Origin of the sequence: Trinickia terrae, from assembly GCF_005144415.1 — a bacterium.
GTDB classification, from domain to species: domain Bacteria; phylum Pseudomonadota; class Gammaproteobacteria; order Burkholderiales; family Burkholderiaceae; genus Trinickia_A; species Trinickia_A terrae.
In genome coordinates, this window is record NZ_SWJE01000008.1 from 288,358 (window position 1) to 398,934 (window position 110,577).

The following is a 110,577-nucleotide window of genomic DNA, read 5'->3' on the forward strand; positions in this document are numbered from 1 at the left end:
AATACGTCAATCACGCGAATTCCGCGGGCGCCTCCGTCGTAAGAGAGCCCATCAATACCGGTACGACGCCGTCGAGATGGGGGCTGACCGGCAAGGAGCCGCTAGGCGCAGACTGGAAGGCGATCTTTACGCTCGAGAGCGGATTCGACGTTGGAACGGGTATTTCGAAGCAAGGCGGAAGATTGTTCGGTCGGCAAGCATTTGTTGGCATTGACGGACCCTACGGCACACTGACGCTGGGCCGACAGTACTCGATGCTGCTGCAAGAGCTCGTCCAGTTCAGCTGGATCGGGTCAAATATTTACGGATTTGGATCTCTCGATCCTTGGATTCCGAACTCGCGGTCTGATAACACTATTGCCTATAGGAAAAACATCGGCAACCTGAGTGCCGGTTTCACCTACTCGTTTGGGCGTGACAATTCGCCAACCGGAGGCTCCAACACACCAGGCGAGGGTACCTGTGCCGGAACGCTGCCAGGCAATGCTTCTGCCTGCAGGGAGTGGTCTGCGATGCTGAGCTACACCGGCGACCCTTGGGGCATTGGTATTGGATATGACAGTCAGAACGGGGGGCCCGGATCGGCGGTGAATATGTTCAATGGCTTAGCGCCGGCCACTTTCACGTCGAGCGGCAATCGAGATACTCGTCTTCTGGCCGACACCTACTTCAAGTCCGGCGCGCTCAAAGTTTCCATGATCTGGGAACATCGACACGTCCAACCTCAGACTTCATTGGGTACGGGAATCACCTCCAATCAAGTGACATTGGAAGCGCTGTACCAATTCACGCCAGCATTCTCCGTTGAGGGGTTGATCCAGCGGATAGTCAATTCTCAGCAGGATACAAGGGCCAACATGGAGATGGTTAACGCCACGTATCTGCTTTCCAAGCGGACGGCGCTCTATGCGAACCTGGCGTTTCTGCAGAACAGCACCAGGGCCGCATACTCGATCAGCCTTGGCGGCGCCACTCCCGGCGCAGGGATGAGCCAGCTAGGCGCAATGGTTGGGATTCGACATAGCTTCTGATAAGCGCGGACTCACGGCATTGGGCGGCTGTCCACGATCGATGGTCTTCTGAATGTACGGACGCCGCCCAATCGTGAGACGGGACAGGACACACGCCCCTGCGGGCGGTCACGGTTCGGAATCCGAGGGCGGAACCATCGATTTCGCAATCGTTCTCAGATGCTCGATGAAACGTTCGACGACGGGGCTTAGCGTCCGCCTCTTCAGCGTAACGAGCGAGATCGGCGGCGGCGTCAGATGAACGTCGTCGACCTCGAGTGCCTTGATCGACCACTGCTTGGCATTTCCCGACATCAACGAAAAGGGCATGACCGAGACGTAGCGCCCCGTCGCAAGCAATTGACTGCGAAGCAGAATCGAAGCTGCATTCACGGTCACATTCAGTCTGATGTCTCTCCGCTCGAACTCCACTCGAAGAAGTTTTTCGACGATGGAAGAAGGCGGAATGATCCAAGGTTCATCGGCGAGCTCCGCAAGAGCAATGTTCCGGCGACTCGCCCAAGTGCTGGTCGTGCCCGCAACGATGCAGTGCAGGTCTTCAAACAACACCTCGACATTCAAGTCGTCGTCTATGAAGTTCTTGGGAACGCGAGCGAGCACGAGGTCAACAACTCGATCCTGCAGTTCACGATTCTCCAATGTAGTCGTATCTTGCTGAACCACGCTGAAAATGACGTGGGGATATTGCTGCGAGAACTGACTGATAGCGCGCGGCAGCAAATCCGCGGCCAAGAATTCCGCGCAAGCAATGCGGACCTCTCCAACCTCCGGATTGGTGAGAAATTCGATGTCGTTGATGCCCTGCCTCAGCTCGTCAAAGACAACTTGACCTCGCTTGAGAAGAGCGTCTGCGTAGATCGTGGATTTGACGCCTTGCGCATAGCGGTCCAGAAGCCGCACGCCCAATGCCGCCTCCAGGCTCGCTATCGCTTCCGATACGGCAGGCTGCGACATTCCCAAATGGGACGCGGCCTTCGCCATGCTTCCCCAGCGAACAACGGCAGACAAGATGTAAAGGTCGCGCAGCTTAATCCGTCTGCCGATTCGATTCATCCAGTCTGAAGATGTGCGTTTCATCTGAATTGCCGGTGGGGTTAAAGGGAATGGTGGTTTTTTGTCGCCTTCAGCAGGTTATACCACTCTATCGACGATCGAGCTTGGCCTTGGATGGATCCGCTCGGCGGGGCGCGGATTCGTGCGGTTTGACGTTGGACTTGTCATCCACCGTCGACGCTGTGCGCTGCCGAGACCCATCTGACGAGCCATAAGAAAAACCGATAGGGTTAATGGAAATTCCAGCTTCTGGCAATTTTCAGGTACGCATACCATTTCATTACCGAAAAGCTGGTAAAGACATCAGTTCAAAAGTCTGAATAGCGCCGATGGCGGAATTCTGTGCGCCATTAACGTTTATTCCACCGTTTCTCAAAGCATGCTCGCGGCAATGGGATGTCGACTTTCCGCTGGCTATCTTTCTTTTTGCCGGAAGGCTGAACAAAAAAATCATCGCCTGCGCGAGAGAATCACCATGTCACTTGTCCCTGAATCGCGTCATACGGATTCAATCGCCGAGGGTGCGCCTCGATGTGCTGGACCCTTGTCCAACCTGGTTGCGCCGCGCGTCACGCTGCCGTTCAACGCGTGCGATAGCCACTTTCATATCTTTGGTCCCGCAACCCATTATCCCTATAGCGCCGGGCGGATCTATACACCGCCGGATTGCCTGCTGGCGGATTACCTGGATCTGCAAAAGAGTCTGGGGTTGACCCGTTGCGTGCTTGTCCAGCCAAGCGTCTATGGCTCCGACAACACCGCGCTGTTGGAAGCCCTCAAAAGCCTCGGCAACGCCGGTCGTGGAGTTGTCGGTCTGAGCGGCAAGGAGTCGGCTGGCGAGCTGCGAGATATGGACGCGGTTGGGGTCAAGGGAATTCGAGTGAACCTCGTAGACGTGAAGTCCGCCAGTGCCAATCTGCCGATCGACGCGTTGCTTCGCATGCAAGAGCGCATCTCGCACTTGGGATGGCACCTGGAGCTGCTTGTCCACGTGGACAAATATCCAAACCTCGATGAGGCGCTAAGTTTGCTTGAGGTTCCCATTGTCTTTGGCCACATGGGCTACCTCTCGAGAGGCGTGAATCCCGATCATCCAGGAATGAAAGCCATGTTGGCCCTCATGCAGTCGGGCCGTGCCTGGGCCAAGGTGACAGGCCCCTATCGCATCGGTCTCGATGGGCCGCCCTATGAAACGGCCGCGCAAATTGCGCGCTGGCTGGCGAAGCATTGCATGGAGCGGCTGGTCTGGGGAAGCGACTGGCCTCATGTCATGGTCAAAGGACCGATGCCCCATGACACCGACCTGTTGAATGCCGTGACCGATTGGGTGCCTGGAAAGGATCAACAGCAAGCCCTTTTCTCAAACAATCCCGCCAAGCTCTATCAATGGGACTGACGCAATTTATTGGAGGCCAGATTATGAGTATGCCGTGCGCAGGGGTATGGGTACCCGTTGCCACCCCATTCAAAGCCGATGGACAAGTCGACCGTTCGTTGTTCTTGGAGCATTGTCAGCACTTGATCGACGAAGGGGCCGACGGCCTGGCAATTCTAGGCACTACCAGCGAAGCCAATTCGTTGAGCGTTGCTGAGCGTCTCGATCTGCTGAATCTTCTGATCGAAAACGGCGCTAGTCCAGAGCAACTGATGCCCGGCACCGGCTCGTGTTCCATTGCCGACGCCGTTCAATTGACGAAGGCGGCGGTATCGGCCGGGTGCGTGGGAACGTTGGTGCTTCCTCCCTTTTACTATAAGGCTGTCGATGACGAGTCCCTGTTCGCATACTTCAGCGAACTGATCGAGCGCGTCGGCGATGATGGTTTGCGGGTATTTCTCTACCATATCCCGCCCATTGCACAGGTCGGGTTCAGCCTGAACTTGATCGAGCGTTTGCTGAAGCGGTACGGCTCCATCATCGCGGGCCTCAAGGATAGTTCCGGAGACTTCAAAAATACACTGGCCGTTATCGAAGCGTTCCCTTCCTTGGGTGTCTTTCCGGGCTCCGAGTCCTTCCTGCTGGATGGCTTGAGAGCAGGTGCTGTCGGCTGCATCACGGCGACCGGAAACATCAATGCGCGCGCCATCAAACAGGCTTACCTGGGCGCGAAGACGGGATCAGCCGATTCTCTGCAGGCTGCCATTACCCGCCGGCGAAAGATCGTCGAGTCCTTTCCGCTCATTCCCGCTATCAAGGCCGTGCTGGCACGCCGCTATGGCGAACCCACATGGCGGCTCACACGGGTGCCGCTGATGCCGCTCGATCAACAACGCGAGAGCAACCTCATTCAGGCGTTGCGCGAAAACGGCTACGCGATTTCAGGAGAGAACGTCCATGAACACTAAACCGGTACTCGGGATCGACGAGGTCGAAGCCATGCTCATCGGCGCTCGCCGCGAAGCCGAGGAGCACGGCTGGAAGGTATCCGTCGCGATCGTCGACGATGGCGGCCACCCGCTTGCCCTTTTGCGTCTCGACGGTGCGCCTCCGGGCAGCGCTTATATGTCGACCGAGAAAGCACGCACGGCAGCGCTGGGCCGCCGCGAGTCGAAAGTGTACGAGGACATGATCAATGGGGGGCGCTATGCCTTCCTGAGCGCACCGCTTACCGCCACGCTCGAAGGCGCCGTGCCCGTTATCGTGAACGATGAGTGTGTAGGCGCTGTCGGCGTATCGGGAGTGAAGTCGGATCAGGACGCACAGATCGCCAAAGCGGGGATTGCCCGCCTTGGCAAGACGCCGAGGTGAGCATGAAACTTGTGAGCTTCCGTCATGCGGGCAAGGATTCCTTCGGCATCGCGGTCAGCGAGGGCGTCGTCGATCTGGCGCCGTACGCGTCGGCAGTCGGCTCAACGCTGAGACAGGCGCTTGTGCGCGGCAGCCTGTCCACCATTGAGGCCATTGCCCGAGATGCGAAGTCTACCGTCGTGTGGGCTGACCTCGAGTTCCTTCCGGTTGTGCCTGATGCGCAGAAAATCCTGTGTGTCGGGATCAACTACCTTGAACACGTCGAGGAGACGGGCCGCGACGTTCCGACGCAGCCGACGATCTTTACCCGCTTCGCCGACTCGCAGACGGCGCATGACGCAGCCATCGTGCGACCGTCCGTGTCGGTGAAGCTGGATTTTGAAGGCGAGCTCGCCGTCGTGATCGGCCGCACTGCGCGCCATGTGAACGCCGTGGATGCGTTCGACTACGTGGCAGGCTATTCCTGCTACAACGACGGCAGCGTGCGCGACTGGCAAAGGCACGCGAGCCAGTTCACACCGGGCAAGAACTTTCCGCGCACAGGCGGCTTCGGACCCTGGCTCGTCACCGCGGACGAGTTGGGCGACCCGTCCAAGCTGACCCTGACGACACGATTGAACGGCGAGGTTGTGCAGCACGCAACCACGGACGATCTCATTTTCGATATTCCTGCATTGATCGAGTACAGCAGCACCTTCACCGAACTGAGGCCTGGCGACGTGATCATCACGGGTACGACAGGCGGCGTAGGCGCTTTCCGTGAACCGCCGCTCTGGATGAAACCGGGCGATGTCGTAGAAGTGGAAATTTCGAAGATCGGCGTGCTGAAAAATACGATCGTCGACGAGTGATCGCGCCTCTATTCCAAGCGAATGAATCCTGCAAACCTGAAAATCGGTGTACGTCTGGGCGCCGGCTACGGAGTCGTCATGCTCCTATTGGCGATATTGGTCGCCGTCGGTCTGAACCGGCTGGCCAGCATCGGCGGGCTCAACGAGCAGATCGTCCAGAAGGAGTGGGTGAAGGCCGATACCGCTCAGGTCATTAACGCGAGAATGAGTGCCAGGGCGCAGGCGACCATGCAGTTGCTGATCACGAACGACCCGGGCAAAGTCGCCGTCATCCATCACGAGATCGAGGACAACAAGGCGGTCATGGATCGGGCGCTCGGCACACTCGACACCCTGGTGGACGAGCCCGAAGGGAAAGCACTGCTGGCAAGGATCAAGGAGCAGCGCGCCGCGTACGTGGTGTCGTTCCGAAAGGTAGCCCAGTTGCTTGCTCAAGGGAGTCGCGATCAGGCGACGGCGCTGATGAACACGGAGACCGTGCCGATGCTCGAGCGTCTCCAGCAAAACACAACGGACCTGGTGCAAATGCAGCGGCGTCTCGTCAACGAGCGTGGCGCGCTCGTCAAGCAGGTCATCGAATCCGCGCGTGAACTGATGCTCGGGCTCGGGCTGGCCGCCTTGGTGATCGGCATCGCGAGCGCCTATGTCATCACCCGCTCGATCACGCGGCCATTGCAAGAAGCGTTGCAGGTCGCGCAGACGGTGGCCTCAGGCGATCTGACGAGCCACATCCGCACACGGACCAGCGACGAGACCGGCCAACTGCTGCAAGCACTGGAACGCATGAACCACGGCCTGAAGCAGATCGTCAGCGAAGTACGCACGGGCACCGATACGATCGCGACTGCGTCGAGCCAGATCTCGCATGGGAATCAGGATCTCTCGTCGCGCACCGAAGAACAGGCGAGCTCGCTCGAGGAGACCGTCGCTGCGATGCAGGAACTCACCAGCACGGTCAAGCACAACGCGGACAACGCGTTGCAAGCGAACCAGCTCGCGCAGTCGGCCTCCGAGATCGCGAAACAGGGAAGTGCCGTCATCTCGGGGGTGGTTCACACCATGGAGGCGATCAGCGATTCGTCGGCCAAGGTCGTCGAGGTCATCGGCGTCATCGAAGGCATTGCATTCCAGACCAATATCCTGGCGCTCAACGCTGCAGTTGAAGCCGCGCGCGCCGGAGAGCATGGCCGAGGCTTCGCGGTCGTGGCGGGCGAGGTCAGAGGTCTCGCGCAGCGCTGCGCGACCTCGGCCAAGGAAATCAAGATCATGATCGGCAATTCCGTCAAGCAGGTGCATGCCGGCGGCGAGCTGGTTGCGCAAGCCGGCTCGACGATGGACGAAATCGTTGCAAGTGTGAGGCGGGTGACAAGCATCATGGCCGAGATCACAGCCGCAAACCAGGCACAGAGTGCCGGGATCGAGCAGATCAACCAGGCGATGAGCCAGATGGATCAGGTCACCCAGCAGAATGCGGCGCTTGTCGAAGAAACCGCGGCGGCCGCCACATCGCTGCATGATCGGGCGAGCAAGCTCACGCAACTGGTTGGCGTATTCAAGATCGATGACGTGCGGTGATGCGGCCGGGCCGCGAACGCCGCCTTGAGCGGCGAATGACATTGCGGAAAGAAGTCGTCATTGCATTTGCGATGGCGTTTGCACAGCCGCATGAGCCGCCTGGCAGTCGGCTCGGTATTTCGCGTACAGCCGCTTTTCCGCGCTCTTGATGTCCTTCGGATAAAACGCGTCGTCCCTCGAGACAGGCGAATAGCCAACCGATTCGAGCAGGGCGAGCTCATTCATCAGATCTTCGCGGGTTGCTTGCCCGTTCGTCCGGACAAACGGGTAAGAGTTGCATTGCTGCGGCGTGAGCGGGCCCGAGGCCGGCGCCGACGTGCTGACGGCAAGCAATGTGCCCGATAGCAGGCACATCAGTCGAAGTTTCATGGCAGCCTCCTATAAAAAACGAGGTAGCGGCGAGGCTTGGCGGGCGCCGCGAATCTCCTCGTCCGCGCTGTTTATAGTAGTGGGCCGCAGCTATCCGTTCGGTGGCGCGGACATGACAATTGCGTCATGCAACGGCGCTTTTGATAAGTTGACCAACCCCCGCTGCAGCCATTAGCATCGCCTTCATGAACTCCCGTCTCGACTTCTTCGCTTTCTCCGCACGCGCATGCTGTCGCATGCCTGCCATGGAGCGCGCGCGCGTAGCGTAATCGTCCGCCGTCCCGCTTTCCCATGGCCGCCCGTTGCAAAACCGGCGGCCATTTTGTTTTCCGTGTTCACAACCGCAGGTGCCCCGATGACCCTCGCCCTGTACGACACCTGGACGCGCTCCCTGCGCCCGTTCGATCCCATCCGGCCGGGCCAGGCGGGCCTCTATTGCTGCGGCCCGACCGTGTACGACTATGCGCACATCGGCAACCTGCGCACCTACGTCTTCGAAGACGTGCTGCGGCGCGTGCTGGCGCTCAACGGCTACGACGTGCGTCACGTGGTCAACATCACCGACGTTGGCCATCTCGTCTCCGATGCCGACGATGGCGAAGACAAGATGGAAAAGGGCAGCCGCCGCACGGGCGAATCGGCATGGGCGATTGCCGAGCGCTATACGGCCGCGTTCATGGACGACTGGCGCGCGCTGAACCTGCTCGAACCGTCGATCTGGTGCCGGGCAACCGATCATCTTGCCGAGCAGATCGACTTCATCGCCACGCTGGAGCGCAACGGCTACACCTATCGCACTGCGGACGGCATCTACTTCGACACGAGCAAGCAGGACGACTACGGCTATCTCGCGCGGCTGGACCATGCCGGTTTGCAACGCGGCAAACGCGTGGCGATGGGCGAGAAGCGGCACGCGACCGATTTCGCGCTATGGAAATTCAGCCCGTCCGATGCGAAGCGCCAGATGGAATGGGAGAGCCCCTGGGGGCGCGGTTTTCCGGGCTGGCACATCGAGTGCTCGGCGATGTCGGCGAAGTACCTGAGCCCGTGGTTCGACATCCATTGCGGCGGCGAGGATCACGTCGCCGTGCACCACAGCAACGAGATCGCGCAGACGCAGGCCTGCCACGGCACGCGTCTCGCGAACTTCTGGATGCACGGCCGGTTCCTGACGACCGCCGACGACGCGAAGATGTCCAAATCGGCGGGCGATTTTCTGCGCATGCAGACGCTGATCGAGCGCGGCTTCGATCCGCTGGCCTATCGCTATCTGTGCCTGACGGCGCACTATCGAAGCGAGCTGCGTTTCAGCTTCGACGCGCTCGACGCCGCGCAGGCAGCGCTCGCGCGCCTGCGCAAAGCCTATTCGAGCTGGCCCGAAGGCGGCGCGGCCGACGAGGATTTCGTCGCGCGTTTTCGTGTGGAAGTCGACCAGGACCTGAACCTGCCGCGCGCGCTAGCCGTGCTCTGGGAACTGGTGCGCAGCGATCTGCCGCCGGCGGTGCGGCGCCCGACGGTGGACCGCCTGGACGCCGTGCTCGGCTTGCGGCTTGCCGCATGGCGGGCGCAGGACGAGGCGATTCCTGCGGAGATCGGCGAGTTGCTGTTCCAGCGTGAAGCGGCGCGCGCCGCGAAGAACTGGGCGCTTGCCGATCGATTGCGCGAGACGCTGAGGCGCTTGGGCTGGCGAGTCGACGACAGCGCGAGCGGGCAGCGCTCGACGCGGTGCGGCGACGGCGCTTAGCGCGCTCTGGAAAGCGCGCCAGGCGGCCTCTCGCAGCACTACCGCGATTCCCCCGTGCTCTGCACGATATGCAGCTCGCGCGTGCGGATCGGCAATGCGCATTGCGCATCGGCGAGCGCCTTGCGCACCTTGCTGGAGAGATTCCAGCGCATGTCCCAGAACGTGTCGGTGCTCGACCAGACGCGAATGTTCAGCACGGCCGTGCTGTCGTCGAAGCGCATCACCATCACTTGCGGCGCGGGGTCCTTCAACGCGGCCGGCTCGTTCTCGGTGAGCGTGCGCAAGACGTCGATCGCGTGATTGACGTCGTCGCGCACCGAAATCTCCACTTCGAGATCGAGCCGGCGCGTGGCGTTGCGCGTGTAGTTGCGGATCGAATTGCTCCATAGCGCGCTGTTCGGCACGTATTCGCAGATGCCGTCGGGCTTCGTGAGGCGTGTGGTGAACAGGCTGATCTCCTCGACGGTGCCCGCGACGGTCCCGCCGCCGCCGTCGATGTAATCGCCGACCTTGAACGGACGCAACAGCAGCAGCATGATGCCGGCCGCGATGTTCTGCATCGTGCCTTGCAGCGCGAGACCGATCGCGAGGCCAGCCGCGCCGAGCACGGCGACGATGCTCGCGGTCTGGATGCCCAGCTGCGAGAGCGCGCCGATGATCGCGATGATGCGGATGCTCCAGACGCTGATGTCGATGACGATGGGGCGCAGCGTCGTATCCATGCGCGCCTGGTTGGCGAGCATGCGGGCCAGCCAGCGGCGGACGCGCTTCGAGATCCACCATCCGGCGATGAGCACCAGGATCGCCGTGCAGACGTTGATGGAGAAGGTCGTGAGCGCGTCCCACAGAATGGTCCAGCGGTCCGGGTGGACGTGAGCGAGGAGGTCTTGCATCAAAAGCGGCTCCTGATGAGGTTTGCGGCGCGAGGCGCCGCGCAGTTCGATAAGGTAAGGATGTCGGATCAATGCCGGCGGCGGGCGTGATTCTACGACGATCTCGTGTGCGCACGGATCTTCGCACGCATGACGTGCATGATGTCGCGAATCAGGCCGCCGGCGGCAGGTTTTCCTGCAGATCGGCAAGATGCGCCGGAACTCGCGCGTGCTGCTGCTTGGCTATCTCGCCGTGTTCGCCTGCGCGTTGGCTCGCGCTGCACATCCGGCAGACGAAATAGAATGAAGGCCTGGGCGAGCTTCTGAGCGCAATCGCGCCAGCAAGCCGATCGCATCCGCGCAGCGCGGATCGGCGGCCTCTTTCTTTGCGGAGCCTGAATGGACAGCTATATCGCCCCGGTCGAATTGAATAAGGCTCACCGGCTCATCAACCACGGGCCGACGGTGCTCGTGTCGGCCCGCCACGACGGCGTGGACAACGTCATGGCCGCAGCGTGGGCGTGCGCGCTCGATTTCATGCCGCCCAAGCTGACGGTGGTGCTCGACAAAAGCGCGAAGACGCGCGAGTTCGTCGAGAAAAGCGGCCTCTTCGCGATTCAGGTGCCGACCGCCGCGCAGTTGCAGCTTACGCACAAGGTCGGCAACCAGAGTCTCGTCGATCATCCGGACAAGCTGCTGACGTCCGGTGTGGAATTGTTCCACGTCGATGGCCACGATCTGCCGTTCGTCGCGGGATGCTCGGCGTGGCTCGCCTGCAAGCTCATCCCCGAGCCGCACAACCAGCAGGCCTATGACTTGTTCATCGGCGAAGTCGTCGGCGCATGGTCCGATACGCGCGTTTTCAAGGATGGGCATTGGCGCTATGAGAGCGCCGATCCGGCGTGGCGCAGTCTTCACTATGTCGCGGGCGGGCATTTTTATGCCATCGGGGATCCGTTGTCGGCGGTGGATGGCGTGCAGGAGTAGACGCCGTTCTCTTCAACGCGGCGCGCCGGACTGCGCGTCGCTTTCTCCATTGTCATCTGGTGACGGGGTGGACCGGGTGATCCTTGCTGACTTCAAGGCTGGAGCGGGGCGAGATGCTTGTCATAGATCTGTTCTGCGGCGGCGACATTGCGACTGTCGCCCGAGGCGAGCAGATCGGCGTATATCAGGAGCGGGTGAACCAGAGGCAGATCACGATTCTCCGAACATTGCGCCTGGCCGCTACGAGCCCTCTCGCCATCAGGTCGTCGATGACTTGATTGACGGTATTCAATGCCACGCCGGAAGCGTCGGCGATGGTGCGATACGGCTCTGCCACCTGCGCCGGCCGGGTCGCGAGCGCGAATGTTACCTGCATGCCCTTGCGGGTCGTGGCGCGCGCGCTGGGCGTGACCGGTGCGGCCGATGGCTTTGGGCGGCCGGTGATCATGACCATGAACTCGAGCTCGTTGATGAAGATGTTGCCGGCTGCATCGAGGAACGGCGCGTTCTGTTCGATGAGCTGTTCGGCGAGGTCCGGCCCGATGTGAGGAGCGACGAGCATGAGCGGCCGGATGCGTTCATCGCCTTTAGTGCCGCCGTGGCGAAGTCGCTCATGGAGTGAGGCGGAAGCAGACTCGATCCTCGCGCGAAGCAAGGAAGAGACAGTGACATGTGGCGACATAATTTGTAGCCTCCCTGAAATTGCCTTCCCGGTCCCCGTGCCCAAGAATTCGCCCTGCCATCGAACGCATCGCAGCACAACGCAAGCGACGAACGATGAATCGACGAACCCCTTCACGGAGAACCTCATGAACGCAATCACCAAAATGCTGGCCATTCAAGCCCTGTGCCTCGCCTCGACCTGCGCCTTCGCGCAAAGCACTCCGCAAACGGGCGGCATGAATCCGCAGCGCATGGAACGCATGGCCCAGCAGCTTCAGAGCCGCTTCGCCAACGCCAACACCACACACGACGGCAAGCTCACGCGCGAGCAGGCCGCCGCCGGCATGCCGATGGTTGCCAAGCACTTCGACGAGATCGACTCACAGAAGCTCGGCTACGTGACCTTGCCGGAGATCGCGGCATTCATGCAGCAACGCGCGGTAGCGAACTGAACGGCGCAAACATCGGAGGGATCGTAGGCTTCGTGCACGCCGCAACTTGCAATGTGCGGGAGGACACATATCTCGCCGGATGCCTTGATCCTTGCCCCGAACCGGCCTCGATGAATCGATCGAACTCAACGAAACGTTGCGATGAAACCTGTCACGTCATGTCGGCTGTGGGCGGCTGGTGCGCTGTGCATGGCGCTCGCCGAACGTTGGGACGCGCGTCACCCAGCGTAGAAGTGAGCGATGATGGAGGCGCATGACGCATTGGCAGCGCGCTCTACGGAGGCATCCATGGACCGTCCCGCGAAAATCATCGTGCTCGACGACGAAGCCGAGCTGCGCAACATGCTGCAACGCTTTCTGACTCAGCATGGTTTCGAAGTGCGCGTCGTCGAAGACAGCCGCCGGCTAGACCGCTACTTGCAGCGCGAGCCGTACGATCTGCTGGTCCTCGACTTGATGATCGGCGAGGAGAACGGCCTCGAGATCTGCGCTCGGCTGCGCGCCGAAGGGCAGACGCTGCCGATCCTGATGCTGACGGCCAAGGGCGATCCGCTCGACAAGGTGGTGGGCCTCGAAACAGGCGCCGACGACTACCTCGCGAAACCCTTCCTGCCGCGCGAGCTCGTGGCGCGGATTCGCGCGCTGCTGCGTCGCCAGACGATCGCCTCGGGCGCGCCGACCGTGACGACGCAAACCGTGCGCTTCGGCGATTTCAGTCTCGACATCGCCAAGCAGCAGTTGACGCGCGCGGGCGAGCCGGTCGAGACCCACTCCGCGCAGATGCTGCTGCTCGTGGCGCTGGCGTCATCGCCGAACCGTCCCGTGAGCCGCGACAACCTGATCGCTCGCGCCCGCGGGCGCGAGCACGGCGCGCTCGACCGCAGCATCGACGTACAGGTGCTGCGCCTGCGGCAGATCGTCGAGGACGATCCTTCGAAACCGCGCTTCATCAAGACCGTGTGGGGCGTGGGCTACATGCTGATCGGCGACGTCGAATCATGAGCCGGATCGCGCCGCCGAAATCGCTGCTCGCGCGCAATATCGCGCTCCTGATCGTGCTCGTCATGCTGAGCCAGGTGTGCTCGCTCACCGTCCTGCTGCATTACGTGCAGAGGCCGCGCGTCGAACGGGCGGCAGCGGTGTTCGCGAACTATGTCGCGATCCTTGATTCGCTGCTCGAGGCCGTTCCCGACGACGCGCGCGCGGCGCTGATGGTGCGCCTGGACGACCGCGCGAGCGCGCCGAAGGAAGCGGCCTCCGCGCCGTTGCCGAACCTCCTGAGGCTCTATCGCACGTATCAGCGCGATGTGTTCCTCGACAGCTTGCGCAAGCAGCTGCCGGGCGACATGCCCGTGCGCTGGCAGAGCGAGGGCGGCGAGCGTCTGTGGATACGCATGCACGCGAAGAGCGGGCCTTACTGGGTCGCATTGCCGATTCCCGGCGATGCGCAAGGCGTGGGCATCGACGCGGCGATCATTCTCTCGCTTGGCTTGGCGGCGCTCGCGGCGTTCACGGGTTATCTGATCCAGCGCCGCTTGAACCGTCCGCTGCAGGATCTCGCGCGCGCGGCGCGCCGCGTGAGCGCAGGCGAAACACCCCCGCCGCTGCCAACCGATGGTCCGACGGAAATCGCCGCAGTCAGCACCGCGTTCAACCAGATGACGGAGGCGCTGCAGCAAGCGGAGAAGACGCGCGCCGTGATGCTCGCCGGCATCTCGCACGACATCCGCACGCCGCTCACCAAGCTGCGGCTCGCGATGGCCATGGCGCCGCTCGATCAAGGCGACGAGAGCTTCACCGCGGCGGCCGAATCGTATCTCGACCAGATCGATACGATCGTCCAGCAATTCATGGATTTCGCGGGCAGCAGCGAGCGCGAAGCCGCCGAGCCGGGCGACCTGAATGCGCTGGTGAGCCGCCTTGCCGGCGATTTCGCTGGCTTGGGGCACGAGTTCGAGCTGACGCTGGGCGACGTGCCGTCGTTCCCGTTTCGTCCGATCGGCATGATGCGCTTGCTGATGAACCTGATGCAGAACGCGGTGGTGTATGGGCGCGTCGGGCTGTCGGTGCGCACATGGTCCGAGGCGGGGATGGCCTGCGTGGCCGTCGGCGATCGCGGCGGCGGGCTGACGGCGCAGGAACTCGAAGCGCTGAAGGCGCCGTTTCAGCGCGGCCGCAATGCGCGCACGCACAGCGGCGGGACAGGCCTCGGGCTCGCGATCGTCGAGCGCATTGCCAAGCTGCACGGCGGCACGCTGCAGTTTCATGCGCGCGACGGCGGAGGGCTCGAAGTCTGGGCCGTGATGCCGGTGGCCGCGTCGCGCGTATGACATCGCGCGACATAGTTCTCGAATAGTTTTGCGCGGGTCGTTCGACCATACTTCGTTCCGCGTGCAGGGCCTTGTTAGAACCACATCAGATCAGGCGTATCACGCATCGGTGAGATCCGCGATGACTGGGAACAGTCATCGGCTGATACGTCTTGAGCTAACGGCGGCACGGCAGTGCCGATGACAAGGTTGAACATCGTGTTTAATTCATTCGGTTTCGCAGGATTCGTAGGAAAAAAAGCCGCGCGCTTCGCAACGGTTGCATTGACGTTCGGCGGCTTGCTGCTGGGCGGCTGCGCGAGCGGCATCACCAACCAGGCGCAGTTCAGCGCCGCGCCGCAGGTGCATCCCGACAACATCTACGTCTATGCCTTCGGGCTCGATCCCGCGCAGGTGAAGCTCGATAGCGGCGGCGTCGTGAAGAAGCTGATGTCGCAACCCGGCGATGCGGAGCAGATCGAGGCGGCCACCGGAGTTCGCGAGTCGGCGGCCAACGCGATCGTGCAAAAGCTGCAGTCGATGGGGCTGCGCGCGATCCGCTCCGACGTGCCGCCGCCCGCCGATCAGAACGTCCTGATCGTGCAGGGCAGTTTCGCGAAGGTGGACGAGGGCAATCGCCGCCGCCGCGTCGTGATAGGGCTTGGCGCCGGCAAGAGCGAAATCGGTGCGACGGTGCAGGTGCTGTACAAGCCAGCCGGCGGCGCGCCGTTGGTGGTGCAGGGCTTCGATGCATCGGCGGACAGCGGCAAGATGCCGGGGATCGCGGAGACCGCCGGCGTGGGCGCCGCAGCCGGACACGTCGCGACGTCGGCCGCGGTAGGCACGAGCCTGAAGGGATACTCCGAAGTCAAGCACGCGACGCTCGCGGCGGTCGCCAAGAAGCTCGGGGATTCGGTTGCCAAGCAGGTGGCGCAAGTGGGCGTGACGCAGGGCTGGATGGCGGCCGATCGCATCAAGTGATGGGAGAGAAGCGTGGCCGGTTGCAATGACGCACCCAGTCGCATTCCGGTTGCAGCCGCCACGCTTTGCTCAGTCTGTGCAGGACTTCGGTCCTTTCGTATGTCGTGTGCCGCCTGAGGACTGTCGTTTCGATACTGGCGCATGTTCGCTCCTTTCAACGCGATTCGTTGAAAGCATCGTATTCGTCGAGTATTGGCTTGAAATGAGGTCTAGGATCTAAGGACGGCGAGTGCGCTCGCGGAGGATGCGAGATGTCTCATGAACTCTATGTCCAGGTGTTGAGCGCGATGTTCCTGTTCTGGAACGGCGCGCGCGTGCTGACTTACCTGCCCACCATCGGCAAGCTGCTTGCCAGGGATGCCGATGTCCGCAGCTACAGCTTGCTGAGCTGGGGCAGTTGGGTGCTCGGCAACGGCACGTTTGCACTCATGCTCCTCGAAATGAGCCGAGGCGTGCCGAACCAGATGTTCTGGATGAACGTGGCGAACACGCTCATGTGCCTCGTGGTGACGTTCATCATTGTCCACAGGCGTTTTCGCTGGCTGCAGGCGTGCGTGATGGGGGCGTCCACGTCGAAAGCGCGGATCGGGCGCGTGGTGCTGTGGGGGACGCCGGCGAGCCTGCTGGTCGCGGGGCTTGCCGTCGCGGTCGCGCAAGGTCTCGGGCTGGGTCATGAGCCGCGCGAGACGGCCAAAACGATGGCGAGCACGCAGCCGGGCGCTCCGGCGCAATCGACGGCTTCCCTCGAACATGCCGCTTATGCACCGGCGCCCGATGCCCATGCGGCAGCAGCGTTGGGCGCGAGTTTGGTTGTGCCTGCACCGTTTCCTTTGTCTGGTCCCTCCACTTCGTCAATCACACAGTCGACGGCGTCAAAGCCAGTCGAACTCAAGCCTGTTCGTACGAGCAAGGCGCTCGAGCAGAATCAGAATCGCCGCCGTTTCGCAGTTCGCCCCGTCGTGCGAAGGGACGACAGCCTGCTGACGCGCGTGAGCTGGTTTTTCCGGCATCTAGGCGAGCCGCGGCGCAGCGCGAGAGATCACCCCGGCGATCATCTGCATCCTTGAGAGCGCATCGCGAGTGCGCATTACGGTCCGTCGGGCATGTCTGGGCCGGGACCCGGCGGCAGGTTGATCGCGCCCGAATCGACGATCGAGCGCCGGACCATCGCGTGTGCCTCGCTGCTGCTGCTGTCGATCGAGAGCGCTTTGCCCGCGTTGTGCCACGCGCAGTTCCACATGTGCTGCGCGGCGCAGTTGCGCGCCGCGCTTAGCGCGGCATCGCGCGCGCCTTCGCGCGATGTCAGGTCCTGCCGGAGCATGAAGGCTTCGCTGTTGCTGGGGTCTTTGGCGAGCGCGCTCGCCAGTTCGATGTGCGCGGTTCGCAAATCGTTTTTCTGCAGGCTAGCCCATGCTGCGGCGAGTTCATGCGGGATCTGATCCCTTTGTTGCCATGTGCGGGCGGTTGGCGTCGGCACGGACGGCGTTCGCGTCCGCGCATTCGCATATTGACGCGGTTGCGAAGGGGAGGGCACAGGCGCCACGGTCGATCGAGTTGTTGGCGCAGGAGTCCGCGCGGGCGGTTGCGGCACCGGTTGCGGCGCCGGAGCGGTCACGGCTGGCGCGGGCGCCGGCATTGGGGTTGCCATCGCCATGGTCGACTCTGCTGGCTTCTTCGCGGGTGCTGCGGATGGCGTGGGCGCCGGCGGAGCGGGCTGCTGCGAGGCCGGTGCAGGCGTGGGTATTGCCGCTTGTTGCACAGGCGGTGCAGGTTCGGGTGTGGGCATGGCCGATTGCAGCGCGGGCGCGGGGGCCGTCATCGCCAGCGCTTGCTGCGCCGGCTTGCGATGCGCCGGGACGGATGGCGTTGCCGGCGCTTTGTCTCCAAGGCCCGGCGTCACGGAGCCGACAGCCGTATGCATCAAGACATCGCGCGAGTGCTGCTCGGATTGGTCGCCTTGCTGGCTCAGGAGTATGGCGCCGCCGAACAAGACGGCGAACGCAAGCAGAATGAGGCTCGTGCCGCTTTTCAGTCCCCATTGACGCGCCGCGCCGTATGCCGGAGAAGGGGTGCCGCCATGCGCACCAGTACTCGCTCCGGCCGGCACGAAGAGCGGAACCGGCCGTGGCGGCCGAATCGCGTCGCCGAGCGGCGCATTGCTGTTCGTTCCCTTAACCGGCGATTTCGCATTTGCAAACGAGAATGCGATCTGCGCGTTGGCGCCGCAATGCGGGCAGAACGAGACAGGCCGCGAGACGCGACCGCCGCAATAGCGGCAGGTTGCAGAAAAAGTCGAAGTCGTGGCGGTTGGGCTGCTCATCGCTGATCCTGTGGGCGTTCATGCGGCTCAGTCAACAAACGTAGCACCTTCGCGCCAGGAAAATCCGCCACAAATGTAAGATTTCGTTATTTGATTCGGAATCCGGATCAACGAAACTTGAGAAGCGGCTTTTTCTTTCGGCGCGAAGTGTTTGATGTACTGCTGTTTTTTTGAGTGGCAGGAGAGGCAGGTACGATCAATGCTCGCCGGGCCACTTCTTGAAGTAGCGGCTCGGCGGCATGCCCAACATGCGCTGGAACGATGCCGTGAACGCACTCGGGCTGCCGTAGCCGAGATCCAGCGCGACGCGGGTCACATTCTCACCGCCCCCAAGGCGTGCGACGGCGGACAAGAGGCAGGCTTGCTGCCGCCATTGCGCGAAGCCGACGCCGGTTTGCGCCCTGAAAAAGCGCGTAAACGAACGCCGGCTCATGTTGAGCGAGTTGGCCATCTCGTCGATGCCGACTTGCAGCGATGGTTTGTCCAATAGCGCGCGGCACAGCCGCGCGAGCCGCGCATCGGCCGGCAGAGGCGCGTTGAGCGACAGCTTCGGCATGACGGCGATCTCCTCGACGAGCAGCCCCATGATCTTTCCTTGGCGTCCGTCGAGATCGTAGTGCGAGGGGAGGTCGATCGCTTCCGTGATGAGGTTGTGCAAGAGGGGCGATACACCCATCACGCAGCAGTCGTCAGGAAGACTTTTCTCCTTGGCTGTCTCCGTGGAGACGAACGTATTCAACATCGTCACGGGTCCGCGGAGGCGCATTTCGTGCACCACGCCTGCCGGTATCCAGCAAGCGCGCGCGGGAGGCACGACCCAATTGCCGCGCGACGTATACATGCTGATCGTTCCCGATGCCGCATAGGCAAATTGTGCTCGACGGTGCGTGTGCGCGGTAAAAACGGACGACGCGGGGTAGTCGTTGGCCGTGACGACGACGGAGCGGGGGATGTCTTCGTAGGGACCGAGCAGGGTATCGCGCATGGCCCGAAGTCTACAGAAATTGACCCGATGCCGAAAGCGAGCCAGGGTCCGCCTCTTTAGCATGGGCAGGACCCATTCTCTTTTGACTACGGAGGCTGAATGATCAATACATTTCATCGCGTGGGCACGGGCCCCCATCCGGTCATCGTCCTGCACGGCTGGTTTGGCGGCGCACGCTCGTTCGCACCCATCGAACCGGCGCTCGACGGCAATCGGTTCACGTATGTATTCATGGACTATCGCGGCTACGGCGATATGCAGGCGGCCGGCGGCGACTACACGTTCGATGAAATCGCGAACGATACCCTGGCGCTCGCCGATGCACTCGGATTCGATACGTTCAGCCTGATCGGCCATTCGATGGGCGGCGCGGCGAGCGAGCGCGTCGCGATGCTGGCGCCGGAGCGCGTGCGCATGCTTATTCCCGTTGCGCCAGTGCCGTCGTGCGGCGTTGTCCTCGACGACAGCCGGCGCGCTCTGTTCGAGTCGGCGGCGAAGAGGGTCGAGATCCGGCAGGCAATCATCGATCGAAGCACGGGGAACCGTTTGCCGGCAATCTGGACGAGATCCAAAGCGGCGTACTCGTGGGCGCATTCCTCACCGCATGCTTTCGGCGCCTACATGAAGGCGTGGAGCCGCGGCGGGTTCAGCGAATCGGTCAAGGGTGCGGCTTATCCGGTGCGCGTGCTGATCGGCGAGCACGACCCGGTCTACGACGCCGCGCTGATGAACGCGACCTACCTGGCCTGGTATCCGGATTCGACGCTGGAAGTCCTGCCGAATGCCGGGCACTACCCGATGGACGAGGTGCCGCTTGCGCTCGTTGCAAGCGTCGAGCGCTATTTGCGTGAACGACCGCAATGACGTTCTGCGGCTCAACACGAGCACCCGGTGCGCGATGAACGGCTTTAGCCGGATAGTCCGAGCATCGGCTCGAGCAAGGCCGCCGCCACGCGAAAGATAGCGGCGACAAGCGGCGGCGCCTTCCAGCGCACGAGCAAAGAGAACCCGATCTGCGAACTCGCGGGACCGGGGAGAAGCTGGCACAGCGCAACCAGATCCGTGTAGGTGTCGTCGTCGAGCCAGCGCAGCCGTTCCACGAATTGCCGCCGGAAATACCCGAGGTGCGCGATCGGGCCGCCGAAGCTCGTGAGCCCGAGCTTTAGAAAGACCCACAGGACTTCGAGCGCGGGGTCTTGCCGGTCTTGCGGCGTGGGTATCAGCCTGGTTCCCATCAGGACATCAAATCTCCACTCGAGCCCCGAGCTCGATGACGCGGTTGGCCGGCAGCTTCAAAAAAGCCGCGACGTTGCCCACGTTGTGCAGCATGACCGCGAACAGCTTCTCGCGCCACAGCGCCATCCCTTTGCCGGACACCGGCACCACGTTGGCGCGGCTCAGGAAGTACGACGTCTGAGTCGGCTCGAACACGAGGCCGAACGGCTTGCAGGCATCGAGGGCGTCGGGCACGTTGACTTCGTCCTTGAAGCCGTAGTGGATCGTCACCTGGTAGCAGTTGCCGTCGAGCCGCTGCACCGTTGCGCGTTCGCTCGGCGGCACCCATGGGATCTCCTTCGTGCTCACGGTCAGGAACACCACGCGCTCGTGAAAGACGCGATTGTGGATCAGGTTGTTCAGGAGCGCATGCGGCACGCTGTTCGGATCGGGCGACAGGAAGATCGCCGTGCCGCCCACGCGCGTCGGCGAGTGCGCGAGCAACGATTGCAGATACGTCTTCAGCGGTGTGCTCCCGGCGCGCACGCGCGCTTCGGCGAGCATCATTTCCCAGCCGCGTCCCCAGGTGGCCATCACCGTGAACATGACGAGGCCGATCGCGAGCGGGAACCAGCCGCCCTGCACGATCTTCAGCAAGTTGGCGGAGAAGAACGTGGCGTCGATGATGAAGAAGAACACCGTGGCGAACATGCACAGGAACCAGTTGTAATGCCACGCGTAGCGGATGACGAAGAACGTCAGGCAGGTCGTGATGAGCATCGTGCCGGTCACGGCGATCCCGTAGGCGGAACCGAGCGCCGTCGACGAGCCGAAGCCGATTACCGCCGCCACGACCGCGCACAGCAGCGACCAGTTGATGCCGGGCACATAGATCTGGCCGATCTCCTTGGCCGACGTGTAGACGACCGTCATGCGCGGCAGGAAGCCGAGCTGCATCGCCTGCTTGGCCATCGAGTAGGTGCCGGAGATGACGGCTTGCGACGCGATGATGGTGGCGACAGTCGAGAGCACGATCATCGGGAACAGCGCCCATTGCGGGAACAGCCGGTAGAACGGGTTTTGCATCGCGGACGGGTCGGCGAGCAGCAACGCGCCTTGTCCGAGGTAATTCAGCGCGAGCGCAGGGAACACGAGCCCGAACCATGTGAGGCGGATCGGGCTTGCGCCGAAGTGGCCCATGTCGGCATAGAGCGCTTCGGCGCCCGTCAGCGAGAGCACCACCGCGCCGAGCGCGACGAACGCGAGCCAGCGGTGATGCAGGCAGAACGCGAGGCCCGCGAAAGGATTGAGCGCGGTGAGGATGGCGGGGGCGTCCATGATGTTGACGAGCCCGACGATCGCGATCACGGCGAACCAGAGCACCATCACGGGCCCGAACACCGCACCGATGCCGGCCGTGCCGTGCTTCTGCACCACGAACAGCGTGATCAGCGCGGCGAGCGTGACGGGGATCACGTAGGTCTTCAAAACCGGCGCGGCGACTTCGAGCCCTTCGACCGCGCTCAGCACCGAGATCGCCGGCGTGATGACGCTGTCGCCGAAGAAGAGCGCCGCGCCCATGATGCCGACGATGAGCAGCGTGTTGCGCAGGCGCTTTCTGCTCGCCACCGACGAGGCCGCGAGCGAGAGCAGCGCCATGATGCCGCCTTCGCCGTGGTTGTTCGCGCGCAGGATCAGCGCGACGTACTTGAGCGAGACGACCACCATCAGCGACCAGAAGATCAGCGACACGATGCCGATCAGGTTGAAACGGTTCAGCGCGAGGCCGTTGGCGGGATCGAAGACGGTCTGGATCGTGTATAGGGGGCTCGTGCCGATGTCGCCATAGACGACGCCGAGAGCGGCCAGCGCCAGCGCGGGCATGGCCGGCTTGTGCGGATGCGGCTCGCCGACGTGCCCGGCGCCCGAGGATTCGCTTGCAGGCAGGCTCATGTCTCCCTCCAGATCGACGCTTGCGGCGCGAGGGGGGCGGCAGGATGCGTTGTCGCCGTCGCTTCGGCACGCAAGGCTTTGAAAGCGGTTTGTAGTGTTTGACGCCTGGCTTTCTATCTGCGGCAGATCGAAGTATAGGGAAGCATCGGGGTAAGAACCGTGACGCTTGAAAAAATCGTCGGCATGCCGCCGCCCGCTCGAGGCTCCGGGCGGAGCGGTCAGCGCACTGCGTGCCGCGCGGCACGCCACGCGTCGTGACCGCGGAATTCGCAGACGGCTTAGATCAGACGGGAACCAGCCCGTCCCAGCACAGATATTTGACTTCGAGAAACTCGTCGATGCCCAGGTGCGAGCCTTCGCGGCCGAGGCCGCTTTGCTTCACGCCGCCGAACGGCGCGACCTCGTTCGAGATCAGGCCGCAGTTGATGCCGACCATGCCCGCTTCGATGCGCGCGGCGTTGCGCCAGATGCGCGCCGCGTCGCGGCTGTGGAGGTAGGCGGCAAGCCCGTATTCGCTGTCGTTGGCCATCGCGATCGCGTCGTCGTCGGAGTCGAAGCGCAATAGCGGCGCGACCGGGCCGAAGGTTTCCTCGCGGGCGATCAGCATCGCGGGCGTCACGTCGGCGAGAACCGTCGGCTCGAAGAAAAATCCGCCGAGCGCGTGGCGGTGGCCGCCGTGCAACAGTCGCGCGCCGTTGGCGAGCGCATCGCCGACGTGCTCTTCGACCTTCGCTATTGCAGCTTCGTCGATCAACGGTCCGAGCTGCACGTCCCGCTTCAGGCCGTTGCCGACGCGCAGTCGCGCGACACGCTCGACGACGCGTTCCGCCAGCGCATCGTAGACACTCGACTGCACGAGCACGCGATTCGCGCTGATGCAGGCCTGCCCCGTGTTGCGGAATTTCGCGGCGACGATGCCGTCGGCGGCGGTGTCGAGATCGGCGTCGTCGAAGACGATGAAGGGTGCGTTACCGCCCAGTTCCATCGAGCATTTCTTGATCGTCTGCGCGGCCTGCGCGAGCAGCGTGCGGCCGACTTCGGTCGAGCCGGTGAACGTGAGCTTGCGAACGAGCGGGTGGCTGGTCAGCTCGCCGCCGATCGCGCGCGTATCGTTGCCGGTCACCACGCTGAACACGCCGGGCGGAACACCTGCCCGCTCGGCCAAGACGGCAAGCGCGAGCGCCGTCATCGGTGTCTGGCTCGCGGGCTTGACGACCATCGTGCAGCCTGCGGCCAGCGCCGGCCCGGCCTTGCGCGTGATCATCGCCGCCGGGAAATTCCACGGCGTGATCGCGGCGCAGACGCCGATCGGCTCGCGCAGCGCGATGATGCGCTGCGTTTCCTTGACTCCTGGGATCACGTCGCCGCGCACGCGCGTCGCTTCTTCGGCGAACCAGCGCAGGAACGACGCCGCGTAGTCGATCTCGCCGCGCGCCTCGGCGAGCGGCTTGCCTTCTTCGAGCGTGATGAGCGTCGCGAGGTCTTCGCGATGCTCCATCGTCAACTCGTACCAGCGCCGCAGCACTTCGCCGCGGTGCTTCGCGGTCGCCCGCCGCCAGGGGCCGAAGGCTTCGTGCGCGGCGTCGATCGCGCGCCGCACTTCCGGCTCGCGGCAGCGCGGCAATTCGACGAGCAGCGACTGATCGGCTGGATTGCGCAGCGCGTAGCGGCCGTGTGGCGTTTCTTCGACCCATTCGCCTGCGACTAAGGCGCTTTCGCACCACAACGCGGGATCTTTCAGAAGATGCTTCATCGTCAACGTCCTCAGCAGGGGAAGCGGCCCGCCATGAAGGCGGAATCCGGATCGGAGGTAACCGGCAATCCCGAGGCCGCCAGCCCCTGCCGCAGCGTTTTCATCAACCGGTCCGGCACGCGCATCGCCGGTGCGCGCAACGGGCCGCCATTGAAGCCCGCGAGCCAATCCTGATACTTCCACATCGTGCGGTTCAGCACGCCCGTGCCGCCCGCATACGTCTGCGCCGCCGCGCCGTTCGCGCCGCGCGCCGGGTTGACCTTCCAGTACAGCGCCATCGCTTCTTCCCATTGCCCGTTGTGTGCGAGCTCGAATGCCTTCGGATAGTAGCCGCTCATCCACGCGGTATTGCTGGTGCCCGAGAACTGAAGCTTCATCAGGCTCATCAGCGGAATCGCATCGCCTTCGATCGGGCAGCTGATGACGACGTCGTCGCGGAAGTGGTGATACATCTCGCAGATTCCGGCCGGTAGTGGGAAGCCTTGCTCCGATTTGATCGCGGCGATGTTGGGGCAATCGTTCAGCAGGCGGCGCACGAGTTCTACAGACATGCCCGCCGGATGCACGCGCTCGAAGCCCCAGAGCGGAATCGGGAACAGCATCACGGCGAGGTCCGTCGCGTCGCAGAAGGTCTTGGTGTAGTCGTAGATTTCTCGTTCGCTCGTCGGCCAGAACTGCGGCGGGTACGAGAGCAGCGCGATGTCGGCGCCCGCTTGTTCCGCGAGCTTCACTGCTGCGATGTTCTCGGCAAGCGTGCCGAACGCCGCATGAAAGAAGAGGCCGAGCCTGGCGCCCGCCGTGTCGCGCGCCCAGGCCGTGAACTGCGCGTTCTCTTCGGGTGTGAGCGCGACTTCGCTGCACAGCAGCGTGTAGCGGAAACCGAATTCCATTGCGAGTTCGATGTCGTGGCGAATGCCGCGCTCGTTGAGGCGCTTCAGGTCCGCGCCATAGCTCGGGATCGTGACGGCCGAGCAGCCGGTGAGGTATTCGCGCGCCCAGGCGCGGGCGTCGGGCTTCTTGTAGCTGGCCATGAGAGGCAGTCTCCTTGGAGTGAGTGCTTGAATGAGTTCGCGAGCGGCGGCGGTGCTATTTCGCAACGGGCGTGATGCTCGCTGGAAGCGGCGTGCCGAGTCGTTGCTCAAGGGCGCGCGCAAGCAGCATCTCGGCGATCACGACGTCCTGCAAAGCGGACCCGACCGACTTGTAGACGACGATGTCGTCATCCGCGCGGCGCGGCGTGATGCGTCCTGCCACGAGTGCGCCCAGCGAGACGAGCCGCCCCGAGAGCACGACGCCGGCGCGCGTGGCGGCGATGGCGTCGCCGGTGTCGTGCTCGACCTCGTCGGGCATGTCGGCGACGATGCAGGCGGCGCGCGCCATCGTCTCTTCGTCGACTTCGCGTTGCTCGGGCAGCGTCGAGCCAAGCGAGACGGCGGTGACGCCGGGGGGCAGCCAGGCGCCGCGCAGCACGGGGGATTCGTCGCGGCTGCGGGCGGCGCAGAGGATGACGTCGGCGTCTTGCACGGCGGCTTCGGGGCTTTCCGCAGCGGTAATGTCCATCGCATGGCGAAAGCTCTCCACGAAGCGCTCGCGGCTCGCCGGCGTCGGGCTGTAGACACGCACGCTGTGCAGCACGTGTACCGCATGCAGGCAATCGAGTGCTCCGCGCGCCTCGAAGCCCGAGCCGATCACGGCGATGCGCAGCGGCCGGTCCGGTGCCAGCAGCGTGACGGCCAGCGTCGCCGTGGCCGCGGTGCGCAGTCCCGTCACGCGGTTGCCGTCGATCAGCGCGCGCAGTTCCATCGTCTGCTGGTCGAACAGCGAGATCAGGTAGCTGGCGCGGCGCGCGCGCGTATTGGCGGCGATCAGCTTGCAACCCATGTGCGCGCCGCTCGGCGAGACGGCGGTCAGGCTGCGCAGCCAGGTGCCGTCGCCGCGCGCCATCGAGCGCGGCGGCACCATCGCGACGGAGACGGGCCGGGCGTAGGCTTCGGCGAGCGCCGCGACGGCGGAAGGCCAGTCGGCGAGCGAGGCGACATTGGCGTCGCTGAGGAAGAGCGTGGGGGAACCGGGTTCGGCAAGAGAGGCGTCTGACATTGCGCGGGCCTGGAAGTGAATGGCCGGCACACGATAGAACGCGCTGCTGGTTTCGGGCACTGCCCGAAGTCGAAAGCAGCTATGCCGAAGATCGATGGCTGGCGTTGCCTTCGGCTTCCAGCGAATCGGCGAGGTTGCAGAGCAAGCGCCGCACGGCAAGGGTCGCCCGCGTATGAGGACGGCGCGGCGACTCGGCTAGCACGACGAACCGCTCCAGGACGGGCTCGACGATGCGCGACGAGGCGAGCCGTTCGTCGAGCTTGCCGGGCAGCACCGAGGCGATTGCATAGCCTCCGCCGGCGGCCGCGACTTCGTATTGGAGCCGCACCGAGTCCACTTCGACGGCGGCATGCAGCGTCAAGCCATGCTGCACGGCGAGACGGTCGAGCCGCGCGCGCAGCAGGTGCGGCCGGCCCGGCACGACGAGCGGCAGGTCCGATAGCGCGGCGAGCGGCACGTCGCGGCCTCCGCCTCCGGCTCCGACGACAGGATCGCCGCGACGCCCGACCAGATGCAGCGGCACGCGCGCGAGCACGCGGCAATCGCCGATGCTCGCTTCGTCCTCTTTCAGCACGACGGCCATGTCGAGACGGCCTTCGCGCAGATGCTCCTCGAGCTGCGCACTGGCGGCTTCGCTCAGATGCAGCCTGACTCCCGGCAACTCGGCGCGCACGGCCGCGAACAGCGGCCCCGCCAAATGATTCACCGCCGACGGCAGCAGCCCCAGCAGCACCTCGCCCGCAGGCTGGCCGCGCGCGCTGCGGATATCGTCGGCGAGCGCATCGGCTTCGGCCGCGAGACGCGTGACGCGCGGCAGCATCTGCTCGCCGAACTCGGTGAGCACGACGCCGCGCCCCGTGCGCCGGAACAATCGTTCTCCGCATTGCTGCTCTAGCTGCGCGATGTTGCGGCTGACCATCGACTGCGGCATGTCGAGCGCAGCGGCTGCCTTGCTCAAGCTGCCTGACGCCGACACTTGCAGGAACACGAGCCAGCGCGGCTCGACGATGGCAGGCGCAATGACCGCAGCATCGCTCTTGCTGTTACTGGCCGTCATGAAGCGCTTCGTCCATAGCAGCTGCGGCTTTCTTCAGCAGACCGCGCAGCCAACTGAGCCCGGGGTCCGCCGTCCGATGCTTGTGCCATTGCACGGCCTGCTCCATCGTGGGGACGGGAACCGGCGCCTCGCGTATCACGACCGGCAAGCTGCGCAGACACTGCTGCGCGAGCCGCCGGTGCATCGTGGCGATGCGGTCCGTGCCAACAAGAAGGTGCGCAGGCGACACGAAGCTGAACGTCGTCGCCTCCACGCGCCGCACGAAGCCGAACCGCTGCATGTATCCGTCTTCGAGCCCGAAGTGGCCCTCGCCGAGATGCACGATGATGTGCCCCGCCGCCATGTACTGCTCGGCCGTCAACGCGCCCGTCGCGAGCGGGCTCTGATTCCACACCACGCAGCAGAACGTTTCTTCGAGCACGACCTCCGACGGATGCTCGGTCGAGCAGAACTCGGTGGGGATGATCAGCAGGTCCGCCTCGCCGCGCTCCAGCATGCGGTGAGGATGCGTGACCTGTGCGCGCAGCTCGAAGCGGATGCCCGGCGCCTGCTTGTACGCGAGCGCGAGCAAGTGCGGCATCAGCGTCGTCATCGTGTAGTCCGAGACGAGCAGGCGAAACAGCCGGTTCGATTGCGCGGGCACGAACTCGGGTTGCGCCGCGACCGTCGCGTCGACGCGCACGAGGATGTCGCGCACGGCGTCCTTGAGCGCTTCCGCGCGCGGCGTCGGTTCCATCTTGCGGCCGACCTGGACCAGCAGCTCGTCGTTGAAGTACTCGCGCAGCCGCGCGAGCGCGTTGCTCATCGCCGACTGGCTCAGGTGGATCTTTTCGGCGGCCCGGCTGATGTTTTGTTCGGTGAGCAGGGCATCGAGTGCGACGAGCAGGTTGAGATCGAGCTTGTTGAACCGCATGCGTGCTGTCTCCGTTCCTCTTTTTCGATTGCGGCCGCCATCGTGCCGCATTCGTCGCGTGCCGTGCGCGGATATCAGGGTTTAGCCTGAAAGTATTGATGCGGTCGATATCGCGAATGGATCGAATCCATTTTTAGGATACCTGGGCCTATCTTAACCTACGTCACATCCCGCTGCGACTCGAGTGCAAGGCGCGCATCGGGAGACCAGCATCAGGGCACTTTCGGATCGAACGCACCGCAGTGCGTCGTCCTTTCGCCCGGTGCTCTTCACCATTAAAGAGACACCAGGCAGCGTGAGCGCGCCTAGGTTGAGGAGACAGCATGTCCACGAAACTGATCGCGGCCGTAGCCGGCTGCGCGTTATTGGCCCTAGGTTCGATGAACGAGGCGCAGGCTTTCGAAGGTGGCGTTTCGCCGTATCCGGCCGGCGCGGTCGGCACGAACATGGCCAATCTGCCGCCGATTCCCGGCCTGTTTGCACTGGAGCAGTTCAATTACACCTTTGCGAATGGCCTTTACGGCAACGACGGCAAGAAGCTGCCGATCCCATTCAGTACGTCGGTGTTTTCGGAAACCACACGCCTGCTGGTGTCGTACCCGTTTCACCTCCTCGGCGCGAACATGTACACGCAGCTGGTCGTTCCGGTCGTTTCGCTGCATACCAGCGTCTTCGGGCAGTCGAGCACGCAGAACGGCCTCGCCAACATCACGCTGACGCCGGTGCTGCTGCAATGGCAGCTCTCGCAGAACCTGGCGATTGCGTCGGGCATCGACTTCGCATTGGAGACGGGTTCCTATAGTCCGACGAAGTCGAGCGTCGCGGTGGGCTACACCTCGGTGCAGCCGGTGTTCACGGTTCGCTACAACGTTCCCAACGGCATCGACGTCGGTCTGTCGAGCCGCCTGCTGCTCAACACGAAGAACGGCACGACGAACTACAGCTCGGGCGACGGCTACGTCGGGGAGTTCGAGGCCGGCTGGAACCTTGGCCAGTGGAAGCTCGGCGTGGTCGGCGCGTATCTGAACCAGTTCAGCGACGACAACGCGGACGGCGTGAACGTGGGCAACCGCATGAGGACCTTCGGCATCGGTCCGTCGGTCGTCTACGACGCCAGAAGCTGGAACGTCAACCTCAACTATCAGCAAGGCATCTATGCCGCGAACACGGCCAAGAGCAGCAGCGTCTGGCTGAACATCGCCATCCCGCTGTGGCCTGGCTTCGGGCGCAAAGGCTGAGCACCGCCGGCCGGCGCCGCAGCGCGCGAGAGCGCCGTCATCGGCGCCGGGCAATACGCAAATTCAACCCAGGTAATCAGCATGTTTCGCTACTTTCCTACCAACTACGTGTGGAATCTGTCCGTCAATCTCGCCATCGAAATGGGCGCGCGCATCGGCGAAATCGAGGACATGTGCGGGCCGTTGCAGGAAGCGGCCAAAGAGCCCGATGCGGAAGGCACGCGCGCGTTTCGCGAAGCGTGGGTCGCGAAGGCCGATCGTCTTTGCGAGCTGGCGCAAGAGGACGAGGCGGAAGGGCGGCTGCTGTCGGCTGGCGAGAAGTACAAGCGTGCCGCGATTTATCTGATCACGTCCGAGCGCATGCTGGAACACGATGCGCCCGGACGCATCGATCTTTACCGCCGTTCGCTCGACACGTTCGACAAGAGCATCGCGCTTTCCGGGGACAACTGCGAGCGCGTCACGATTCCCTACGGCGATGCGCATCTGTCCGGGCTTCTCGTGAAGGCACACAACGCTGGTGAGCGCGCTCCGCTGCTCGTGCAAGTGAACGGCCTCGATTCGACCAAGGAAATGAAGTACTTCGTGGGCCTGCCCGCGTGGCTCGCCGCGCGCGGCGTGTCGTCGCTGATCGTCGATCAGCCCGGCACGGGTGAGGCGCTGCGCTTGCAAGGCCTGCCCGCGGTCTACGACTCGGAGGTGTGGGCGAGCCGCATCGTCGACTGGCTCGAAAACCGCGGCGACGTCGATCCCAAGCGCATCGGTATGGAGGGTGTGTCGCTCGGCGGCTACTACTGCCCGCGCGCGGTCGCCTTCGAGCCGCGCTTCGCCTGCGGCGTCGTGTGGGGCGCCAATCACGACTGGCGCGACGTTCAGAAGAGGCGCCTGCAACGCGAAGGCAACTTTCCGGTGCCGCATTACTGGAAGCACGTCTGCTGGGTCTGGGGCGCGAAAGACATCGACGACTTCATGCGCGTCGCCGAAAACGTCCATCTCGACGGCGTGCTCGACCGCATCAAGGTGCCGTTCCTCGTCACGCACGGCGAGAAGGACTCGCAGATCCCCGTCGCCTGGGCGCACCGCACCTATGAGCAACTCGTGAACAGCCCGAAACGCGAGCTCAAGATCTTTACCGAGCGCGAGGGCGGCGTGCAGCACTCGAGCTTCGACAACTCGATCAACGCGGGACACTGCATCGCTGACTGGGTCGCCGAAACGCTCGGCGCACGCACCGCGCTTCGACACCTCCATCCATTCACAGACACGCACCTCTCATGAACATCATCGGACCCGATACGCTTGTCTTCGGCGTGGACGACGTCGCGAGCTGCAACCAGTACTTGCTCGATTACGGCGTGCTGCCCATTCGTCAAGACGACGCTGGCGGCCGCTTCGAAGCGCTCGACGGCACCGGCATCGAAGTCGCGCGCCGCGACGATCCTCGCCTGCCGCCCGCGCTCGGCACGGCGAGCATGCTGCGCAAGACGCTCTACGGCGTGGCCGATGCCGCCACGCTCGATGCGATCACGCAAGAACTGCGCAAGGACCGCGAGGTGCGCAAGCTCGCGGACGGCTCGATCGAATCCGTCGACGACATGGGCTTCGCGATCGGCTTTCAGGTCACCGTGCGCCGCTCGCTGAGCTTGCCGGCCGAAACGGTGAACGCGCCCGGTGCCCCGGCGCAGCGCGCGCCGAACGTCGTGGCCGTCAGTGACCACGCGGCGCTCACGCCGCGCACGCTTTCGCACGTCGTCTACTTCGTGCCCGACGCCGTGAAGGCCGAAGCGTTCTATGTCGAGCGTCTCGGCTTTCGCTGCACCGACCGTTTCGCGGGTGTCGGCCCGTTCCTTCAGCCCGCCGGCACGCTCGACCATCACACGCTGTTCATGATCCAGACGCCGCCGTTCATGAAGGGCTGCGAGCACTTCACGTTCCACATGGGCGGGCCGACCGAGGTCTTGCAGGCCGGCACGCGTTTCGTCGCCAGGGGCTATCAGTCGTTCTGGGGACCGGGGCGTCACCGGTTCGGGTCGAACTGGTTCTGGTATTTCAACAGCCCGTTCGGCTGCCACGTCGAGTACGACGCCGACATGGATCTGCACGACGAAGCCTGGACTGCGCGCGAGGCGCCGATGGGCGCCGACGCTTCGCAGCTTTTCCTGTTCCAGCATCGCGAGAAGTGGGCGCCAGGCGGGCCACCGCCGGCAGCGGCCGCGTCGAAGACGGTGTGACGGCGAACATCGCGCGGCCACAGCCATGTCCAAGCGATCCGATCCGCTGCGCCTTGCCAGCGTCGACGAGTTGCCCGACCCCGGCGCGCGCGGCTTCGATCCCGACGGACTCGGGCGCGACACGTTGTTCGTCGTGCGCCGCGGCGCGGAGATTCGCGCGTACCGCGACGCCTGCCCGCATTTCGGCGACACGCCGATGGCCTGGCGCAAGGACGCCTACCTGAACGGCGACGGCACCCGCATCGTCTGCCATGCGCACGGCGCGCAGTTCGACATCGCGCGCGGCGAGTGCCTCCTCGGCCCTTGCCTCGGCCAGCGGTTGACGCCTGTCGAGATAGAAGTGACGAGCTGCGGCGACGTCGTGCTTGCCGCGGCGCACGAAGCACATGAAGCCCCCAAAGAGCAGCAGTAAAGAGCAGAAGCAGAAATCAAAGAAGGAGACACCGAGATGACATCCCCACTTCAACACGTCCTCGTCATCGGCGGAGGTTTCTCCGGCATGGCAACGGCGATTCAATGCGCGAAGCTCGGCTGGCAGGTCGACCTCGTCGAGATCGACCAGGGCTGGCGCTCGTACGGCGCGGGCATCAGCATCGGCGGGCCGACGCTGCGCGCGCTGCGAACGATCGGCGTGCTCGACGCGTTCTTCGAGCGCGGCTATGGCGGCGACGGCCTGAACCTGTTCACGGGCGGCGGCCAGGCGATCGCCACGCTGCCGACGCCGCGCGTGGCCGGCCCCGACGTCCCCGGCGGCGGCGCGATCATGCGCCCCGCGCTCGCCGACATTCTCGCGAAGGCCACATGTGCGGCCGGCGTGCGCGTGCGGCTCGGCTGCACGTTCTCGCAGATCAAGCAGCGCGACGGCCGTGTGCATGTTGCGCTGACCGACGGCACGCAGGGCAGCTACGACCTCGTGGTCGGCGCTGACGGGCTCTACTCGAAGGTGCGCGATGCCGTGTTCCCCGCTGCGCCGAAGCCGCACTACACGGGCCAGGGCGTGTGGCGCGCCGTGCTGCCGCGTCCGGCGGAGATCGTCTGCGCAACGATGTGGATGGGGCAGAAGGTCAAGGCGGGCGTCAACCCGGTCTCGCAGGAGGAGATGTACCTCTTCGTCACCGAGGACCGTCCGATCAACGACTACCTCGATCCCGGCGATTGGCCGCGCATGCTCGCCGATCTGCTCGCGCCGTTCGGCGCGCCGCTGATCCAGTCGATTCACGCGCAGATCGGGCCGCAATCGCTCGTCAACTATCGCCCGCTGGAAAGCCTCCTGATGCCGCAGCCGTGGTTCAGCGGCCGCGTGGTGCTGGTCGGCGACGCTGTGCATGCGACCACGCCGCATATGGCGGCGGGCGCGGGCATCGGCATAGAGGATGCGATCGTCCTCGCCGACGAGCTGGGACGTGGCGCGACGGTCGAGGGCGCCTTGCAGGCGTTCCAGGCGCGCCGCTGGGAGCGCTGCCGCATGGTGGTGGAAAACTCGGGGCGCCTCGGCGAGATCGAGATCGCCGACGGCGACCGGGCTGAGCACAGCCGCATCATGCACGAGACGCATATGAGTCTCGCGCGGCCGATCTGACGACGCGGGAGCACGATGATGGAAACGAATCTTTCCGCCACGACGGCGGCAGAAGCCAACCCAGGAACCGCACGCGACGCGGCGGCGCGGCATGGCGCGCTCGGCACGCTGGCCCTGATGATTGCGCACTGCGCGGGCATGGTCGACGTGGTCGCGTTGCCGGTCTGGGTCGGTACCTTGATTGGCGCCTATCGGCTCGACCCGCAGCAAGCGGGATTGCTGCCGACGTTGTTCCTGGCCGGCGCCGTCGTCAGCAGCTTGTTTTTCTCGCCGAGGCTGAATCGCCTGCCGTCGCGCGTGGCGGCGACGCTGGGCTTCTGCGTCGCGGCGCTCGTGTTTTTCGGACTCGCGTCGACAGGCCGATATCCGGTCATGGCGGCGCTGCACGCCGTCGCGGGCATCGCGGCCGGATGCGGCCTGAGCTTCACGCACGGCACCTTCGGACGCAGCCGGAACCCGCATCGTCTGTTCGCGATTGCCGGGCTGACGCTGGGCTTTTTCGCCATCGCGTTTCTCGGCATCACGCCGGGGGTGATCGCCGTGCAAGGCGGCCAGACGCTGTTCCGGATTTTCGCGGGCGTCATGGGCGTTGCGGCCATCACTAGCGCACTGGCGTTTCCTTCGTTGCGACCGAAACGTGTCGCAGCCACGCCCGCCGAACCGCGCTTCGACCGCGCCGTGTGGTTCGGCATGGCCGGCGTGGCCTGCATGGGGCTGACGCAGGCGATGATGTTCAGCTTCGTCCAGCGCATCGGTCTCGACCGCGGCTTCGGCTTCAGCGCCGTGACCGCGACGCTGATCGCGCTCGGCTTCGTCAACCTGTTTCCTGCTCCCATCGCCGGGCTGCTGGAGCTGCGCATTCCGGGCCGCAGGGTTGTGCTGGCCGGGCCGCTCGTGCAGGCCGCGCTCGCCCTGGTCATCGCGCAAAGCGCGGCGTTCGCGCCGTACGCGGCGGCGTCCTCGGTCCTCGTCGCCGTGATGATCTTCACCCACACGTTCGCCTTCGGCATGCTGGCCCGCCTCGACGGCACCGGCCGCGCCGTCGCCGCGACGCCGGCCATGCTGATGACGGGCGCCGCGATCGGCCCCGTGCTCGGCGGCACGCTCGTCAAGCAGTACGGCTACGGCAGCCTAGGAATCGCGGCGGCGCTGATCGCGGCTATGGCCGTGTTCTGCTTCTCGCGGCTCGAGCGTCGTCCCAACTAAAGGAGTCCGCGCATGAAACCCGTCCGCCGGTTCGTCGATCTCTCCATTTATCTGGAGAATGACGTGCTCTCCGATCCGCCGCCGCTCGCGCCGAAGATCACCTACCAGAAGCACGCCGATACGCTGCCCGAATTCATGGCGATGCTGCCCGGCACGAAGCCCGAGGACTACCCCGACGGCGAGGCCGCGGCCGCCGAGTGGGTCACGCTGACCACGCACAGCGGCACGCATCTCGACGCGCCCTGGCATTTCCATTCGACGATGGACGCGAGCCTCGGCGAGGCGAAGGCTTCCATCACGATCGACGCGGTGCCGCTCGAATGGTGCTTGCAGCCGGGCGTCAAGCTCGATTTCCGGCACTTCCCGGACGGCTACGTGGCGACGGCCGCGGACGTCGAGGCCGAGCTCGCGCGCATCGGCCACGTGCTGGAGCCGCTCGATATCGTCGTCGTGAACACGCGCGCCGGGTCGCGCTACGGACACCCCGACTACCTCAACGCGGGCTGCGGCATGGGCTACGAGGCGACGATGTATCTGCTCGCGCGCGGCGTGCGCCTGACGGGCACCGACGCCTGGAGCTGGGACGCGCCGTTCTCCTACACTGCGAAGAGGATCGCGGAGACAGGCGACGCGTCGCTGATCTGGGAGGGGCACAAGGCGGGGCGCGATATCGGCTATTGCCATCTGGAGAAGCTGCACAACCTCGAAGCGTTGCCGCCGCACGGCTTCACCATCAGCTGCTTTCCGCACAAGATTCGCGGCGCGTCGGCGGGCTGGACGCGTGCGGTTGCGATCTTCGACGAGAACGAAAGAGCGGAGGCCGCATGAAATTCGCCACACTGCCTGAAGGCGGCACGAATGGCCGCTTGCTGCTGGTGTCGCGCGACCTGCGTTGCGCCGTGGGTGCCGCGCCCATCGCACTGACCTTGCTCGATGCGCTTGAACGTTGGGATGACGTCGTAACTGATCTACGGGCTCTTTATGACGACCTGAACGCCGGCCGCGCGCTCGACGCGCATTCGTTCGACGCCGCCGCCTGCGCCGCGCCGTTGCCGCGCAGCCCGCAGTGGTGCGACGGCTCGGCGTTTCTGAATCACGGCCGCCTGATGGAGCAGGCGTTCAGCACGCCGCCGATCCCAGAGTTCGATACCGTGCCCCTGATGTACCAGGGCGCGAGCGACGATTTCCTCGGGCCCTCGAGCGACGTGCCGCTGCCCGGCGAGGCCGACGGCATCGATTTCGAAGGCGAATTCGGCGTGGTGGTGGGGCGCGTGCCGATGGGCGTGACGGCGCGCGACGCGCTCGATCACGTGCGTCTGATTGTGCAGCTCAACGACTGGAGCCTGCGCGCATTCGGGCCGCGGGAGATGAAGACCGGCTTCGGGTTCTTTCAGGCCAAGCCGTCCACGAGCTTCGCGCCCGTCGCGGTCACGCCCGACGAACTGGGCGGGAACTGGTGCGACGGCCGCGTGCATCTGCGTTTGAATGTCGAGTGGAACGGCCGTTGGTTTGGCCATCCGCACGGCCGCGAGATGAACTTCGGCTTCGGCGAGCTCATCGCGCATGCGGCGCGTACGCGCCGCTTGTCGGCGGGAACGATCGTCGGGTCCGGCACGGTGTCGAACGTGGACCGCAGCGCGGGCTCGGCCTGCATCGCTGAGAGGCGCGTGATCGAGATGATCGACGAAGGTGCGGCGCGCACGAGCCTCATGCGCTTCGGCGACAGGGTCAGGATGACGGCGCGCGACGACGAGGGCGGCGCGCCGTTCGGCGTGATCGACCAGCGCGTCGTGCGCGCGCCGCGCGCCGACGCTCGAGACGGTTGAGCGCCGCGTTCAGCGCAGCGCGCAATTGCTTACACCGCCGCGACCGTCACCGACTTGGTGACGAGGTAGGCTTCCATCGCTTCCGGCCCGCCTTCGGAGCCGTAGCCCGAATCCTTGACGCCGCCGAACGGCATTTCCGGCCAGGGCGTGGCGGGCTGGTTGATCCACAGCATGCCGACTTCGAGCTGCTGCGACAGCAGGTGCACGTTCTTGAACGACTTCGTGAACGCGTAGCCCGCGAGACCGAAGGGCAGGCGGTTGGCTTCGGCGATCGCTTCCTCGAGTGAATCGACGCCGCGCACCGCCGCGACCGGGCCGAACGGCTCGTTGTTGAACACATCGGCTTCGAGCGATACGTTCGAGATCACCGTCGGCGCAAAGAAGTTGCCTGCCGTGCCCACGCGCTCGCCGCCCGTCTCGATCTTCGCGCCCGTGGCGCGCGCGTCTTCGACCACCTTGCTCATCGCCGTGAGGCGCCGCGCATTGGCGAGCGGCCCGAGCGAGGTGCCTTCGGCGAGGCCGTCGCCGAGCTTCAGGCCTTCCGCGTGCTTGACGAGCGCACGCACGAAGTCTTCGCGGATGCTGTTATGGACGAGGAAGCGCGTCGGCGAGATGCAGACTTGGCCCGCGTTGCGGAACTTCGCAGCGCCTGCCGCCTTGACGGCCAGCTCGACATCGGCATCTTCGGCGACGATGACAGGCGCGTGACCGCCCAACTCCATCGTGGCGCGCTTCATGTGCGCGCCGGCGAGCGCCGCGAGCTGCTTGCCGACGGGCGTCGAGCCCGTGAAGGTGACCTTGCGGATGACCGGGTGCGGAATCAGGTAGCCGGAGATTTCGGCCGGGTCGCCGAACACGAGGCCGATCACGCCGGCGGGCACGCCCGCATCGGCGAAAGCCTTCAGCAAGGCGGCGGGCGATGCCGGCGTTTCCTCGGGCGCCTTCACGAGGAACGAGCAGCCGCTCGCCAGCGCGGCGGAGAGCTTGCGCACGACCTGGTTGATCGGGAAATTCCACGGCGTGAACGCGGCGACCGGGCCGATCGGCTCCTTGAGCACCGTCTGCTGGACGGAAAGATTGCGCGGCGGCACGACGCGGCCGTAGACGCGGCGCCCTTCGTCGGCGAACCATTCGATGATGTCGGCCGCCGAGAGGACTTCGACGCGCGATTCCGCGTACGGCTTGCCTTGCTCCATCGTCATCAGGCGCGCGACTTCCTCGGCGCGCTCGCGCAAGAGCGCCGCCGCACGGCGCATGATGCCCGCGCGCTCGTGCGCGGGGACCTTGCGCCAGGTTTCGAAGCCGTGCTGCGCGGCGGCCAGGGCGCGGTCGAGATCGGCGATGCCGGCGTGGGCGACCTTGCCGATGGGCTGGCCGGTGGCGGGATTGAGGACGTCGATCGTCTTGCCGCTCAAGGCGTCGCACCATTCGCCGTTGATCAGGAGTCGGGTATCCGTATAGCTCGATGTGACCATGCTGGTTTCCTGGAAAGTGGGAGACGAGGGCTGCAACCTGGGTGAAAGCAGCCGGGGAAAGCTGCGGAAACGATAATCTTAGCTGATTACGCTGAAAGCATCAGGCGTGACCGGCTGGACGCAGGTTGGCTGGATTCGGCGTAACTGTACAGGCCGTTGCGCACGGCATCTCTTTAGAATCGCTTCCTTGTCCAATCGCTTGGGAGACCGCATGCTGAAAATTCTTGGGAAAGCACCGTCGATCAACGTGCGCAAAGTCCTGTGGACGTGCGCCGAGCTGCAATTGCCGTTCGAGCGGGAAGACTGGGGCGCGGGCTTCCGTCCGACTAGCGCGCCTGAATTTCTCGCGCTGAATCCGAACGGCATGGTGCCGGTCATCCGGGACGGCGATTTCGTCTTATGGGAATCCAATTCGATCATTCGCTATCTGGCGTCGCGCTATGGCGGCGAGCATCTGTATCCCGCCGAGCCGCAGGCGCGGGCGCGCGTCGATCAATGGATGGACTGGCAGGCGACCGATCTGAACCGCTCGTGGAGCTATGCGTTTCTCGCGCTCGTCAGGCAGTCGCAGCAGCATCGGGATCGCAGCGAGATCGAGGCGTCGTGCGCGAATTGGGCGAAGAACGTCGGCATCCTGAACCGGCAACTGGAAGCGGCAGGCGGCTTCGTGGCCGGTGAGCGGTTCACGCTCGCGGACATCCCCATCGGGCTTTCGGTGAACCGCTGGTTCGGCACGCCGATTCAGGCGCGTCCGGATTTTCCGGCGGTATCCGCTTACTTCGAGCGTCTGGCCGGGCGCCCGGGCTACGCCGACTACTGCAGGAACGGAACGGCGTAGCGCCCGCGTGCGACCTCGTGGCGCTTCTGGTGCGCCATCGCCGTCTGGCGATTGCAGTTAGACTGCTCGTCATGGACCAATGCCGCTACTGCGGAAAAATCCGCGACGAATGGGAATGCCACGGTCAGGAGTGCCGCACGGCCATCGCCAAGGCCTTGCGGCGTCAGCGTTCGGGCCTGCCGATGGTGAGCAACGTCATCCGCAACGAGGTTCCCCCTAACGCGAGCACGAGCGAGGTCATCGCCGTGCTGTCGCGCCAGCGCTTGCGCGCGCGCCGCGGCAACGAAGAGCGCCGCGAGCGCAAGGCCATCGACGACTTCGACGGCGGCGAGTGAGCCGCCCGGCTTCTTCGACGTTCACGTCCCTAGTCGATTTACAGTAAGCAAACAGCCCGGTAATCGACCGTACGGCGAATGAACCAGTGCCGGTGCATCGCCGGAAGTTCATAGTCGGGACAGGCGAGCTCCATATAACCGTTCGCCAGCAGAACGATTTCCGTATGCACCTGCGGCAGCCCGGAAAGTGAAAGAGTGGCGTTCATGGAGTCGCTCCTGTCGTTGGTATTCCGTTGATCCGACTCTAGCAACGCACAGTTGATTAACCTCGCAATTTAGACACTCTGTTACGGTCCGGGCACTGTTGTCGGTCAGGTCGGGGCAACGAACATCAAAGTCCTGAGAATGGACGAGCAGCCCTATGAAGAGGAAACGCACGACTACAACGAAGGGCTGCTCGTAGTCGACGGAAAGCTGCTTTTGCAGGTCGAAGAAGAGAAGGTCGTGGTGGAAGCCGGTCAGATGTATCTCGCGCTTGCCGGGACTCCGCATGCGGTTTTGCCGGGCAGCCACGGAACGCTGGTCATCATCGACGTATGAGGCGTCGCGTCAGCGCAGTGACGGCATTCACTGCTGGCACTGCACGTCCTGTTTTTGAACGACGATGATCACGGGGTAGGTTCCCTGGTCGAGTTCCACGCGTGCAACCACGGTCGTCGTCGCGCTGTCGCTGTCGTCGTACACGCTGACTTGCTCATGCCGAAGGCTGGTTACGCCCGTGCAGGCGGATGCGCGACCTTCGTCGGAGATTTTGCATTGGATCGGGTTGTCAGCGAGGTAGCGATATCTGTCTCTGTCGGGCGTTGTCAGGTATTCGCGCATGCTCTGTGCCGATCCGCCGACGCCGGTGACGTACCCGATGGCGCACCCGCCGGATGTTTGGGCCATCGCGGCCGTGCTTGCGGTTGCGATAGCCGCGGCGAGGGTCGACGCAAGGAGGTATTTCATGGCGCTAATGACGATTGTCGGGATGAAGTGAGCGATTGTAATGGCATCTCAAACCGATGTCGCAATGGTCGCCGATGCCGATGCCGGACCAGGATCAGCCCGGCTGAAACGCAATGATCGTCATGCCGACAAGGGCGCATGCCACGCCGGCGCAGTCCCACGCCGTGGGCTGCACTCCGTCCACCAGCCAGAGCCAGATCAGCGCGACGGAGATGTAGACGCCGCCATAGGCGGCATAGACGCGGCCTGCGGCGGACGGGTGCAGCGTCAGAAGCCACGCGAAGACGGCGAGCGACAGCGCCGCCGGAATCAGCAGCACGACGCTCTTTCCCTCCTTGAGCCATAAGTAGGGGAGATAGCAGCCGACAATTTCGGCGATCGCTGTCGCGACGTACAAAAAGAAGGTCTTCATTGCGCGGCAGGGCTGAGATGAAAGGGATATTCTTGCATGACGCCGCCCGTCTCGAGTCGCCCTGGCGGCGAGTCGTCCGCATGACACCCTCGCCGCCATCAGTCGCAAGGAAGCGCCTAGCCGCGCAGTGTCTTCGCCGCAGCGACCATGTTGGTCAGCGCGGGAATGACCTCTTCCCACTGACGCGTCTTCAAGCCGCAATCAGGATTCACCCATAGACGTTCAGCCGGAATACGCTCGGCAGCCTTCTTCATCAGCTGAACGATGTGCTCCTGGCTCGGAATGTTCGGCGAATGGATGTCATAGACACCCGGCCCGATCTCGTTCGGATACTTGAAGTTGTCGAATGCGTCGAGCAGTTCCATATCCGAGCGCGACGTCTCGATCGTGATCACATCGGCGTCCATGTCGGCGATCGACGCGATGATGCCGTTGAATTCCGAGTAGCACATGTGCGTGTGAATCTGCGTTTCGTCGCGCACGCCGTTCGCGGTGATGCGAAACGATTCCACGGCCCATTGCAGGTAGTCGTTCCATTGCGCGCGGCGCAGCGGAAGTCCTTCGCGCAGCGCGGCCTCGTCGATCTGGATCACGCGCACGCCGGCCTTTTCGAGGTCGAGCACTTCGTCGCGGATCGCGAGCGCCAGCTGGTGGCACGACACCGAACGCGGTTGGTCGTCGCGCACGAACGACCAGTTCAGGATCGTCACGGGGCCGGTCAGCATGCCCTTCATCGGCTTCGCGGTGAGCGACTGCGCGTACGTGATCCATTCGACCGTCATCGCCTTCGGACGGCTGATGTCGCCGAACAGGATCGGCGGCTTTACGCAGCGCGAGCCGTACGACTGCACCCAGCCGAGCTGGCTGAACGTGTAGCCGTCGAGCTGCTCGCCGAAATACTCGACCATGTCGTTGCGCTCCGCTTCGCCGTGCGCGAGCACGTCGAGCCCCAGCGCTTCCTGCTCGCGCACGCTGCGCTCGATCTCCTTGCGCATCGCGGCCTGGTAGCCGGCGTGGTCGAGCGCGCCGCGCTTGTGCTCGCTGCGCGCGTGACGGATTTCGGCGGTCTGCGGGAAGGAGCCGATCGTCGTGGTCGGATAGGCCGGCAGGTTCAGGATCGCGGATTGCTTTGGCGCGCGCTGGCCGTAGACGCTTGCGCGCCTGCCTAGCGCCGCGTCGATCTTCGCGGCCGCGGCCTTGACGGCCGGATTGTGGACGCGCGGCGACGTGCGGCGGCTTTCGATCGCCGCGGCATTCGCCGACAGCTCGGCGGCAACCGATGCACGCCCCTGATTGAGCGCGGACGCGAGCACCTTCAGCTCGTCAAGCTTCTGCAGCGCGAATGCGAGCCACGAGCGGATCTCCGCGTCGAGCTTCTGTTCGCTCGCGAGGTCGACGGGCACGTGCAGCAGCGAGCACGACGGCGCGATCCAGAGCCGGTCGCCCAGCATCTTGGCAAGCGGCTCGAGCCATTCGAGCGCGGCGTCGAGGTCGGTCTTCCAGATGTTGCGGCCGTTGATCGCGCCAACCGAGAGCACCCGATCCGCCGGCAGCGCTTGAGCCGCCTTCGCGACTTCGTCGCGCGCATTGATGGCGTCGATGTGCAGGCCATCGACGGGCAGCGAGCACGCGAGCGCGAGATTGTCCTGCAGCTGGCCGAAGTACGTCGCGAGCAGCAGCTTGACGCGGCGCGTCTCGAGCGTTTCATACGCCGTCACGAATGCCTGCTGCCATGCGGGATCGAGCTCGGAGACGAGCGCCGGCTCGTCGATCTGCACCCACTCGACACCCTGCGCCGCGAACGTGTCGAGCAGCGCGCCGTACACCGGCAGCAGCTTCGGCAGCAGCGCGAGGCGGCCGGAGTCGTCCTTGGCCTTGCCGAGCCACAGGTACGTGACCGGGCCGATGATCACCGGCTTGGCATTCACGCCGGCCGAGCGGGCTTCGGTCAGCTGCGTCACGAGCCGCGACGGATCGAGCGTAAAGCCCGTCGACGCCGTGAATTCCGGCACGATGTAGTGGTAGTTCGTATCGAACCACTTGGTCATTTCGCCTGCCGCGACGCCGCCGCAGCACGCGCCGTGCTCTTCGGCAGCTTGCGCGGAACGGCCGCGAGCCACGCGGAAATAGTTATCGAGCGCATCGCCATGGAAGCCCTGAACGCGCTCGGGCAGGTTGCCGAGCGTGAAGCTCATGTCGAGCACCTGGTCGTAGAACGCGAAGTCGCCGACGGGAACTACATCGAGACCTTGCTGATTTTCCCAGTGACGCCGGCGCAGTTGCGCGCCCAGCGCCTTGAGCTCGTCGCGCGAGGACAGGCCTTTCCAGTAGCTCTCCAGGGCGAATTTCAGTTCGCGTTTGGCGCCGATGCGGGGGAAACCAAGATTGTGCGTAGTGACCATTTGGACCTGCAGGAGGGAATGAGAAATGACAGGCCCCGATGATAGGTATTTCGGCTCATGAAATAAAATGGCATTATTTCATCTATCGATTATATTTGTTCATGGGTAGGGCGCCATGCTGGAACGCATTCATCTGGTCATCATTCGCGAGGTCGGCAGGCAGGGTTCGCTCACGGCGGCCGCGGGTGTCCTGAACCTGACGCAGTCGGCGCTGAGCCACACGGTCCGGAAGATCGAAGATCAGCTGGGCACCCCGATATGGGATCGCGAGGGACGCAGCCTGCGGCTCACCCAGGCCGGGCAATATCTGCTGAAGCTCGCCAACCGGCTGCTGCCGCAGTTCGAGCTCGCCGAAGAGCGCATGAAGCAGTACGCGCAAGGGCAGCGCGGCACGCTGCGCATCGGCATGGAGTGTCATCCGTGCTACCAGTGGCTGCTCAAGGTCGTCTCGCCGTACCTCTCGCGCTGGCCCGATGTCGACGTGGACGTGAAGCAGCGCTTTCAGTTCGGCGGCATCGGCGCGCTCATCGGCTACGACATCGATGTGCTCGTCACGCCCGATCCGCTGAACAAGCCCGGCTTGCGCTTCGATCCGGTCTTCGACTACGAGCAGGTGCTCGTCGTCGCCGAGCAGCACCGCCTCGCGAATGTGCGTTACATCAAGCCGGAGCAGCTCGCGGACGAAATCCTCATCACGTACCCCGTCGAAACCGACCGGCTCGACATCTACAACCAGTTCCTCACGCCGGCCGGCATCGTGCCGAAGCGGCACAAGGTGATCGAGACGACCGACATCATGCTGCAAATGGTGGCGAGCGGCCGGGGCGTGACTGCGCTGCCGCGCTGGCTCGCCGACGAATACGCCGACCGGATCGCGGTGACGCCGGTCAAGCTCGGCAAGAACGGCATCGCCAAGCAGATTTTTCTGGGCATGCGTGACGCGGATGCTTCAATCGATTATCTGTCGGCATTCGTCGAGCTCGCGCGCCAGTCGGCCGGGAAAGCGCCGAAGATGCGCCGATAGCGGCGTCGAGCCGATTGACTGCGGCCCGCGGGAATCGTTACTCTCCCGCCTTGATCGATGGTTCCCGTCACAGGGATCAAAAGGGAACGCAGTAGAAGCATCGATGCTTCGAGTCTGCGGCTGCCCCCGCAACTGTAAGCGGCGAGTCCGTGCCACTCATGGCCACTGGGAAACCGGGAAGGCCGGCATCGGGCGGCGACCCGCGAGCCAGGAGACCTGCCATCGACCCGAGGTCCAAGCAGCCGCGCCGGGCGGGGTGTCCCGATGCGCCAGCGCATCGCATGATGCGGTTGCGTGTTGCAAGGACAGTTCCGGCCTCAGGATCTGTCGCATGTCCACCACTATGAAAACGGCCCTCTTTCAGGGGGCTTTCCGTCGTCGCGCCACCGGCGTCTACTCTGTTCTTGCCGTCTCGCTCGGCGCGCAGATCGCCCACGCCGCGGACGATTCGATGTCCGCACAACCTTCGCAGCCTGCCGCCGAGACCACGCTGCCGGGCATCGTCGTCACCGCCGATACCCAGCATCTGCCGCAATCGTTCGATCAACGGTATGCGACGACGCAAGTGCTCACGCGCCAGGATCTCGACCGCCTGTCTCCCGCCGATCCCAGCATCACGCAGGCCCTGGCGACGCTTCCGGGCGTCACCGTTTCGCAGAACGGCGGCCCGGGTGCGGCGACTTCGGTCAGCATCCGGGGCTCGTCGGCGCAGCAGGCCGCCGTGTTCATCGATGGCATCCGCGTCGGCTCCGCCACGACAGGCATCGCCGAGTGGCAGGATCTTCCGGCCTCGGCCTTCGGCCGCGTCGAGGTGATCTCGGGGCCTGCCGCCGCCTCGTTCGGCGCGGACGCGGTGGGCGGCGTGGTGCAGCTGTTCACGCGCCATGCGTCGAATCAGCCGAACCAGACCACGGTCTCCTTCGGCGGCGGCTCGAACAAGACCTTCGAGACGCAGGTCCGCACCTCGGGCGCCATGCCCTCGACGGGGCCGCTTTCCGTGCTCGGCGGGCTCACGTATTCGTTCGGATTGCGCGACTACAACACGGCTGGAATCGATGCGACCCAGCCGGTGCTGGCATGGCACGAGGATGGCCGCAACCCCTATCACGCGCAGGACGTCGATGCGCGGCTCGGCTACGCGCACGGCGACTGGTCGATTTCGACGTTCGCGCTTTACCATCGGTCCAATCTTTCGTACGACAACGCCGGCGGCGGCGACTGGCAGCTCGATCATCAATTGACGACGGGCGTGGCGTTTCATTGGGACATCACGCCGGACACTCGATTCGACCAATCGGTCGGCTATGCGAACGACCGCCAGTTCTACTACGCCGCCGACCCAACCATCCCGACCGATCAAATCGACTCGACGCGCTTCGGCACATCGACTTCGCTGACCCATCAGGAACGCGGGTTCAAGCTGTTCGGTCTGCCGCTATCGGGCGAGACGAAGCTCGCGTACGACTTCTCGCGCGAGCAGGCCTTCCTGCCGGTCGACATTCCCGCAGGCGTGCCGGCGCGCAACGATTCGGCAGTGTCGCTCCATCAGTCGGCTACGCTCGGCGGGTTCACGATGTTCCTCGCAGGGCGCCACGAGATTGTTCAGGGGCAGACGGTCAACACGGGCAACGTCGCGCTGTCTTATGCGATCACGCCGGTCTACACGGCGCGGCTCTCGTATGGCAACGCGTTCCGCCTGCCGACGTTCAACGACCTCTACTATCCGCAATTCGGCAACCCGAACCTGCTGCCCGAGCGCAGCGATACGGTCGAGGCGGCGCTCGATGCATCCACCTCGCTCGGCACGTTTTCCGCTGCGGTTTACGACACGCGTGTGCACGATCTGATTGCGTACAATGCCGCGACGTTCGCGCCGGACAACATCGGCCGGGCTCACATCCAAGGCATCGACCTCTCGTACAAGGGCGCGCTCGCCAAGACCACGTCCGTCAGTCTTGCCGTGGGCATCCTGAATCCGCAGGACGTCACCGACGGGACCTGGCTCAATCGCCGTCCGCGCCAGACGGCCAGCCTGAGCGTCGATCACACGTGGGACGAGTTTCATCTGCACGCGCTCAGCACCGGCGTTTCCGTGCTGTACAACGGATCGACCTTCGACGACCAGCTCAACACGATTTATCTCCCGTCCTATACGACGGTCAGCCTGCGCGCCTCGTACAAGGTCAATTCGCATCTGACCGTTTCCGCGAACCTGGTGAACCTCTTCGACCGGCAGTACGTGACCGCATACGGATACAACTCGTTGAGCCGCACGGCATTCGGCAAGATTGCCTACATGTTCTAGGCGGCTGACGGCCCTGTTGTTCTGTCTTGATAGACTTGCGCTTCCAGAAAGAAAAACGGGGATAAGGCGTGAGCCTCGAGGAATACTACCGGCGGCTGGAGCTGCCGGGCACGGCGTCACCGGCAGACGTCAAACGTGCTTACCGGCGGCTGCGGGCCAAGTACCATCCGGATCACAACAAGGGGCGCGAGAAGACGGTCGAGCCGGCGTTCAAGCGCATTCAAGAGGCGTTCGAGATCCTGACCGGCAAGCGCAAGCCGCCGGAGCCCAGCCCGGCGGCGGCATCGGCAGCGGGCCGCGGCAAGGACGCCTCGTCACGCGAGCGGCGCAGCCCGCCGATGCGCGGGGCGAACTACCTGATCGAGCTCTTCGTGCCGGCCGAAGTCGCGATCCATGGCGGCGAGGTCGAAGCGAGCTACCCGGTGACGGGACCGCATAACCAAACCGGAAAAGTGACGATTCCCGCGGGTGCGTGGGATGGCCAGCGTCTGGTCGTCGAAGGCCGCGGCCATTCCGGGCCGAGTGGCGGCCCGCGCGGCGACGCGATTTTCACGGTGGTGATCGTATGCGGCCCAGCCTTTCGCCGCAACGGGCTGAATCTCACCTGCGAGACACAGGTCGATTTCGTGACGGCCATGCTCGGCGGCAACATCGAAGCGCAGGTCCTGGGCCGCGCGCTCCAGGTGCCGATTCCGCCGAACACGCATGCGGGCAGCACGATCCGTCTGCCCCAGCAGGGGCTCGCGGACCGCAACGGCGCGCGCGGCGACCTGACGCTGCAACTGGTGCTCGTGATGCCGGCCGGAGCGTCGTATCTGACCGATGGCGAGCGAGAACGGATAAGAGAGATGTTTGCGGATGCGGAGCGGCGTGCGATGAAGGCGATTCCTGCGCGTTCGCAAGTCCAATCCTGAGTGCATTGCGTTTGCGCCTGAGGACGGGACAATCGGCGCACGCATTTCAATGCGGAAACAGGCCAAAAAAAGACACTCCAACCAAATTGAAAGCAGATCGTAGGATTCATTGTCCATTCTGTCTGACTGGACGCAGATTTTTATAGATGCAAGCCGCGTCGCGCCAAAGCCTCAATTTGGCAAAACGTTGAAGTCGTCGAATCCGGGCAATCCCAGCTGTTTAAACCAACAGGGGGTGAAATGCTGGGTAAAGACCAACACAGACCGCTCATTTGGGAGGAGCGGACGGCAAATTCCGGCGAACGAGCTGCAATTCTCTGGTGGCTCGTCGTGCTGGCGAATGTCGTCGGCGCAGGGACCCTGATTGCGCTCACCTACGTGCCGCCTGGGCAAATCACTCAATACCATCTGGCTTTCCAGAGTCTAGCGACCCGCTTTTCGATTTTCGATATTTTTCCCGCATTGCCTGGTCGCGGCGTATCGGGAGGCCATGCATTCGGTTGGTTCGTCAAATTGCCGTGGCCGAATGAGCCGATATCAAGCGAGGACGTCGGAACAGCGGTGATGCTTGGCGGTTTGGCAACCTTCCTCGTCACGGCGCCGTTCATTCACTTCCTCAGTCACGGCTGGTACGCGCGGTTCGACGAATTCAGGAACAGTCTGAAGGACGGTGCGCTGTTCGCGTACCTGCGACGCTTCTGGTCGGCACGGCTCCTCGACGCGGTGGCGGACTATCGGCTCGAGGAAAAGATCAAAAAGATCAAGGAGGGCGCGCAGGACATCCCAAAGAAAGAGTCGCTGATTGACCGGCCGGACATATGGACGGGTCTCGAGGACGAATCCCGGCGGTACATCGGAAATGTGTTCGCGCGCATCTACAACGAACAATACGGGCTTCGCGCGTTCGTGCCGCCGTTCTTGTTCATCATGGTAATCACCTATGTCAACGCGGCTGCGCTCGCCTTGATCAACAAGTGCGCCGCCGGAATCCAGACCTGCCCGGGCTATTTCTTCGGGGCCCCCGAGATTATCGTCATCAGCGCCATTTCGGGCGCGTATATGTTCACCGTCGCAGACTCCGTGATGGCGATACGGCGCAGATCCTTGAATGTCTCGGACATGTATTGGTACGGGTTGCGCGAGTTTTTAGCGGTGCCGATCGCCATCTACTTCTCCAGCACCTTGCCCGAATCAGTGCGAGGCGGGGCGGGCAATTACGTGGCCGCCAGCATGAGCTTCGTCGTGGCCTTGCTTCCAATCGATGTTCTTTTCAAGCAGTTGAGAAGGAAGGCTTATACGGTTTTGAGCGTCAACCCGCAAGAAGAGGAAGGCGATCAACTGCTTGTGCTCACCGGCATGACGTCGCCTGTCGTCGCGCTGTTCCTGTCGGAGGGGGTGTATTCGGTCGAGCAGGTCGCGTGCGTGGACCCGGTGTTGCTGGCCATCCGCACGGGGCTGCCCTTTCGTCTCATCACCCGATTTGGCGCCCAGGCGATCGTGCGGCGGCATTTCGGAGAAAGCACGAAGGATTTGGCGGCACTCGGCTTCGGCGACGCCTCCGCGTTTTTCGATCTTGCCGGGCTGCGGGCAACCTGCTCTTGCTACGCGGACATATGCGCGGGTATCCGCAATTGCGTGGACAAAGGGCAAGACAAAATCCCGCTCGCCCTGATCGAAATGAAGATTCGCCATATCGCGTGCGAGGAGTACACGCAAATGCTGGGGAAACTGAGTCCCCTTGCTCCCGTGGAGCACGAGCGAGCCGGGGTATTCGAGCGAAGGTGCAGCAAGACGCCGTCTTGTGAGGCGGCAAGTAACTTTCAGAGAGCATCGGCCGCCATTTGAACGGCAAAGGGAGCCTTAATGAGCACAGACACAGCTACCGCACTCGCATCGGTCCAGGCCAGCATCAAGCATGTGTTCGTGCTGATGCTGGAAAACCGGTCGTTCGACCACATGTTTGCGCTGTCGGGCATCCCCGGCATTGTTGCCGCCACGACTGGAAATACCAACATCTACGGAAGCACCGCCTGTCCATTCGGCGGCGGCGCGCCCGACCAGATGCCCACTGATCCCGGGCACGAGTTTGCGGATGTGGTCGAACAGCTGTGCGGTCCGGGTGTCAAGTTCCCGAGCGGGCAGCCGTACCCGGCGGTCGCCAACTCGGGCTTCGTCTCGGACTACGCGAAGACCTGGCCCGCGGGCGACCCGCCGCAGATCGCCGACGTGAGCACGATCATGCTGGGCATCAATACGCCTATCCAGTCGCCGGCGCTGTATCGGCTGGCGAAAGAGTTCGTGCTGTGCGACGGCTGGCGCTCGTCGCTGCCTGGCCCGACTTGGCCGAACCGCTATTTCCTGCATGGTGCCTCCTCGGCCGGCCTGGACCATTCGCCGACCTCCGCCGAAATGGACAAATGGGAGACTGTCGACGGCTTCACCTACGCGAAAGGCTCGATCTTCGACGCGCTGGGCGAGGGCAACTACCGCCTCTACCAGGATGATTCGGGTTCGCTATTGGGCCGCTTGCCGCAGGTTGCGTCCATCAAGGGCATCAGTTTCTTCGACGTCGACGACCTTGCGCACTTCGAGGCCGACCTCGCGTCGGGCTACACCGCCCGCTACACATTCATCGAGCCGAACTACGGCGACCTCGTGCGCGGCACCTACGAGGGCGGCAGTTCGCAGCATCCGATGGATGGCTTGGCCGGAGGCGACCAACTCGTGGCTCGCGTCTACAACGCGATTCGCAGCTCGACGCTTTGGGAGAGCAGCCTGCTCGTGATTCTCTACGACGAGCATGGCGGTTTCTACGACTCCGTCAAACCCGGCGACGCGGTTCGGCCAAACGACGCCGACGCCACGGCGCCCCTGAACGCGAACAAATTCCGGTTCGATGTCTACGGCGTGCGTGTTCCCGCCATTGTGGTTTCGCCTTGGGTGGCGCAAGGCAAGGTCGATCACACGGTGTACGACCACAGCTCGGTACTCGCGACAGTGGAACGCCTTTTCGGCATCGGGGCGCTGACCAATCGCGACGCGAATGCGAAGGATCTGCTTTCTCTTGTCACCACGACCTGCCGTGCGAACTGCCTGCAAAGGATCGGATCATGACGCCGACATCTTCCCCGGATCCGCGCGACGACCAGCCTTTGCGCGACGGCACCAGCCTGATCGCCTTCCTGCATGTGCTGAGGAAAGCGCATAAGGCCCTGGCTGGGCCCGATGAGGCGCGCCGGCGCTTTAATCAAGTGGCCACGCGTGGCCATGCGAGGAAATACATTGAGGAGTTGATGCCGCTGCTGCTGGACGAACGCGAAAAACACCGGCTGCGGCGGCGTGGCGGGACGCCGCATACCCGCCCCTGACGCAAGGCAAACGCAGCGGCTCAAGGCGGCTTGAGCCGCTGTGCAGGATCAGGCCCGCCCGATTTGGGCCGCGCGCCGCTGTTCGATCACCGAGTAAAGCTTCATCCCTCCAAGCATGGCGGCGACGAACAGCATCGCCTTCGCCTCGCCGGCTCCGGCGCTCACGAGCGCGGGCCCCGGACAGAACCCCGCCAGGCCCCACCCCGCACCGAACAGGGCGCTGCCCGCCAGCAGGCGTCGATCGATGCGAGTGGCGGTGGGCAATTGCATCGGCGCGCCGGACAAGCTGCGCTTGAGCCGACGCGCAATTGCGAATCCGATCGCGCCGATCGCGACGGCCCCTGCCATGACGAACGCCAGCGACGGGTCCCACTTGCCCGCGAGATCGAGAAAGCCCAGCACCTTCGCTGGATTGGCCATGCCGGAGACGATCAGCCCGGCGCCGAATATCAATCCCGCCAATAACGCGTTGAGAAGCGGCATGTCAAAGCCCCAGTAAATGGCGCGTGATGAAAACGACGCAAAAGCCAACCGCCATGAATGCCGCAGTGGCAGCCAGCGAGCGTACCGAGCCGCGCGAGATTCCACACACGCCATGACCGCTCGTGCACCCGGAGGCATAGCGCGTACCGATGCCGACGAGCAATCCGGCCACGACGAGCACCGCCGGCGACGCCGCGATCGTGACTGCCGGCAGCGGCGCGACGAGCCGGAACGCCCACGGCGCGGCGACGAGTCCCAGCACGAACAGGGCGCGCCACGCCCGGTCGCGCGATGCCGCATCGAGCAATCCGCCGGCAATTCCGCTGATGCCCGCGATGCGGCCATTCACCAGCACGAGCAGCGCTGCCGCCACACCGATCAGAAGCCCGCCGGCAAGCGCCGGGAGCGGCGCGAAGTGCAGCAGGTCGATACTCATTTCGAACGCCCTTTGGCCTTGCCGCAATAGAGGGTCGACAACGTCTGCATGATGCTCAGAACCTCGATGCTCGCAAGGCTGTAGTACATGTACTTCCCTTCGCGCCGCGCGCTCACGAGACCTTCCTCGCGCAAAACGCCAAGATGTTGGGAAAGGCTTGGCTGATGAAGACCGACGGCTTCTTCGAGCTCACCGACGTTGTGCTCGCCTTCGATCAGCTGGCACAACAGCAGCAAGCGGTCTTCCTGCGCCATGGCCTTGAGCAGCGCGCAACACTTGGCTGCGGATTGCCGCAGCGCATCGAGGGCCGCGGGAGAGAGGGGTTCGCTCATCGTATTCCTATGGCTGACGTCGCATCAAACGTTATTTTGACAAACATTATATGTATTGATATATTATTTTTCAACACGATGATTGGAGGATGCGATGCTGCCCCTCGCAGAGGCTTTTTTTGATCGGACCACCGGCACGATCACCTATGTCGTCCACGCGGGAGACGGTTCCGCATGCGCCGTGATCGATTCGGTTCTCGACTACGACCCGAAGGCCGGCCGCACCTCGATGCAATCCGCGGATCGGGTGGTTGAATTCGTGCGGGCGCATGAGCTGCGCGTCGAATGGCTGCTGGAGACGCATGCTCATGCGGATCATCTGTCGGCGGCGCAGTATTTGAAGGCGAGGCTGGGTGGCAGGATCGCGATCGGCGAGCATATCCGCGAAGTGCAGGGCACGTTCGAGCGCGTCTTCAACCTGGACGGCGGCGTGACCGCCAATGGTCAGCACTTCGATCATCTGTTTGCCGACGGCGAAACTTTCCAGATCGGCGAACTGAGCGCTCAAGCCGTTCATGTGCCGGGGCATACACCCGCCGACATGGCATACCGGATCGGCGATGCGGTTTTTGTCGGCGATACGCTGTTCATGCCGGACGTGGGCAGCGCGCGCTGCGATTTTCCGGGCGGCGATGCGCACGCGCTGTATCGCTCGGTGCGCAAACTGCTGTCGCTGCCGCACGAGACCCGGCTCTACATGTGTCACGACTATCCGCCGGCCTCGCGTGGGCCGCAATGGCAGACCACCGTTGCCGAGCAGCGCAGGGACAACATCCATCTGCGTGACAGCGTTTCGGAGGGCGAGTTCACCGCGATGCGCATCGCCCGCGATCGCACGCTCGATATGCCGACGCTGATTCTCCCCGCCGTTCAGGTCAACATTCGCGCGGGCTCATTGCCGGAGCCCGAGAGCAACGGCACGCGCTATTTGAAGATTCCGATCGATGCGCTATAGGGCGTTGGGTCAGTCGAACAAGGAGCAGCAAAATGCGCCGGATAGCGATTGTCGTGCTGTTCCTCGTGTTCGCGAGTCGCGCGCTAGGCGAGCCGCCGCACTTTCACGCGGGGGTAGTCCGCCTCACCGTGGCGGACAACGTCACAACGTTCGATACGGTGGTTTTCTATCCGACCGACGACCCTGAGGTTCCCTGGCAGGCAGGACCCTTTGCTGTCGAGGCGACGCGCAACGCGGCGCTAGTCGCTGGACGCCGCTTCCCGGTCGTATTGATTTCGCACGGCCGCCGTGGCAGCCCGATGAGCCATCGTGAGCTAGGTGCTGCCTTGGCGCGCGCGGGATTCGTCGCCATCCTGCCAACGCATGTGGGAGATGCCTCGGGCTCGCCTCCGGCCAGGACGCAAGCCGAGATCCTCATCGCTCGGCCTGGGCAAGCGGAGGCCGCGCTGAATGCCGTACTCTCGAACCCGAGGTTCTCGGCCGGCGTGGACGAAAATCGGATCGGAATGATCGGGTATTCAGCCGGGGGATATACGGCGTTGATTCTGGCTGGCGCAAAACCTGATTTCTCTTATGCCGGTGCATTTTGCGTGAATCACGGCGATCCAGGCTCGTGTCCTCGGCCGGCAACTGATGGAAGTACACAACGCCAAGCGGATGCGACCTCGGTGTCTCCGGAATTGATTGCCTGGCATCCGCCCGTCGATCATAGACTGAAGGCGCTGGTATTGATGGACCCGTTGGCCATCATGTTCGACGCATCCAGTTTCTCTTCCGTGCACGTGCCAGCGCTGCTCTATCGTCCGCAGAGCGATATCTACCTGAGTTCAGCCCGAAATGCGCTCGCAGTTGCGACTGGTTTGCCAATACCGCCAGAAGTGAACGTCGTGCCTGGCAATCATTTTGTTTTTGTCGATCCATGCCCGGCGCAGATTGCCGATAGCGCGCCTTTCGTCTGCCAGGACGCGTCCGGGATCGACAGGCCATCGATTCATCGGCAAATCGAGAGCGAAGTCGTGAATTTCTTCCAGGCCAATCTGTAGATAGCGTTGCGATTCAATCCAACATTCCGAAAACGAGGAGCAACACTTGCCGACCCCATCGACACTGCTTTTCCTGCCGGGCGCATCGGGCAATACCGGATTTTGGCAACCGCTCGCGAATGAGCTGACCCATGAAGCGGCCAGGTCGATCGTCAGCTATCCGGGGTTCGGCGCCGAGCCTTCCGACCCGGACGTCAACAGCTTCGACGACCTTGTCGGAAAGGTGGTGCATTCCATCGATCAACCGACTGCGTTGCTTGCCCAATCGATGGGCGGCGTGATAGCCGTCCGTGCGGCGCTCGAAAAGCCCGACCTCGTGACGCACCTCGTTTTATCGGTCACGTCCGGCGGAATCGATATGAGGGCATTCGACGCGCAGGATTGGAGAGCCGAATTCGTCGCGGCGAATCCGCATCTTCCCGATTGGTTTGTGTCTTTACGGTCGGATCTTGCGAGCGAGTTGGGCCGGATCACGCAGCCGGTCTTGTTGCTCTGGGGCGATGCCGACCCCATCAGTCCCGTGGCAGTCGGCAAGCGGCTGCTTGAATTGCTTCCAAACGCCCGGTTGCATGTCGTTGCCGGCGGCAATCATGATTTGGCATACGTGCACGCGCGGCAACTGGCGCGATGGGTCGACGCACATTTACTGCGAAGCTGACAGGCAGTATTTCCAGCCGTTGCTCAGCTGCCTTTGCGTTCCTTGAGCCGCTTGCGGCGAGCCGCTGAACTAGGCCGTTGCCCACTCGGCGAGTGTCGCTACGGTGTTGATGTTGCGGGCGGTCCCTTCTTTGGCGGCAGCGATTTTCAGCTTGGAACGCCCGATCCCATCTTTGTAGTGCACGTAGATTTCGCGCGTGCCGAACGCAATTTCTTCTGTTTTCCGGCCACTTGCGGTTGTCAGCGTATCGGCGGGCGGTGGGGTGTCGAGAAAGATGGCGACAGTCCGATCCGGCGCGGCAGACTTGAACGGGTTGGCTTCGAGGATCGCAACCATCTCCGCACCGGTGCGGATCAGGACGCCTACCCGCTTGCCGGCGTAGGTTTCAAGGCAACGCTCGAGCTTCGCCTTCACCGAACCTTCCGAAAGTTTGCTTTCAAAAACGACGTTGCCGCTTGCGATATACGTGCGCACGTTGGTGAAGCCAATGGATTCGCACATTGCACGAAGCTCGGACATCGGGAGTTTGCCGGTGCCACCGACGTTCACGGCGCGGAGGAGGGCGATGTAGGTTGTCATCGGGAAGTCCGGTTGCTTTTTTCTTTGACCGTTTGATTATGCGTGGTGCATAGATATTGCCGCAACAACTGGTGCGCTCGGCGCCAGCAGGCCAATCGCGCTCTTGTATCTTGAAATGCGATTTTTCGTGTGCTTTCATGAAAGCTGGCTCAATTTTGCTGCGGGGCGGCAGCGGCAGTGGGCCTCGCGGGGTAGATCAAAAAGCAATCGCATTATGTCCAAAAGCATCTCCAGATCTTTAATCAAAAAGAAGGAGGTCGATCAATGCGTGCGATCAATCGGGGATGTCTTGTAGTCGTTTGCGTGCTGCTTTCCGGATGTGGGTCGGTGATATCCTGGATAAATGCTTCCAGCTCCGATCTGGTAAGTGCAGGGCAACTGAACATTGACCAGAATAAGCTTGCCGATGCGGAAAAATGCGTGAGTCCTGCCGGAGTCACCTGTCGAAAGAATTTCGTGGCGAGCGTTGCGCTGCAATCGATCATGCAATGCCAGAAATTCGCGAACCAGTTGGTGATCACCGAGAACACCGTGAATACGGCGGGCGATATCACGTCAACGATCTTTACCGCGCTGGGAACCGTCTTCACGCCGCTGACCACGGTTCATGCGATGACGGCCGGGGCGACCATAGTGAGCGGCAGCAAGTCGGCCGTCAATGCCAATATTTACGCGAAGGCGTCGATCAGCAGCTTGCAGGCAGCGCTCGACAAGGTCTACACGCAGCCCATGCTCAATTACCTGACGTACCTGAAGAACGTGACCGACGACTCCAAGATCGATGTCGGAACCGAGGTGGTGAACGTGCAAATGCTCCATGGGAACTGCGCCTTGGCGGAGGCGGAAATTTTTGTCAACGGCACGGTGAACAGTGCGCCTCCTCAGCCCCTGAACCTGGTTCCAGGCGTGGTGCCCGCGTCGGCGGCTTCCGCGGTTCCGGCTGCTTCAGCTGTGGCGGCAGCAACTGGCGGATGAGCGATCCCCAATGCTCCACACAACTCAATACAGCGAATACCTCGAATACGTCTCGATCGGCACGATAGCCTGCGCGGGAACCGCCGCTCCTTCCCGCGCCGCCTTCAAGTTCTCCACCGCTGTCCGAAGCAGGAGCCTCAGATCCTGCGTCAGCAAATAGTCGATCGCATCGGAGCGCAACAGGGGTTCCGTAATCCGGTTGACCTCATGGGTCACATAAAGCGTGCGCCCCGTGAGACCGTATTCATGCAGCGCCGCCGCCAACCCCTCGTTTCCCCCCGCGACGTTGTAGATGCCATCGAGCTTCCTGTGCTGCTCGAGAAAGCGCTTCGTCGCTTCATAAGTCGCCGCTCCGGAATCCGCGCCCTTGATCACTTCGACGAGATTCACGTGCGGGAACCGTTGTCTCAGCAACGAGCGGAACCCGATCTCGCGATCCTCATGGCATGTGTATGAAAACGTCGCGACGACCACCGCCACGTCCGGCGACGCGTGCGCCTGCAAATGCCGTCCCATGAGAAACGCCGCCGACTGTCCCGCCGCGCGGTTGTTGACGCCGACATAGGTGTGACGCGCATCGGCGTCGACGTCGGTGATCAGCGTGACGACGGGCTTGCCCGCTGCCATGCATTCGCGCAGCGCTGAGGTGGTGGTCGCCGTGTTGGTGCAGATGATGCCGATGCCGTCCGCTTCGGCGGTGGCCTCGCGCACTCTTGCAGCGACCTCGTCGTCAGCCGCGCCGACACAGCGCACGACTTCGAGCTGCACCCCCGATGCGGCGAATTCCGCTTCGAGGGCAATGGCGGTACGCGTCAGCTCGTCGGTGAACGCGTCGCCGGCCTGGGCCAGCAACCGGAAGCCATAAGCGCTTTGTTTCGCGCGAGGCGACACCTTTGTGGGCGCGGCCGAACTCAGCTGCTTGATCGCCGCCTCGACGGCGCGGCGCGTGCGCGGATGGACACCAGGCCGGTCGTTCAGCGCGCGATCGATGGTCGCGCGGCTGAGCTGGGTGATCTCCATGAGTTGCTTGAGCGTCGGCTTGCCTTTCATTTCGAGTCCTCGGAGCATGGGGTGAGTTGGCCGCGTGGCCATTATTTTGCCTCATTTTGAGGCGATCAGGGTCAATCTCAACGCCGGTATGGCCGGGGAATCTCGGTGAAACCTACTGGAATACCCTATGTGAATCAATATGAGTCATTTTATCCTTTGACTGGTGCTCATTAAGAGCCTTAAATGCGATCAACCGATGATCAATGCCTCACGCAGTTCATCGCCGGATCAAACATCAAGCATTCAGAGGCACCCCATGTCCGCACCGCAAGACAACGCCAAACCGATCACCATGGACGACTGGTACAAATGCCGGCTCGACAGAAAGGTGCTCAAGGAGCTCACCCGCCGCAACGACCGCGACGCCCTCATCCACTTCACCGGCTTCATCGCGCTGGCGGCGGCAAGCGGCGCGCTTGCATGGTTCTCGCTCGGCGCCTGGTGGTGCGTGCCGGCGTTTCTGCTCTACGGGACGATCTATGCGTTTGCCGAGGCGATGGAGCACGAGCTGCGTCACCGCACGCCGTTCAAGACCGAATGGCTGAACGAGGCGGTGCATTGGGTGATCGTCTTCATGACGTGGCGCGAGCAGATCTATAGCCGCTGGTCGCATGCGCAGCATCACACCTATACGCATTTGACGGCCACGGTGCCGTCGGACGTCGAAATCGCCGTCAAGCGTCCGCCGAATTACCTGAAGCTAGTCACCGATTTTCTGCGCGTCTCGCACGGCATCCATCACCTCGGCAACATCGTTTTGCACAGTCTCGGCATCGTCTCGCGCAGCGCGAAAGCGGTGGTGCCGCCAACCGAATATCGCGCGATGTGCCGCAACTCGCGCATCGTCCTTGCGCTGTACGCCGGCGTGGCGGCGTGGGCCATCGCGGCGCATAGCTGGCTGCCGGTGGTGTTTCTCTTGTTGCCGCGTTCCTACGGCGCGTGGCTGCACGAGCTGCTGGCGATCACGCAGCACACGGGGCTGCGCGAGAACGAGCTCGACCATCGTTTTTCGACGCGCACCATCAAGCTCAATCGCTTCCTGCAGTTCCTCTACTGGAACATGAACTATCACATCGAGCACCACATGTTCCCGAACGTGCCGTTTCATGCGCTGCCGAAGCTGCGCGAGGCGATCGAAGCGGAAATGCCGCCTGCCTACGACGGTCTCTCGAGCGCATGGGGCGAGATTCTTCACGCCTTCAAGATGCAGCGTCACGACCCCGGCTACATGGTGACGCCGAACGTGCCCGGCAAGACCGCCGAGCCCGTCGAGGCACCCGCCGCCGACGCGCAGCTCGTGGCGAATGCACGCTGAACCAACACGCCAACCGGCAAGGAGCATGCAATGAATATCCTGCAATGGCATGAAGTGTGCGCATGCGACGACATCGACGAGGAGGATGTCGTCGAGTTCCCGCACAACGGCAAGCTGTACGCGGTCTATCACACGCCGACCGGCTTTTACGCGTCGGCGGGATTGTGCACCCATGAAACGGCGCGTCTTTCCGAAGGCCTCGTGTTTGGCGACATCATCGAGTGCCCGATGCATATGGGGCGCTTCCATATTCCCACCGGAACGGCGAAGGGGGCGCCCGTGTGCATCAATCTCGTCACGCATCCCGTGAAGACCGAGAGCGGCAAGGTCTTCATCGGCCTGCCCGACGAGTGAAGTTGACGCAGTGCGCTCGAAGCTCGACGCGAGAGCGAAGCGGCAAGGACCGATGCCTGACGTCGGAACCCGATCATAAATACGGAGACAGCGATGAATTCCCCATTCAAGAAGGCGCTTTGCATTGGCGCCGCGATTCTGAGCCTTGGCCTGTGCGCCGGCGCTCAGGCAGATCCCGTGGCGCACTTCGATTTCATCACGCACGCGCCCGATTCGGATGCATGGTGGAACACGGTCAAGAACGGCATCAAGCAGGCCGATGAAGACTTCAACGTCCAGACCGACTACCGCAATCCGCCGAACGGCGATATCGCGGACATGGTGCGCCTGATCGATCAAGCGGCGGCCCGCAATTACGACGGCGTCATCACCACGATCGCCGATTTCGACTTGCTCAAGGACTCGGTAACGAAGCTGAAAGCGAAGAACATTCCGCTCATCACGGCCAATACCGGCACCGAGAAACAGAGCGCCGACCTCGGCGCGCTGATGCACGTGGGGCAGCCTGAATATCTGGCGGGCAAGGAGGCGGGCCTGCGCGCCAAGGCCGACGGCGTGAAGTCGTTCCTCTGCGTGAACCACTACGCGACCAATCCGCTTTCGTTCGAGCGCTGCCGAGGCTTTGCCGAGGCGATCGGCGTCGACATGAAATCGTCCGTGCTCGACGCCGGGACGGATCCCACCGGCATCGAATCGAAGGTCAGCGCATGGTTGCGCGCGCATCCGAATACGCAGGCCGTGCTGACGCTCGGTCCGACGTCCGCGGATCCGACGATACGCGCGGTGACGAAGATGGGCCTGGCCGGCAAGATCTGGTTCGCGACGTTCGACATCGACCCCGATGTCGCCAAGGCGATCAAGGACGGCACGATCAAGTTCTGCACCGATCAGCAGCCCTACCTGCAAGGCTATATCCCGGTTGCGATGCTCGCGATCATGCACAAGAACAAGAACACCGATGTCGCGCAGGCGCGCGCCGAGCTCGAGCGCGACCCGAAGTTCGTCAAGCGTCTGCAGGACTATGGCCTGAAGCCGGTCTATGAGGCGCGCAACATCGCCTCGGGCCCGGGCTTCATCACGCCGCAGAACATCGAGCAGGTGTCGGCGCTGGCGGGCCGCTACCGGTAATCGCGAACGGGAGGTCGCAGATGAACTCGACGGATCCGATGGTGATCGTCGGCGGCGGGCAGTGCGGCGCGCGAGCCGCGCACGCGCTGCGCGAAAACGGCTGGGACGGCGCGATCATCTTGCTCGGCGACGAAGGCCGCCTGCCTTACGAGCGGCCGCCGTTGTCGAAGGCCGTGCTGCTGGGTGAAAGAACGGCGGAGCAGTGCGAGGTCTACGACGACGCGTTCTATCGCGGCCAGCGCATCGACTTGCGTGCCGGTGCGGCGGCGGCTTCCATCGATCGCGCCGCACACAAGGTGGTGCTTGCGGATGGCGCTTGCGTTGCGTATCACCGTCTGCTGATTGCGACCGGCGCGCAATTGCGGCGGCTCGATGTGCCGGGATGCGAGCTGCCGGGCGTGCATATGTTGCGCAGCGCGGCCGACGCGCAAGCGATTGCAGGCGATCTGACGCCGGGACGCAGGATCGTGGTGATCGGGGCCGGCTTCATCGGCCTCGAGATCGCGTCGTCGGCGGTGGCTCGCGGCTGCGAGGTCGTCGTGCTCGAAGCGGCGCCGCGTGCGCTGATGCGAGCCGTGCCCGAGGCCGTGGCGCAGCGTCTCGTGGACAAGCACCGGAGCATGGGCGTGGACGTGCGCTTTTCCGTGGCGGTCGAGCGCATTCTTGGCGATGCGCGCGTCACCGGCGTAGAGCTTGCCGATGGCGCGACCGTGCCTTGCGAGGCGATCGTGGCCGGTATCGGCGTTCTCCCGCGCATCGCGCTCGCGCAGGCTGCCGGCCTCGATATCGCGGACGGTGGTATCGCTGTCGATGAAACGCTGCGCACCAGCGATCCTTTTATCTATGCCGCCGGCGACGTCTCTTCGTTTCCTCATCCGCTCTTTGCGCGCCGCATTCGCCTCGAGTGCTGGAAAAACGCGGAGGATCAGGCGCGCATCGCCGCGCGCAACATGCTGGGGCACGCCGAGCCGTGCTCGGCGGTGCCATGGTTCTGGTCCGATCAGTACGACATGACGATCCAGATCGCCGGCCTGCCCGCGCTCGGCGCGACGACAGTGGCGCGCGAGACGGGCGCGGCATCGCGCGTGTTCTTTGCGCTCGATGCCGACGGTGTGCTGGTCGGCGCGAGCGGCGTCGGGCGGACCGGCGAGATCGCGAAAGACGTGCGCATTGCACAGGAGCTCATCGCGCGGCGTGCCCGCATCACCCCGGAGACGCTGGCCGATCGCGCGGTGAAACTGCGTTCATTGCTTATGGAAGAAATGTCATGACTCAACGTCTAGTGGTGTTCCAATCGATGTGGGCCATGGAGCGCCGTCATACCGACGGCTGGGAGCGCTCGCTCGACGAAAACGTGCGCATGATCGCCGAGGCTGGTTTCGACGGCGTGAGCGCGCACTACACGAATCGCGACGCCGTGCGGCGGCTCGCGCGCCTGCGCGCGGACTACGGGCTCGACGCGGAAGGTCAATGCTTTCCGCGCACCGTCGACGATCTGCAGCCCGTGCTCGAAAACGCGGTCGAATACGGCGTGCATCACATCGATGTGCAGCCCGACGTGCGTTTGCGGACTGTCGCCGAGTGCCTCCCGCTGCTCGACGGCTGGCGCAAGCTTGCCGAGCAGGTCGATTTTCCGGTCTACATCGAGACCCATCGCGACCGGATGACCACTGACTTGTTTTTCACGCTCGACCTGCTCGACGCACGCCCCGAGCTCGAACTGCTCGGCGACATCTCGCACTTCCTGGTGGGGCGTGAGTTCGCCTGGCCTGTGTCCGAAGAGAACCACGCGCTGATGCATCGCATCCTCGATCATTCGTGGGCGTTTCATGGGCGCGTCGCGAGCCGCGAGCAGGTGCAGATCGAAATTTCGTTCGAGCCGCATCGCATGTGGGTCGACCTGTTTCTCGACTGGTGGCGCTACGGCTTTGCATCATGGCGCCGGCGCGCGGGCGAGAACGACGCGCTTGCCTTTACTTGCGAGCTCGGACCCAAGCCCTACGCGATCATCGGCCGCGACGGCAACGACACGACCGACCGCTGGGCCGAATCGCTGCTGCTGCGCGACTGGATTCGCGATGTGTGGCGGGACGTAAGCGCGTGACGATGTATCCGCCGGCGTCTCCACCCGCCGGCGTTTTTTCCCGCCAAGCGTGAGTGGGCGATATGGGTGTGCCGCCCATATCGTTTCTTTCTCAGTCGCGCACCGCGACCACCGCCTCGATCTCGACCGTGATATTGCGCGGCAGCCATCCGACGCCGATGGCCGATCGCGAATGGCGTCCCGCTTCGCCGAGGATGTCGACGAAGATATCCGAGCAGCCGTTGATGACGCGCGGATGCTCCGTGAAATCCGGCGTCGTCGGCATTCCCACCGCGGTGCTCGCGGGTCCGCTATTCTCCAAGCTCGCGAGCCGGCTCGTCGTGCTCGAAGGCGAGAACCCGATGGCGCGGCAGTTCGTCGAAGAGGGCGAGGCGCGCATGGGGCAGCCGCTGCCCGGTTTCGGCATCACGCTGCTGACGGTATTGTTGCCGGTGTTGCTGCTGCTGGCCACGGGTGCAGGCTCGCTGATTCTGTCGCACGTGAACGATGGCGGTTTCTGGCTGGTCAAGGAGTACTTCAACATGACCGTGGCTCAAACCTTCAAGACGTGGACCGTGAGGGAGACGCTGATCTCCATCACGGCGCTCGTTCTTACGCTGGGGCTGCCGGTCGTCATCTAGCTTTGCATGGGACCGGAGTAAGCGTCAAAGGCGCTAACTCCGGATCGACAGGAGGAAGACGATGAGCAAGGTTCGGCTAGTGGAAGTTCCGGGTTCGGAGGCGCGGCGCGCCTGGCTGAAAGGCATGAGTGCGATGGCGGCCGCATCGGCGGTGAGTGGGCTCGCCAATGCGCGGCCCGCCGGCGCGGCGGGCAAGCGGGCCGCATCGACGGCGGCTGCGCAGGAAGGCAAGCCGTTGTTCGCGTACGTAGGGACTTACACGCCGCATGGCCTTGGCATTCATCGCTTTCAGGTCGATCGCGCGAGCGGCGCGCTCCAGCCGCTCGAGCCCGTGGGCGGCATCGAGAACCCGAGCGCGCTCGCGATCGATCCGCAGCAGCGTTTCCTGTTTGCCGTCAGCGAGGTGAAGAACTACAACGGGACGACGAACGGGTCGGTGAGCGCGTACACGATCGAGGCGGGCACAGGCGCGCTGCATCCGATCAACACGGTCGACTCGCAGGGGGCGGGGCCGGTTTACCTGAGCTTGCATCCGAATGGGCGCTTTTTGCTCGTGGCGAACTACAACAGCGGCAGCGTGGCGGTGCTGCCTGTCGGGATCGACGGCGTGCTTGGCGACGCGGTTTCGGTGCAGTCGCCGCAGGCGCCCGCGGGTGCGGAGCACGCAGCCGAAGGCGTGCCGGGCAGCTTTGCGATCAGCGATCACGACGGCCCGCACGCGCACTGTATCGTGCCGTCGCCGGATGGGCGATTTGCGATCTCGACCGATCTCGGCGTCGATCGCACGTATGTCTGGAAGTTCGATGAGGCGACGGGCGCGTTGACGCCGAACGATCCGCCTTTCGTGGCGGCGTCGGCGGGCGCAGGGCCGCGGCATGTGGTGTTCCATCCGAATGGGCGCTTTCTGTACGAGGTCACGGAGGAGGCATCGACGCTCGTTTGCTACGGCTATGACGCGAAGAGTGGGGCGCTGGCGCGGTTGCAGTCAGTGTCGGTGCTGCCTCCGGGGTATGAGGGGACGAGCTTTGCTTCGGAGGTCGTGCTTTCGCACGATGGCAGGTTCGTTTATGTCGCGAACCGTTTGCACGACACGATCGCGCAGTTTGCGATTCGCGCGAATGGGCATGTGGAGCGAGTGGGGGAGGTTGCGACGGAGGGGGATTATCCGCGTGTGATTCGCTTCGATCCGTCGGGGCGGTTTCTTTATTCGCTGAATCAGCGTAGTGATCACGTTGCGGTTTTTGCGGCGGATAAGGCTAGTGGGCGGTTGCGGTTTACCGGGCGGTATGTGGGCGTGGGGAGTCCATCTGATATCTCATTTGCCTCTGTGTAGTGAGTTGCACGAGGGAGCTCGGCATTTGGCAAGACTCAGGCTCAGTCGTCAAACGGTCATACGGTCGGGCTATAACCGAGACCGCACGTGGCAGTTGTGCACCAGGGGCGTCGCGTGACTTTACACGCGGCATCTATCTACCGGCTTAGATAGAAAGGAGGGAATCCTGATGTCCATCGAACATCTGCTTCTTGTCGGTGCAGGCAACAACGTCCAACCCGAAGGACAAGAGAACCTGAAAGACACGGCACAGACGTTTTGCCAATTCGTCTCCCAGACCAAGAGCACGTTGCACATTGCCGCCTACCACTTCAAGTTCTTCGGCGATGTGGCTCAGCAAATTCGACAAGCCTTGACGGAAGTGGCATCGCGGGCTGAAGTGAAAATCGCCTACTTCGACGAGCCCAAACGCGCCTACAGCGGGCATCAGCGGCTTTACGGCGGGGACCAGAGCGGTCCCTCCGTCTTCGAGGGTTACGAGCGCACACGAGTACAACTCAAGGCGATCGAATCGATCGACATACACAGCCTTCCGGAAGGGGTGGCGCCGGCTCCCATCGAAGGCGATGGCGCGCTCATGCACAGCAAGTACATGATTCGCGACGACCAGGACGTCTGGATGGGGACGGCCAACTTCACCGAGGACGGCTGGGGATTGCAGGACAACAACATCCTGATCTTCACCGGCGAACCCGAGCTTGCCCGTTACTACGCAACCGACTTCGATGAGCTTTGGCAATACGGACGCATCGCCGGAACGGGTAAGAACGATAACGGCAACTTGACCGTGTCGGGCGATTCACTCGAGGTCGACTTTTCCCCGGGTGACGGCATTTCGATCGACCAGCGCATCGCCGATTTGATCAGCGGGGCAACCCGCAGCATCCATGTCGCATCGATGGACATCTCGTCGGCCTTGATCCTGGAAGCGTTGGCCGAAGCCATCAAGAAAGAAGGCGTGGAGGTCACCGGCGTCTATGACGGTCCTCAGATGACGGGTGTCGAAAAGGCGTGGGCTCGGGGGAATGGATCATCGCAGAAGGCTGCATGGTGGGATCTGGTCAAGACGAAGCTTGTTGCCAAGCAGTCGCGTCCATTCAATCCCGGCGACGCCAATGGCTTTTACAACTTCATGCACAACAAGACGCTCGTGGTCGACGAGAGCATCGTACATACGGGGAGTTTCAATTTCTCCAGCAACGCGCGGCGCAATGCCGAGAACGTTGTCAATTTGAAGGATGCTCAGCTTGCTAAGGCGTTTGCCGATTACATCGGGGAGCTCGTCAAACGCTACCGTGGTTGACTGCGATCGGCTTCGTGGAGAGCAACGCTCCTCGGGGAGGGAGGGGCGTTGCGTCTGATGTATGGCAAGGCTTCGAAGCACATGGCGGATCGCCTAAACTACAGAACCAATACGGCCATTTCCGCTAGGCGACCCCGCCATGGCGCACATCTTCTTCGCTGCTTCGATTCAGCGGCATATCGCAACGCCCGAGCGCGAGGTCGATGCACGCACGCTCGGCGAAGCGCTCGAGGCGGCCTTCTCCGAGCAGCCCCGGCTGCGTGGCTACATCCTTGACGATCAGGGCGCGTTGCGAAGACATCTCGCCGTGTTCGTCGACGGCCGGCCAGTGAGTGACCGGCAACGTCTGTCCGATGCGCTCGGCCAGGAAAGCCGGGTTTACGTCATACAGGCGCTGTCGGGCGGATGAGGAGCCTATCCGTTATCGTGCTTTGCATGGGGCCGGAGTAAGCGCTGAAGCGCCAACTCCGGCCGACAGGAGACACCCGACATGAGCGATCGATTGCTTGTCGCAACCCGCAAGGGGCTGTTCGTTCTGCAAGCCGGCGGCGAAGGCGGCTGGACGCTCGGTGAGCCGCATTTCGTCGGCGAGCCGGTGAGCATGGTGCTGCCTGATCCGCGCGACGGATCGCTGTATGCCGCGCTCAATCTCGGCCACTTTGGCGTGAAGCTGCATCGCCGGCGCGCGGACATGACGAATTGGGAAGAGTGTGCAGTCCCCGTCTACCCGCCGCAGCCTGCCGACGAGACGCGCACCGGCGATGGTGCGAACGCGAGTGCGGACACTGCGAGCGCCGCCGCACCCAGCTTGCCGCTCCCCTGGACGCTTCAGCAAATCTGGTCGCTCGAAACGGGCGGCCCGGACGAGCCGGGCGTCTTGTGGGCCGGCACGATTCCCGGCGGGCTCTTCCGTTCCGAAGATGGCGGCGGCAGATGGGCGCTCAACCGCGCGCTGTGGGATCGCCCGGAGCGCCGCGAATGGCTCGGAGGCGGTTACGACGCGCCGGGCATCCATTCCGTGATGGTCGATCCGCGCGACAGCCGGCACGTGACGATCGGCGTATCGGTCGGCGGCGTCTGGCAAACCTCCGACAGTGGCGCGACCTGGCTTTTGAGCGCCGAGGGCATGGAGGCCGACTACATGCCGCCGGAGCGGCGCGGCGATGCCAATGTGCAAGACCCGCACCGCGTCGTGCAATGCGCGGCGAACCCGGATGTGCTGTGGACGCAGCATCACTGCGGGATCTTCCGCTCGACCGACGGCGCGGCTCAATGGCGGCGGATCGAAGCCCAGCCGTCGAGCTTCGGCTTCGCGGTTGCCGTGCATCCGCGCGAGCCCGACACCGCGTGGTTCGTGCCCGCCGTGAAAGACCAGTACCGGATCCCGGTGGACGGCCGGTTCGTCGTCACGCGTACACGCGACGGCGGGCGCACGTTCGAGCGCTTCGCAAACGGGCTGCCGCCGGTGCCGGCGTATGACCTGGTGTATCGGCATGGACTCGCTGTAGACGATTCCGGCACGCGCCTCGCGATGGGGTCGACCACTGGCGCGCTATGGACGTCCGACGACGGCGGCGAAAGCTGGCATTTGATTTCGGCGCACTTGCCGCCCGTTTATTGTGTCCGGTTCGGATGAGGGTGGTCTTCGTTTGATGTTCGATCGATGCCGGATGTCCTTCTGGATCGGTTCGTCGAAAAGGCGATCCATCGTCAGCGCAACCTTGTCGAACGGATCGGCAAGAAGAAGGCGTTGAGAGGATCGCCACACACGTCGTTCGAACTACTGGATCAGACTAGCCAGCGGCTTGAGCGGGCCGACCGGCGTCAGTTCGAACGTCATTAAGCCGCCTTCGGTCAGCGGAAGCTTGTCCACTGCCGCTTTGGCCTCATCGACAGAGCCGACGCTCATGAGAAAAACCACGCCGGGGCGGTCGTGGCGAGCCCTCGCTCACTGCAACGCCGATGTCAGGAGGTGCTCGGCAAATCGCCGCTTGCCTACTGCCAGGATCTTCGTGCCGAGCTTCGCTGACGGTGCGTAAAGTGCGAAGGGCGTCTCCATCAATCTCGACCTTCACGTCGAACTGCTGCTCTGGCTGACGGTTGTCTTTCGACTTGATGCTTCCGCGCGCGGAGCGTCTGCACATCCATGCTTTGACGCGCCAGGCATGAACAACACACCTGAGTGATCCGTCAGTGTTCCATTGATGTTAGGATTTGGCCGTTCCAGCCTCTGTCCCCGGTGGCTGCGAATGCGGGCCTTTGGACGTGTTGTCGTTTGCGGTGAATTTTCTCTGGAGATTCTCACATGGACAGACGTGACGCACTATTCGGTACAGGGCTGCTGGCGCTTTCCGCACTGGCAACGATCGAACGAGTTTCGGCCCAGGAAACCGCTCCGGCGGAAACCTCTCACATGCATCATGGCGGTCACTATCAGGCGCTTGCCGATTCGGCGGGCGTGTGCGTATCGAAGGGACAAGCCTGCGTGAGTCACTGCATCCATCTCCTGGGTAGCGGGAACCAGGACATGGCTGCCTGCGCAACCAGCGTGTCGCAAATGCTTTCTCTTTGCACCGCGGTCCAACAGCTTGCCAACCAGAACTCGCCCCATGTTCCGGCGCTTGCCAGGATCGCACTGGATGCATGCAGCGATTGCGCGTCGGAGTGTTCCAAGCATGCCGACCAGCACGAGCCGTGCAAGGCGTGCATGGAATCATGCCGCGCGTGCGCGAAAGAGTGCCGGGCGGCGATGGGAACCTAATAGCGCCAACGTATTCGCCCCGTTACCGCCGGAACACTCCTGCGGGGCCGGGCGAGAGACTGCGCACATAGTCAGGTTCGGCGAGCGGCGTCTCGCCACATTCGGCTCACGAGTAACGTCAAATTGCCGCTATACGATGGGGGAACCTTACGATAGGCGACAGATTGGGTACGCTCGGCCACCTAATCATTGCGCTGCTTGTTGCAAACTGGGCGCGCTCGGCCTGCCGCCAATGACGAGCGGCGACGGGTCGACCGTTCCCCTGCCAACTTTTTAACGTCGCGCCGATTCGCCATGCTCAACCGCCACCGTCGGAAGATCGGTGCCTGGCTCGGGATGCTTGCCATCCTGATGAGCGTGGTCGCGCCGACGGTATCCCAGGTGCTGCGCGGCGCGTATGGCGGCGTCGAGCAGCACGCGCATCATCTACATCACCATCACCCGGCCGTCGAAGTCGCATTGGATGCCCACGCCGGGCACCATCACGGCTCCGATTCGTCGTTGCTATGCGACGCGTGCCCGTATTGCGGACTGATCGCGCACTCGCCAGCCTTGCCCAGCGTGGTCGTCGCATCGAGCGTCGCGCCGCTGCGTCCCTCCTTTCCTCCTCCCCTCGTCGCCGCTGCGTTCCGCCCGTACACGGTGCTGACGCTGGCTCAGCCGCGCGCTCCCCCTGCCTGGTCCTGATCTTCGTAGACGTTTTCAGCCAATACGGCGATGTCGGTGAACGGCGTCGCCGCGTCGGCGCGCGCCTGCCGTGCGCTCCCTGCCAGGACTTCCTCGTCCTCGACAGGCGGAGGCCTGTGCTGGCGCATCACCACAATTTGCTTAGGACCTGAACATGCGAACCACTCTCAAACGGGGCGCCGCCGCGCTATGCGCGCTTGCGCCGTGCCTCTTTTCAGTCAATGCGTCGGCCCATGCGGTGGTCGGCGACCGCGTCTTTCCGGCCACGATGGCCGTCGACGATCCCGGCGTCGGCGATGAATTCAACCTGCAGTACAGCCACATCAAATTGCCGGACAGCAACGGCAACGACATGAACGTCAACACCGTCTCGTACGAGTGGGACAAGCTGATCACGAAGAATCTCGCGTTCAGCATCGCGAGCAACTACACGAGCCAGAACTCGCCGGACGGCAGCGCGAAGGGCTGGGACAATTTCACGCTCGGCGCGAAATATCTCGTCTATGCGAACGCTCGGCATGAATTCATGGCATCGGTCGGGCTCCTCGCGACGCTCGGCGGCACCGGCTCGAAAGCAATCGCGAATTCGTTTTCGACGTTTACGCCGACCGTCTATTTCGGCAAGGGCTTCGGCGATTTGCCCGCGTCGCTCGGCTACCTGCGGCCGTTCGCCATCACGGGCACGATCGGCCCGAACCTGACGACCGCGTCGTCGGACCAGGGACCGAACTCGCTTGGCTGGGGCGTGACGCTGCAGTACAGCATTCCGTACCTGCAGCAACAAGTGAAGGATCTCGGGCTGCCGCAGCCGTTCGCGAACCTGATTCCCGTCGTCGAGTTTCCGATGAGCACCTGCACGGCCGGCGCGTGCTCAGGCCAGACCACGGGCACGATCAACCCCGGCGTGATCTGGATGAATCGCTACGGGCAGTTCGGCGTCGAAGCGCAGATTCCCGTCAACACCAGGACCGGCACGCACACAGGTGTCTTGGTGCAAGCCCATATCTACTTCGACGACATCTTCCCGAACTCGATCGGCAAGCCGCTGTTCTGACCCAAGAGGAGTCTTTCCATGAAACTGCACACGACCGCACGCGCCGCCGTTGCCGCGCTCTTCATCGCCGGTAGTCAGCTCGCGCACGCGCACGCCTATCCGACTCATCAGGCGCCGGGGGCCGGCTCGACCGTCCCTGCCTCGCAGAAGGATGTCGCGATCGACTTCGACGACGGGCTCGAGCCCGCGTTCAGCTCGATCACCGTCACCGACGCGCAGGGCAACGCTGTCACCAGCGGCAAGACGGTTGTCGACCCGTCGAACAAGAAGCGCATGTCGGTGGCGCTCAATCCGCTAACTCCGGGCGTCCACACGGTCTCGTGGGTCGCCGTTGCCGCGGACGGGCATCGCACGCAGGGGCACTACACCTTTACGGTGAAGTGACCGTGGGGCCGCTCGTCGCCGCGCGGATAGTCGTGGCAGCCGTGCGGGATATGCTGTTCGCGGCGGCGGCCCCACTTCTCGTCGTTCTGATCACTGGCTTCCACAACGTGATGCAGGACACCGCGCGCAACCTTTGCGCTGCTCAATCCGACTTCGCGTTCAAGTCAACGCGCGCGGCCCTGCGACCACCGCCAGGTGTCATGAGGTAGACCACCTCGTCTCCCTCGGCCCTGACACGCTGCCAGCCACAACGCTCGACAAAGGCCAAGCCTTTGCTGTTCTCTGCTTCCAGGTGGACGAATATTTCCTGTTTGAAACTGAACAACCAAGCTAGTAACGGCCTGAGCAGGTGTGCCCAACGTCCGTGATGCGACGGCAGGATAGCTATGTGGGCCGACTCCCCATCAAAAATCACGCCACCGATGGGTTGACCGTCACATTCGAGGCCGACGGAAGGGCAATCGGCATATATCGATTTGAACACCTCTCGGGTGACGACACGCCGCACTGACTCGTCGAATCGGGCGCTGTCGATTTCGTAGTAGAGGTCGAGATCGACTCGGTCCGTCAGGCGCATTATCTTTAGGCCAGGGCGCCGGACATACCGGACATCGCTAAGTCCGGTTGCCTATTGAGCAGTAATGCCATCGACTCGCGAACGTGAGGACGCGGATCATTTTCTGCGAGCTCGGTCGCGAGGCCCTCCCAAAACGGGTCTCCCAGAAAATACATGCACATTACCCGCAGGTCTGGGCAATGCTGCTCGTCCAGTTCGTTGAGGTAGTGCAGAGCGTCTATCGCTTGCCCGCGCTGGATATAGAGGAGAACCCGAAACACCAGTATGTCCGGGTGATCTGGCGACAATCCTGTCAGTTCAATGAGGTTATCGATCTGAGCGTGTGCTTGATCGAGATTGTCATCACCTAGAGCGTGAAGGATCGATGATATTGCTTCGATCCTTTGCTCACGCATCATGTCTTCGGGTTCGTTCATGGTGAACTCCAACCTGCTTGGCTTGAGATGGCAGTGCTTAGGATTGCTGGTCAGTCAATCCCAAGGACGAGCCGACTTGGTCTTTGACGCCGTCCTTGATCAGGTTCTTTCCTACCGTTGTAGCGACCGATAGGGCCATGTCTCCCTCGCCTAGGCCGGGAATAGCCAGTGCAGCGACCTGCCCGACCCCGAGCGCGCCCTTGCCTATCTCCGAGAGATTGCCGTGAACGATGCCGTCGGCCATCTTTTCAGCGCCGGTGAGGCCATTCTTGACCGTCGAGGCGGCGCCTTCGAACACACCGGACGCGAGTCTGCTGGCGGCGCCGTGTGTCATTGAATTCAGTGCGGCTCCCAGCGGCGTCACGCCGACGGCCGCGCCCGCCACGCCGCCCGCGGCTTCGCCGAGACCGGAGATGGATCCTTTCCAGCCCTGATCGAAATTATGGGCGCCCTCCTTGATCAATTTCGGATTGGCGGTCAAACACCGCCGACCGTTTTCGCGGCACCTTCGATTTCATGTCCTATACCTTCGGCGACGTGTTTGATCCCGTCACCAATCTTTTCAAAGGCATGCTTGACTGCGCTCATTTTCAGCTCCTTGACCGTGTTTATATTGATGCCGCGTGTCTGCCGTCATGGCATTTGTCTACAACCCCATTGCTTTGTCTCGCACTGCGCTCAGGTGACATGCTGCCGGAAGCAGAGAGTGACTTCCGAAGCGACGCGAACCGCCGTACAAGAATGCGTAGCAGAGGTGTCCGCGCAAATTCGGGCAGTTGGATAGGTGGAGCGTCCGCTGAATTCGTCCGCCGGTGCGAGTCCCGGGCCGATTCGGCCGGTCATGAAGAGCCGGGGATTTCCAATTCGGAACAGCCCTGATTCCGGGGCCGCCTCAGGAAAGCCCGCAATCAGTTGCATCGATAAGTATTCAAGTTGGCTGCAAGCCAGCCGATATACAGAAAGATTAGGAAAGATGCAGAAAGAAAAACACGCTTGCTCAAGGCCTGCTGTTTAGGCCGCGTCACTCACCCGACCGGCGACGAAACGACAAGCGTTCGTTTGCTTGACGAACCGCGCCGCGTCAACCTTGCCATGAAACCGCTCGCCTGCCGCCGTAAATTCGGAGTCAGTTCGTTCGGCCGAGATAGTAGAGTCCCGTCTCAACTTCTGAGGCGCCTACTCAGCGGCTTTTTGATCGTTGCCTTCGCATCAATTGTGCAGCCTTCGTACTCGCAAACGATTGCGAGCGGTCAGACGATATCGAACCAGATTGCGAGCAGCGGAACGACATTCGATGTCTTCGGTACGGCCATTGGCACCACGGTTACCTCAGGCGGCTTTCAGCGAATCGAGGGGAGCGGCGTTGCCAGCGGCACAATCGTGCTGTCGGGCGGCACTGAGGACGTTTTAGCTGGCGGAACGGCGAATTCCAGCACTGTCAGCGGCGGCACGCAGCACGTAGCGGGCATGGTGAGCGCAGGAACCGTGCTGGGCAGCGGCAGCACGTTTGGGCAGCAGGAAATCCAATCGGGCGGCATCGCATTCAACACGACGGTCGGGAGCGGCGGTGTTCAGACCGTCGATGCGGATGCGTCCGTTTCCAGTACGACGCTTATCAGCGGTGGGCTGCAAAACATCAATAGCGGCGGCACCGCATACGACGCGATCGTCAGCGCCGGCAGCCAGCAGTCGGTCAATTCAGGCGGTGTGGCCAGTGGAGCGATCGTCAGCAGCGGCGGCGTCCAAGCCGTGTTTTCCGGCGGCATTGCGAGCGGCACGACGGTTTCCAGCGGTGGCCTGCAGAACGTCAACGGCGGCGGCACGGTCTATGCCACGACAATCGTCGGCACCGGCAACCAGCAATCAGTCAATTCAGGCGGTGTTGCCAGCGGAACGATCGTCAGCAGCGGCAGTGTCCAGGCCGTGTTTTCCGGTGGCATCGCGAGCGGCACGACCGTTTCCAGCGGTGGCCTGCAGAACGTCAACAGCGGCGGCACGGTCTATGCCACAACAGTCGTCGGTGGGGGCGGCGCGCAGCAGTCGGTCAACTCAGGCGGTGTTGCCAGTGGAACGATCGTCAGCAGCGGCGGCGTCCAGGCCGTGTTTTCCGGCGGCATCGCGAGCGTTACGACGGTTACCGGCGGCGGTCTGCAGAACGTCAACAGCGGCGGCGCAGCCTACGGCGCGACGATCGTCGGCGGGAACGGCGCCGACAGCCAGCAATCGATCAATCCCGGTGGCATTGCCAGTGGGACGACAGTCAGCAGCGGCGGCATCCAGGTCGTGTTCTCCGGCGCCAGCGCCAGCGGGACGACCGTAGCGGGCGGCTTCCAGAACGTTTCCGGCGGCATTGCATTCAACACAACGGTGACGGGCGACAGCAACGGCAATCTGGGCCAGCTTGCCGTCAACAGCGGTGTCGCCAGCGGTACGACGGTCGGCAGCGGCGGCGTCGAGACGGTGTTCGCCGCCGGCTCGGCATTGTCCACGATCGTTTCTTCGGGAGGCCTGCAGAACATTTCGGGCGGCACCGCGCTCGGCGCCACAGTGATGAATGGCGGTACGCAGGCGGTGCTGTCAGGCGGCATGGCCAGCGGAACGACTGTGAGCAGCGGGGGTATCCAGACGGTAGCGTCCGGAGGCACGGCAAACGCTACGCAGGTGGGTAGCGGCGGCACGCAAGCCATATCGGCGGGCGGCACTGCCAATGCCACGACCGTCGACGGCGGCGGGGTGCAACAGGTTCTCTCGGGCGCAACGGCCAACGGCACGCAGATCAGCAGCGGCGGCATCCAGACGGTCGCTTCCGGCGGCACGGCGGACGGGACGCAGGTCGCCAGCGGCGGCATCCAGACCGTATCCTCGGGCGCGACGGTCGCCGGCACCCAGGTCGCCAGCGGCGCCAGCCAATCGGTTTATGCGGGCGGCAATGCGAACTCCACCGTCGTGTTCGCCGGCGGGATGCAGTACGTGGAATCAAACGCGGTGGTGAGCGGCGTCGTATTGAGCGGCGGCAGCCAGACTGTGCTGCAGAACGGCGTTGCTTCCGCCACCAGCGTGAATGGGGGTGGCACGCAGGCAATCAACTCGGGCGCCACCGCGGTCGGAACGCTGGTCGGCAGCGGCAGCATACAGACGGTGCTCACGGGGGGCACGGCAAATGCGGCGACGCTGTCGGCCGGTGCGACCCAGAACGTGCTCGGCGTCGCCAGCGGGACGATCGTCAATAGCGGCGCCACGCAGCTGATCGGAGCGGGCGGCGTCGCGAGCGCGACGACTGTCGGCGCTTCCGGCCAACTCTTCGTGTCGAGTGGCGGCGTAGCGATCAACGTCGCGGTCAATGCGAACGGCGCCGCGCAAATTGCCGGCACGGCGAGCACGCTGACGATCGCATCGAATGGCGCAGCGCGCGTCGGCACCGGCGGCACGACCGGCACGCTTGCCGGCAACGTCCTGAACAACGGCTCGCTGACGTTCGACCGCTCCGACAATGTCACCTACGCGGGCACGATCTCCGGGAGCGGCGCGCTGACCCAGGCCGGCGCGGGAACGCTGACGCTGACCGGCAACAGCAGCGCGTTCAGCGGCACGACGCACGTGTCCGCGGGCACGCTCGAAGTCGGCGACATCAGCAACTCGCAGGCGGTTCTGGGCGGCGACGTCGCCGTGGACCTGAGCGGCACGCTGCGCGGTCACGGCACGGTGTCGGGAAACGTGAGCAACAGCGGGACGGTGGCGCCGGGCGGGACGATCGGCACGCTGACCGTGAACGGGAACTACGTGCAAGCGAGTGCCGCGAGGCTTTCGATCGAAGTGAGTCCGGCGGCGGCCTCGCAACTGAAGATGAACGGCAGCGCGGCGCTGAACGGCGTGCTGGCGATTACCTACGACCCCGGCACGTACACGGCAAAGTCGTACACGCTGGTGTCGGCCGTGCGCGGGGTGAGCGGCACGTTCAGCGGCATCACGAGCACCGGAACCACGAACCTCGGCGCGTTGACGGCTTCGATTGTCTACGGTGCCAACACAGTCGGTCTCGTGCTCGCCGACGCGGCGGCGTCCACTTCCTCGACTGTCGTCGCACCGACCGGCACCGGCATCTACACGGCGGTAGGCACCACCGCCGTGCTCGGCGCGCAGGCGCTGGGCGCGGCGCTGCTCGAGCGCATGGGCCGGCTGTCGCCGATGGCCACGGCGGCGACCCCGGCCGGCTGGGCGATCGCCGACGGCAGCCACACGGTGATCGGCGGCTCGAACGGCGCGGAGGGTTTTCAGGCTGCGCGCTACCGATTCCTTGCGGGCGTGGAGCAGAAGGTCGGCGACTATACGCTGGGCATCGCCGGCGGCTACGATCATGCGGACATCGACGAACAGGAAACGGGCAGTTCGGGGACGGCGGATACGCTGCGCGCAGCGCTCTATGGCGCACGCGGCATCGGCCCGGTGAATCTTGCGGCGACTATCGGTGCAGGCCTCGATTTCCTGTCGCAGAAACGTCCGTTCGGCGCGGCGGCCGCGGCGCGAGGCGACCACATGGGACAGGAGTTCAACATCGGCGGCCAGGCCAGTTTGCCGCTCGAGCTCGGCAGCGTGACGATCACGCCGCGCATAGGACTGCGCTATGCCTACTTCCATGGGAACGCGTTCGGCGAAAGCGGCGCGGGCGGACAGGACCTGAACGTCGGAGGGGACCATGTGGGCAGCCTGCAGCCTTACGCGGAAGTGACATTCGAGCGCGCGTTCGGCGATGCGCTGAAGCCTGTGAACGTGGAGTTGAGGCTGGGCTATGCGCACGAACTGCTTGCCGCCAACCGGGCGGTCGGCGCGGTGTCGCAGGACGGCACGCCGTTCACGGCTTCCGGCGCAACGCTACCGCGCGGGTATTTGACAGCGGGCGCAAGCGTGACGATGCACCCGAAGAAGAACATTGATGTTTCGCTTGGCTATGACGTGCTCGTCAATACGACGCATGTGTCGGCCGAGGACGGCAGTCTGCGGGTGAGCTATCGGTTTTGAGGTGCGGCAGAAGCGCTGGCGGACGGCGCCGTGGGGCTGTCACGTTAGCGGGAAAACGCAACGATAGGTGCAAGGTGAGCGGTCGCTCAGAAGGAGGGAGACGGATTTTGAGTGACTTCGGTGAGACGCCGCCGCGCAGCAAATAGTGCGTCAAGTTGTTGGCGATAGAGTAAAGCGTGTAGCCGATGTTGCTTGATAGCGAAGTGTTGTCGGATCGGACCAAAGCTCGGCAGGAACGCCTGCATGCGCTCAGGAAGGCGGAAGGCGCGCATCCGGCGTTCTAGGCGCCTATCGGCAATGAGCGAGCTCTTCAAGAATATGCCGTAGATGTACGCAGCGAACACTACCCAGGGCTTGGGAAGAACAAGGAGCGGCAGATATGCCATCATGCGGCTCTTATGCACCAGATCTTGATTGAAAAACTTTGACTAGAGCCAGACGTTTGACGCAATGCCGATCATCCGAGAACTCCAATTCACGAGCGGGCCGTTCGAGAGCCCGCTCTTTATAAGCAACCCTCCAGAAGGGCATTCCGGGACCTGGACGAGCGTATTTATCGGTGTCAACGGAAGTGGTAAGAGCTTGCTGCTCCGGGGGCTCGTGGAATTCGCTCTTGGCGAAGACAAGATTCTATATAAGGGGCGTGCCCCTCTAATTTTACAAGGTTCCGTGAGTGGGTTCTCGAAGGTAATTGCGCTATCAGGTACCCCGCTGGATAGGTTTCCTCGCGGTGGTGTTCCGGGGTTCGCACGCAAAAAGCCTACGCGTTATGATTTGGCACCTTATGTCTACCTGGGTCAACGTTCTCCCAATGGCGTGGTCGGTGCGGGGCAGAGTGAGAGAATTCTTGCGGCGCTAATGCTAAGGCATGCAAGGGAGTTAAATGACCGAAGTGAGCAGCTTGGTGCCGCATTTGATCGACTAGGATTAGCGCAATGCGTCGGATATCGACTTATTCGTCCAGCAACGCTGAATGTGAGAGGTCTCAGGAATCACCCAATCTCGGAGTCGGCGCTTACGAAAAAGCTGGAGCAACTTCGGGCTGCACTCCCGGAGTTGCCCTACAGTCCTCTGCCCTTTGAGGGTGAAGAACAAGAGGTAAGAGCATTTGTCGAGTGGGCTTCAGGAGATGGCCTGCCTAAGCTATGTAAGGCGCTAAGCGAGATAAGCGAGAGGCACATTGCTTTTTCACTCGCGCCTGACAAGCACAATCCGAAAGCACTTTCCACGATCACAGAATGGCGCTGTGTGCTTGCGCTCGGGTTAGCCGAATTGTCGGGGATAAGCTTTCAGTCCGACGATGATACATGGATCGCCGGGGGCGATCTAAGTTCAGGCCAATGGAACTGGCTTACGAGTGTTGCCGGGGTTGCACTTGAGGCAGAGGATAATAGCCTGATACTCGTTGATGAGCCTGAGAACAGTCTGCACCCTGAGTGGCAACGCGAATTTATTCAATCGCTTGGAGCTGCCTTGAAGGGGAGGCGTTCCTGTCATATTGTGCTTGCCACACATTCTCCCTTGATTGCGTCGGGAATTGGTGAAATGGAGGGAAGTGTCGCACTAATGTCGAGGAGGGACCAAAGCTCCGAGCGTGGCGCGATAATGTTTGCTAAACAAGTTCAGCAGACATTCGGCTGGAGTGCGTCTGATGTCTATGAATTCTACTTTGGGCTTCTGTCAACGAGGGCGCCAGGCTTTTCGGCCCGAGCTGACCAAGCTTTGGGCTTGGTTCGAGAGGGGATCGCAGGCAACGCGCAGCAACTGGAGGCATTGGTCCGGGTTCTGAAGGCGGATGTTGCAACCTTCCCACCGCATGACCCTATGCGCAGTGTCGTCGATGCCATCGAGGACGTGCTTCCAGGGAGATCTGAGACGAAGTCGGAGGACTGATGGTTGATAGAATTTTATGTGAGCAAATTCCGGAAACATCGATTCCCTACAACGTTCGCCAAGCGCTCGCGCAAATTAACGAAGAGATTTGGAACGTCTCGATTCAAGCGGTTGTCGACCTTCGCTCTCACCTCCTGCTGGCGCAAAAATATCGATGTGCGTATTGCCAAGTGACCATCGCTGGCGATCAAGGTGGACTTCGAGAGCTCGACCATGTTCTACCGAAAGAAATGTCAGGTTACTGCGACTCTCGGAAAAGTGTTAGCTGCGTATTCAAGAATCGTAGACACACCGTGGGATATTGGGACTTCGCATATGAGTGGAGAAACTTGGTTGTTACCTGCAAACAGTGCAACACTAACAAGGGGAGTTTTGATCCGTTGCTGATCAGGCCTTTCTGGAGCTCCACCTATCCGGCTAACAAGGATGAGTTTCTCTGGGTGCATCCGTACTTTCATAAGTACTCGGACCACGTTCGCATTACTCGGAAGTGGCTCTATGAGGCACGTAGTTTCGAAGGAAAAGCGCTCATTAAGGTATGTAAGCTGGACAACTCGGAAGTCCTCGCACGGAGGAAGCTAATTGGCGCTTATGCTGAACAAACAAAAACAATGCTAGCCTTCTTGAACCTCGTTTCCGCACGACATACCGAGCTAAGTCCGGGTGATTGCGCTCGAGTGCTGATGGAAAAGCACGGCTTGCAGGAGGACATGGCGACAAAATTGATCGACGTATGGTTTGCCCATGGCGCGGAGATCAGTAGCGAATCCTTCGCACGGGCTTTGGCGTTGACGCAGCAGGTGGAGGCTTCAGCAAGTGGGGCTGTCGTCAATGGTACGTCCGGCCTTGCTCGCCCACTGGCTGATCTAGTGCCGCATTCTGGCCTTCCAGTGCTGTCACACTCAGTATCGCCTCCAGCTCTTCCCGCACCTCCAAAGTCGGTTTGACGCAAACCAGTGTCGTTAGCGCCTACGGGCGTTGTGAATAACGCGTAGAGAGATTGCGCAGAACGAGGCGTTTCGCTTAAATCACATCCCCCGGCCGCTCCGCATCGCTGTCGACGCAGCACACGAGCACTTCGGCGTCCTCATCCCCGACGCTCAGATAGACATGCCCAACGGCGCTATCGAAATAGAGGCTATCGCCCGGCTTCAGCGTAAACGCGCTGCCGTTCTCAAACCGCAGTTCCAGCATGCCGGCCAGCAAAAACACAAACTCCTCTCCTCCATGCCGGATGTAATCAGGAAAATCCGCTAACGACCGAGCCCGCACATGCGCACGCATCGGCACCATCCTCTTGCCGGTCAGATCGTTGGCGAGCATCCCGTACTCATAATTCGGCGTGTCATAAATCATCTGCTTGCCGGAGGCCGTAAACGACGGCGTAGTCGGCCCCGCCGCCGCCTTCTTTTCCCTTCCAAAAATCGCATCGAAGTCGAGCCTGAGCGCATGCGCAAGCGCGGCGAACTTGTCGTAAGTCAGCGCGATATCTCCCCGCTCGGCCTTGGAGATCGTCGACACCGCGATCCCCGATTGCTCGGACAACTGCATGAGCGTGAGCCCGCGCGCCTTACGCGCATCGCGAATGCGCGCGCCGACGGTCTTGTGATCGATCTGAAGCGGTGCGCCGGGGGGAGGGGCGCTAGTCGTCTTTGCCATGACAAGCCAAATCAAAGGGCGGGTTTTATCGTATACGAGAATTATTTTTTTCTCATATATGATAACTCGCACCGATCGTCACCCATCGTGGAGTCGTCCCCATGTCAACTCTCGCATTCGATAAGGCAGGCCTCTCCAAGACGCAAGTCATCGCCGCGACGACGATCGGCACCGCGCTCGAGTTCTACGACTTCACCATCTACAGCTTCTTCGCCATCCAGATCGGGCAGCTGTTCTTCCCGGCCGCGTCGCCGGTCAACCAGTTCCTGCTGTCGATCGGCGTGTTCGGCGTCGGCTTCGTCGTGCGGCCGCTCGGCGGCATCGTGATCGGCGCCTACGCGGATCGCGCGGGGCGCAAGAAGGCGATGGTGCTGACCATCATGCTGATGGCGCTCAGCTGTGCGCTGATCGCCGGCGCGCCGACCTACGCCGTGGCCGGCATGGCGGCGCCGTTCATCGTGTTGGCCGCCCGGCTGCTGCAAGGCTTCGCCGCCGGCGGCGAGTTCGGGCCCGGCACCACGCTGCTCGTCGAATATGCGTCCGACTCCACGCGCGCCTTCTTCGCAAGCTGGAACTTCGCGGCGACGGCCCTCGGGCTCGCGCTCGGCGCGGCGGTCGCCACGCTCGTCGACGCCACGCTCTCGAAAGAAGCCGTGCTCGCCTGGGGCTGGCGCTTGCCGTTCCTGCTCGGCATCGTGGCCGCGCCGGTCGGCATGCTGATCCGGCGGCGTCTCGAAGAGACGCTGACCACGGCGTCGCCGGGCGTCGCGCGGCATCGCGGCGGCGCGCTGCGCGAAGCTCTCACCACGCATCTCAAGCTGACGGTCCTCGGCACGTTCGCCGAGCTCGGCGGCTCGGTCTCGGTCTACATCACCGCGTTCTTCCTGCCGAGCTACGCGGTGCGCGCGCTGCATCTGTCGTCGACGGCGGCGGTGGCCTCGGGCGTGGTCAGCTCGCTCGTGCTGTTCGTCGCCGCGCCCGTCGCCGGCCGTCTCGCCGATCGCTTCAGCCGCAAGCGCGTGCTCGTCGTCTCGCGTGTGATCCTGCTGGTGTCGGTCTATCCGGCGTTTGCCTTGTTGAGCGCGCAGCCGTCGATGTTCATGCTCTGCGCGGTCTCGTCGTTCCTTGCGCTGTTCGTGTCGGGGCAGATCGTGCCGGTGCTCGTGATGATCCCCGAGCTGTTCCCGAAGCACGTGCGCGCGACCGGCATCGCGCTAACCTATGTCGTGAGCGCATCGTTCTTCGGCGGCTTCTCGCCGTTCGTCGCGAGCTGGCTCGTGGCGCGCACCGGCAATCCGCTCGCGCCGGCCTGGTATGTCGCCGCAGCCTGCGCCGTGTCGCTCGTGCCGGTGATCTGGCTGCGCGACCGCACGGGCGAAGCGCTCGCGTGAACCGGACGAAACCCTTTCGACTACAGGACCTCATTTATGTCTTCCCATAACGCCGAGCTGGTCGAACGCTCCGCCGTCGAGTTGCGCAGGATGATCGGAGCCAAGGAGATCTCGCCGGTCGAGCTGCTCGACGCCTGCATCGAGCGGATCGAGGCCGTCAATCCGGCGGTGAACGCCGTTACCGCGACCTGCTACCGCCAAGCGCGCGAGGCCGCGAAGGCCGCCGAGCGCGAGGTGCTCGCGGGCGAGCCGCTGGGCCTCCTGCATGGCCTGCCGCTCGGCGTGAAGGATCTCGAAGACACGGCCGGGCTGCTCACGACCTACGGCTCGCCGCTCTCGCGCGGCAATGTGCCCACGAGCGATGCGCTGCTCGTCGAGCGTCTGCGCGCGGCCGGCGCGGTGCTCGTCGCGAAGACCAACGTGCCGGAGCTCGGCGCGGGCGCGAACACGCGCAACCCGGTGTGGGGCGCGACCGGCAATCCATTCGATCCGGCGCTGAACGCGGGCGGTTCGTCGGGCGGCTCGGCCGCGGCGCTCGCGTGCGACATGCTGCCGGTCTGCACCGGCTCGGACACCGGCGGCTCGCTGCGCATCCCGGCATCGAAGTGTGGCGTGGTGGGGATGCGGCCGTCGCCGGGGCTCGTGCCGAACTCGCGGCGCCTGCTCGGCTGGACGCCGCTCTCGGTCGTCGGCCCGATGGGCCGCACGGTCGCCGAGACGGCGCTGCAGCTGGCCGCGACGGCTGGCCTGTCGAACACCGAGCCGTTGAGCTACACGGCCGATCCGCTCGGCTTCCTGTCGCTGCCGGCGCGCGATCTGGCGTCGCTCTCCGTCGGCTATACCGAGGACTTCGGCTGCTGCGACGTGGATGACAGCATCCGCGCGCTGTTCCGTTCGCGCATCGCCGCGATCGCGCCGATGGTCGAGCGCTGCGAAGCGGTGACGTTCGATTTCGGCGAGGCGCACCGCGCGTTCGACGTGATTCGCGCCGAGAGCTTCGTCGCCGGCCTGCACGACATCTACACGCGCGATCCCGATGCGCTCGGCCCGAACACGCGCGCGAACTACGAGATGGGCGCGCGCATGTCGCTCGCCGATTGCGCGTGGGCGCATGCCGAGCAGACGCGCATCTTCCATCGCTTTCAAGCGGCGTTCGAGCACTACGACGTAATCCTCTCGCCGACCACGCCGGTCTCGCCGTTTCCGTGGCAGGAGCTGTACGCGGCGCAGATCAACGGACGCACGCAGGAGAACTACTATCGCTGGCTCGCGCTGACCTATGTCATCACGCTCACGACGCATCCCGCGCTGTCGCTGCCGTGCGGCGTCGATCATGCGGGGATGCCGTTCGGCTTGCAGATCGTCGGGCCGTTTCGTGGCGACCTCGCGACGCTCGCGGTCGCCCAGGCGTTCGAAGCGGCGTTCGCGCGCGTGCCGGAATTGCGCCGGCCGCGTCCCGATCTGTCGAAGCTGCGCGAGCCCAATCCGTCGTTGAAATCGATCGTCACGGCGCCGCCGGTTTTCGATGCCGCGGGCGAAGGCAAGTCCGGTCCTTCGATGGTCTGAACCCGCAACATGACAATGAAATTCGACACCGTCGTGCTCGGCGGCGGCATCGTGGGCGTTTCGATCGCGGCGCATCTGCAGCGGCGCGGCCAGGCGGTCGCGCTCGTCGATCGCAGGCCGGTGGGCTACGAGACGTCGTTCGGCAACGCGGGCCTGATCCAGTGCGAAGGCGTCTACCCATACGCGTTTCCGCGCTCGCTCGGCAAGCTGCTCCACTACGCGCGCAACCGCGCGACCGACGTGCGCTATCACCCGAGCGCGATGCTCGCGCTCGCGCCGTTCCTCTATCGCTATTGGTGGAACTCCGAGCCTTCGCGTCACGCGGCGATCGCGCGGTCGTACGCGACGCTGATCGCGCATTGCGTGAGCGAGCACCGCGAGCTGGCCGGGGCCGCGGGCGCCACTGCGCTATTACGGCGGGGCGGCTGGATGAAGATCTTCCACAGCGCCGCGAAGCAGGACGAGGAAACGCGCAACGCGGAGCGCTGGAACCGCGAGTTCGGCGTGGCGTACGAATCGCTCGACGCCGCCGCGCTGCGGCGCGCGGAACCGAGCCTCAACACGTCGCTGACCGGCGCGTTGCGCTACACGGCGTCCGAATCGGTCAGCGATCCGAACGCGCTCGTGACGGCCTACGCGCGCTATTTCGAGCAACTGGGCGGACGCGTCCTGATCGGCGATGCCGCCACGCTCGAGCCGCAGTGGAAAGTGCAGACGGAGAGCGGTCCGGTCGAAGCGCGATCGGCCGTGGTGGCGATGGGGCCGTGGTCCGGCGACATGAGCGCGAAGCTCGGCTACCGTCTGCCGCTCGCGGCCAAGCGCGGCTATCACATGCACTACGCGGCGCAGGACGGCGCGCGCCTGAATCATCCGCTGCTCGATGTCGAGAAGGGCTTCCTGATCGCGCCGATGGCGCGCGGCATCCGGCTCACGACCGGCGTCGAGTTCGCGCGCGTCGATGCGCCGAAGACGCCGGTCCAGCTCGGCGCGGTCGAGCCGATTGCGCGCGAGCTGTTCCCGCTCGGGCCTCGTCTCGACGACGAGCCGTGGATGGGCCGTCGCCCTTGCACGCCCGACATGCTGCCGATCATCGGACCGGCGCGGCGTCACGAAGGCCTCTGGTTCGCGTTCGGCCACGCGCATCACGGCCTGACGCTCGGCCCGGTAACGGGCCGCCTGATCGCGGAGATGATGACGGGCGAGGAGACCTTCGTCGACCCGGCGCCGTTCAGGGTCGAGCGGTTCTAGGGGGCTGCCAAGTCAGTCCTCGAAGCGCAGACCGTGGCGTGCCTTCGCGCCGTCGATTGCCGCCAGCACACTCGTGATGCAGTCGTCGCGATAGCGTTCGAGCGACTTGATACTACGAGAGCCAACCTGCTCGGCGGTGCCCGCGACGACGCGCTCGATCAACTCGCCGGTCAGCGCAGGCGCGACGAGCTTCGTCCACGGCAGCGCGAGCGCGGGCCCGAATTGCTGCATGAAGTGGCGCATCCCTTCCTCGCCGCCCGCGAGCGTATAGGTGAGGAACGTTCCCATGAACGACCAGCGCAGGCCCGCGCCGAAGCGAATCGCGTCGTCGATCTCGCCGGTCGTCGCGACGCCGTCGTTGACCAGATGCAGCGCCTCGCGCCACAGCGCTTCAAGCAGCCGGTCCGCGATGAAGCCCGGCACTTCCTTGCGAACGCGCAGCGGCCGCATCCCGAGCGAGCGGTAGATTGCGATCGCCGCATCGACACTCTCGGGCGCGGTGCGCTCGCCGCCGAGCACCTCGACGAGCGGCAGCAAATACACCGGGTTGAACGGGTGCCCGACGACGCAGCGCTCCGGATGCAGCGCGCGCGTGTAGAAGTCGGTCGGCAGCAGGCCGGACGTGGACGAACCGATGATCGCATCGGGTTTCGCGGCGCGGCTGATTTGCTCGTGCAGTGCGAGCTTCAGTTCCTCGCGCTCGGGCGCGCTTTCCTGAATGAAGTCAGCGTCCGCGACGCAGGCCTCGATCGTGTCGACGAAGCGCAGGCGCGCCGGCGAGGCGCCGGGTTTCAGCCCGACTCGTTCGAGCGCGGGCCATGCATTCGCGACGTTCTCGCGTAACTTCTTTTCCGCGCCGGGCGCCGGGTCCCACGCGAGCACGTCGAGCCCGTTCGCCAGTGCGCGCGCGACCCAGCCGCTGCCGATCACGCCCGCGCCTAGTGCCGCAAATGTCTTGATATCGACGATGACTGCCATTGTTTCAACGTCCTGTTCGAAGTTTGTTTGGGTGGGCAATGCGGCTCATGCGAACTGCGCGAGCGTGCGGCGCTCGAGCAGGCGCTCGCCGCGCGCCGGCAGCCCGAGCTTGCTGCGTCCCTCGGCGGGCGTCAGCGCGCGGCCGCCAAGCCGCTCGATGATCTCGACCGCGCGCTGCACGAGCGAGCCATTGGTTGCGGGCACACCTTTGTCGAGCCGGAGGTTGTCTTCGAGCCCGACGCGCACGTGGCCGCCAAGCAGCATCGCCTGCGCGAGCATCGGCATCTGCATCCGGCCGACCCCGAAGCCCGCCCAATGCGCGCCGGGCGGCAGGTTGTCGACCATCGCCTTCATCGTCGTCGTGTCGGCGGGCGCGCCCCACGGAATCCCGAGGCACAGCTGGAAGAGCGGCGGCGCATCGAGCAGTTCCTCCTTCAGCAATTGCTTCGCGAACCACAGGTGCCCCGTATCGAAGATCTCGAGCTCGGGCTTCACGCCGAGCGCCTGGATCCGCTTCGCCCCGGCGCGCAGCTGCTCGGGCGTCGATACATAAATGGCGTTGGCATCGCCGAAGTTCAGCGTCCCGCAATCGAGCGTGCAAATCTCGGGCAGCAATTCCTCGACATGGACAAGCCGCGTGAGCCCGCCGACGAGGTCCGTGTTCGCGCCGAAGCGCATCGGATCCTCGCCCGGCCCGATCTCGAGGTCGCCGCCCATTCCGGCGGTCAGGTTGATGATGACGTCGACGTCAGCCGAGCGGATCCGGTCGACCACTTCGCGATACAAGCTCGGGTCGCGGCTGCCGCGGCCGGTCTTCGGGTCGCGCACGTGGCAATGCGCGACGGTCGCGCCGGCCTTCGCCGCCTCGATCGCGGCCGCCGCGATCTCTTTCGGCGTCACCGGAATCGCCGGGTGCTTGCCGACGGTGTCGCCGGCGCCTGTCACTGCACAGGTCACGATGACTTCGTGGTTCATTCGCATTGTCCTTGCGTTGAAAAATCAGAGGCCCAGATACGCCTTCACGGCAGGCAGGCCGTCCTTGCCGTCATAGGTCTTCACGCCGGCGAGCCACGCGTCGAGCACCTGCGGGTTCTTCTTCAGATAGTCCTTCGCGGCATCGGCGGGCTTCTGCTTGTTCATCACCTGCTGCATCACGACGTTCTCGAGCTGCGTCGTGAAGCGCAGGTTGCTCACGAGCTTCCCGGCGTTCGGGCAGCGTGCGAGCCAGCCCGGCGCGGTCGCCGTATAGACGCGCGCTTCGCCTTCATTCGGACCGAACACGCCGTCGCTGCCGCTCAGGTACTTCATGTCGATCTCGATGTTCATCGGATGCGGCTCCCAGCCGAAGAACACGACCCACTTCTTGTCGCGGATCGCGCGGTTGACCGTCACCAGCATCCCCGCCTCGCTCGATTCGATGAGCTTGAAGCCGCCGAGCCCGAACTGGTTCGTCGCGATCATCTTCTGGATCGCCGCGTTCGCGCTGCTGCCCGGCTCTATGCCGTAGATCTTGCCGTCGAGCTCGTCGCGATGCTTGGCGATATCGGCGAACGTCTTCAGGCCCGCGTCGTATGCGTAGCTCGGCACCGCGAATGTCGCCTTCGCGCCGGCCAGGTTCGGCGGCTGCAGCACCTCGATCGACTTCGCTTCGACGAACGGCGAGATCGCCTTCTCCTGCACCGGCCACCAGTAGCCGAGCGAGACGTCGATCTGCTTCGTCTTCAGTCCTGCGAACGAGATCGGTACCGAGACGACGGACGTCACGGGCTGGTAGCCGAGCGCCTCGAACACGGCCGATGCGAGCGCCGTCGTGGACGTGATATCGGTCCACCCGATGTCGGCGAAGCGGACCGTGCGGCAGGTGGCCGAGTCCTCCGCGGACGCGGGCGGCGCGAGCGCGGCGGCAGCGGCGAGTGCGGCGCAAGCGGAAATGGCTTTGATGCGTGACTTCATGACGCTCCCCTCTCGGACATGTTTGACCGTGTTGACAGCATGTTTGCGAAGCCGGCTGCGAAGCGCGGCCGACCGCCATCCGGAACGGCTTGACGTGGCAATAAAAGTAACGCCCCATATTCCGCTCAAATCGACCGGCGGCGACCCGTAGTTGCCCGCCAGCGACAACGAGAAAAATTAGCGTGGGGGATGCGCCGCATGCGCAGGTTGGCGCTGCGGCGCCGTCGCAATTCGCCAGAATCGCGTCGCGTGCCGGCAGATCCGCGCGGCGCGCGCTGCCGATATTGCATACGAATCCGCTCAGTTTTCGTTGCTTCCCGTTGCTTCCCGTTGCTTCCTTCACGCACCGCTTCCACCATCCGGAGGATACGAGCGTGCCGCGCGCGTCCGGCGCGGCACGCTTCACGACCATGCGCAACCCCATCACCATCCGCGGCGGTCTGATCGCGACGATCGCCGGCTACACGCTGCTGCTCATCATCGTCATAGCGGCCGGCATCGCGGGCCTGTCGGTCAGCAACCGCGCGCTCGAGGCGATGTATCTCGACGACACCGCCTCGCTCGCGCACCTGAAGACGAGCTCGGAGCGGCTGCTCGTGCTGCGCGGCGGCCTCGCCGAAGTCGCGCAGATTCTCAGCGCCGGCAAGCCGGCACAGGCCGAGATCGCGCGGCTGCACGAACTGCTTGCCGAAAGCGACCGCGAGCTCGACGCGTACCGCGGGCTGCACGCGCCCGACGCCGCGGAGAAGGCGCTTGCCGATGCGCTGCTGGCGCGCCGCGACAAGCTGGTTACGGACGTATTCCGCAAGGCGCTGACGCAGCTCGATCAGGATAGCGAAGTCGATTTCCTCACGACGCAGCGCGAGGCGCCTCCCGCGCTGTTCGCCGACTACCAGGGCGCGATCGGCGCGCTCGAGAACTTCCAGATCGAGCGGCAGCGCGCCCGCTTCGAAAGTGCCGACGCGCGCTTCCGGCTGATGCTGTGGACGTTCGGCGCCGCCGGCGCGCTCGCACTCTTGGTCGGCTTCGTCGCGCGGCGCGCGCTATCGCGCGCGATCGTCCAGCCGATCGGGATGGCCGTCGATCATTTCGGCCGGATCGCGAACGGCGACCTGACCGTTTCCGTCGCGATCGAGCGTGACAACGAAATGGGCTATCTGCTGAACGCGCTGAACGGCATGCAGGACGGTCTCGCGCGAACGGTCCGGCACGTTCGCGCGAGCACCGAGACGATCGTCGTCGATGCACGCGCGATCGCAGGCGGCAACCTCGACTTGTCGGCGCGCACCGAGCAGCAATCGGCGTCGCTGCAGGCGGCCGCCGCGAGCATCGAGCAGCTCGCCGCGACGGTCCGGCGCAACGCCGGCGACGCCCGCAGCGCGAGCGAGCTCGCGGCCGGCGCAGCGGGCATTGCGCTGCGCGGCGGCAACGCCGTGGACCGCGTCGTTGCGACGATGGACGCGATCTCGGCGAGTTCCGGCAAGATCGTTGGCATCGTCGGCGTGATCGAAGGCATCGCGTTCCAGACGAACATCCTCGCGCTAAACGCCGCGGTCGAAGCGGCTCGCGCCGGCGAAGAAGGGCGCGGCTTCGCGGTCGTCGCGAGCGAAGTCCGCGCGCTCGCGCAGCGCTCGGCGGCGGCCGCAAAGGAGATCAAGCAATTGATCGGCGATTCGGCGCTGAAGGTCGACGGCGGCAGCGAGCTCGTCGCCGAAGCGGGCGCGACGATGGCCGAGGTGGTCCACGCCGTCGAGCGCGTGAGCGCGATCATCGCCGGGATCCGCGACGCCTCGGGTGAGCAAACGGCCGGCATCGAGCAGGTGAGTCGCGTGGTCGCGCAAATGGATGAGACGATGCAGCGCAACGCCGCGCTCGTCGAAGAGGCGTCTGCGGCGGCCGTCTCGCTCCAAGAGCAGAGCCGGCAGTTGAACGACGCGGTGTCGCGGTTTCGCTTGAGCGAAGCGTGATCCGGGCCGCGCCGGGCGATCGGCACCGGTGCGGCACCAAGGGAAAACGAGCGATGCGATCGATATGATCCGCGCGCCGCGCCGTGCGACAATCGACTCCATCGCTCGTGCGGGCGCGGCTTGCTACGCGCGTTCGCTGCGCTGTTTCGCTTCTCCCGTTCCGTCTTTTTCGATCTCCTCAGCACCCGCCGCATGATGCCTGAAGACATTTCGTTCCTGCTGCTGCCCGGCTTTTCCGCGATCGGCTTCATGTCGGCCGTGGAGCCGCTGCGGGTCGCGAACCGCTTCCGCGACGGCCTGTACCAGTGGCATATCCTCAGCATCGACGGCGCGCCGGTCACCGCGAGCAATGGGATCTCGCTGAACGCGGAGGCGGCGTTCGGCGCGGTCGAGGTCGAGCGCGTGCGTACGCTGTTCGTCGTCGCGGGCTTCGAGCCGCTCGCCGGTTACACGCGCGCGCTTGGCGAGTGGCTCAAGCGCGCGAGCCGCGCGGGCGCCACGCTCGGCGGGATCGACACCGGCAGCTTCATTCTCGCCGAGGCGGGCCTCTTCAGCGGCGAGGATCGCCTGACGCTGCACTGGGAGGCGCTGTCCGCGTTTCGCGAACGCTACCCGGCGCTCGACGCGAGCCAGGAACTGTTCGAGATCGGCGAGCGCCGGATCACGTGCGCGGGCGGCACCGCGTCGATCGACATGATGCTCGACCTGATCGGCCGCAGCCATGGCGCGGCGCTTGCGTCTCGGATCTCGGAGCAATTCGTCGTCGGCCGGATTCGGCGGCGCTCGGACCATCAACGCATGGAGATCGCCGTGCGCTACGGCGTGCACAACCTTAAGCTCGTCCAGGTCATCGGGCTGATGGAAGAGAATATGGAAGACCCGCTGACTCCGGACGAGCTCGCGCAGGAGGTGGGGGTCACGCGCCGTCAGCTCGAACGGTTGTTCTGCTCTGCGCTCAAGGATACGCCGACGCATTTCTACCAGTGTTTGCGGCTCACTCGTGCGCGCGAACTGGTGCGGCAGACCGCCATGACGATCACGTCGATCTGCGTCGCGTGCGGTTTCGAATCGCCGTCGCATTTCTCGCGAACCTACCGCGCCCGGTTCGGCATGAGCCCCGGGCGTGACCGCCTCCCGCGCGCGGAAGGCGGTGGCCCTTGAGCGTCAGAACGAGTGGCGCATGCCGATCCGCAGATCGGCCTGGCTTGTCGTCGTCGATGGTGTGAAGCTGTAGCCGATCACCGCATCGACTCCGTTCGACGCCTTCAGGTAGTCGCCCGAGATATAGACGTCGGTCTGCTTTGACAACAGGTAATGCAGCCCGAGCGTCCCCTGGTTCCAGTGATGCCCTTCGAACGTCGTGTACTGGTATCCGCCGACCATGAATATCGCCGGTGTGGCTTGCCAGTACGCGCCGCCCTCGCCGACCTGCATGTGCGACGACGCGCCGGACGCCTTGATCGTGGTGTAGCTGTAGTTGCCATTCAGCGTGACCGCGCCGATCCTGTAGCTCGCGCCCACGCCGAGCGTGCCCTGCTTGTCGACCGTGAACGGTGAGTTCGCGTAGAGATCGGTGATTGCGCCGGTCTGCTGATTGACGCTGATCGTCGGTTTGCCGAGGAATGTGCTCGTGCCGAGCATCGCGTACGGATCGAATGCGTAGATGCCGAACGGATTGTTCAACTGCGTGTACGCGACGCCCATCGTGAACGAGCCGTTCGCGTAGTGCGCCCCAAGGCTGTAAGCGCTGTTCTGGTGGAAGTCGCCGGCCACGCCGCCAAACGAGTACAGGCCGCCGAACTTGAAGCCCGAGAATTCGTTCGACATGAACTTCACCGAGTTCGGCAGGCGGTCACCGTTGAAGCGGTCGAAATCGCCTTGGTGGATCGCGTAGCCGCTGCCCCAGGCGGAGATGTTGTAGATCGAGACCAGCTCGTTGGTCAGATCGAGCTGATTGCCGAACGAGAGCGTGCCCCACGCATTCTTCAGACCGACGTATGCCTGGCGTCCGAACTCCGCGCCGCCGAATCCAGTTTTCCCGTTTCCGAGGTGAAAGCCGTTCTCGAGCGCGAACACCGCCGACAGGCCGCCGCCGAGATCCTCGGTGCCCTTGAGGCCCCAGCGGTTGCCGTACGAGATGCCGTCGTCGAACTGGGTCACGTGTGCGCCGCAGCTGTTGCTGACATACGTGATGCCCGCATCGATGATCCCGTACAGCGTGACGCTGCTCTGCGCGCGGCTTGCCGCCGGCATGGCGGCGAGCGTTACGGCGAGCGCCCGCAGCGCCGCCGAGTGTTGCTTCTTCATCGTCGATCTCTCTTGCCTGTTGGATGGTATGAGGACGCCGGCCCCGGAAGTTCGAGTGGATGGGGGCCTGCGGAAACGACGCGCTCCGACCGCTGCCGCGTCACGCGCCCCGCGCGGCGCGCGGCGCGCGAGACGATGGACGCACAGTACAAATTCATTTTTCGCGGATATCGACCGTTGGCGACGCTAACTGGCCCGGGTGCGACTGGTTCAGGTGCGGACGGCCTCGGGCAACGTCATCCGCAGAGTGACCGACAGTCGCTGTCGCACACAACGCGTTAGCTTGGATGTGGTGTTGGAAGGATCGTCACGCCATCGCTGCCGACGTAAAGCGTGTTGTTGTAGTGGCGCAGGTACCGGGTCGGATACTGGGCTCATCAATTTCAGCATCGACTCGACCTTGAAAACTCGGATTGACCATATCGCACGTGCAGGGCTGACGTTTACGTACACCGAGAACGGCCCGGTGGGACCGACCTCTGGGAAGAAGGCGTGCATCGTGCTGGCTTTTGGCCTTCACCGCGTTCGGCCGCATGAAGTTGTTCTTGCCCGTGCAACAACGGGCTAAAGCACGTTTTCGTGCGCGGCGGAAAGGCGTGTTTCAGGCCGCCGCAACTCGGAGAGTGCCGGACCACGCGTTGATCGACTTGCTGCGTGCAAGTTATACGTAAGCTGATGCCTGCGTCGAAAAGTGTTCGGAGACCAGTTGCCGCAGCCACTGATTATCCGGTTCGCGATGTTTCTTCGCATGCCACAGCACGTTGATCACGATGTCGGGAATCTTCACCGGGCACGCTGACGTCTGCAATCCGAACGGCTCCAGCGTGCGGTCTGCATAGGCCTGCGGCACGACCGCGATCAGGTCGGTGTTCTGCACGATATGGGCGACCGCGCCGAAGTGCGGCACCCGCAGTCGCACGTCGCGCACGATGCCTGCCCGCTGGATCACCTCGTCGACGACACCGTGCCCGGTCCCCTCGGCCGCGATCGCGAGGTGCTGCGCGGCGCGGAACGCCTTCAGCGTGATGCCGTTTTCAGCGAGCGGATGGCCGTGCCGGTACAGGCATACATAGCGCTGCCGAAACAGGCGCCGCTGAAAGAAGCCGGTCTTCAGGTCCGGCACGAAGCCGATCGCGAGATCGATGCGGCCGTTTTCCATCTCTTCGCGCAGGTCGCTGCGGCTCGTCGAGATCGTGCCGATCGTCACGCGCGGCGCGGCCTCGGCAAGCCGCTGCATCAACTTCGGCAAGAAATGAATCTCGCCGATGTCGGTCATCGCGACCGTGAAGTGGCGCTGGCTCGCGGCCGGATCGAACGTCACGCGCTCGTTCAGCGAACTATGGATCGCGCCGAGCGCATAGCCGATCGGTTCGGCAAGCCGTTCCGCGAGCGGCGTCGGCGCCATTCCTTTCGCGGTGCGCAGGAACAGTTCGTCGTTGAGCAGGCGGCGCAGCCGGTTCAGCGCATTGCTGACCGCCGGCTGCGACACGTCGAGGCTTTCGGCGACGGCCGATACGCGCCGCAGCCGCAGCAGTTCGTTGAAGACGATCAGCAGGTTCAGGTCGATCTCGCGCAATTCCATCACTCTTCCCATATCACCAGAATTGATATTGGATATTCACATGCTTCTCTTTGCCAATACCATTGGTGAGAGCACCATGTCGGCACATCAGAAGAATCGTGGAGACAGGACCGTCATGGAAGTCGCCGTTTTGCCGCTGCAACGGAACCTCGCCGTCGAGGCCGGAGCGAACCTGCTCGAGACGCTGCTCGCGCACCAGGTGCCGGTGTCGTATAGCTGCATGGCGGGCCGCTGTGGCACGTGCCGCTGCAAGATCGTCGGCGGCCGCGTGCTCGAAACCGGGCCCGAAGAGTCGCGCTCGCCGATGGGCGCGGGCGAGTCGGTGCTGGCGTGTCAGGCGACCCTTATCGAAAGCTGCGCGATCGAGATTCCCGAGCCGGACGAGGTTGTCGTGAATCCCGCGCGGATCGTCAAGGCGACCGTGGCTGCGATCGAGCCGCAGACGCACGACATCCTGCGCATCCGGCTCGCAATGTCGAAGCCGCTGCAGTTTTCTCCGGGCCAGTACGCGACGCTGAAATTCACGCCCGAACATATCCGCCCGTATTCGATGGCCTGCACCGGTGCAGGCGATGGGCTCGAGTTTCATGTGCGCGTGGTGCCGGACGGCCGCGTCACGTCGTATATCGCGTCGACGCTGAAGGTCGGCGACACGGTGCGCGTCAGCGGTCCGCTGGGTACTGCGTATCTGCGTCGCAAGCACACCGGTCCGATCGTCTGCATTGCAGGCGGTACCGGGCTCGCACCGGTGCTGTCGATCGTGCGAGGGGCGATCGATGCGGGCATGTCGAATCCGATCCATGTGTACTTCGGCGTGCGCACGCCTGCCGACATCTACGGCGCCGCGTGGCTCGACGAACTGAAAGCGCGGCATCCGGGATTGCATACGCATGTCGTGGTCGCGTCGTCGCCGGGGCCGGGACCGTGGCGCACGGGCGTCGTGACCCAGATCGTCGACAGCGACTGGCAGTCGCTCGACGGCTGGCGCGCGTACCTCGCCGGCTCGCCGCTGATGGTCGATGCAGCCACGCTGCTGCTCGGCCGCAAGGGCATCCGGCCCGAGCATATCTATGCGGACGCGTTCTATCCGAGCGGCGTCTGATCAAGGAGACCATCGATGCAAAGAGAGCATTCCGCAGCCGTCGCCGGTGCGCGGCAAGCGTATTACGAACGCATTTCGGCCGACCATCTGACGCCGCTGTGGGAAGTGCTGCACGCACTCGTGCCGCCTGCGCCGCGGCCGTCGATCGTGCCGGCGCACTGGCGCTACGCCGCGCTGCGCGACACGCTGCTCGAAGCGGGCGAGTTGATCAGCGCGCAGGAGGCCGAGCGCCGCGTGCTGATTCTCGAAAACCCTGGCGTGCGCGGCCAGTCGCGGATCACGCAGAGCCTCTATGCAGGGCTGCAACTGATACTGCCCGGTGAAGTGGCGCCCGCGCATCGGCACGCGCAATCCGCGCTGCGTCTCGTGCTCGAAGGCGAGGGCGCATACACGGCGGTCGATGGCGAACGCACGACGATGCGGCGCGGCGACTTCATCATCACGCCGTCGATGACGTGGCACGACCACGGCAATCCGGGCGACGAGCCGGTCGTGTGGCTCGATGGCCTCGACATTCCGCTCGTGCAGTTTCTCGATGCGGGCTTTGCCGAGAAAGCGCCGGTGCAGATGCAAAGCGAGGCGCGGCCCGAAGGCGATGCACTGCTGCGCTATGGACACAACATGGTGCCGATCGACTTCTATCAGTCCGCCTCCGGTCCAACGCCAGTATTCGTCTATCCATACCGTCAGACGAAGCACGCGCTGCTGGGCCTCGAAGGCACGCCGGCCGACCCGTGGCACGGCCACGCGTTCCGCTATGTGAATCCGGCGACGGGCGCATCGCCGATGCCGACGATCGGCGCATTCGCGCGGCGTCTGAAAGCCGGCACTGAAACGCGCCCGTACCGCAGCACCGACAGCACCGTGTTCGTTTGCCTCGAAGGCGAAGGGCGCGCGACGGTCGGCGAGCGGACCTTCGATCTTGCGCCGAACGACGTGCTGGTGGTGCCGTCGTGGACGGTTCACCAGTTCCGCGGGTCGGCGGACATGATCCTCTTCAGCTTTTCCGACCGCCCGGTGCAACAGGGACTTGGCCTGTGGCGCGAGGATAAATTGTCCTGAGCATTTTATGGAGATTTCCGAGATGAGCTTCGTCATATCCGCACCGCCTGTCCACACGCTCGCCGTGGCGGGCGAGCCGGGTCTGTTCCCGGTCAACCGCGTGTTCTGTATCGGCCGCAACTATGCGGCGCATGCGCGCGAGATGGGCAAGGACCCCGATCGCGAGCCGCCATTCTTCTTCATGAAGCCCGCGAATGCGGTGGTCCAGGCGGGCGAGTCGGAAATGGCAATTCCGTATCCGCCGATGACGGGCAACTTCCATCATGAGATCGAGCTTGTGATCGCAATCGGCAAGGGTGGTTCCGACATCGACGCGGATCGTGCGCTCGAACACGTCTATGGCTATGCGGTCGGCCTCGACATGACGCGCCGCGATCTGCAACTCGAAGCGCGCGACAAGGGCCGTCCGTGGGAATTCGGCAAGTCGTTTTCGAAGTCCGCGCCGATCGGGCCGCTCTATCGGGCAGCCGACGCGGGGGCGGTGGCCGAGGCGGACATCCGGCTGACCGTCAATGGCGAGGTGCGCCAGTCGTCGAACATCGCGAAGCTGATCTGGTCGGTGCAGGAAAGCATTGCGTACCTGTCGAAATACGAGAGCCTCGAGCCCGGCGATCTGATCATGACGGGCACGCCGGAAGGGGTCGGCGCCGTGGTGCGCGGCGACCTGATGGAGGGCGCAATCGACGGGCTCGGCCGGATCGTCGTGCGGGTGGCGGCATGACGCGGTGCGATGTGACGTTGCGTACGCGGTGCGCTTTGGCGCGTGCCGCGGCGCACAACTTCAGGTAGTGGAACCGCACAGGCATCGACGGAGACAGTCATGACAGAGACCGTGCAAACGGGCGAGCGTAAATGGGAAGGCGGTGGTTCGAGCCGCATTCCATTCTGGGCATACACCGACGCCGACATCTACCGGCGCGAACTCGAACGTTTTTTCTACGCCGGGCACTGGTGCTATATCGGGCTCGAAGCGGAGATTCCGAATCCGGGCGACTTCAAGCGGACCGCAGTCGGCGAGCGCTCGGTGATCGCGACGCGCGCAGCGGATGGCGCGATCCATGTCGTCGAGAATGTGTGCGCGCATCGCGGCGTGCAGTTTTGCCGCGAGAAGTTCGGCAATCGCAAGGACTTCACATGCCCGTATCACCAGTGGAATTACGATCTGAAAGGCAACCTGATCGGCGTGCCGTTCAGGCGCGGCGTCAAGCAGGACGGCAAGGTGAACGGCGGCATGCCGGCCGATTTCGATCCGAAGCAGCATGGTTTGACGCAACTGAAAGTCGCATGCCGCAACGGCGTGATCTTCGCGTCGTTCGATCATGATGTGCCGACGCTCGAAGACTACCTCGGGCCGACCATCCTGCGCTACTTCGACCGGCTCTTCAACGGCCGCAAGCTGACGATTCTCGGCTACAACCGTCAGCGCATTCCGGGCAACTGGAAGCTGATGCAGGAGAACATCAAGGACCCGTATCACCCCGGCTTGCTGCATACGTGGTTCGTCACGTTCGGGCTATGGCGCGCGGACAACCGCTCGGAACTGAAGATGGACGACCAGTTCCGGCATGCGGCGATGATCTCGACGCGCGGCACGGGTGGCAAGGGCGAGGTGACGAGCGGCGTGACGAGCTTCAAGGAGCAGATGACGCTGCATGACGACCGCTTTCTCGACGTGGTGCAGGAGCCGTGGTGGGAAGGCCCGACCGCGGTGCTGATGACGCTGTTTCCGAGCGTGATCATTCAGCAGCAGGTGAATTCGGTCTCGACGCGCCACATTCAGCCGGCCGGTCCCGATGCGTTCGATTTCGTGTGGACGCACTTCGGTTTCGAAGACGATGCGCCGGAAATGACGCAGCGCCGTCTGCGTCAGGCGAATCTGTTCGGTCCTGCGGGCTTCGTGTCCGCCGACGACGGCGAGGTCATCGAGTTTTCGCAGCAGGGCTTCGGCAGGAAGCAGGACGGCCGCACGCTCGCGGAACTGGGCGGACGCGACATCGGCAACACGGACCACATGGTGACCGAGACGCTGATTCGCGGCATGTACGACTACTGGCGTCGCGTGATGGAGGTCTGACATGCTGGATTTCAATAGCTGGCACGCACTCGTCGCGCTGTATGCCGACTATGCCGCTGCGCTCGACGACGGCGAGTGGGACAAGTGGCCCATGTTCTTCACCGAGGACTGCTCGTACCGGCTGCAGCCGCGCGAGAACCACGAACGCGGACTGCCGCTCGCAACATTGTCGTTCGAGAGCCGCGGCATGCTGAAGGACCGCGTATACGGGATCACACAAACGATCTTTCATGACCCGTACTACCAGCGCCACGTCATCGGTGTGCCGCGCGTGCTGCGCGTGACGGACGAGCGCATCGAAGCCGAGGCGAGCTACGCGGTGTTTCGCACGAAGCCTGACGGGATGACGGAGCCGTTCAACGTCGGCCGCTATATCGACGTGATCCGGCGCACCGGCGATGGCCTGAAATTCGAGTCGAAGCTGTGCGTGTTCGACAGCGAAATGATCCCGAATTCGATTATCTATCCGATCTGAGGAACGACATGCCTGGACAATGGACGAGGGTGATCGCACTCACTGAGCTACCCGCCGACGACGTGGCGGCCGCACATGCAGGCGGCCGTGAAATCGCGCTGTATCGGGTCGGCAACGACGTGTATGCGACAGACAATATCTGCACGCATGGTCATGCGCGGCTGTGCGACGGCTTTCTCGATGGCCACGAAATCGAGTGCCCGCTGCATCAGGGCAAGTTCGACGTGCGCAACGGCCGCGCGCTGTGCGAGCCATTGACGGAAGACATCGCGACGCTCGCGGTGAAGGTCGAGAACGGCGACGTATTCATCGAGATCTGATCATGCGGCTCTTCAACTACTTTCGTAGCTCGTCGTCGTACCGGGTGCGCATTGCGTGCAATCTGAAGGGGCTCGCGTACGAGTATCTGCCAGTGCATCTGAACCGCAACGGCGGCGAGCAGTTCGGCGATCGCTTCACGACACTCAATCCACAGCAGCTCGTGCCACTGCTCGAAGATGGCGACACGCGCATCGCGCAATCGCTTGCAATGCTCGAATATCTCGACGAGCGCTATCCTGACGTGCCGCTGTTGCCGCGCGACCCGGCAGCGCGCGCGCAGGTCCGGCAGACGGCACTGTATATCGCGTGCGAAATGCACCCGCTCAACAATCTGCGCGTGCTGAAGTTTCTGACCGGCGAACTGGGTTTGAGCGACGCGCAGAAACAGCGCTGGATCGTGCACTGGCTCGAAACAGGGCTTACCGCGCTCGACACGCAACTGCGCGATGCACCCGGGCGCGGCGCGTTCTGCTTCGGCGACACGCCGACGCTGGCCGACTGCTGTCTCGTGCCGCAACTGTTCAACGCGCGGCGTTTCGGTGTGGACGTCAGTGCATATCCGACGTTGCACGCGGTCGATCAGGTATGCGAGCAGATCGAGGCGTTTCGCCGTGCGCATCCGTCATGTCAACCGGACGCGGAATGACGGTTTCACTTCGTAGCGTAGCGACAGAAGGCGGGTAGACAACCCGCCACACGATAACGACAGGGGACCCCGACATGCGCTTTCCCGCTCTCTCGGTACGGCAGATCATTCTCATCTCGTTTGGGGCCTGCGTGGCCGGCGCATTGGCCACGGGCCTGGTCGCCGTTGCCGCGCTTGCGGGCTTTCCGGTGCTGTCAGCACAGGCCGCTTTCAGTATCGAGCTTGCGCTGGCGGTCGTGCTCTTCGTCGCGGCACTGGCGGGCATGACGAGCCTGATGAGGGTGGTCTACGGCGGATTGCTGCGCATGCGTGCCAAATTCGCCGAACTGGCCGACACGCTCGACCTGTCGCGCCGTGCCGCGCGCCGCAGCACCGACGAGTTCGGCCGCGCGGCGGCGGAGTTCGACCGGATGCTCGGCCGCATCGAGGCAACCGTTGCGACGGTCTATCGCTCGACCGAAAGCGTGTCGCGCGCGACCAGCGAAATCGCATCCGGTAATCAGGACCTGTCGTCGCGTACCGAGCAGCAGGCGGCATCGCTCGAACAGACCGCTTCGAGCATGCAGCAGTTGACCGATGTCGTGCAGCAGAACGCCGGCCATGCACAGGAGGCGAGCGAGCTCGCCGCGAGCGCGGTCGGGCTCGCGGGCCGCAATCATGCGGCAGTAACCGGCATGGTGGCGACGATGGAGGCGGTCAGCGGCAACGCGAACAAGATTGCCGACATCAATGGACTGGTCGAAGGCGTCGCGTTTCAGACCAATATTCTCGCGCTCAATGCCGCGGTCGAAGCGGCACGCGCAGGCGAAGCCGGGCGCGGTTTCGCGGTGGTCGCGGCCGAGGTGCGCAGCCTCGCGCAACGCGCATCGAGCGCGGCCCGCGAGATCAAGCAATTGATCGATGCGTCGGGGCATTCCGTCGAGCAAGGGTTGAACGAAGCGCTGGGCGTGAAGGACGCGATGGGCGAGATGCAGGACGCGATCCAGCAGATGGCCGGCCTGATCGGTGCGATTGCCACTGCATCGCACGAACAGAGCCGCAGTCTCGGCGAGATAAGCAAGGCGGTGTCGCAGATGGACGACGTGACGCAGCAGAACGCCGCGCTCGTCGAACAGATTACGGCGGCTTCGCAGGCGCTAAGGGAACAGGCGGCGCAACTCAGGCAGACAGTGGAACAGTTCACGCTCGGGGATGGCTTGCGCGATCCCCGCGCGTGAATGTTCGCGGAGCACCGAGTGCCTGTCTCGTCACGAATGCACCAGCGGTTTCGTCGATAGCGACACCATTGCCTCCGGCTCGACCGGTGTGCGGCGCGCGAGCAGCACGATTGCCGCTGCACCGGCTGCCGCGATGCCGATTGCAAGCAGCGTGGTCTGCGGACCGCGATGGATCTGCTGAAGCACGCCGCCGAGATACGGCCCGAGAATCGCGCCGACGCGCCCAACTGCCAGTTCCATGCCGACACCGGTTGCGCGGACGTGCGTGTCGTACGACGCGGCCGTGAAATTGTTCAGCACGAATTGCGCGCCGATGATGCAGAAGCCGGCCGACGCGCGCGCCGGCCAGTTCCTCGTGTACCTCGATGACAGGGGGCTGCATTGTCTCGCTCCATGTTTTGTCGTGAGCGGGGCGCCGCGTCGTGGCGGCGGCCTCCGGGTGCTGCCGGTGCTTCAGGGGCCATGGGTGTGGCAGTGAGCTTGTTGCGATGGCTAGTCGTGAAGTTTGAAGAGCGCAGCCGCATTGGTACGGCCGATCTTGAGGCGGTCGTTCTCGCTGATCGGCGCCGAGTCGAACCATTGCGTCGCGTGATCGACGTTTTCGAACGGCCAGTCAGTCGAGAACAGCAGCCGGTCCGCACCGATTTCGAGCATTGCGTCGATCAGCGTCTGCGTGCGGAAATTTCCCGACGTGGTCAGATAGAAATTCGCGTGGAAGTAATCGGCAATCCGCTTTTTCGCCGGATAGTTCGGCGCGGTATCGACCCACGCGTTGCGGTTGTCGACGCGCCACATGCTGTACGGCAGCCCTTCGCCCATGTGGCCGAGAATGATCTTCAGCGCCGGAAATTCGTCGAACAGGCCCGAGCCCATCAGGCGCAGTGCGTGCACGGCGGTCTCCTGACCGAACGCCCAGGTGGGCCCAAGCAGCCACGGATGGCCCGCATAGATTTGTGCGTGTGCCGGCAGCGGATTGCGCGGATGCAGATAGAACGGTATCTCGAGCTTTTCGACTAAGGCCCAGAACGGGCGGTACTGCGGCAGATCGTAGTACAGCAGCGTATCGTCGCTCGTCTGCGAGAAGCCGTTGACGAGCGCGCCGACGAAGCCCAGTTCTTTCACGCAGCGCTCCAGTTCGCGCGCGGCGCGCTCGGGCGATTGCATCGGCAGTGCGGCAAAGCCTTTGAAGCGGTCCGGCCGCTTTGCAATCTGCGCCGCCAGAAAGTCGTTCGCGCGCTGTGCAAGCTCGCAGGCCGCATGGGTGTCGGGAATCGCCTGCACGGTCGGCGCATTGAGCGACAGGATCATCAGTTCGACGCCGTGCCGGTCCATTTCCGCGATGCGCCGCTCGTGTAAATCGAGCAGACGTGCCTTCAATTCCGGCCAGTACGAGGCAGGCACGAAGCCTGCAGAATCGGCGACCGTTTCTTCGATAGCGAAGTGCTCTTCGAGCGCAATCTTTCCGTTCATATGCGTCACCCTAGAAAAAGAGGGGATCAGTACTGCCCCTTGGGCTCGAGACCGAGCGCGAGCTGTCCATACATCGTGCCGACGGCGTCCCAGTTCATGCTGATATGCCGGCCGACCGCGTTCGCGTCGCGCCACGCGCGCTGCACCGGATGCGACAGGTCGAGCCCCTGTCCGCCCGTCGACGCGTTGAGCGCTTCCGTCGCGCGGATCGCAAGCGACACGGCAAACGCCTGGCCGCGCCTGCTGATGATCCGCTCGTCGATGTCGACGGCCTTGCCGTCGCGCACGGTTCCTTCGCGCGCGAGCAGGTCCGACAACAGCACCTGGCGCGCGGCGTCGATGCATGCGGACGCCTCGGCAACGCGCAACTGCACTGTCGGAAATTCAGCCATCCGGTTGTGCGCGCCCGCGACCGCGCCGCGGGTCACGCGCCGCGCGGTGCGTTCGAGATAGTCGTGCAGCGCGCCGCGTGCAGCGCCGACCGCGGTCGATGCGAGGCACGACGGAATGTTGCACAGCATCGGGATGGAAAAGCCCGGATGGTGCGCGTATGCTTTCGCGCCCGGCGTTCGGCCGCTCGTCGAGTCGGCGAAGGTCAGCACGCGGTGCGCGGGCACGAACACGCCGTTGAGCACGAGCGTCTTGCTGCCGGTGCCGGCGAGTCCGACGACGTGCCACGTATCGTCGATCGTATAGTCGGTGGCGGGTACCAGCAGGAAGGCAGGCGTCGGATGCGGCCGGTCGCCGCCGGCAGGCAGCATTGCCGCGCATAGCGACCATTGCGCGCAGTCGCAGCCGCTCGCAAAGCTCCATCGCCCGCTGAGCACGAAGCCTCCGGGCGCCGCCCGTGCTTCGCAGGCCGGCGCATAGGACCCGCAGACGAGCGCATCGGGGCTGCCGGACCACACGTCGTGCTGCGCCTCGGCCGGGAAGCTCGCGACCAGCCACTGGTGCGCGGACAGCAGCCCCGCGACCCATGCCGTCGACGCGCACTGCGCGGCGAGATCGATATTGACGTCGACGAGCGTCGAGAAGTCGTATTCGTAGCCGCCGAAAGCGGCGGGCCGCACGATGTCGAAGTAGCCGGCGTCGCGTAGCGCGTCGATGCTGCGCGACGGCACGCGACGCTCCGCTTCGACCTGTTGTGCGGCGGCAGCGATCTCGCTGTGCAGTGCGGCAAGCCGCGCGCGCAACTCGTCGGGACGCGGCCTCTCTGGTACAGATGGGGCCGGACTGATGCGTTCTTTCTCTGTCGCGATCATTGAAATCACCTCGTGGGATGCTGGGTCGTAAGCGGGTCAGTGCGGCACGCAATAGGCCGCGTTGCGATAGAGCAGCGGTTCCGCGTCTTCGTTGAGCAGCACCTCGGTCGCGGTGCCGACGAAGATCGTGTGCGTGCCGAATGGCATGGCGGCCACCTTGCGACAGAACACGTTCGCCTGCGCGTCGTCGAGATAGCCGGGACCGTCCGCGTGCCGTCGCCATGCGCCGACGTTGAAGCGCTCGTCAGCGGAAACCGCGCCGCTGAACGCGGTCGAGATCGACGACTGGTCGTGACGCAGCACGTTCACGCAGAAATGCCGCGCCGACAGCAGCACTTCGTGCAGCAGCGTCGACTGGTTTACGCAGACGATCATCGACGGCGGCGCCATCGAGAGCGAGCTGACCGCGGTCATCGTCATGCCGTGATGGCGCAGTTCGTCGGCCGCCGTGACGATGGTCACGGTCGACGCAACGCGGCGCATCGCGGCGCGGAACGGCGCGCTGACGCCGGGTGGTGGAATGGAAGAGGTGTCCATGCCGATGTCTCCTTGGACGGGATGCGCCGGGGCATCCTTCTGGTCCGCAGAATACTTTCAAATGCAACTGTTGTAAATGGAAATTGTGTGGGTGCAATCCTTGCATTTGATAGAATTCATCGATCACTTCGAGGGCCCCGATTCGTGTACAAGCTCACCGATTCCTTTCCGTATGTGCTGAACCGCGTCGGCGTGCGCATGGGCGATCTGTTTTCCCGGCGCATTGCGTCGTACGGGGTCACGCTGCCGATGTACCGCGTGATGGCCGCGCTGCACGAGGTGCCCGACCAGCGGCTCAACGACCTGAGCGAGATGACCACGATCGAACTGTCCACGCTGTCGCGGCTGATCGGCGCGATGGAGCGCGACGAACTGGTATCGCGCAGCCGGCTCGAAAACAACGCGCGCACGGTCGCGATCAACCTGACGGACCGGGGCGAGGCGCTATTCGCGGAATTGATGCCGATTGCCCAGCATTTCGAGCAGGTGGCCGTGGGCGGCTTGTCCGCCGCGCAACTGAAGCAGTTGAAGAACATGCTGGCCGGCGTATACCAGCGGCTCGATGCGCTCGAGCAGGAACTCGATACGCGGGACGCCGGCCCCTCCCGGACCTGAGGTTTATCCCAGGCCGGCCGGTACTCCACTGCCCTGAGGGCGCGACGCTTCTTATCACTGCGGTGAATGAAGACTATTCATCGATCCACGTCGACACGTGCTTCGATGCGCCCGTACCTTTGCGCCATGCAAAAGGACCGCCAACCGCAACGGTGGCGGCGAAGAAGGCAGACAAGGAGATCTCATGCAGTTCCTCACCGCACCCGTCGACGTTCGTGCGTGGATCGACGCACAGCAATTTTCGCGATTCCAGTGGCTCGTCGTGTTCCTGTCGTTCTGCGTCGTGGCTGTCGATGGTCTCGATACCGCGTGCGTCGGCTTCATCGCGCCAGCGTTGCGGCAGGCGTGGCAGATCGGACCGTCGGTATTGGGCGCACTGTTCGCGGCAGGGCTCGCCGGGCTGATGGTCGGCGCATTCGCGTTTGGGCCTGTCGCGGACCGGATCGGCCGCAAGAAGACGCTGCTTGCCTGCGTCGCGTTCTTCGGCGTCGCGAGCCTCGCTTCCGCCTTGTCGCCGACGATCGTCGTGCTGATCGTGTTGCGCTTCGTCACGGGGCTCGGGCTTGGCGGCGCGATGCCGAATGCGATTGCGCTCACGTCCGAGTATTGTCCGCAGCGCCGCAAATCCTTTCTCACCACTGTGATGTTCTGCGGCTTCACGCTCGGCTCGGGGCTTGGCGGCGTGCTGGCCGCGCACCTCGTGCCGCTGTACGGGTGGCGCGCGGTGCTCGTCGCGGGCGGTGTGCTGCCGCTCGCACTGGCGCCGGTGCTTGCGCTGCTGCTGCCTGAATCGGTCGGTTTTCTGGTCGCCCGCAACGCGCGGCCCGCAGCGATCCGTGCATTGCTGTCGCGCATCGTGCAGCACGATTTCGGCGACGACACCTCGTTCATCCTGTCCGAAACGCGCCCGGCCGGCTCGCCTGTGCGGCAACTGTTTGCCGCGGGCTTTCGTGTCGGCACGCTGCTGTTGTGGTGCGTCTTCTTCATGAGCTTGCTGATCGTCTATCTGATGACGAACTGGCTGCCGACCATCGCTCACAACGCGAACATGACGCTTGCCGATGTGTCGCGTCTGATGATGCTTTACCAGGTCGGCGGAACCGTCGGCGCGCTCGTGATCGGCCGCGCAATGGACCGCTTGCCGCCGACGCGCGTGCTGAGCGCCGCGTACGGGGCCGGAGCGTTCTTCATCGCGGCGGTCGGCGTGGCGAACGGTAGCCTGTTGATGCTGGCGGTTGCGGGCGTCGGGTTCTGCATCAGCGGCTCGCAGATTGGCGCGAACGCGTATGCCGCGCAGTTCTATCCGACCGGCAGCCGTGTGACCGGTATCAGTTGGGCGCTCGGCATCGGCCGGTTGGGCTCGATCGTCGGCTCGATGCTCGGCGGCGTGTTGCTCGCGATGAACATTTCACAAACCTCACTATTCGTCATTTTCGCGATTCCGGCCGCGCTGGCATCGATCGCGGCGTTCCATTGCCGCCGAGGGCACGAGCGCCACGCGGCTCAGACCACGCAATCCGCGCAGGCCTGAGACCGCCGTCGCCGCGATATCGCGCAGCAGTACGGCTGCGCGTGGGCATTCGCCACAGGTTCTGAGCGCTCGCGCGGCGGTGCGCGTCATGGCCGCTGCTGCGTCCATCTGAGCTCGTGGTCCATTGCGTCGAAGTGCTCGACGAGGAAGTCGATAAACGCGCACACCTTCGATGGCGCGCATAGTCGAGGCGGGCCTGCTGTTTCCGCTCGACCACGACCGATACCGGTTTCGCCACCAGGCCCTGCGCCGGGCGGCACTCGAGCGGCTGCCGGTCGCCGAGCGCCGGGCCTTGCATGCGCATGCCGCCGAAGGTCAGGCCGCGCCGTCGCCGAGGCGCGCGGCTATGACCTTTGGATCGCCGTCGCGGTCATGATCGAAAACTGGGCGCGCGTGCGAACCGGCAAAACGGTCGAGCTCCACGGTATCGAGGCCACGCTCGACGCCGTGAACGTCGCGATGCCAAGCGCCGCAGCGATTTTTCTCGCCCCTTACATGGCGGGATGGCGAGGATCAACAACGCCGTCTTGCCGGTCATGCGGGCGCAAAGATCTGGGCGGATCATCTTCAGCGCCTCGGTTGCCAGCCATCCGTGTTCCGCACGACGTTGGATGCCAAAGCCCTGCCGGTGATCCGGGCGATCTTGGGCACCGCTTTGTTTGGAGCGATCTTGCGTTGGGTGTTCCTGCGTGGAGGAGCGCAAGTGGAAAAGTGAACAGGACCTAGTGTCCGTTTTCAGTGAAGCTTGACGCGAGGCGCCGTGACCCGCCTCAGCGCCTGCGCCACCAGATTGGCCAGCGCGCGCCGCATCCCCGACACCGCGGCGAGATGCTTGCGGTAAAGCGCTGCGTACATGAGTTGCGCCACGAGGCCTTCGAGAAAGATGCTCTTGCCCGCAATGCCGCTCATCAGGCTGCCCACCGCCGATTCGGACCCGAGCGAAACGAGAGAGCCGTGGTCGGCATAGGTGAACTGCCCGATGGGCCGCCCTTCGATGCGCGCTCGAAACGCTTTGGCAAGGAACATGGCCTGCTGGTGAGCCGCTTGAGCACGCGGCGGAACCATGCGGCCTTCCGTCCACGAACAGCTCGCGCAGTCGCCGAGCGCGAATACGTTCGGGTCCGTTTCGCTCTGCAGCGCACGCGACACGTTGACCTGATTGATGCGATTGACCGAGATCCCATCGAGCGATGCAAGGCAGTCCGGCGCCTTGATGCCGGCGGCCCAGATGGTGATGTCGGCGGGTATCGCGCGTCCGCTCAGCGTCTTGACCTCGTGCGGCCCGACTTCGATGACCCGGTCGGAAAGCGAGACGTCGATGCCGAGCTTCGCAAGCAAGCCGCTTGCGGTTGTGGAAACCGTGGCGGGCAGCGCGGGGAGAATGCGCGAGCCCGCTTCGATGAGCGTCACCCGGATGTCGCTGCCGCGTCCTGACGCGTGCAGCCCGAACTGTCGAAACCCGGCTTCCATTCTGCGAAGCTCGGCGGCCAGTTCGACGCCGGTCGCACCGCCGCCGATGATCGCGACGTTGACCGTCTCACGTCCGCCGGCGGTCCTGTGGGCCTGGTTCCGGACGCAGGTCTGAAGCAGCCGGCGGCGCAGGCGTTCCGCCTGCTCGACGGTATCGAGCGTAATCGCGTTGGCCTGCGCGCCCGGTACGCCGAAGAAGTGAGTCCGGCTGCCGAGCGCGAGCACCAGCGTGTCGTATTCGATGAGGCGGGCGGGGAGCACCTCCTCGCCGGCGCTTTCCGAATCGAATACCGGGGCGAGCTGCAGGCGTCGAGAGGCGCGGTCCAGTCCCACCATCTCGCCGAGGACGAAATCGAAGTGATGCCAGCGCGCCTGCGCCGCGTACTCGATCTGATGCACCTGGGTATCGAGGCTGCCGGTCGCCACTTCGTGCAGCAGCGGCTTCCAGACGTGCGCCGGGCAGCGGTCGACGAGCGTGACGTGAGCGCGCTTCGTTTTGGCGAGCTTGTCTCCGAGGCGCGTCGCCAGCTCGAGGCCTCCCGCGCCGCCACCGACCACGACAATGCGGTGCATCGCTCACCCCTCGATCAGTTGTAGCCGAGAATCGCGATCGACGAGACGTCCGCGCGCTCGGACACGTTGCTGGCGAGCGACGACATCGGCGCTTGCAGCAAGGTGGCGTAGGGCGAGGGGCGGTCGTCGCTTGCCGGCGCAGCCGTGGAAGGCTTGCCGAGCGGGGGGAACGAGTCGTCGATGAAGCCGGCGGTGCTTTCGAAAGTCATCATTTTGGATATCGAAGTTCTATGCGAATGAGAAGAAGCAAGGAATCGCTTTGCGTTGTCTCCCGTCCTTGCTTCGCGCCATGTCTTTGCGAGAGATGAGCCATTGTTGCGGCATAGTCCGCCGTCGGCAAACGATATAAACTCGCGACGTTGTGCGTTTGAGGAAGGATCCGTGAGACGAAAGATTCCGAGCATCGAGGCCCTGATCGCATTCGAGGCGGCAGCCCGCCACCTCAGCTTCACCCGCAGCGCCGACGAGCTGGCCCTGACGCAGAGCGCCGTCGGGCGGCAGGTCGCGATCCTGGAGGAGTACCTGGGCGTGCCGCTCTTCAATCGCGTCAAGAAGCGGCTCAGCCTCACGGACGTCGGCGAGATCTATGCGAGGCAGGTCCGCGAAAACCTCGAGAGAATGGAGCGCGACACGCTGGCGGCGATGGCGCACCGCAACGCGGGCGGCATTCTCGAGCTCGCGGTCATCCCGACGTTCGCCGCGCGCTGGCTGATCCCGCGCCTTCCGGAGTTCTACGAGGCGCACGAGGGCATCATCGTCAACCTGACGACGCGCGCCGAGCCGTTCCTCTTCACCGACACGCCGTTCGACGCCGCGATTCACTTCGGCGATCCGGTCTGGCCCGGCTCGCTTGCCGAGTATCTGTTCGGCGAGGAGATGACGGCCGTGTGCAGTCCGCAGCTGCTCGGAGGGCGCTCCGGGATCGAGCCCCGCGAGGTCGCGAATTTCACGCTGCTGCATCAGTCCGCGCGCCCCGACGCCTGGCGGCAGTGGTTTGCGCAGGCCGGCGTGCACGACGTCGACTGCATGAAGGGGCAGAGGTACGAGCTGTTCACGATGCTGGTGGAGGCCGCGCGTGCCGGGTTGGGGATTGCGCTCGTGCCTCGATTCCTCGTGTCGCGCGAGCTGAGCACCGGGGAGCTGACGCTGCCTTGCGACGTGTCCTTGCGCAGCGACAAGGGCTATTACCTCGTCTATCCCGAGCACAAGCAGAATTCGCCCTTGCTGAAGGCGTTCGAGTCGTGGCTGCTGTCGGCGGCGAGCCGGTATGTCGAGCTCGGCGCGGAGTCTTAGCGGCCTACCTCTTACGTGTAATCCCTTGTCCCCCGCAGGGGAGGGCAAGCTCGGCAAATTGGCGTCCCTAGACTTCTCTCCAAGGGCATCCGGTCCGCTCGCGGGCCGGCGCCGATGGCGATCGACGCATCGACCGCTCCGGGCTTGGAGTAAGTGCTAAAGCACTAACTCCAAGCAACCACAGCATGGGATCAGAGTAAGCGCTAAAGCGCTAGCTCTGATCGACAGGAGAGAAATCATGAACAAGCTGCACGGGGTACTGGGCGCATCGCTGCTGATGTGCGCCTGCTTGCTCGGCAAGCCGGCGGGGGCGTTGGCGGGCGAGAGCGTATCGGTCTACAACTGGGGCAATTCGGTCGGTCACGACACGGTCGCCAACTTCCAGCACGAGACAAGCATCAAGGTCCACTACGACGAATTCGATTCGAACGACACGCTGCAGGCCAAGCTGCTCGCCGGCAGCTCGGGCTACGACGTGGTCGTGCCGTCCGACGCCTATTGGGCCAAGCAGGTTCAGGCCGGCGTCTACCAGAAGCTCGACAAGTCGAAGATCCCGAACTTCGCGCATCTGGACCCGGCGCTCATGAAGCTGCTCGATCGCGACGACCCCGGCCACGACTACGGGATTCCGTGGAGCTGGGGCACGGACGGCATCGGCATGAACCTGCAGCGCGTGCGCGCGGCGTTGGGCGCCGATGCGCCGCTCGACTCGCTCGCGCTGCTGTTCGATCCGAAATACGCAGCCAAGCTGCAGAAGTGCGGCATTTCGCTGATCGACGCGCCGATGGATGTCTTCGGCATGGCGCTGATCTATCTGAAGAAGAACCCGTTCAGCACGAACCCGGCCGACTATCGCGCCGCGTATGCGCTGCTGAAATCGGTTCGTTCGTATATCGGCCAGTTCAATTCGGGCAGCTATATCGGCGACCTGGCCAACGGCGACATCTGCATCGCGCTCGGCTGGTCGGGCGACGTCAATACGTCCCGCGTCACCGCGCTCGACGCCAAGCGCGCGTACGAGATCCGCTATGTGATTCCGAAGGAGGGCAGCGTCGTCTGGTTCGACATGATGGCGGTGCCGAAAGACGCGCCGAATCCCGATGCCGCGTTGAAGTTCATCAACTTCGTGCTGTCGGATCGCGAAAGCGCGAACCTGACCAACGACACCTACTATCCGAGCGCGATTCCCGGCGCCCGGCCGATGATACGCGCCGACGTGCTGAAGGAGTCGACCGTCTATCCGGGCCCGGAGCAGCTGCGCACGCTGACGCCGATCGTCCCGCTGCCGGTCGAGATCATGCGGCTCGAAACCCATCTCTGGCAACAGCTCAAGACCGACGACTGAGCTTAGCCGTCCCGTACTGACCCAAGCCCTCGTTCGATGCGCCGTACCCCGTGCCGCCCGGCGGCTTGGGGGCCGGACTTCGCCCGGATTCCTCGATCACGCGCCCCGTGCGGCGCTTTGAAATCCCATTTGCCATGAGACCGAACCTGATCGCCGCATTGGCGCTCGCCCCCGCATTGCTGCTTCCCGCCGCTGCCTGGGCCGGCACCGGCACCGAAGCCGAAATCGCCGACCTGAAGAAAGCGCTCGCCGCGCTTCAGCACAGGCTCGACACGCTGGAGCAGGAGAAGGCCAAGCCTGCTGCCCCCGTTGCCGCCGCCGCCGATACGTCACAACTGAGCGCGGATGTCGCCGCGATGCACGAGCAGTTGAGCGCGCAGCAGCTGAAAGTCGATACGCTCGAAACCGCGGCCTCCACGGGCCCGATCGCGGGACTCAGCGTGACCGGCTATGTCGATCCGGTCTACCTCTACAACCGCGCTCAGCACTCGGGCGGCTTCCATTTCATCAATCAGGGCGCGGGCGTCTACGACTACTACAACAGCAGCATCGGCGACGTCTACCTCGACATCAAGAAGACGTTCGGCGTCGGTCCGCTCGCGCCGAGCGCCGAGGTCGTGATCGAGCCGAATCGCGGCGCCGGCGCGAATCTCGTCAACGAGAAGGGCAGCGTCGGCGGCAACATCTTCACGCAGGCGGACGTGGCTATCCCGCTGACGCCGCGCCAGACGGTGGTCGTCGGTCTGCTGCCGAGCCTCGCGGGCTACGAGACGCAGCCGTCGAACACGATGCTCACGCTCACGCACAACCTCCTGTACGACTTCAGCGAACCGGCGAGCTACCTGGGCGTCTTGTGGAAGTCGTTCTCGAGCGACTACAAGTATCTCTGGCAGGTCATGATCGGCAACGAGCAGCTGCATACCTCCAATGCGATCGCCAGCACGGGAAGCGGCACGACGAAGACCGACATGGTGCCGAACCTCTCCGCGCGGCTCGACTACACGTATTCGACGGCGCTCGACCTCGGCGTGTCGACGACGGTCGGCCGCAACAGCATCTACTCGCCGTCGTGCAGCTCGGGCAGCTACGGCTATCAATGCGACGGCACACAGCCGTTCGGCACTTACCTGTACGGCGAGACGGATCTCACCTACGTCTGGGGCAAGACGCAATACAACGCGCAGCTCGACTTCGGCACGCTGAGCCACGGGGCCTGGAACGGCGGCAACGCGCGCTGGTACGGCGTGTCGCTCTTGGCGCATCGGAAGTGGACGGCGCCCGTGGTCGGCAAGATGGGCGGGACGCTGCGGTTCGACTACCTCGACAACAGCGCCAACGGTGGCGGAGGCGCGGGCATTGTCTACGGCTTGAGCGGCAGCAATTCCGCCGTCAACCCGACCAGCGGCTTCGGCATCGATCCGTCGTGCCTCGCGCAATCGACCGACAACGG

The 110,577-nt window shown here is 63.8% G+C and carries 112 protein-coding genes, 4 pseudogenes and 1 riboswitch (2 of these 117 cut by a window edge); of the genes and pseudogenes, 73 read left to right on the forward strand and 43 right to left on the reverse strand.

What is annotated here, in order from left to right:
* On the forward strand, window positions 1-1,031 hold the 3' portion of the coding sequence (locus FAZ69_RS16340) for a porin (RefSeq protein WP_240702267.1). The gene continues 73 nt to the left of window position 1, outside the view; 1,031 of the gene's 1,104 nt are visible here — the last part of the coding sequence; the start codon falls outside the window, past its left edge; its stop codon occupies window positions 1,029-1,031.
* A gap of 108 nt (window positions 1,032-1,139) precedes the next feature.
* On the opposite strand, the gene FAZ69_RS16345 is transcribed toward FAZ69_RS16340, so the two are convergent.
* The gene (locus FAZ69_RS16345; protein WP_136896104.1) at window positions 1,140-2,108 is read right to left on the reverse strand and encodes a LysR family transcriptional regulator; all 969 of its coding nucleotides are present in this window, start codon (window positions 2,106-2,108) and stop codon (window positions 1,140-1,142) included.
* Window positions 2,109-2,628: 520 nt separating this feature from the next.
* Between FAZ69_RS16345 and FAZ69_RS16350 the strand changes: the two genes are divergently transcribed.
* The 5 genes from FAZ69_RS16350 to FAZ69_RS16370 are packed head-to-tail and all read left to right on the forward strand — an operon-like array spanning window position 2,629 to window position 7,256.
* The gene (locus tag FAZ69_RS16350; protein ID WP_169708669.1) at window positions 2,629-3,480 is read left to right on the forward strand and encodes an amidohydrolase family protein; all 852 of its coding nucleotides are present in this window, start codon (window positions 2,629-2,631) and stop codon (window positions 3,478-3,480) included.
* A 29-nt stretch (window positions 3,481-3,509) separates the two neighbouring features.
* Complete coding sequence (locus tag FAZ69_RS16355; RefSeq protein WP_240702299.1) at window positions 3,510-4,427, forward strand: dihydrodipicolinate synthase family protein; 918 nt, start codon at window positions 3,510-3,512, stop codon at window positions 4,425-4,427.
* Window positions 4,417-4,830: a GlcG/HbpS family heme-binding protein gene (locus tag FAZ69_RS16360; protein WP_136896106.1), complete on the forward strand. Its 414-nt coding sequence runs from the start codon at window positions 4,417-4,419 to the stop codon at window positions 4,828-4,830. Before FAZ69_RS16355 ends, FAZ69_RS16360 begins: the two co-directional genes overlap by 11 nt.
* 2 nt (window positions 4,831-4,832) lie before the next feature.
* Complete coding sequence (locus FAZ69_RS16365; RefSeq protein WP_136896107.1) at window positions 4,833-5,681, forward strand: fumarylacetoacetate hydrolase family protein; 849 nt, start codon at window positions 4,833-4,835, stop codon at window positions 5,679-5,681.
* Window positions 5,682-5,702: 21 nt separating this feature from the next.
* Window positions 5,703-7,256, forward strand: a complete 1,554-nt coding sequence (locus FAZ69_RS16370) for a methyl-accepting chemotaxis protein (RefSeq protein WP_136896108.1) — start codon at window positions 5,703-5,705, stop codon at window positions 7,254-7,256.
* A gap of 57 nt (window positions 7,257-7,313) precedes the next feature.
* Here FAZ69_RS16370 and FAZ69_RS16375 read toward each other — a convergent pair whose 3' ends face one another.
* Complete coding sequence (locus tag FAZ69_RS16375; RefSeq protein ID WP_136896109.1) at window positions 7,314-7,625, reverse strand: DUF4148 domain-containing protein; 312 nt, start codon at window positions 7,623-7,625, stop codon at window positions 7,314-7,316.
* A 355-nt stretch (window positions 7,626-7,980) separates the two neighbouring features.
* On the opposite strand from FAZ69_RS16375, the gene cysS reads away from it, so the two are divergent.
* Entirely contained in the window at window positions 7,981-9,369 is a 1,389-nt protein-coding gene (gene cysS, locus FAZ69_RS16380; protein WP_136896110.1) for a cysteine--tRNA ligase, read from the forward strand.
* A 38-nt stretch (window positions 9,370-9,407) separates the two neighbouring features.
* On the opposite strand, the gene FAZ69_RS16385 is transcribed toward cysS, so the two are convergent.
* Entirely contained in the window at window positions 9,408-10,262 is an 855-nt protein-coding gene (locus FAZ69_RS16385; protein ID WP_136896111.1) for a mechanosensitive ion channel family protein, read from the reverse strand.
* A gap of 378 nt (window positions 10,263-10,640) precedes the next feature.
* Here FAZ69_RS16385 and FAZ69_RS16390 point away from each other — a divergent pair, with 378 nt between their 5' ends.
* Entirely contained in the window at window positions 10,641-11,228 is a 588-nt protein-coding gene (locus tag FAZ69_RS16390; RefSeq protein WP_136896112.1) for a flavin reductase family protein, read from the forward strand.
* A 92-nt stretch (window positions 11,229-11,320) separates the two neighbouring features.
* On the opposite strand, the gene FAZ69_RS34455 is transcribed toward FAZ69_RS16390, so the two are convergent.
* Both FAZ69_RS34455 and FAZ69_RS33935 read right to left on the reverse strand, forming a co-directional pair.
* On the reverse strand, window positions 11,321-11,437 hold the full coding sequence (locus FAZ69_RS34455) for a type IV toxin-antitoxin system AbiEi family antitoxin (protein WP_369407752.1): 117 nt from the start codon (window positions 11,435-11,437) through the stop codon (window positions 11,321-11,323).
* On the reverse strand, window positions 11,413-11,790 hold the full coding sequence (locus FAZ69_RS33935) for a hypothetical protein (RefSeq protein ID WP_240702269.1): 378 nt from the start codon (window positions 11,788-11,790) through the stop codon (window positions 11,413-11,415). The genes FAZ69_RS34455 and FAZ69_RS33935 overlap by 25 nt, the downstream gene beginning before the upstream one ends.
* A gap of 256 nt (window positions 11,791-12,046) precedes the next feature.
* Between FAZ69_RS33935 and FAZ69_RS16400 the strand changes: the two genes are divergently transcribed.
* From FAZ69_RS16400 to FAZ69_RS16420, 5 genes are all read left to right on the forward strand, one after another.
* The gene (locus FAZ69_RS16400; RefSeq protein WP_136896339.1) at window positions 12,047-12,343 is read left to right on the forward strand and encodes an EF-hand domain-containing protein; all 297 of its coding nucleotides are present in this window, start codon (window positions 12,047-12,049) and stop codon (window positions 12,341-12,343) included.
* A 288-nt stretch (window positions 12,344-12,631) separates the two neighbouring features.
* Complete coding sequence (locus FAZ69_RS16405) at window positions 12,632-13,345, forward strand: response regulator (RefSeq protein ID WP_136896113.1); 714 nt, start codon at window positions 12,632-12,634, stop codon at window positions 13,343-13,345.
* Complete coding sequence (locus FAZ69_RS16410) at window positions 13,342-14,673, forward strand: ATP-binding protein (protein ID WP_136896114.1); 1,332 nt, start codon at window positions 13,342-13,344, stop codon at window positions 14,671-14,673. The genes FAZ69_RS16405 and FAZ69_RS16410 overlap by 4 nt, the downstream gene beginning before the upstream one ends.
* Before the next feature lie 180 nt (window positions 14,674-14,853).
* On the forward strand, window positions 14,854-15,633 hold the full coding sequence (locus FAZ69_RS16415) for a DUF4410 domain-containing protein (protein ID WP_136896115.1): 780 nt from the start codon (window positions 14,854-14,856) through the stop codon (window positions 15,631-15,633).
* Between the two features lie 251 nt (window positions 15,634-15,884).
* Window positions 15,885-16,700: a hypothetical protein gene (locus FAZ69_RS16420; RefSeq protein WP_136896116.1), complete on the forward strand. Its 816-nt coding sequence runs from the start codon at window positions 15,885-15,887 to the stop codon at window positions 16,698-16,700.
* A 20-nt stretch (window positions 16,701-16,720) separates the two neighbouring features.
* Here FAZ69_RS16420 and FAZ69_RS16425 read toward each other — a convergent pair whose 3' ends face one another.
* Window positions 16,721-17,020: a hypothetical protein gene (locus FAZ69_RS16425; RefSeq protein WP_136896117.1), complete on the reverse strand. Its 300-nt coding sequence runs from the start codon at window positions 17,018-17,020 to the stop codon at window positions 16,721-16,723.
* Window positions 17,021-18,149: 1,129 nt separating this feature from the next.
* Complete coding sequence (locus FAZ69_RS16430; RefSeq protein ID WP_136896118.1) at window positions 18,150-18,938, reverse strand: AraC family transcriptional regulator; 789 nt, start codon at window positions 18,936-18,938, stop codon at window positions 18,150-18,152.
* A gap of 99 nt (window positions 18,939-19,037) precedes the next feature.
* Between FAZ69_RS16430 and FAZ69_RS16435 the strand changes: the two genes are divergently transcribed.
* Window positions 19,038-19,802 carry an alpha/beta fold hydrolase gene (locus tag FAZ69_RS16435; protein ID WP_136896119.1) on the forward strand — a complete coding sequence of 255 codons (765 nt, stop codon included), beginning with the start codon at window positions 19,038-19,040 and terminating at the stop codon, window positions 19,800-19,802.
* Between the two features lie 44 nt (window positions 19,803-19,846).
* On the opposite strand, the gene FAZ69_RS16440 is transcribed toward FAZ69_RS16435, so the two are convergent.
* The 7 genes from FAZ69_RS16440 to FAZ69_RS16470 form a co-directional block, all read right to left on the reverse strand.
* Window positions 19,847-20,173: a chromate transporter gene (locus tag FAZ69_RS16440; protein WP_439654775.1), complete on the reverse strand. Its 327-nt coding sequence runs from the start codon at window positions 20,171-20,173 to the stop codon at window positions 19,847-19,849.
* A gap of 7 nt (window positions 20,174-20,180) precedes the next feature.
* Window positions 20,181-22,106: a potassium transporter Kup gene (locus tag FAZ69_RS16445; RefSeq protein WP_136896120.1), complete on the reverse strand. Its 1,926-nt coding sequence runs from the start codon at window positions 22,104-22,106 to the stop codon at window positions 20,181-20,183.
* A gap of 283 nt (window positions 22,107-22,389) precedes the next feature.
* On the reverse strand, window positions 22,390-23,859 hold the full coding sequence (locus FAZ69_RS16450; RefSeq protein WP_136896121.1) for an NAD-dependent succinate-semialdehyde dehydrogenase: 1,470 nt from the start codon (window positions 23,857-23,859) through the stop codon (window positions 22,390-22,392).
* 11 nt (window positions 23,860-23,870) lie between these two features.
* Entirely contained in the window at window positions 23,871-24,890 is a 1,020-nt protein-coding gene (locus tag FAZ69_RS16455) for a dihydrodipicolinate synthase family protein (RefSeq protein ID WP_136896122.1), read from the reverse strand.
* A gap of 55 nt (window positions 24,891-24,945) precedes the next feature.
* The gene (locus FAZ69_RS16460) at window positions 24,946-25,956 is read right to left on the reverse strand and encodes an ornithine cyclodeaminase family protein (RefSeq protein WP_136896123.1); all 1,011 of its coding nucleotides are present in this window, start codon (window positions 25,954-25,956) and stop codon (window positions 24,946-24,948) included.
* Window positions 25,957-26,035: 79 nt separating this feature from the next.
* A complete protein-coding gene (locus FAZ69_RS16465; RefSeq protein ID WP_136896124.1) occupies window positions 26,036-27,013 on the reverse strand; it encodes a LysR family transcriptional regulator in 978 nt (325 codons plus the stop codon).
* Window positions 27,000-27,926, reverse strand: a complete 927-nt coding sequence (locus FAZ69_RS16470; protein WP_136896125.1) for a LysR family transcriptional regulator — start codon at window positions 27,924-27,926, stop codon at window positions 27,000-27,002. The genes FAZ69_RS16465 and FAZ69_RS16470 overlap by 14 nt, the downstream gene beginning before the upstream one ends.
* Window positions 27,927-28,249: 323 nt before the next feature.
* On the opposite strand from FAZ69_RS16470, the gene FAZ69_RS16475 reads away from it, so the two are divergent.
* From FAZ69_RS16475 to FAZ69_RS16510, 8 genes are all read left to right on the forward strand, one after another.
* Window positions 28,250-29,164 (forward strand): SphA family protein, encoded by a 915-nt coding sequence (locus FAZ69_RS16475; protein ID WP_136896126.1) that lies wholly within the window; start codon window positions 28,250-28,252, stop codon window positions 29,162-29,164.
* A gap of 81 nt (window positions 29,165-29,245) precedes the next feature.
* Window positions 29,246-30,442: an alpha/beta hydrolase family protein gene (locus tag FAZ69_RS16480; protein WP_136896127.1), complete on the forward strand. Its 1,197-nt coding sequence runs from the start codon at window positions 29,246-29,248 to the stop codon at window positions 30,440-30,442.
* Window positions 30,439-31,395, forward strand: a complete 957-nt coding sequence (locus FAZ69_RS16485; RefSeq protein WP_136896128.1) for a VOC family protein — start codon at window positions 30,439-30,441, stop codon at window positions 31,393-31,395. Before FAZ69_RS16480 ends, FAZ69_RS16485 begins: the two co-directional genes overlap by 4 nt.
* Before the next feature lie 25 nt (window positions 31,396-31,420).
* Window positions 31,421-31,807, forward strand: coding sequence for a Rieske (2Fe-2S) protein (locus tag FAZ69_RS16490; protein ID WP_136896129.1), 387 nt, complete (start codon window positions 31,421-31,423; stop codon window positions 31,805-31,807).
* A 36-nt stretch (window positions 31,808-31,843) separates the two neighbouring features.
* The gene (locus tag FAZ69_RS16495; protein WP_136896130.1) at window positions 31,844-32,974 is read left to right on the forward strand and encodes an FAD-dependent oxidoreductase; all 1,131 of its coding nucleotides are present in this window, start codon (window positions 31,844-31,846) and stop codon (window positions 32,972-32,974) included.
* Between the two features lie 18 nt (window positions 32,975-32,992).
* The gene (locus FAZ69_RS16500) at window positions 32,993-34,180 is read left to right on the forward strand and encodes an MFS transporter (protein WP_136896131.1); all 1,188 of its coding nucleotides are present in this window, start codon (window positions 32,993-32,995) and stop codon (window positions 34,178-34,180) included.
* 12 nt (window positions 34,181-34,192) lie between these two features.
* Complete coding sequence (locus FAZ69_RS16505) at window positions 34,193-35,008, forward strand: cyclase family protein (RefSeq protein ID WP_136896132.1); 816 nt, start codon at window positions 34,193-34,195, stop codon at window positions 35,006-35,008.
* Window positions 35,005-36,006, forward strand: a complete 1,002-nt coding sequence (locus FAZ69_RS16510; RefSeq protein ID WP_136896133.1) for a fumarylacetoacetate hydrolase family protein — start codon at window positions 35,005-35,007, stop codon at window positions 36,004-36,006. Before FAZ69_RS16505 ends, FAZ69_RS16510 begins: the two co-directional genes overlap by 4 nt.
* 29 nt (window positions 36,007-36,035) lie before the next feature.
* Here FAZ69_RS16510 and FAZ69_RS16515 read toward each other — a convergent pair whose 3' ends face one another.
* The gene (locus FAZ69_RS16515) at window positions 36,036-37,481 is read right to left on the reverse strand and encodes an NAD-dependent succinate-semialdehyde dehydrogenase (protein WP_136896134.1); all 1,446 of its coding nucleotides are present in this window, start codon (window positions 37,479-37,481) and stop codon (window positions 36,036-36,038) included.
* Between the two features lie 211 nt (window positions 37,482-37,692).
* Here FAZ69_RS16515 and FAZ69_RS16520 point away from each other — a divergent pair, with 211 nt between their 5' ends.
* Complete coding sequence (locus FAZ69_RS16520; protein ID WP_136896135.1) at window positions 37,693-38,319, forward strand: glutathione S-transferase family protein; 627 nt, start codon at window positions 37,693-37,695, stop codon at window positions 38,317-38,319.
* Window positions 38,320-38,390: 71 nt separating this feature from the next.
* Complete coding sequence (locus tag FAZ69_RS16525) at window positions 38,391-38,654, forward strand: hypothetical protein (protein ID WP_136896136.1); 264 nt, start codon at window positions 38,391-38,393, stop codon at window positions 38,652-38,654.
* Window positions 38,655-38,692: 38 nt separating this feature from the next.
* On the opposite strand, the gene FAZ69_RS33295 is transcribed toward FAZ69_RS16525, so the two are convergent.
* Window positions 38,693-38,860, reverse strand: coding sequence for a hypothetical protein (locus FAZ69_RS33295; RefSeq protein ID WP_169708670.1), 168 nt, complete (start codon window positions 38,858-38,860; stop codon window positions 38,693-38,695).
* 94 nt (window positions 38,861-38,954) lie between these two features.
* On the opposite strand from FAZ69_RS33295, the pseudogene FAZ69_RS16530 reads away from it, so the two are divergent.
* Window positions 38,955-39,194: pseudogene (locus FAZ69_RS16530) on the forward strand (cupin domain-containing protein); the annotation flags it as partial.
* 27 nt (window positions 39,195-39,221) lie between these two features.
* Here FAZ69_RS16530 and FAZ69_RS16535 read toward each other — a convergent pair.
* The 3 genes from FAZ69_RS16535 to metE all read right to left on the reverse strand — a co-directional run bounded on the left by FAZ69_RS16535 (window position 39,222) and on the right by metE (window position 42,416).
* Window positions 39,222-39,602, reverse strand: a complete 381-nt coding sequence (locus FAZ69_RS16535) for a hypothetical protein (protein WP_136896138.1) — start codon at window positions 39,600-39,602, stop codon at window positions 39,222-39,224.
* 94 nt (window positions 39,603-39,696) lie between these two features.
* Window positions 39,697-40,014, reverse strand: coding sequence for a YnfA family protein (locus FAZ69_RS16540; RefSeq protein ID WP_136896139.1), 318 nt, complete (start codon window positions 40,012-40,014; stop codon window positions 39,697-39,699).
* 116 nt (window positions 40,015-40,130) lie between these two features.
* Window positions 40,131-42,416, reverse strand: a complete 2,286-nt coding sequence (metE, locus tag FAZ69_RS16545; RefSeq protein ID WP_136896140.1) for a 5-methyltetrahydropteroyltriglutamate--homocysteine S-methyltransferase — start codon at window positions 42,414-42,416, stop codon at window positions 40,131-40,133.
* A gap of 115 nt (window positions 42,417-42,531) precedes the next feature.
* Between metE and FAZ69_RS16550 the strand changes: the two genes are divergently transcribed.
* The 6 genes from FAZ69_RS16550 (at window position 42,532) to FAZ69_RS16575 (ending at window position 50,027) form a co-directional block, all read left to right on the forward strand.
* The gene (locus FAZ69_RS16550) at window positions 42,532-43,440 is read left to right on the forward strand and encodes a LysR family transcriptional regulator (protein ID WP_136896141.1); all 909 of its coding nucleotides are present in this window, start codon (window positions 42,532-42,534) and stop codon (window positions 43,438-43,440) included.
* A 41-nt stretch (window positions 43,441-43,481) separates the two neighbouring features.
* Window positions 43,482-43,678, forward strand: a riboswitch (cobalamin riboswitch).
* A 93-nt stretch (window positions 43,679-43,771) separates the two neighbouring features.
* Complete coding sequence (locus FAZ69_RS16555) at window positions 43,772-45,745, forward strand: TonB-dependent receptor domain-containing protein (protein WP_240702270.1); 1,974 nt, start codon at window positions 43,772-43,774, stop codon at window positions 45,743-45,745.
* 68 nt (window positions 45,746-45,813) lie between these two features.
* Entirely contained in the window at window positions 45,814-46,659 is an 846-nt protein-coding gene (locus FAZ69_RS16560; protein ID WP_136896142.1) for a DnaJ C-terminal domain-containing protein, read from the forward strand.
* A 240-nt stretch (window positions 46,660-46,899) separates the two neighbouring features.
* A complete protein-coding gene (locus FAZ69_RS16565) occupies window positions 46,900-48,504 on the forward strand; it encodes a hypothetical protein (RefSeq protein WP_136896143.1) in 1,605 nt (534 codons plus the stop codon).
* A gap of 18 nt (window positions 48,505-48,522) precedes the next feature.
* Window positions 48,523-49,773: an alkaline phosphatase family protein gene (locus FAZ69_RS16570; RefSeq protein WP_136896144.1), complete on the forward strand. Its 1,251-nt coding sequence runs from the start codon at window positions 48,523-48,525 to the stop codon at window positions 49,771-49,773.
* Window positions 49,770-50,027, forward strand: a complete 258-nt coding sequence (locus FAZ69_RS16575) for a hypothetical protein (protein WP_136896145.1) — start codon at window positions 49,770-49,772, stop codon at window positions 50,025-50,027. The genes FAZ69_RS16570 and FAZ69_RS16575 overlap by 4 nt, the downstream gene beginning before the upstream one ends.
* A gap of 48 nt (window positions 50,028-50,075) precedes the next feature.
* Here FAZ69_RS16575 and FAZ69_RS16580 read toward each other — a convergent pair whose 3' ends face one another.
* From FAZ69_RS16580 to FAZ69_RS16590, 3 genes are read right to left on the reverse strand one after another with little or no spacing between them, the layout of a single operon-like run.
* On the reverse strand, window positions 50,076-50,510 hold the full coding sequence (locus FAZ69_RS16580) for a YeeE/YedE family protein (RefSeq protein WP_136896146.1): 435 nt from the start codon (window positions 50,508-50,510) through the stop codon (window positions 50,076-50,078).
* 1 nt (window position 50,511) lies between these two features.
* On the reverse strand, window positions 50,512-50,946 hold the full coding sequence (locus FAZ69_RS16585) for a YeeE/YedE family protein (RefSeq protein WP_136896147.1): 435 nt from the start codon (window positions 50,944-50,946) through the stop codon (window positions 50,512-50,514).
* Window positions 50,943-51,278 carry an ArsR/SmtB family transcription factor gene (locus tag FAZ69_RS16590; protein ID WP_136896148.1) on the reverse strand — a complete coding sequence of 112 codons (336 nt, stop codon included), beginning with the start codon at window positions 51,276-51,278 and terminating at the stop codon, window positions 50,943-50,945. The genes FAZ69_RS16585 and FAZ69_RS16590 overlap by 4 nt, the downstream gene beginning before the upstream one ends.
* Before the next feature lie 94 nt (window positions 51,279-51,372).
* Here FAZ69_RS16590 and FAZ69_RS16595 point away from each other — a divergent pair, with 94 nt between their 5' ends.
* Genes FAZ69_RS16595 through FAZ69_RS16605 form a run of 3 tightly spaced genes read left to right on the forward strand, consistent with a single transcriptional unit; the run spans window position 51,373 to window position 53,934 of the window.
* Entirely contained in the window at window positions 51,373-52,233 is an 861-nt protein-coding gene (locus FAZ69_RS16595) for an MBL fold metallo-hydrolase (protein WP_136896149.1), read from the forward strand.
* A 32-nt stretch (window positions 52,234-52,265) separates the two neighbouring features.
* The gene (locus tag FAZ69_RS16600; RefSeq protein ID WP_136896150.1) at window positions 52,266-53,276 is read left to right on the forward strand and encodes an alpha/beta hydrolase family protein; all 1,011 of its coding nucleotides are present in this window, start codon (window positions 52,266-52,268) and stop codon (window positions 53,274-53,276) included.
* Between the two features lie 46 nt (window positions 53,277-53,322).
* Window positions 53,323-53,934 carry an alpha/beta fold hydrolase gene (locus tag FAZ69_RS16605; RefSeq protein WP_136896151.1) on the forward strand — a complete coding sequence of 204 codons (612 nt, stop codon included), beginning with the start codon at window positions 53,323-53,325 and terminating at the stop codon, window positions 53,932-53,934.
* A 69-nt stretch (window positions 53,935-54,003) separates the two neighbouring features.
* Here FAZ69_RS16605 and FAZ69_RS16610 read toward each other — a convergent pair whose 3' ends face one another.
* On the reverse strand, window positions 54,004-54,513 hold the full coding sequence (locus tag FAZ69_RS16610; protein ID WP_136896152.1) for a DUF1697 domain-containing protein: 510 nt from the start codon (window positions 54,511-54,513) through the stop codon (window positions 54,004-54,006).
* Window positions 54,514-54,777: 264 nt separating this feature from the next.
* Here FAZ69_RS16610 and FAZ69_RS16615 point away from each other — a divergent pair, with 264 nt between their 5' ends.
* Window positions 54,778-55,488 (forward strand): hypothetical protein, encoded by a 711-nt coding sequence (locus tag FAZ69_RS16615; protein ID WP_136896153.1) that lies wholly within the window; start codon window positions 54,778-54,780, stop codon window positions 55,486-55,488.
* Window positions 55,489-55,512: 24 nt separating this feature from the next.
* Here the strand turns inward: FAZ69_RS16615 and FAZ69_RS16620 are convergent, their stop codons facing one another.
* A complete protein-coding gene (locus FAZ69_RS16620; protein ID WP_136896154.1) occupies window positions 55,513-56,538 on the reverse strand; it encodes a LacI family DNA-binding transcriptional regulator in 1,026 nt (341 codons plus the stop codon).
* Window positions 56,539-56,794: 256 nt separating this feature from the next.
* Here FAZ69_RS16620 and FAZ69_RS16625 point away from each other — a divergent pair, with 256 nt between their 5' ends.
* The 5 genes from FAZ69_RS16625 to FAZ69_RS16645 all read left to right on the forward strand — a co-directional run bounded on the left by FAZ69_RS16625 (window position 56,795) and on the right by FAZ69_RS16645 (window position 61,439).
* A complete protein-coding gene (locus tag FAZ69_RS16625) occupies window positions 56,795-57,853 on the forward strand; it encodes a fatty acid desaturase (RefSeq protein WP_136896155.1) in 1,059 nt (352 codons plus the stop codon).
* A 30-nt stretch (window positions 57,854-57,883) separates the two neighbouring features.
* Window positions 57,884-58,207, forward strand: coding sequence for a Rieske 2Fe-2S domain-containing protein (locus FAZ69_RS16630; RefSeq protein ID WP_136896156.1), 324 nt, complete (start codon window positions 57,884-57,886; stop codon window positions 58,205-58,207).
* A gap of 93 nt (window positions 58,208-58,300) precedes the next feature.
* On the forward strand, window positions 58,301-59,335 hold the full coding sequence (locus tag FAZ69_RS16635) for a sugar ABC transporter substrate-binding protein (protein ID WP_136896157.1): 1,035 nt from the start codon (window positions 58,301-58,303) through the stop codon (window positions 59,333-59,335).
* A gap of 20 nt (window positions 59,336-59,355) precedes the next feature.
* On the forward strand, window positions 59,356-60,606 hold the full coding sequence (locus FAZ69_RS16640; protein ID WP_136896158.1) for an NAD(P)/FAD-dependent oxidoreductase: 1,251 nt from the start codon (window positions 59,356-59,358) through the stop codon (window positions 60,604-60,606).
* On the forward strand, window positions 60,603-61,439 hold the full coding sequence (locus FAZ69_RS16645; protein ID WP_136896159.1) for a sugar phosphate isomerase/epimerase family protein: 837 nt from the start codon (window positions 60,603-60,605) through the stop codon (window positions 61,437-61,439). The genes FAZ69_RS16640 and FAZ69_RS16645 overlap by 4 nt, the downstream gene beginning before the upstream one ends.
* Window positions 61,440-61,530: 91 nt before the next feature.
* Here the strand turns inward: FAZ69_RS16645 and FAZ69_RS33940 are convergent, their stop codons facing one another.
* Window positions 61,531-61,704, reverse strand: a complete 174-nt coding sequence (locus FAZ69_RS33940) for a RidA family protein (RefSeq protein ID WP_240702271.1) — start codon at window positions 61,702-61,704, stop codon at window positions 61,531-61,533.
* Between FAZ69_RS33940 and FAZ69_RS34360 the strand changes: the two are divergent.
* The 5 genes and pseudogenes from FAZ69_RS34360 to FAZ69_RS16670 all read left to right on the forward strand — a co-directional run.
* Window positions 61,694-62,059 (forward strand): annotated as a pseudogene (locus FAZ69_RS34360) (GntT/GntP/DsdX family permease); the annotation flags it as partial. The gene FAZ69_RS33940 and the pseudogene FAZ69_RS34360 sit on opposite strands and share 11 nt — an antisense overlap.
* Window positions 62,060-62,120: 61 nt before the next feature.
* Window positions 62,121-63,392, forward strand: coding sequence for a lactonase family protein (locus tag FAZ69_RS16655; protein ID WP_206171210.1), 1,272 nt, complete (start codon window positions 62,121-62,123; stop codon window positions 63,390-63,392).
* Window positions 63,393-63,561: 169 nt separating this feature from the next.
* A complete protein-coding gene (locus FAZ69_RS16660; RefSeq protein WP_136896161.1) occupies window positions 63,562-64,695 on the forward strand; it encodes a phospholipase D-like domain-containing protein in 1,134 nt (377 codons plus the stop codon).
* A 139-nt stretch (window positions 64,696-64,834) separates the two neighbouring features.
* Window positions 64,835-65,104 carry a MoaD/ThiS family protein gene (locus tag FAZ69_RS16665; RefSeq protein ID WP_136896162.1) on the forward strand — a complete coding sequence of 90 codons (270 nt, stop codon included), beginning with the start codon at window positions 64,835-64,837 and terminating at the stop codon, window positions 65,102-65,104.
* Between the two features lie 81 nt (window positions 65,105-65,185).
* Window positions 65,186-66,331, forward strand: coding sequence for a WD40/YVTN/BNR-like repeat-containing protein (locus tag FAZ69_RS16670; RefSeq protein ID WP_136896163.1), 1,146 nt, complete (start codon window positions 65,186-65,188; stop codon window positions 66,329-66,331).
* 144 nt (window positions 66,332-66,475) lie between these two features.
* Here the strand turns inward: FAZ69_RS16670 and FAZ69_RS34230 are convergent, their stop codons facing one another.
* Window positions 66,476-66,604 (reverse strand): hypothetical protein, encoded by a 129-nt coding sequence (locus FAZ69_RS34230; protein WP_255451537.1) that lies wholly within the window; start codon window positions 66,602-66,604, stop codon window positions 66,476-66,478.
* A 396-nt stretch (window positions 66,605-67,000) separates the two neighbouring features.
* On the opposite strand from FAZ69_RS34230, the gene FAZ69_RS16680 reads away from it, so the two are divergent.
* Together FAZ69_RS16680 and FAZ69_RS16685 are read left to right on the forward strand one after the other, a co-directional pair.
* Entirely contained in the window at window positions 67,001-67,456 is a 456-nt protein-coding gene (locus FAZ69_RS16680) for a four-helix bundle copper-binding protein (protein ID WP_136896164.1), read from the forward strand.
* Between the two features lie 294 nt (window positions 67,457-67,750).
* Complete coding sequence (locus FAZ69_RS16685) at window positions 67,751-68,143, forward strand: DUF2946 domain-containing protein (RefSeq protein ID WP_136896165.1); 393 nt, start codon at window positions 67,751-67,753, stop codon at window positions 68,141-68,143.
* Here the strand turns inward: FAZ69_RS16685 and FAZ69_RS33300 are convergent.
* Window positions 68,113-68,271, reverse strand: a complete 159-nt coding sequence (locus FAZ69_RS33300; RefSeq protein WP_169708671.1) for a hypothetical protein — start codon at window positions 68,269-68,271, stop codon at window positions 68,113-68,115. The two genes, FAZ69_RS16685 and FAZ69_RS33300, sit on opposite strands and share 31 nt — an antisense overlap.
* Before the next feature lie 26 nt (window positions 68,272-68,297).
* Between FAZ69_RS33300 and FAZ69_RS16690 the strand changes: the two genes are divergently transcribed.
* Both FAZ69_RS16690 and FAZ69_RS16695 read left to right on the forward strand, forming a co-directional pair.
* Entirely contained in the window at window positions 68,298-69,197 is a 900-nt protein-coding gene (locus FAZ69_RS16690; protein ID WP_240702272.1) for a hypothetical protein, read from the forward strand.
* An 18-nt stretch (window positions 69,198-69,215) separates the two neighbouring features.
* Window positions 69,216-69,581: a copper resistance CopC family protein gene (locus FAZ69_RS16695; RefSeq protein ID WP_136896166.1), complete on the forward strand. Its 366-nt coding sequence runs from the start codon at window positions 69,216-69,218 to the stop codon at window positions 69,579-69,581.
* Between the two features lie 142 nt (window positions 69,582-69,723).
* Here the strand turns inward: FAZ69_RS16695 and FAZ69_RS16700 are convergent, their stop codons facing one another.
* Genes FAZ69_RS16700 through FAZ69_RS16710 form a run of 3 tightly spaced genes read right to left on the reverse strand, consistent with a single transcriptional unit; the run spans window position 69,724 to window position 71,055 of the window.
* On the reverse strand, window positions 69,724-70,158 hold the full coding sequence (locus FAZ69_RS16700; protein WP_240702273.1) for a GNAT family N-acetyltransferase: 435 nt from the start codon (window positions 70,156-70,158) through the stop codon (window positions 69,724-69,726).
* Window positions 70,159-70,163: 5 nt separating this feature from the next.
* The gene (locus FAZ69_RS16705; protein ID WP_136896168.1) at window positions 70,164-70,574 is read right to left on the reverse strand and encodes an HrpB1 family type III secretion system apparatus protein; all 411 of its coding nucleotides are present in this window, start codon (window positions 70,572-70,574) and stop codon (window positions 70,164-70,166) included.
* Window positions 70,575-70,611: 37 nt separating this feature from the next.
* A complete protein-coding gene (locus tag FAZ69_RS16710; RefSeq protein ID WP_136896169.1) occupies window positions 70,612-71,055 on the reverse strand; it encodes a hypothetical protein in 444 nt (147 codons plus the stop codon).
* A gap of 611 nt (window positions 71,056-71,666) precedes the next feature.
* Between FAZ69_RS16710 and FAZ69_RS34460 the strand changes: the two are divergent.
* Both FAZ69_RS34460 and FAZ69_RS16715 read left to right on the forward strand, forming a co-directional pair.
* A pseudogene (locus FAZ69_RS34460) lies at window positions 71,667-72,026 on the forward strand (hypothetical protein); the annotation flags it as partial.
* 15 nt (window positions 72,027-72,041) lie between these two features.
* Window positions 72,042-75,590, forward strand: coding sequence for an AIDA repeat-containing protein (locus FAZ69_RS16715; protein ID WP_240702274.1), 3,549 nt, complete (start codon window positions 72,042-72,044; stop codon window positions 75,588-75,590).
* A gap of 86 nt (window positions 75,591-75,676) precedes the next feature.
* On the opposite strand, the pseudogene FAZ69_RS33960 reads toward FAZ69_RS16715, so the two are convergent.
* Window positions 75,677-75,880 (reverse strand): annotated as a pseudogene (locus FAZ69_RS33960) (IS6 family transposase); the annotation flags it as partial.
* 160 nt (window positions 75,881-76,040) lie between these two features.
* On the opposite strand from FAZ69_RS33960, the gene FAZ69_RS16725 reads away from it, so the two are divergent.
* On the forward strand, window positions 76,041-77,483 hold the full coding sequence (locus FAZ69_RS16725; protein ID WP_136896172.1) for an ATP-binding protein: 1,443 nt from the start codon (window positions 76,041-76,043) through the stop codon (window positions 77,481-77,483).
* Entirely contained in the window at window positions 77,483-78,430 is a 948-nt protein-coding gene (locus tag FAZ69_RS16730; RefSeq protein ID WP_136896173.1) for an HNH endonuclease, read from the forward strand. The genes FAZ69_RS16725 and FAZ69_RS16730 overlap by 1 nt, the downstream gene beginning before the upstream one ends.
* 76 nt (window positions 78,431-78,506) lie before the next feature.
* On the opposite strand, the gene FAZ69_RS16735 is transcribed toward FAZ69_RS16730, so the two are convergent.
* Window positions 78,507-79,142: a helix-turn-helix domain-containing protein gene (locus tag FAZ69_RS16735; RefSeq protein WP_136896343.1), complete on the reverse strand. Its 636-nt coding sequence runs from the start codon at window positions 79,140-79,142 to the stop codon at window positions 78,507-78,509.
* A gap of 101 nt (window positions 79,143-79,243) precedes the next feature.
* On the opposite strand from FAZ69_RS16735, the gene FAZ69_RS16740 reads away from it, so the two are divergent.
* The 3 genes from FAZ69_RS16740 to FAZ69_RS16750 are packed head-to-tail and all read left to right on the forward strand — an operon-like array spanning window position 79,244 to window position 83,347.
* Complete coding sequence (locus FAZ69_RS16740) at window positions 79,244-80,533, forward strand: MFS transporter (protein WP_136896174.1); 1,290 nt, start codon at window positions 79,244-79,246, stop codon at window positions 80,531-80,533.
* A gap of 36 nt (window positions 80,534-80,569) precedes the next feature.
* Window positions 80,570-82,099: an amidase gene (locus FAZ69_RS16745; protein ID WP_136896175.1), complete on the forward strand. Its 1,530-nt coding sequence runs from the start codon at window positions 80,570-80,572 to the stop codon at window positions 82,097-82,099.
* A 15-nt stretch (window positions 82,100-82,114) separates the two neighbouring features.
* Window positions 82,115-83,347, forward strand: a complete 1,233-nt coding sequence (locus FAZ69_RS16750) for an NAD(P)/FAD-dependent oxidoreductase (RefSeq protein ID WP_136896344.1) — start codon at window positions 82,115-82,117, stop codon at window positions 83,345-83,347.
* Window positions 83,348-83,359: 12 nt separating this feature from the next.
* Here the strand turns inward: FAZ69_RS16750 and FAZ69_RS16755 are convergent, their stop codons facing one another.
* The 3 genes from FAZ69_RS16755 to FAZ69_RS16765 are packed head-to-tail and all read right to left on the reverse strand — an operon-like array spanning window position 83,360 to window position 86,278.
* A complete protein-coding gene (locus FAZ69_RS16755) occupies window positions 83,360-84,325 on the reverse strand; it encodes an L-carnitine dehydrogenase (RefSeq protein ID WP_136896176.1) in 966 nt (321 codons plus the stop codon).
* A gap of 45 nt (window positions 84,326-84,370) precedes the next feature.
* A complete protein-coding gene (gene cdhC, locus FAZ69_RS16760) occupies window positions 84,371-85,300 on the reverse strand; it encodes a 3-dehydrocarnitine:acetyl-CoA trimethylamine transferase CdhC (RefSeq protein WP_136896177.1) in 930 nt (309 codons plus the stop codon).
* A gap of 24 nt (window positions 85,301-85,324) precedes the next feature.
* Window positions 85,325-86,278, reverse strand: a complete 954-nt coding sequence (locus FAZ69_RS16765) for a choline ABC transporter substrate-binding protein (RefSeq protein ID WP_136896178.1) — start codon at window positions 86,276-86,278, stop codon at window positions 85,325-85,327.
* 410 nt (window positions 86,279-86,688) lie between these two features.
* On the opposite strand from FAZ69_RS16765, the gene FAZ69_RS16770 reads away from it, so the two are divergent.
* Window positions 86,689-88,245, forward strand: a complete 1,557-nt coding sequence (locus FAZ69_RS16770) for a methyl-accepting chemotaxis protein (protein WP_136896345.1) — start codon at window positions 86,689-86,691, stop codon at window positions 88,243-88,245.
* Window positions 88,246-88,440: 195 nt separating this feature from the next.
* Entirely contained in the window at window positions 88,441-89,406 is a 966-nt protein-coding gene (locus FAZ69_RS16775) for a GlxA family transcriptional regulator (protein WP_136896346.1), read from the forward strand.
* Window positions 89,407-89,409: 3 nt separating this feature from the next.
* Here FAZ69_RS16775 and FAZ69_RS16780 read toward each other — a convergent pair whose 3' ends face one another.
* Complete coding sequence (locus FAZ69_RS16780; RefSeq protein ID WP_136896179.1) at window positions 89,410-90,552, reverse strand: porin; 1,143 nt, start codon at window positions 90,550-90,552, stop codon at window positions 89,410-89,412.
* A 292-nt stretch (window positions 90,553-90,844) separates the two neighbouring features.
* Between FAZ69_RS16780 and FAZ69_RS34465 the strand changes: the two genes are divergently transcribed.
* Window positions 90,845-91,120 carry an NAD(P)H-dependent oxidoreductase gene (locus FAZ69_RS34465; protein WP_369407753.1) on the forward strand — a complete coding sequence of 92 codons (276 nt, stop codon included), beginning with the start codon at window positions 90,845-90,847 and terminating at the stop codon, window positions 91,118-91,120.
* Between the two features lie 93 nt (window positions 91,121-91,213).
* Here the strand turns inward: FAZ69_RS34465 and FAZ69_RS16790 are convergent, their stop codons facing one another.
* Window positions 91,214-92,134 carry a LysR family transcriptional regulator gene (locus FAZ69_RS16790; protein ID WP_136896180.1) on the reverse strand — a complete coding sequence of 307 codons (921 nt, stop codon included), beginning with the start codon at window positions 92,132-92,134 and terminating at the stop codon, window positions 91,214-91,216.
* Between the two features lie 115 nt (window positions 92,135-92,249).
* Between FAZ69_RS16790 and FAZ69_RS16795 the strand changes: the two genes are divergently transcribed.
* The 8 genes from FAZ69_RS16795 to FAZ69_RS16830 all read left to right on the forward strand — a co-directional run bounded on the left by FAZ69_RS16795 (window position 92,250) and on the right by FAZ69_RS16830 (window position 99,031).
* Complete coding sequence (locus FAZ69_RS16795; RefSeq protein WP_136896181.1) at window positions 92,250-93,236, forward strand: 2Fe-2S iron-sulfur cluster-binding protein; 987 nt, start codon at window positions 92,250-92,252, stop codon at window positions 93,234-93,236.
* Between the two features lie 15 nt (window positions 93,237-93,251).
* Complete coding sequence (gene gtdA, locus FAZ69_RS16800) at window positions 93,252-94,298, forward strand: gentisate 1,2-dioxygenase (protein ID WP_136896182.1); 1,047 nt, start codon at window positions 93,252-93,254, stop codon at window positions 94,296-94,298.
* A 22-nt stretch (window positions 94,299-94,320) separates the two neighbouring features.
* Entirely contained in the window at window positions 94,321-95,019 is a 699-nt protein-coding gene (locus tag FAZ69_RS16805) for a fumarylacetoacetate hydrolase family protein (RefSeq protein ID WP_136896183.1), read from the forward strand.
* 99 nt (window positions 95,020-95,118) lie between these two features.
* Window positions 95,119-96,372 carry an aromatic ring-hydroxylating dioxygenase subunit alpha gene (locus FAZ69_RS16810; protein ID WP_136896184.1) on the forward strand — a complete coding sequence of 418 codons (1,254 nt, stop codon included), beginning with the start codon at window positions 95,119-95,121 and terminating at the stop codon, window positions 96,370-96,372.
* A 1-nt stretch (window position 96,373) separates the two neighbouring features.
* On the forward strand, window positions 96,374-96,847 hold the full coding sequence (locus FAZ69_RS16815; protein ID WP_136896185.1) for an aromatic-ring-hydroxylating dioxygenase subunit beta: 474 nt from the start codon (window positions 96,374-96,376) through the stop codon (window positions 96,845-96,847).
* A gap of 8 nt (window positions 96,848-96,855) precedes the next feature.
* Window positions 96,856-97,167, forward strand: a complete 312-nt coding sequence (locus FAZ69_RS16820; RefSeq protein WP_136896186.1) for a non-heme iron oxygenase ferredoxin subunit — start codon at window positions 96,856-96,858, stop codon at window positions 97,165-97,167.
* A gap of 2 nt (window positions 97,168-97,169) precedes the next feature.
* On the forward strand, window positions 97,170-97,814 hold the full coding sequence (maiA, locus tag FAZ69_RS16825; protein ID WP_136896187.1) for a maleylacetoacetate isomerase: 645 nt from the start codon (window positions 97,170-97,172) through the stop codon (window positions 97,812-97,814).
* A gap of 74 nt (window positions 97,815-97,888) precedes the next feature.
* A complete protein-coding gene (locus FAZ69_RS16830) occupies window positions 97,889-99,031 on the forward strand; it encodes a methyl-accepting chemotaxis protein (RefSeq protein WP_136896188.1) in 1,143 nt (380 codons plus the stop codon).
* 30 nt (window positions 99,032-99,061) lie between these two features.
* Here FAZ69_RS16830 and FAZ69_RS16835 read toward each other — a convergent pair whose 3' ends face one another.
* From FAZ69_RS16835 to FAZ69_RS16850, 4 genes are all read right to left on the reverse strand, one after another.
* Window positions 99,062-99,331 carry a hypothetical protein gene (locus FAZ69_RS16835; RefSeq protein WP_240702275.1) on the reverse strand — a complete coding sequence of 90 codons (270 nt, stop codon included), beginning with the start codon at window positions 99,329-99,331 and terminating at the stop codon, window positions 99,062-99,064.
* Window positions 99,332-99,523: 192 nt separating this feature from the next.
* A complete protein-coding gene (locus FAZ69_RS16840) occupies window positions 99,524-100,501 on the reverse strand; it encodes an amidohydrolase family protein (RefSeq protein WP_136896189.1) in 978 nt (325 codons plus the stop codon).
* Window positions 100,502-100,527: 26 nt separating this feature from the next.
* Window positions 100,528-101,763, reverse strand: a complete 1,236-nt coding sequence (locus tag FAZ69_RS16845; protein WP_136896190.1) for an acyl-CoA dehydrogenase family protein — start codon at window positions 101,761-101,763, stop codon at window positions 100,528-100,530.
* A 36-nt stretch (window positions 101,764-101,799) separates the two neighbouring features.
* Window positions 101,800-102,300, reverse strand: a complete 501-nt coding sequence (locus FAZ69_RS16850; protein WP_169708673.1) for a flavin reductase family protein — start codon at window positions 102,298-102,300, stop codon at window positions 101,800-101,802.
* 144 nt (window positions 102,301-102,444) lie between these two features.
* On the opposite strand from FAZ69_RS16850, the gene FAZ69_RS16855 reads away from it, so the two are divergent.
* The 3 genes from FAZ69_RS16855 (at window position 102,445) to FAZ69_RS16865 (ending at window position 104,822) form a co-directional block, all read left to right on the forward strand.
* Window positions 102,445-102,915 (forward strand): MarR family winged helix-turn-helix transcriptional regulator, encoded by a 471-nt coding sequence (locus FAZ69_RS16855; protein WP_136896191.1) that lies wholly within the window; start codon window positions 102,445-102,447, stop codon window positions 102,913-102,915.
* A 184-nt stretch (window positions 102,916-103,099) separates the two neighbouring features.
* The gene (locus tag FAZ69_RS16860) at window positions 103,100-104,446 is read left to right on the forward strand and encodes an MFS transporter (protein WP_136896192.1); all 1,347 of its coding nucleotides are present in this window, start codon (window positions 103,100-103,102) and stop codon (window positions 104,444-104,446) included.
* Between the two features lie 172 nt (window positions 104,447-104,618).
* Window positions 104,619-104,822: a hypothetical protein gene (locus FAZ69_RS16865; RefSeq protein WP_136896193.1), complete on the forward strand. Its 204-nt coding sequence runs from the start codon at window positions 104,619-104,621 to the stop codon at window positions 104,820-104,822.
* 359 nt (window positions 104,823-105,181) lie between these two features.
* On the opposite strand, the gene FAZ69_RS16870 is transcribed toward FAZ69_RS16865, so the two are convergent.
* Complete coding sequence (locus FAZ69_RS16870) at window positions 105,182-106,489, reverse strand: NAD(P)/FAD-dependent oxidoreductase (protein WP_136896194.1); 1,308 nt, start codon at window positions 106,487-106,489, stop codon at window positions 105,182-105,184.
* A gap of 14 nt (window positions 106,490-106,503) precedes the next feature.
* Window positions 106,504-106,701 (reverse strand): hypothetical protein, encoded by a 198-nt coding sequence (locus FAZ69_RS16875; protein WP_136896195.1) that lies wholly within the window; start codon window positions 106,699-106,701, stop codon window positions 106,504-106,506.
* 169 nt (window positions 106,702-106,870) lie between these two features.
* On the opposite strand from FAZ69_RS16875, the gene FAZ69_RS16880 reads away from it, so the two are divergent.
* The 3 genes from FAZ69_RS16880 to FAZ69_RS16890 form a co-directional block, all read left to right on the forward strand.
* The gene (locus FAZ69_RS16880) at window positions 106,871-107,782 is read left to right on the forward strand and encodes a LysR family transcriptional regulator (protein WP_136896196.1); all 912 of its coding nucleotides are present in this window, start codon (window positions 106,871-106,873) and stop codon (window positions 107,780-107,782) included.
* Between the two features lie 238 nt (window positions 107,783-108,020).
* Window positions 108,021-109,127: an extracellular solute-binding protein gene (locus FAZ69_RS16885; protein WP_136896197.1), complete on the forward strand. Its 1,107-nt coding sequence runs from the start codon at window positions 108,021-108,023 to the stop codon at window positions 109,125-109,127.
* A gap of 134 nt (window positions 109,128-109,261) precedes the next feature.
* A protein-coding gene (locus FAZ69_RS16890; protein WP_136896198.1) for a DUF3138 family protein crosses the window boundary here: on the forward strand, window positions 109,262-110,577 show its 5' portion. 187 nt of this gene lie beyond the right edge of the window; the window shows 1,316 of its 1,503 coding nt (coding positions 1-1,316); its start codon is at window positions 109,262-109,264; its stop codon lies off the right edge, out of view.

Coding starts and splice junctions, on each gene's coding strand:
- FAZ69_RS16500 (WP_136896131.1), top strand. CDS start 32,993: ATGGAAACGAATCTTTCCGCCACGACGGCGGCAGAAGCCAACCCAGGA.
- FAZ69_RS16775 (WP_136896346.1), top strand. CDS start 88,441: ATGCCTGAAGACATTTCGTTCCTGCTGCTGCCCGGCTTTTCCGCGATC.
- FAZ69_RS16365 (WP_136896107.1), top strand. CDS start 4,833: ATGAAACTTGTGAGCTTCCGTCATGCGGGCAAGGATTCCTTCGGCATC.
- FAZ69_RS33300 (WP_169708671.1), bottom strand. CDS start 68,271: ATGCGCCAGCACAGGCCTCCGCCTGTCGAGGACGAGGAAGTCCTGGCA.
- FAZ69_RS16690 (WP_240702272.1), top strand. CDS start 68,298: ATGCGAACCACTCTCAAACGGGGCGCCGCCGCGCTATGCGCGCTTGCG.
- FAZ69_RS16525 (WP_136896136.1), top strand. CDS start 38,391: ATGGACCAATGCCGCTACTGCGGAAAAATCCGCGACGAATGGGAATGC.
- FAZ69_RS16550 (WP_136896141.1), top strand. CDS start 42,532: ATGCTGGAACGCATTCATCTGGTCATCATTCGCGAGGTCGGCAGGCAG.
- FAZ69_RS16455 (WP_136896122.1), bottom strand. CDS start 24,890: ATGGCCAGCTACAAGAAGCCCGACGCCCGCGCCTGGGCGCGCGAATAC.
- FAZ69_RS16565 (WP_136896143.1), top strand. CDS start 46,900: ATGCTGGGTAAAGACCAACACAGACCGCTCATTTGGGAGGAGCGGACG.
- FAZ69_RS16415 (WP_136896115.1), top strand. CDS start 14,854: ATGACAAGGTTGAACATCGTGTTTAATTCATTCGGTTTCGCAGGATTC.
- FAZ69_RS16860 (WP_136896192.1), top strand. CDS start 103,100: ATGCAGTTCCTCACCGCACCCGTCGACGTTCGTGCGTGGATCGACGCA.
- FAZ69_RS16555 (WP_240702270.1), top strand. CDS start 43,772: ATGTCCACCACTATGAAAACGGCCCTCTTTCAGGGGGCTTTCCGTCGT.
- FAZ69_RS16735 (WP_136896343.1), bottom strand. CDS start 79,142: ATGGCAAAGACGACTAGCGCCCCTCCCCCCGGCGCACCGCTTCAGATC.
- FAZ69_RS16575 (WP_136896145.1), top strand. CDS start 49,770: ATGACGCCGACATCTTCCCCGGATCCGCGCGACGACCAGCCTTTGCGC.
- FAZ69_RS16850 (WP_169708673.1), bottom strand. CDS start 102,300: ATGGACACCTCTTCCATTCCACCACCCGGCGTCAGCGCGCCGTTCCGC.
- FAZ69_RS16345 (WP_136896104.1), bottom strand. CDS start 2,108: ATGAAACGCACATCTTCAGACTGGATGAATCGAATCGGCAGACGGATT.
- FAZ69_RS16610 (WP_136896152.1), bottom strand. CDS start 54,513: ATGACAACCTACATCGCCCTCCTCCGCGCCGTGAACGTCGGTGGCACC.
- maiA (WP_136896187.1), top strand. CDS start 97,170: ATGCGGCTCTTCAACTACTTTCGTAGCTCGTCGTCGTACCGGGTGCGC.
- FAZ69_RS16780 (WP_136896179.1), bottom strand. CDS start 90,552: ATGAAGAAGCAACACTCGGCGGCGCTGCGGGCGCTCGCCGTAACGCTC.
- FAZ69_RS16485 (WP_136896128.1), top strand. CDS start 30,439: ATGAACATCATCGGACCCGATACGCTTGTCTTCGGCGTGGACGACGTC.
- FAZ69_RS16680 (WP_136896164.1), top strand. CDS start 67,001: ATGGACAGACGTGACGCACTATTCGGTACAGGGCTGCTGGCGCTTTCC.
- FAZ69_RS16645 (WP_136896159.1), top strand. CDS start 60,603: ATGACTCAACGTCTAGTGGTGTTCCAATCGATGTGGGCCATGGAGCGC.
- FAZ69_RS16585 (WP_136896147.1), bottom strand. CDS start 50,946: ATGAGTATCGACCTGCTGCACTTCGCGCCGCTCCCGGCGCTTGCCGGC.
- FAZ69_RS16590 (WP_136896148.1), bottom strand. CDS start 51,278: ATGAGCGAACCCCTCTCTCCCGCGGCCCTCGATGCGCTGCGGCAATCC.
- FAZ69_RS16655 (WP_206171210.1), top strand. CDS start 62,121: ATGAGCAAGGTTCGGCTAGTGGAAGTTCCGGGTTCGGAGGCGCGGCGC.
- FAZ69_RS16810 (WP_136896184.1), top strand. CDS start 95,119: ATGACAGAGACCGTGCAAACGGGCGAGCGTAAATGGGAAGGCGGTGGT.
- FAZ69_RS16385 (WP_136896111.1), bottom strand. CDS start 10,262: ATGCAAGACCTCCTCGCTCACGTCCACCCGGACCGCTGGACCATTCTG.
- FAZ69_RS16390 (WP_136896112.1), top strand. CDS start 10,641: ATGGACAGCTATATCGCCCCGGTCGAATTGAATAAGGCTCACCGGCTC.
- FAZ69_RS16745 (WP_136896175.1), top strand. CDS start 80,570: ATGTCTTCCCATAACGCCGAGCTGGTCGAACGCTCCGCCGTCGAGTTG.
- FAZ69_RS16445 (WP_136896120.1), bottom strand. CDS start 22,106: ATGAGCCTGCCTGCAAGCGAATCCTCGGGCGCCGGGCACGTCGGCGAG.
- FAZ69_RS16620 (WP_136896154.1), bottom strand. CDS start 56,538: ATGAAAGGCAAGCCGACGCTCAAGCAACTCATGGAGATCACCCAGCTC.
- FAZ69_RS16705 (WP_136896168.1), bottom strand. CDS start 70,574: ATGAACGAACCCGAAGACATGATGCGTGAGCAAAGGATCGAAGCAATA.
- cysS (WP_136896110.1), top strand. CDS start 7,981: ATGACCCTCGCCCTGTACGACACCTGGACGCGCTCCCTGCGCCCGTTC.
- FAZ69_RS16580 (WP_136896146.1), bottom strand. CDS start 50,510: ATGCCGCTTCTCAACGCGTTATTGGCGGGATTGATATTCGGCGCCGGG.
- FAZ69_RS16475 (WP_136896126.1), top strand. CDS start 28,250: ATGTCCACGAAACTGATCGCGGCCGTAGCCGGCTGCGCGTTATTGGCC.
- FAZ69_RS16505 (WP_136896132.1), top strand. CDS start 34,193: ATGAAACCCGTCCGCCGGTTCGTCGATCTCTCCATTTATCTGGAGAAT.
- FAZ69_RS16625 (WP_136896155.1), top strand. CDS start 56,795: ATGTCCGCACCGCAAGACAACGCCAAACCGATCACCATGGACGACTGG.
- FAZ69_RS16375 (WP_136896109.1), bottom strand. CDS start 7,625: ATGAAACTTCGACTGATGTGCCTGCTATCGGGCACATTGCTTGCCGTC.
- metE (WP_136896140.1), bottom strand. CDS start 42,416: ATGGTCACTACGCACAATCTTGGTTTCCCCCGCATCGGCGCCAAACGC.
- FAZ69_RS16535 (WP_136896138.1), bottom strand. CDS start 39,602: ATGAAATACCTCCTTGCGTCGACCCTCGCCGCGGCTATCGCAACCGCA.
- FAZ69_RS16520 (WP_136896135.1), top strand. CDS start 37,693: ATGCTGAAAATTCTTGGGAAAGCACCGTCGATCAACGTGCGCAAAGTC.
- FAZ69_RS16360 (WP_136896106.1), top strand. CDS start 4,417: ATGAACACTAAACCGGTACTCGGGATCGACGAGGTCGAAGCCATGCTC.
- FAZ69_RS16420 (WP_136896116.1), top strand. CDS start 15,885: ATGTCTCATGAACTCTATGTCCAGGTGTTGAGCGCGATGTTCCTGTTC.
- FAZ69_RS16495 (WP_136896130.1), top strand. CDS start 31,844: ATGACATCCCCACTTCAACACGTCCTCGTCATCGGCGGAGGTTTCTCC.
- FAZ69_RS16840 (WP_136896189.1), bottom strand. CDS start 100,501: ATGAACGGAAAGATTGCGCTCGAAGAGCACTTCGCTATCGAAGAAACG.
- FAZ69_RS16440 (WP_439654775.1), bottom strand. CDS start 20,173: ATGGGAACCAGGCTGATACCCACGCCGCAAGACCGGCAAGACCCCGCG.
- FAZ69_RS16740 (WP_136896174.1), top strand. CDS start 79,244: ATGTCAACTCTCGCATTCGATAAGGCAGGCCTCTCCAAGACGCAAGTC.
- cdhC (WP_136896177.1), bottom strand. CDS start 85,300: ATGAACCACGAAGTCATCGTGACCTGTGCAGTGACAGGCGCCGGCGAC.
- FAZ69_RS16435 (WP_136896119.1), top strand. CDS start 19,038: ATGATCAATACATTTCATCGCGTGGGCACGGGCCCCCATCCGGTCATC.
- FAZ69_RS16510 (WP_136896133.1), top strand. CDS start 35,005: ATGAAATTCGCCACACTGCCTGAAGGCGGCACGAATGGCCGCTTGCTG.
- FAZ69_RS16480 (WP_136896127.1), top strand. CDS start 29,246: ATGTTTCGCTACTTTCCTACCAACTACGTGTGGAATCTGTCCGTCAAT.
- FAZ69_RS16630 (WP_136896156.1), top strand. CDS start 57,884: ATGAATATCCTGCAATGGCATGAAGTGTGCGCATGCGACGACATCGAC.
- FAZ69_RS16870 (WP_136896194.1), bottom strand. CDS start 106,489: ATGCACCGCATTGTCGTGGTCGGTGGCGGCGCGGGAGGCCTCGAGCTG.
- FAZ69_RS16615 (WP_136896153.1), top strand. CDS start 54,778: ATGCGTGCGATCAATCGGGGATGTCTTGTAGTCGTTTGCGTGCTGCTT.
- FAZ69_RS16665 (WP_136896162.1), top strand. CDS start 64,835: ATGGCGCACATCTTCTTCGCTGCTTCGATTCAGCGGCATATCGCAACG.
- FAZ69_RS33295 (WP_169708670.1), bottom strand. CDS start 38,860: ATGAACGCCACTCTTTCACTTTCCGGGCTGCCGCAGGTGCATACGGAA.
- FAZ69_RS16830 (WP_136896188.1), top strand. CDS start 97,889: ATGCGCTTTCCCGCTCTCTCGGTACGGCAGATCATTCTCATCTCGTTT.
- FAZ69_RS16370 (WP_136896108.1), top strand. CDS start 5,703: ATGAATCCTGCAAACCTGAAAATCGGTGTACGTCTGGGCGCCGGCTAC.
- FAZ69_RS16700 (WP_240702273.1), bottom strand. CDS start 70,158: ATGCGCCTGACGGACCGAGTCGATCTCGACCTCTACTACGAAATCGAC.
- FAZ69_RS16765 (WP_136896178.1), bottom strand. CDS start 86,278: ATGAAGTCACGCATCAAAGCCATTTCCGCTTGCGCCGCACTCGCCGCT.
- FAZ69_RS16540 (WP_136896139.1), bottom strand. CDS start 40,014: ATGAAGACCTTCTTTTTGTACGTCGCGACAGCGATCGCCGAAATTGTC.
- FAZ69_RS16820 (WP_136896186.1), top strand. CDS start 96,856: ATGCCTGGACAATGGACGAGGGTGATCGCACTCACTGAGCTACCCGCC.
- FAZ69_RS16410 (WP_136896114.1), top strand. CDS start 13,342: ATGAGCCGGATCGCGCCGCCGAAATCGCTGCTCGCGCGCAATATCGCG.
- FAZ69_RS16460 (WP_136896123.1), bottom strand. CDS start 25,956: ATGTCAGACGCCTCTCTTGCCGAACCCGGTTCCCCCACGCTCTTCCTC.
- FAZ69_RS33940 (WP_240702271.1), bottom strand. CDS start 61,704: ATGCCGACGACGCCGGATTTCACGGAGCATCCGCGCGTCATCAACGGC.
- FAZ69_RS16635 (WP_136896157.1), top strand. CDS start 58,301: ATGAATTCCCCATTCAAGAAGGCGCTTTGCATTGGCGCCGCGATTCTG.
- FAZ69_RS16885 (WP_136896197.1), top strand. CDS start 108,021: ATGAACAAGCTGCACGGGGTACTGGGCGCATCGCTGCTGATGTGCGCC.
- FAZ69_RS16405 (WP_136896113.1), top strand. CDS start 12,632: ATGGACCGTCCCGCGAAAATCATCGTGCTCGACGACGAAGCCGAGCTG.
- FAZ69_RS16805 (WP_136896183.1), top strand. CDS start 94,321: ATGAGCTTCGTCATATCCGCACCGCCTGTCCACACGCTCGCCGTGGCG.
- FAZ69_RS16670 (WP_136896163.1), top strand. CDS start 65,186: ATGAGCGATCGATTGCTTGTCGCAACCCGCAAGGGGCTGTTCGTTCTG.
- FAZ69_RS16595 (WP_136896149.1), top strand. CDS start 51,373: ATGCTGCCCCTCGCAGAGGCTTTTTTTGATCGGACCACCGGCACGATC.
- FAZ69_RS16685 (WP_136896165.1), top strand. CDS start 67,751: ATGCTCAACCGCCACCGTCGGAAGATCGGTGCCTGGCTCGGGATGCTT.
- FAZ69_RS16640 (WP_136896158.1), top strand. CDS start 59,356: ATGAACTCGACGGATCCGATGGTGATCGTCGGCGGCGGGCAGTGCGGC.
- FAZ69_RS16470 (WP_136896125.1), bottom strand. CDS start 27,926: ATGCGGTTCAACAAGCTCGATCTCAACCTGCTCGTCGCACTCGATGCC.
- FAZ69_RS16660 (WP_136896161.1), top strand. CDS start 63,562: ATGTCCATCGAACATCTGCTTCTTGTCGGTGCAGGCAACAACGTCCAA.
- FAZ69_RS16865 (WP_136896193.1), top strand. CDS start 104,619: ATGGCGCGCATAGTCGAGGCGGGCCTGCTGTTTCCGCTCGACCACGAC.
- FAZ69_RS16730 (WP_136896173.1), top strand. CDS start 77,483: ATGGTTGATAGAATTTTATGTGAGCAAATTCCGGAAACATCGATTCCC.
- FAZ69_RS16815 (WP_136896185.1), top strand. CDS start 96,374: ATGCTGGATTTCAATAGCTGGCACGCACTCGTCGCGCTGTATGCCGAC.
- FAZ69_RS16725 (WP_136896172.1), top strand. CDS start 76,041: ATGCCGATCATCCGAGAACTCCAATTCACGAGCGGGCCGTTCGAGAGC.
- FAZ69_RS16875 (WP_136896195.1), bottom strand. CDS start 106,701: ATGATGACTTTCGAAAGCACCGCCGGCTTCATCGACGACTCGTTCCCC.
- FAZ69_RS16845 (WP_136896190.1), bottom strand. CDS start 101,763: ATGATCGCGACAGAGAAAGAACGCATCAGTCCGGCCCCATCTGTACCA.
- FAZ69_RS16465 (WP_136896124.1), bottom strand. CDS start 27,013: ATGACGGCCAGTAACAGCAAGAGCGATGCTGCGGTCATTGCGCCTGCC.
- FAZ69_RS16695 (WP_136896166.1), top strand. CDS start 69,216: ATGAAACTGCACACGACCGCACGCGCCGCCGTTGCCGCGCTCTTCATC.
- FAZ69_RS16770 (WP_136896345.1), top strand. CDS start 86,689: ATGCGCAACCCCATCACCATCCGCGGCGGTCTGATCGCGACGATCGCC.
- FAZ69_RS16755 (WP_136896176.1), bottom strand. CDS start 84,325: ATGGCAGTCATCGTCGATATCAAGACATTTGCGGCACTAGGCGCGGGC.
- FAZ69_RS33935 (WP_240702269.1), bottom strand. CDS start 11,790: ATGCTCGTCGCTCCTCACATCGGGCCGGACCTCGCCGAACAGCTCATC.
- FAZ69_RS16355 (WP_240702299.1), top strand. CDS start 3,510: ATGCCGTGCGCAGGGGTATGGGTACCCGTTGCCACCCCATTCAAAGCC.
- FAZ69_RS16450 (WP_136896121.1), bottom strand. CDS start 23,859: ATGAAGCATCTTCTGAAAGATCCCGCGTTGTGGTGCGAAAGCGCCTTA.
- FAZ69_RS16750 (WP_136896344.1), top strand. CDS start 82,115: ATGAAATTCGACACCGTCGTGCTCGGCGGCGGCATCGTGGGCGTTTCG.
- FAZ69_RS16490 (WP_136896129.1), top strand. CDS start 31,421: ATGTCCAAGCGATCCGATCCGCTGCGCCTTGCCAGCGTCGACGAGTTG.
- FAZ69_RS16515 (WP_136896134.1), bottom strand. CDS start 37,481: ATGGTCACATCGAGCTATACGGATACCCGACTCCTGATCAACGGCGAA.
- FAZ69_RS16600 (WP_136896150.1), top strand. CDS start 52,266: ATGCGCCGGATAGCGATTGTCGTGCTGTTCCTCGTGTTCGCGAGTCGC.
- FAZ69_RS16430 (WP_136896118.1), bottom strand. CDS start 18,938: ATGCGCGATACCCTGCTCGGTCCCTACGAAGACATCCCCCGCTCCGTC.
- FAZ69_RS16715 (WP_240702274.1), top strand. CDS start 72,042: ATGGTGAGCGCAGGAACCGTGCTGGGCAGCGGCAGCACGTTTGGGCAG.
- FAZ69_RS34230 (WP_255451537.1), bottom strand. CDS start 66,604: ATGAGCGTCGGCTCTGTCGATGAGGCCAAAGCGGCAGTGGACAAGCTT.
- FAZ69_RS16570 (WP_136896144.1), top strand. CDS start 48,523: ATGAGCACAGACACAGCTACCGCACTCGCATCGGTCCAGGCCAGCATC.
- FAZ69_RS16795 (WP_136896181.1), top strand. CDS start 92,250: ATGGAAGTCGCCGTTTTGCCGCTGCAACGGAACCTCGCCGTCGAGGCC.
- FAZ69_RS16790 (WP_136896180.1), bottom strand. CDS start 92,134: ATGGAATTGCGCGAGATCGACCTGAACCTGCTGATCGTCTTCAACGAA.
- gtdA (WP_136896182.1), top strand. CDS start 93,252: ATGCAAAGAGAGCATTCCGCAGCCGTCGCCGGTGCGCGGCAAGCGTAT.